The 115,343-nt window shown below is 54.8% G+C and carries 108 protein-coding genes (1 of these 108 running past the window's edge); 32 read left to right on the top strand and 76 right to left on the bottom strand.

Annotated elements, in window-relative coordinates; all coding sequences use genetic code 11:
* Nucleotides 1–940: the 3' portion of a RagB/SusD family nutrient uptake outer membrane protein gene (locus KK078_RS06155; protein WP_254089370.1), read on the top strand. The gene continues 665 nt to the left of window position 1, outside the view; the window shows 940 of its 1,605 coding nt (coding positions 666–1,605); its start codon lies beyond the left edge, outside the window; the stop codon is at nt 938–940.
* Between the two features lie 17 nt (nt 941–957).
* Complete coding sequence (locus KK078_RS06150; RefSeq protein ID WP_254089369.1) at nt 958–2,394, top strand: sulfatase family protein; 1,437 nt, start codon at nt 958–960, stop codon at nt 2,392–2,394.
* A 194-nt stretch (nt 2,395–2,588) separates the two neighbouring features.
* Here KK078_RS06150 and KK078_RS06145 read toward each other — a convergent pair whose 3' ends face one another.
* The 10 genes from KK078_RS06145 to nirB all read right to left on the bottom strand — a co-directional run bounded on the left by KK078_RS06145 (nt 2,589) and on the right by nirB (nt 17,755).
* Nucleotides 2,589–3,506 (bottom strand): alpha/beta hydrolase, encoded by a 918-nt coding sequence (locus KK078_RS06145; protein ID WP_254089368.1) that lies wholly within the window; start codon nt 3,504–3,506, stop codon nt 2,589–2,591.
* A gap of 349 nt (nt 3,507–3,855) precedes the next feature.
* Complete coding sequence (locus KK078_RS06140; RefSeq protein WP_254089367.1) at nt 3,856–4,281, bottom strand: GNAT family N-acetyltransferase; 426 nt, start codon at nt 4,279–4,281, stop codon at nt 3,856–3,858.
* 55 nt (nt 4,282–4,336) lie between these two features.
* Nucleotides 4,337–5,788, bottom strand: coding sequence for a rubredoxin (locus tag KK078_RS06135; RefSeq protein WP_254089366.1), 1,452 nt, complete (start codon nt 5,786–5,788; stop codon nt 4,337–4,339).
* A 26-nt stretch (nt 5,789–5,814) separates the two neighbouring features.
* Entirely contained in the window at nt 5,815–9,324 is a 3,510-nt protein-coding gene (locus KK078_RS06130; protein ID WP_254089365.1) for a nitrate reductase, read from the bottom strand.
* A gap of 39 nt (nt 9,325–9,363) precedes the next feature.
* On the bottom strand, nt 9,364–10,737 hold the full coding sequence (locus KK078_RS06125) for an alginate export family protein (RefSeq protein ID WP_254089364.1): 1,374 nt from the start codon (nt 10,735–10,737) through the stop codon (nt 9,364–9,366).
* A gap of 65 nt (nt 10,738–10,802) precedes the next feature.
* Complete coding sequence (locus tag KK078_RS06120; RefSeq protein ID WP_254089363.1) at nt 10,803–12,122, bottom strand: NarK family nitrate/nitrite MFS transporter; 1,320 nt, start codon at nt 12,120–12,122, stop codon at nt 10,803–10,805.
* A 109-nt stretch (nt 12,123–12,231) separates the two neighbouring features.
* Nucleotides 12,232–12,894, bottom strand: a complete 663-nt coding sequence (locus KK078_RS06115) for a response regulator transcription factor (protein WP_254089362.1) — start codon at nt 12,892–12,894, stop codon at nt 12,232–12,234.
* 19 nt (nt 12,895–12,913) lie between these two features.
* On the bottom strand, nt 12,914–14,764 hold the full coding sequence (locus KK078_RS06110; RefSeq protein ID WP_254089361.1) for a sensor histidine kinase: 1,851 nt from the start codon (nt 14,762–14,764) through the stop codon (nt 12,914–12,916).
* A 91-nt stretch (nt 14,765–14,855) separates the two neighbouring features.
* Nucleotides 14,856–15,230 carry a nitrite reductase small subunit NirD gene (gene nirD / locus KK078_RS06105; protein WP_394370547.1) on the bottom strand — a complete coding sequence of 125 codons (375 nt, stop codon included), beginning with the start codon at nt 15,228–15,230 and terminating at the stop codon, nt 14,856–14,858.
* Nucleotides 15,231–15,262: 32 nt separating this feature from the next.
* Nucleotides 15,263–17,755 (bottom strand): nitrite reductase large subunit NirB, encoded by a 2,493-nt coding sequence (nirB, locus tag KK078_RS06100; RefSeq protein WP_254089359.1) that lies wholly within the window; start codon nt 17,753–17,755, stop codon nt 15,263–15,265.
* Nucleotides 17,756–17,859: 104 nt separating this feature from the next.
* Here nirB and cobA point away from each other — a divergent pair, with 104 nt between their 5' ends.
* Complete coding sequence (gene cobA, locus KK078_RS06095; RefSeq protein ID WP_254089358.1) at nt 17,860–18,636, top strand: uroporphyrinogen-III C-methyltransferase; 777 nt, start codon at nt 17,860–17,862, stop codon at nt 18,634–18,636.
* Between the two features lie 2 nt (nt 18,637–18,638).
* On the top strand, nt 18,639–19,106 hold the full coding sequence (locus KK078_RS06090) for a nitrate reductase associated protein (RefSeq protein WP_254089357.1): 468 nt from the start codon (nt 18,639–18,641) through the stop codon (nt 19,104–19,106).
* Here the strand turns inward: KK078_RS06090 and KK078_RS06085 are convergent.
* The 5 genes from KK078_RS06085 to KK078_RS06065 all read right to left on the bottom strand — a co-directional run bounded on the left by KK078_RS06085 (nt 19,101) and on the right by KK078_RS06065 (nt 29,127).
* The gene (locus KK078_RS06085) at nt 19,101–19,661 is read right to left on the bottom strand and encodes an NTP transferase domain-containing protein (RefSeq protein ID WP_254089356.1); all 561 of its coding nucleotides are present in this window, start codon (nt 19,659–19,661) and stop codon (nt 19,101–19,103) included. The genes KK078_RS06090 and KK078_RS06085 overlap by 6 nt on opposite strands.
* Nucleotides 19,662–19,667: 6 nt before the next feature.
* Nucleotides 19,668–20,195, bottom strand: a complete 528-nt coding sequence (locus KK078_RS06080; RefSeq protein ID WP_254089355.1) for a DUF6265 family protein — start codon at nt 20,193–20,195, stop codon at nt 19,668–19,670.
* Nucleotides 20,196–20,612: 417 nt separating this feature from the next.
* Nucleotides 20,613–22,067 (bottom strand): carbohydrate-binding protein, encoded by a 1,455-nt coding sequence (locus KK078_RS06075; RefSeq protein ID WP_254089354.1) that lies wholly within the window; start codon nt 22,065–22,067, stop codon nt 20,613–20,615.
* 242 nt (nt 22,068–22,309) lie between these two features.
* Complete coding sequence (locus tag KK078_RS06070; RefSeq protein WP_317195871.1) at nt 22,310–26,950, bottom strand: Ig-like domain-containing protein; 4,641 nt, start codon at nt 26,948–26,950, stop codon at nt 22,310–22,312.
* Between the two features lie 20 nt (nt 26,951–26,970).
* Nucleotides 26,971–29,127, bottom strand: a complete 2,157-nt coding sequence (locus KK078_RS06065) for an Ig-like domain-containing protein (RefSeq protein WP_254089353.1) — start codon at nt 29,125–29,127, stop codon at nt 26,971–26,973.
* Nucleotides 29,128–29,367: 240 nt separating this feature from the next.
* Between KK078_RS06065 and KK078_RS06060 the strand changes: the two genes are divergently transcribed.
* Nucleotides 29,368–29,697 carry a DMT family transporter gene (locus tag KK078_RS06060; protein ID WP_254089352.1) on the top strand — a complete coding sequence of 110 codons (330 nt, stop codon included), beginning with the start codon at nt 29,368–29,370 and terminating at the stop codon, nt 29,695–29,697.
* Here KK078_RS06060 and KK078_RS06055 read toward each other — a convergent pair.
* Together KK078_RS06055 and KK078_RS06050 are read right to left on the bottom strand one after the other, a co-directional pair.
* A complete protein-coding gene (locus KK078_RS06055) occupies nt 29,694–30,281 on the bottom strand; it encodes a DinB family protein (RefSeq protein WP_254089351.1) in 588 nt (195 codons plus the stop codon). The two genes, KK078_RS06060 and KK078_RS06055, sit on opposite strands and share 4 nt — an antisense overlap.
* A gap of 71 nt (nt 30,282–30,352) precedes the next feature.
* Nucleotides 30,353–30,940, bottom strand: coding sequence for a Crp/Fnr family transcriptional regulator (locus KK078_RS06050; protein ID WP_254089350.1), 588 nt, complete (start codon nt 30,938–30,940; stop codon nt 30,353–30,355).
* Between the two features lie 85 nt (nt 30,941–31,025).
* Between KK078_RS06050 and trxA the strand changes: the two genes are divergently transcribed.
* Nucleotides 31,026–31,328 (top strand): thioredoxin, encoded by a 303-nt coding sequence (gene trxA / locus KK078_RS06045; protein ID WP_254089349.1) that lies wholly within the window; start codon nt 31,026–31,028, stop codon nt 31,326–31,328.
* Nucleotides 31,329–31,337: 9 nt separating this feature from the next.
* Here trxA and KK078_RS06040 read toward each other — a convergent pair whose 3' ends face one another.
* Both KK078_RS06040 and KK078_RS06035 read right to left on the bottom strand, forming a co-directional pair.
* A complete protein-coding gene (locus KK078_RS06040) occupies nt 31,338–32,015 on the bottom strand; it encodes an NAD-dependent epimerase/dehydratase family protein (RefSeq protein WP_254089348.1) in 678 nt (225 codons plus the stop codon).
* Between the two features lie 34 nt (nt 32,016–32,049).
* Nucleotides 32,050–32,856: a helix-turn-helix domain-containing protein gene (locus KK078_RS06035; protein ID WP_254089347.1), complete on the bottom strand. Its 807-nt coding sequence runs from the start codon at nt 32,854–32,856 to the stop codon at nt 32,050–32,052.
* An 818-nt stretch (nt 32,857–33,674) separates the two neighbouring features.
* On the opposite strand from KK078_RS06035, the gene KK078_RS06030 reads away from it, so the two are divergent.
* The 4 genes from KK078_RS06030 (at nt 33,675) to KK078_RS06015 (ending at nt 39,711) form a co-directional block, all read left to right on the top strand.
* Nucleotides 33,675–34,154, top strand: a complete 480-nt coding sequence (locus tag KK078_RS06030) for a T9SS type A sorting domain-containing protein (protein ID WP_254089346.1) — start codon at nt 33,675–33,677, stop codon at nt 34,152–34,154.
* Between the two features lie 47 nt (nt 34,155–34,201).
* Nucleotides 34,202–36,841, top strand: coding sequence for a tail fiber domain-containing protein (locus KK078_RS06025; protein WP_254089345.1), 2,640 nt, complete (start codon nt 34,202–34,204; stop codon nt 36,839–36,841).
* Between the two features lie 292 nt (nt 36,842–37,133).
* Nucleotides 37,134–37,610: a T9SS type A sorting domain-containing protein gene (locus KK078_RS06020; RefSeq protein WP_254089344.1), complete on the top strand. Its 477-nt coding sequence runs from the start codon at nt 37,134–37,136 to the stop codon at nt 37,608–37,610.
* A 34-nt stretch (nt 37,611–37,644) separates the two neighbouring features.
* On the top strand, nt 37,645–39,711 hold the full coding sequence (locus KK078_RS06015) for a tail fiber domain-containing protein (protein ID WP_254089343.1): 2,067 nt from the start codon (nt 37,645–37,647) through the stop codon (nt 39,709–39,711).
* A gap of 24 nt (nt 39,712–39,735) precedes the next feature.
* Here the strand turns inward: KK078_RS06015 and KK078_RS06010 are convergent, their stop codons facing one another.
* Nucleotides 39,736–40,554 carry a DUF1206 domain-containing protein gene (locus KK078_RS06010; protein ID WP_254089342.1) on the bottom strand — a complete coding sequence of 273 codons (819 nt, stop codon included), beginning with the start codon at nt 40,552–40,554 and terminating at the stop codon, nt 39,736–39,738.
* 34 nt (nt 40,555–40,588) lie between these two features.
* Nucleotides 40,589–41,794: a PQQ-dependent sugar dehydrogenase gene (locus tag KK078_RS06005; protein ID WP_449508537.1), complete on the bottom strand. Its 1,206-nt coding sequence runs from the start codon at nt 41,792–41,794 to the stop codon at nt 40,589–40,591.
* Nucleotides 41,795–42,205: 411 nt separating this feature from the next.
* Here KK078_RS06005 and KK078_RS06000 point away from each other — a divergent pair, with 411 nt between their 5' ends.
* The 7 genes from KK078_RS06000 to KK078_RS05970 are packed head-to-tail and all read left to right on the top strand — an operon-like array spanning nt 42,206 to nt 49,582.
* Nucleotides 42,206–42,532 (top strand): hypothetical protein, encoded by a 327-nt coding sequence (locus KK078_RS06000; RefSeq protein WP_254089341.1) that lies wholly within the window; start codon nt 42,206–42,208, stop codon nt 42,530–42,532.
* Between the two features lie 3 nt (nt 42,533–42,535).
* Nucleotides 42,536–44,566, top strand: a complete 2,031-nt coding sequence (locus tag KK078_RS05995) for a chemotaxis protein CheA (protein ID WP_254089340.1) — start codon at nt 42,536–42,538, stop codon at nt 44,564–44,566.
* Nucleotides 44,567–44,586: 20 nt separating this feature from the next.
* Nucleotides 44,587–45,090: a chemotaxis protein CheW gene (locus KK078_RS05990; protein WP_254089339.1), complete on the top strand. Its 504-nt coding sequence runs from the start codon at nt 44,587–44,589 to the stop codon at nt 45,088–45,090.
* Between the two features lie 12 nt (nt 45,091–45,102).
* Nucleotides 45,103–46,785, top strand: a complete 1,683-nt coding sequence (locus tag KK078_RS05985; protein ID WP_254089338.1) for a methyl-accepting chemotaxis protein — start codon at nt 45,103–45,105, stop codon at nt 46,783–46,785.
* Nucleotides 46,786–46,788: 3 nt separating this feature from the next.
* The gene (locus KK078_RS05980; protein WP_262898603.1) at nt 46,789–47,634 is read left to right on the top strand and encodes a CheR family methyltransferase; all 846 of its coding nucleotides are present in this window, start codon (nt 46,789–46,791) and stop codon (nt 47,632–47,634) included.
* A gap of 56 nt (nt 47,635–47,690) precedes the next feature.
* Entirely contained in the window at nt 47,691–48,749 is a 1,059-nt protein-coding gene (locus tag KK078_RS05975; RefSeq protein WP_254089336.1) for a protein-glutamate methylesterase/protein-glutamine glutaminase, read from the top strand.
* Nucleotides 48,750–48,772: 23 nt separating this feature from the next.
* The gene (locus KK078_RS05970) at nt 48,773–49,582 is read left to right on the top strand and encodes an alpha/beta hydrolase (protein ID WP_254089335.1); all 810 of its coding nucleotides are present in this window, start codon (nt 48,773–48,775) and stop codon (nt 49,580–49,582) included.
* Here the strand turns inward: KK078_RS05970 and KK078_RS05965 are convergent.
* On the bottom strand, nt 49,576–50,130 hold the full coding sequence (locus KK078_RS05965; protein ID WP_254089334.1) for an HD domain-containing protein: 555 nt from the start codon (nt 50,128–50,130) through the stop codon (nt 49,576–49,578). The two genes, KK078_RS05970 and KK078_RS05965, sit on opposite strands and share 7 nt — an antisense overlap.
* A 27-nt stretch (nt 50,131–50,157) precedes the next feature.
* Nucleotides 50,158–52,686, bottom strand: coding sequence for a TonB-dependent receptor (locus tag KK078_RS05960; RefSeq protein ID WP_254089333.1), 2,529 nt, complete (start codon nt 52,684–52,686; stop codon nt 50,158–50,160).
* A 222-nt stretch (nt 52,687–52,908) separates the two neighbouring features.
* Between KK078_RS05960 and KK078_RS05955 the strand changes: the two genes are divergently transcribed.
* Nucleotides 52,909–53,418: a class I SAM-dependent methyltransferase gene (locus KK078_RS05955; RefSeq protein ID WP_254089332.1), complete on the top strand. Its 510-nt coding sequence runs from the start codon at nt 52,909–52,911 to the stop codon at nt 53,416–53,418.
* Nucleotides 53,419–53,435: 17 nt separating this feature from the next.
* On the opposite strand, the gene KK078_RS05950 is transcribed toward KK078_RS05955, so the two are convergent.
* Nucleotides 53,436–54,422 carry a GlxA family transcriptional regulator gene (locus KK078_RS05950; protein ID WP_254089331.1) on the bottom strand — a complete coding sequence of 329 codons (987 nt, stop codon included), beginning with the start codon at nt 54,420–54,422 and terminating at the stop codon, nt 53,436–53,438.
* 532 nt (nt 54,423–54,954) lie between these two features.
* On the opposite strand from KK078_RS05950, the gene KK078_RS05945 reads away from it, so the two are divergent.
* Together KK078_RS05945 and KK078_RS05940 are read left to right on the top strand one after the other, a co-directional pair.
* The gene (locus KK078_RS05945; protein ID WP_254089330.1) at nt 54,955–55,995 is read left to right on the top strand and encodes a formylglycine-generating enzyme family protein; all 1,041 of its coding nucleotides are present in this window, start codon (nt 54,955–54,957) and stop codon (nt 55,993–55,995) included.
* Between the two features lie 598 nt (nt 55,996–56,593).
* The gene (locus tag KK078_RS05940; RefSeq protein WP_254089329.1) at nt 56,594–56,917 is read left to right on the top strand and encodes a DUF6686 family protein; all 324 of its coding nucleotides are present in this window, start codon (nt 56,594–56,596) and stop codon (nt 56,915–56,917) included.
* Nucleotides 56,918–57,032: 115 nt separating this feature from the next.
* On the opposite strand, the gene KK078_RS05935 is transcribed toward KK078_RS05940, so the two are convergent.
* From KK078_RS05935 to KK078_RS05895, 9 genes are all read right to left on the bottom strand, one after another.
* Nucleotides 57,033–57,650: a DUF1684 domain-containing protein gene (locus KK078_RS05935; protein ID WP_254089328.1), complete on the bottom strand. Its 618-nt coding sequence runs from the start codon at nt 57,648–57,650 to the stop codon at nt 57,033–57,035.
* Between the two features lie 82 nt (nt 57,651–57,732).
* A complete protein-coding gene (locus KK078_RS05930) occupies nt 57,733–58,197 on the bottom strand; it encodes a hypothetical protein (protein ID WP_254089327.1) in 465 nt (154 codons plus the stop codon).
* A gap of 76 nt (nt 58,198–58,273) precedes the next feature.
* On the bottom strand, nt 58,274–59,656 hold the full coding sequence (locus tag KK078_RS05925) for a DUF4302 domain-containing protein (RefSeq protein WP_254089326.1): 1,383 nt from the start codon (nt 59,654–59,656) through the stop codon (nt 58,274–58,276).
* 8 nt (nt 59,657–59,664) lie between these two features.
* On the bottom strand, nt 59,665–61,035 hold the full coding sequence (locus tag KK078_RS05920; protein WP_254089325.1) for a zinc-binding metallopeptidase: 1,371 nt from the start codon (nt 61,033–61,035) through the stop codon (nt 59,665–59,667).
* Between the two features lie 23 nt (nt 61,036–61,058).
* Complete coding sequence (locus KK078_RS05915) at nt 61,059–62,528, bottom strand: RagB/SusD family nutrient uptake outer membrane protein (RefSeq protein ID WP_254089324.1); 1,470 nt, start codon at nt 62,526–62,528, stop codon at nt 61,059–61,061.
* A gap of 18 nt (nt 62,529–62,546) precedes the next feature.
* Nucleotides 62,547–66,110, bottom strand: coding sequence for a SusC/RagA family TonB-linked outer membrane protein (locus KK078_RS05910; protein WP_254089323.1), 3,564 nt, complete (start codon nt 66,108–66,110; stop codon nt 62,547–62,549).
* Between the two features lie 264 nt (nt 66,111–66,374).
* Nucleotides 66,375–67,466, bottom strand: coding sequence for a FecR family protein (locus KK078_RS05905; RefSeq protein WP_254089322.1), 1,092 nt, complete (start codon nt 67,464–67,466; stop codon nt 66,375–66,377).
* A 37-nt stretch (nt 67,467–67,503) separates the two neighbouring features.
* On the bottom strand, nt 67,504–69,345 hold the full coding sequence (locus KK078_RS05900; protein WP_254089321.1) for a T9SS-dependent choice-of-anchor J family protein: 1,842 nt from the start codon (nt 69,343–69,345) through the stop codon (nt 67,504–67,506).
* A gap of 97 nt (nt 69,346–69,442) precedes the next feature.
* The gene (locus KK078_RS05895; protein WP_254089320.1) at nt 69,443–70,009 is read right to left on the bottom strand and encodes an RNA polymerase sigma-70 factor; all 567 of its coding nucleotides are present in this window, start codon (nt 70,007–70,009) and stop codon (nt 69,443–69,445) included.
* 363 nt (nt 70,010–70,372) lie between these two features.
* Here KK078_RS05895 and KK078_RS05890 point away from each other — a divergent pair, with 363 nt between their 5' ends.
* Nucleotides 70,373–72,331: a M1 family metallopeptidase gene (locus KK078_RS05890; protein ID WP_254089319.1), complete on the top strand. Its 1,959-nt coding sequence runs from the start codon at nt 70,373–70,375 to the stop codon at nt 72,329–72,331.
* Between the two features lie 40 nt (nt 72,332–72,371).
* The gene (locus KK078_RS05885; RefSeq protein WP_254089318.1) at nt 72,372–72,905 is read left to right on the top strand and encodes a DinB family protein; all 534 of its coding nucleotides are present in this window, start codon (nt 72,372–72,374) and stop codon (nt 72,903–72,905) included.
* Nucleotides 72,906–72,986: 81 nt separating this feature from the next.
* Here KK078_RS05885 and KK078_RS05880 read toward each other — a convergent pair whose 3' ends face one another.
* On the bottom strand, nt 72,987–73,484 hold the full coding sequence (locus KK078_RS05880; RefSeq protein ID WP_254089317.1) for a hypothetical protein: 498 nt from the start codon (nt 73,482–73,484) through the stop codon (nt 72,987–72,989).
* A gap of 333 nt (nt 73,485–73,817) precedes the next feature.
* On the opposite strand from KK078_RS05880, the gene KK078_RS05875 reads away from it, so the two are divergent.
* Nucleotides 73,818–76,325 carry a zinc-dependent metalloprotease gene (locus KK078_RS05875; protein ID WP_254089316.1) on the top strand — a complete coding sequence of 836 codons (2,508 nt, stop codon included), beginning with the start codon at nt 73,818–73,820 and terminating at the stop codon, nt 76,323–76,325.
* Here KK078_RS05875 and KK078_RS05870 read toward each other — a convergent pair.
* Both KK078_RS05870 and KK078_RS05865 read right to left on the bottom strand, forming a co-directional pair.
* Nucleotides 76,311–76,826, bottom strand: a complete 516-nt coding sequence (locus KK078_RS05870) for a PAS domain-containing protein (RefSeq protein ID WP_254089315.1) — start codon at nt 76,824–76,826, stop codon at nt 76,311–76,313. The genes KK078_RS05875 and KK078_RS05870 overlap by 15 nt on opposite strands.
* A 48-nt stretch (nt 76,827–76,874) precedes the next feature.
* Nucleotides 76,875–77,132 carry a cysteine-rich CWC family protein gene (locus KK078_RS05865; protein ID WP_254089314.1) on the bottom strand — a complete coding sequence of 86 codons (258 nt, stop codon included), beginning with the start codon at nt 77,130–77,132 and terminating at the stop codon, nt 76,875–76,877.
* Nucleotides 77,133–77,301: 169 nt separating this feature from the next.
* On the opposite strand from KK078_RS05865, the gene KK078_RS05860 reads away from it, so the two are divergent.
* Genes KK078_RS05860 through KK078_RS05850 form a run of 3 tightly spaced genes read left to right on the top strand, consistent with a single transcriptional unit; the run spans nt 77,302 to nt 81,019 of the window.
* Entirely contained in the window at nt 77,302–77,736 is a 435-nt protein-coding gene (locus KK078_RS05860) for a hypothetical protein (protein WP_254089313.1), read from the top strand.
* 55 nt (nt 77,737–77,791) lie between these two features.
* Entirely contained in the window at nt 77,792–80,149 is a 2,358-nt protein-coding gene (locus KK078_RS05855; RefSeq protein WP_254089312.1) for a TonB-dependent receptor, read from the top strand.
* A 3-nt stretch (nt 80,150–80,152) separates the two neighbouring features.
* Complete coding sequence (locus tag KK078_RS05850) at nt 80,153–81,019, top strand: DUF4249 family protein (RefSeq protein WP_254089311.1); 867 nt, start codon at nt 80,153–80,155, stop codon at nt 81,017–81,019.
* A 70-nt stretch (nt 81,020–81,089) separates the two neighbouring features.
* On the opposite strand, the gene KK078_RS05845 is transcribed toward KK078_RS05850, so the two are convergent.
* From KK078_RS05845 to KK078_RS05825, 5 genes are all read right to left on the bottom strand, one after another.
* Complete coding sequence (locus KK078_RS05845) at nt 81,090–82,406, bottom strand: hypothetical protein (protein WP_254089310.1); 1,317 nt, start codon at nt 82,404–82,406, stop codon at nt 81,090–81,092.
* A 429-nt stretch (nt 82,407–82,835) separates the two neighbouring features.
* On the bottom strand, nt 82,836–83,444 hold the full coding sequence (locus KK078_RS05840; protein WP_254089309.1) for a superoxide dismutase: 609 nt from the start codon (nt 83,442–83,444) through the stop codon (nt 82,836–82,838).
* A 147-nt stretch (nt 83,445–83,591) separates the two neighbouring features.
* Complete coding sequence (locus tag KK078_RS05835) at nt 83,592–83,957, bottom strand: DUF3127 domain-containing protein (RefSeq protein ID WP_254089308.1); 366 nt, start codon at nt 83,955–83,957, stop codon at nt 83,592–83,594.
* A gap of 58 nt (nt 83,958–84,015) precedes the next feature.
* The gene (locus KK078_RS05830; protein WP_254089307.1) at nt 84,016–84,459 is read right to left on the bottom strand and encodes a nucleoside deaminase; all 444 of its coding nucleotides are present in this window, start codon (nt 84,457–84,459) and stop codon (nt 84,016–84,018) included.
* Nucleotides 84,460–84,468: 9 nt separating this feature from the next.
* Entirely contained in the window at nt 84,469–85,035 is a 567-nt protein-coding gene (locus tag KK078_RS05825; RefSeq protein WP_254089306.1) for a hypothetical protein, read from the bottom strand.
* Between the two features lie 56 nt (nt 85,036–85,091).
* On the opposite strand from KK078_RS05825, the gene aspS reads away from it, so the two are divergent.
* From aspS to KK078_RS05800, 5 genes are all read left to right on the top strand, one after another.
* Complete coding sequence (aspS, locus tag KK078_RS05820) at nt 85,092–86,840, top strand: aspartate--tRNA ligase (protein ID WP_254089305.1); 1,749 nt, start codon at nt 85,092–85,094, stop codon at nt 86,838–86,840.
* Between the two features lie 77 nt (nt 86,841–86,917).
* Nucleotides 86,918–87,661 carry a class I SAM-dependent methyltransferase gene (locus tag KK078_RS05815; protein WP_254089304.1) on the top strand — a complete coding sequence of 248 codons (744 nt, stop codon included), beginning with the start codon at nt 86,918–86,920 and terminating at the stop codon, nt 87,659–87,661.
* A gap of 82 nt (nt 87,662–87,743) precedes the next feature.
* Nucleotides 87,744–89,393 (top strand): N-acyl-D-amino-acid deacylase family protein, encoded by a 1,650-nt coding sequence (locus tag KK078_RS05810; protein WP_254089303.1) that lies wholly within the window; start codon nt 87,744–87,746, stop codon nt 89,391–89,393.
* A gap of 135 nt (nt 89,394–89,528) precedes the next feature.
* On the top strand, nt 89,529–91,724 hold the full coding sequence (locus tag KK078_RS05805; protein WP_254089302.1) for an OmpA family protein: 2,196 nt from the start codon (nt 89,529–89,531) through the stop codon (nt 91,722–91,724).
* A 98-nt stretch (nt 91,725–91,822) separates the two neighbouring features.
* Nucleotides 91,823–92,614, top strand: a complete 792-nt coding sequence (locus tag KK078_RS05800; RefSeq protein ID WP_254089301.1) for a glutaminyl-peptide cyclotransferase — start codon at nt 91,823–91,825, stop codon at nt 92,612–92,614.
* Between the two features lie 36 nt (nt 92,615–92,650).
* On the opposite strand, the gene KK078_RS05795 is transcribed toward KK078_RS05800, so the two are convergent.
* Together KK078_RS05795 and KK078_RS05790 are read right to left on the bottom strand one after the other, a co-directional pair.
* The gene (locus KK078_RS05795) at nt 92,651–93,160 is read right to left on the bottom strand and encodes a YfiR family protein (protein ID WP_254089300.1); all 510 of its coding nucleotides are present in this window, start codon (nt 93,158–93,160) and stop codon (nt 92,651–92,653) included.
* 5 nt (nt 93,161–93,165) lie between these two features.
* Nucleotides 93,166–95,139 carry a TonB-dependent receptor plug domain-containing protein gene (locus tag KK078_RS05790; RefSeq protein WP_254089299.1) on the bottom strand — a complete coding sequence of 658 codons (1,974 nt, stop codon included), beginning with the start codon at nt 95,137–95,139 and terminating at the stop codon, nt 93,166–93,168.
* 181 nt (nt 95,140–95,320) lie between these two features.
* On the opposite strand from KK078_RS05790, the gene KK078_RS05785 reads away from it, so the two are divergent.
* Nucleotides 95,321–96,403, top strand: coding sequence for an Ldh family oxidoreductase (locus KK078_RS05785; protein WP_254089298.1), 1,083 nt, complete (start codon nt 95,321–95,323; stop codon nt 96,401–96,403).
* On the opposite strand, the gene KK078_RS05780 is transcribed toward KK078_RS05785, so the two are convergent.
* The 33 genes from KK078_RS05780 to rplC all read right to left on the bottom strand — a co-directional run bounded on the left by KK078_RS05780 (nt 96,404) and on the right by rplC (nt 114,792).
* Nucleotides 96,404–96,964: a hypothetical protein gene (locus KK078_RS05780; protein WP_254089297.1), complete on the bottom strand. Its 561-nt coding sequence runs from the start codon at nt 96,962–96,964 to the stop codon at nt 96,404–96,406.
* An 8-nt stretch (nt 96,965–96,972) separates the two neighbouring features.
* The gene (locus tag KK078_RS05775; protein WP_254089296.1) at nt 96,973–97,266 is read right to left on the bottom strand and encodes a septum formation initiator family protein; all 294 of its coding nucleotides are present in this window, start codon (nt 97,264–97,266) and stop codon (nt 96,973–96,975) included.
* A 125-nt stretch (nt 97,267–97,391) separates the two neighbouring features.
* Complete coding sequence (gene eno, locus KK078_RS05770) at nt 97,392–98,669, bottom strand: phosphopyruvate hydratase (RefSeq protein ID WP_254089295.1); 1,278 nt, start codon at nt 98,667–98,669, stop codon at nt 97,392–97,394.
* 35 nt (nt 98,670–98,704) lie between these two features.
* Nucleotides 98,705–99,814 carry a glutamine-hydrolyzing carbamoyl-phosphate synthase small subunit gene (gene carA / locus KK078_RS05765; protein ID WP_254089294.1) on the bottom strand — a complete coding sequence of 370 codons (1,110 nt, stop codon included), beginning with the start codon at nt 99,812–99,814 and terminating at the stop codon, nt 98,705–98,707.
* A 176-nt stretch (nt 99,815–99,990) separates the two neighbouring features.
* Nucleotides 99,991–100,527 carry a 50S ribosomal protein L17 gene (gene rplQ / locus KK078_RS05760; protein ID WP_254089293.1) on the bottom strand — a complete coding sequence of 179 codons (537 nt, stop codon included), beginning with the start codon at nt 100,525–100,527 and terminating at the stop codon, nt 99,991–99,993.
* 5 nt (nt 100,528–100,532) lie between these two features.
* On the bottom strand, nt 100,533–101,522 hold the full coding sequence (locus KK078_RS05755; protein WP_254084518.1) for a DNA-directed RNA polymerase subunit alpha: 990 nt from the start codon (nt 101,520–101,522) through the stop codon (nt 100,533–100,535).
* A 32-nt stretch (nt 101,523–101,554) separates the two neighbouring features.
* Nucleotides 101,555–102,160, bottom strand: coding sequence for a 30S ribosomal protein S4 (gene rpsD, locus KK078_RS05750; protein WP_254089292.1), 606 nt, complete (start codon nt 102,158–102,160; stop codon nt 101,555–101,557).
* Between the two features lie 79 nt (nt 102,161–102,239).
* On the bottom strand, nt 102,240–102,638 hold the full coding sequence (gene rpsK / locus KK078_RS05745) for a 30S ribosomal protein S11 (protein ID WP_254089291.1): 399 nt from the start codon (nt 102,636–102,638) through the stop codon (nt 102,240–102,242).
* Between the two features lie 19 nt (nt 102,639–102,657).
* Nucleotides 102,658–103,038: a 30S ribosomal protein S13 gene (rpsM, locus tag KK078_RS05740; protein WP_254089290.1), complete on the bottom strand. Its 381-nt coding sequence runs from the start codon at nt 103,036–103,038 to the stop codon at nt 102,658–102,660.
* A 58-nt stretch (nt 103,039–103,096) separates the two neighbouring features.
* Nucleotides 103,097–103,213, bottom strand: coding sequence for a 50S ribosomal protein L36 (gene rpmJ / locus KK078_RS05735; RefSeq protein ID WP_254084522.1), 117 nt, complete (start codon nt 103,211–103,213; stop codon nt 103,097–103,099).
* Nucleotides 103,214–103,227: 14 nt separating this feature from the next.
* Nucleotides 103,228–103,446, bottom strand: a complete 219-nt coding sequence (gene infA, locus KK078_RS05730; protein ID WP_073141607.1) for a translation initiation factor IF-1 — start codon at nt 103,444–103,446, stop codon at nt 103,228–103,230.
* Nucleotides 103,407–104,219, bottom strand: coding sequence for a type I methionyl aminopeptidase (map, locus tag KK078_RS05725; RefSeq protein WP_254089289.1), 813 nt, complete (start codon nt 104,217–104,219; stop codon nt 103,407–103,409). Before map ends, infA begins: the two co-directional genes overlap by 40 nt.
* Nucleotides 104,220–104,227: 8 nt before the next feature.
* Complete coding sequence (gene secY, locus KK078_RS05720; protein WP_254089288.1) at nt 104,228–105,544, bottom strand: preprotein translocase subunit SecY; 1,317 nt, start codon at nt 105,542–105,544, stop codon at nt 104,228–104,230.
* On the bottom strand, nt 105,544–105,990 hold the full coding sequence (gene rplO / locus KK078_RS05715; protein WP_254089287.1) for a 50S ribosomal protein L15: 447 nt from the start codon (nt 105,988–105,990) through the stop codon (nt 105,544–105,546). The genes secY and rplO overlap by 1 nt, the downstream gene beginning before the upstream one ends.
* A 1-nt stretch (nt 105,991) precedes the next feature.
* Complete coding sequence (gene rpmD / locus KK078_RS05710) at nt 105,992–106,171, bottom strand: 50S ribosomal protein L30 (protein WP_254089286.1); 180 nt, start codon at nt 106,169–106,171, stop codon at nt 105,992–105,994.
* 5 nt (nt 106,172–106,176) lie between these two features.
* Complete coding sequence (gene rpsE / locus KK078_RS05705) at nt 106,177–106,695, bottom strand: 30S ribosomal protein S5 (RefSeq protein WP_254084527.1); 519 nt, start codon at nt 106,693–106,695, stop codon at nt 106,177–106,179.
* A 10-nt stretch (nt 106,696–106,705) separates the two neighbouring features.
* The gene (rplR, locus tag KK078_RS05700) at nt 106,706–107,056 is read right to left on the bottom strand and encodes a 50S ribosomal protein L18 (RefSeq protein WP_262898602.1); all 351 of its coding nucleotides are present in this window, start codon (nt 107,054–107,056) and stop codon (nt 106,706–106,708) included.
* 38 nt (nt 107,057–107,094) lie between these two features.
* Nucleotides 107,095–107,646, bottom strand: coding sequence for a 50S ribosomal protein L6 (rplF, locus tag KK078_RS05695; RefSeq protein ID WP_254089285.1), 552 nt, complete (start codon nt 107,644–107,646; stop codon nt 107,095–107,097).
* Nucleotides 107,647–107,661: 15 nt separating this feature from the next.
* Complete coding sequence (gene rpsH, locus KK078_RS05690) at nt 107,662–108,060, bottom strand: 30S ribosomal protein S8 (RefSeq protein WP_254089284.1); 399 nt, start codon at nt 108,058–108,060, stop codon at nt 107,662–107,664.
* 152 nt (nt 108,061–108,212) lie between these two features.
* Nucleotides 108,213–108,482 (bottom strand): 30S ribosomal protein S14, encoded by a 270-nt coding sequence (rpsN, locus tag KK078_RS05685; RefSeq protein WP_254089283.1) that lies wholly within the window; start codon nt 108,480–108,482, stop codon nt 108,213–108,215.
* 8 nt (nt 108,483–108,490) lie between these two features.
* On the bottom strand, nt 108,491–109,042 hold the full coding sequence (gene rplE, locus KK078_RS05680; protein ID WP_254089282.1) for a 50S ribosomal protein L5: 552 nt from the start codon (nt 109,040–109,042) through the stop codon (nt 108,491–108,493).
* On the bottom strand, nt 109,042–109,383 hold the full coding sequence (gene rplX / locus KK078_RS05675; RefSeq protein ID WP_254089281.1) for a 50S ribosomal protein L24: 342 nt from the start codon (nt 109,381–109,383) through the stop codon (nt 109,042–109,044). Before rplX ends, rplE begins: the two co-directional genes overlap by 1 nt.
* 3 nt (nt 109,384–109,386) lie before the next feature.
* A complete protein-coding gene (gene rplN / locus KK078_RS05670; RefSeq protein WP_254084534.1) occupies nt 109,387–109,755 on the bottom strand; it encodes a 50S ribosomal protein L14 in 369 nt (122 codons plus the stop codon).
* 105 nt (nt 109,756–109,860) lie between these two features.
* Nucleotides 109,861–110,127 carry a 30S ribosomal protein S17 gene (rpsQ, locus tag KK078_RS05665; protein ID WP_254089280.1) on the bottom strand — a complete coding sequence of 89 codons (267 nt, stop codon included), beginning with the start codon at nt 110,125–110,127 and terminating at the stop codon, nt 109,861–109,863.
* A 28-nt stretch (nt 110,128–110,155) separates the two neighbouring features.
* Nucleotides 110,156–110,353, bottom strand: a complete 198-nt coding sequence (gene rpmC, locus KK078_RS05660) for a 50S ribosomal protein L29 (protein ID WP_254089279.1) — start codon at nt 110,351–110,353, stop codon at nt 110,156–110,158.
* Between the two features lie 3 nt (nt 110,354–110,356).
* On the bottom strand, nt 110,357–110,776 hold the full coding sequence (gene rplP, locus KK078_RS05655) for a 50S ribosomal protein L16 (RefSeq protein ID WP_254089278.1): 420 nt from the start codon (nt 110,774–110,776) through the stop codon (nt 110,357–110,359).
* 33 nt (nt 110,777–110,809) lie between these two features.
* On the bottom strand, nt 110,810–111,655 hold the full coding sequence (rpsC, locus tag KK078_RS05650) for a 30S ribosomal protein S3 (protein WP_254089277.1): 846 nt from the start codon (nt 111,653–111,655) through the stop codon (nt 110,810–110,812).
* On the bottom strand, nt 111,655–112,125 hold the full coding sequence (gene rplV / locus KK078_RS05645; protein WP_262898601.1) for a 50S ribosomal protein L22: 471 nt from the start codon (nt 112,123–112,125) through the stop codon (nt 111,655–111,657). Before rplV ends, rpsC begins: the two co-directional genes overlap by 1 nt.
* Before the next feature lie 2 nt (nt 112,126–112,127).
* Nucleotides 112,128–112,406, bottom strand: coding sequence for a 30S ribosomal protein S19 (gene rpsS, locus KK078_RS05640; RefSeq protein WP_254089276.1), 279 nt, complete (start codon nt 112,404–112,406; stop codon nt 112,128–112,130).
* A complete protein-coding gene (rplB, locus tag KK078_RS05635; protein WP_254089275.1) occupies nt 112,406–113,230 on the bottom strand; it encodes a 50S ribosomal protein L2 in 825 nt (274 codons plus the stop codon). The genes rpsS and rplB overlap by 1 nt, the downstream gene beginning before the upstream one ends.
* A 10-nt stretch (nt 113,231–113,240) precedes the next feature.
* Nucleotides 113,241–113,528 carry a 50S ribosomal protein L23 gene (rplW, locus tag KK078_RS05630; RefSeq protein ID WP_254086427.1) on the bottom strand — a complete coding sequence of 96 codons (288 nt, stop codon included), beginning with the start codon at nt 113,526–113,528 and terminating at the stop codon, nt 113,241–113,243.
* Nucleotides 113,528–114,160 carry a 50S ribosomal protein L4 gene (rplD, locus tag KK078_RS05625; RefSeq protein WP_254089274.1) on the bottom strand — a complete coding sequence of 211 codons (633 nt, stop codon included), beginning with the start codon at nt 114,158–114,160 and terminating at the stop codon, nt 113,528–113,530. The genes rplW and rplD overlap by 1 nt, the downstream gene beginning before the upstream one ends.
* Complete coding sequence (rplC, locus tag KK078_RS05620; protein WP_254089273.1) at nt 114,160–114,792, bottom strand: 50S ribosomal protein L3; 633 nt, start codon at nt 114,790–114,792, stop codon at nt 114,160–114,162. The genes rplD and rplC overlap by 1 nt, the downstream gene beginning before the upstream one ends.
* Nucleotides 114,793–115,343 lie beyond the last annotated feature (551 nt).

Genomic DNA, 115,343 nt, shown 5'->3' with positions numbered 1-115,343 from the left:
CGGACGCATGGAGAAAGCGATCGCTGCCGCACAGGCCGTGATGGACCTGCACGTATACGACATCTATCCCGAATATGGAAAACTGTTTTCGTATGGCGCTGAAAACAATATCGAGGTGATCATCGACCGCCAGTACCTGAAAGATGTTCTTTCGAACCAGGTGTTTGCCATCATGGCACCATATAGCGTAAACAACACGACATCACCCAGTCCGAACATGTACGTACCCACGAAGGCGCTGGCCGATATGTATACCATGAACGATGGCATACCGATAACCGATGCAGCCAGCGGTTTTGACCCATACAATCCCTACACCAACCGCGACCCGCGTTTGACGTTCTCGTTGTTTGTGCCCGGCAGCAACCTGCCCAACGGAAAAATATTCGATCCACGCCCGAACAGCGGTACACCCGACGCCATTGGCAGCACTTATTTCGCACCATCGACCGGCTACGCTGTAAAGAAGTATGTAAACATCGAAGACCTCAACAGTAAAACCAACAACGGCATCAACATTATTCAACTGCGGTACGCCGAGGTATTGCTGACTTACGCCGAAGCAAAGATCGCGTTGAACCAGATCGATGCCAGCGTGCTCGATGCCATCAACGACGTACGCCGGCGTAACGACGTTAACCTGCCGGCGCTCGAAGCCGGACTGACACAGGACGAACTCACCGATATTGTACGTCGCGAGCGCACAATAGAGCTCGCCTTCGAAGGCCATCGGCTCTTCGACATTCGCCGCTGGCGCATTGCCGGAGATGTGGTGCCGGGCAATGTGTACGGAATTACATACGACGACGGTGGCACACTGAAAACGATCGAGGTACCTTCATTCACCAAACAGTTTGATCCTTCGCGGAACTACCTGTGGCCCATTCCGCAAAACGAGCGTGTACTCAACCCCAACCTATCCAAAAACGACGGCTGGTAAACCTGTATGATCAACCCATGAAATATATCCTTGTATTCCTACTTCTCGGGGCCGGCGTATGGTGCGGCCATGCACAGCCCAGATCACGGCCCAACGTCATCGTTATCTTTATGGACGATATGGGCTACGGCGATACGGAGCCTTACGGCATGACGGGCATCCCAACGCCCAACTTTAACCGGTTGGCCAAAGAGGGCACACGTTTTACGCACTTCAACGCCGGCCAGGCTGTTTGCACCGCGTCGCGCACAGCGTTGCTGACGGGCTGTTACCCCAACCGCCTCGGCATGACGGGCGCGTTGCTTCCCGGGGCCAAACGCGCGCTGAATCCCGACGAAGAAACGATTGCCTCGGTGTTAAAGAGAGCGGGGTATACCACGGCCATGCTAGGCAAATGGCACTTGGGCAACCGGCCGCCGTTCTTTCCCATCCATTACGGTTTCGATAGCTTTTACGGCATACCGTACTCGCACGACATCTGGCCTATGGATTTCACCGGAAAACGCATTACCGACATGTCCGACTGGCGCGCCCGCTGGCCCGTGTTGTCACTCTATCAGAATGACACGCGTGTAGATTCTATCACGAGTCTGAACGACCAGGCAAAGCTGACAACGACGCTGACCGAACGCGCGGTGAACTTCATCCGGACGAATAAGAAGGCGCCGTTCTTTTTATACCTGGCACACCCCATGCCACATGTGCCACTGGCAGCATCGGAAAAGTTCAGAGGCAAAAGTGAGTTGGGAATATTTGGCGATGTGATCATGGAGATCGACTGGTCTATTGGCGAGATCCTGAAAACGCTCGACAAGGAAAAACTGGCTGACAACACGCTGCTGATCGTCACCAGCGACAACGGCCCCTGGTTGAACTTCGGCGACAACGCCGGCTCAGCCGGAGGCTTCCGCGAAGGTAAGTCTACGTCGTGGGAAGGCGGCACGCGCGTGCCTTTACTCGTACGCTGGCCAGGAAAAGTCGAAGCCGGTGGCATCAACAGCCAGCTGATGACCAACATGGATATTCTCCCGACGATCGCTGCAGCCACCGGCGCCACACTGCCACAGAAAAAGATCGACGGCATGAATTTCCTGCCGCTATGGCTCAAGCAATCGGACAAAGGACCTCGCGAAGTGTTTTATTATTACTTCGGCGCCAATAATCTGGAGGGCATACGCTACAAGCACTGGAAGCTTGTGCTGAAGCACACGTCGGGTTCGTACGCGCCGCAACATGGTACCGGCGGTAAAGGCGGCGCCATCGACAAGGTAGAGGTGCCCCAGGCGCTATACGACCTGTCGCATGACCCAGGTGAAGCGTATGACGTGCAAAAAGTATACCCTGACATCGTCACAAAGCTGCTGGGCTTTGCCGAAGAGGCGCGACAAGACCTCGGCGATGATTTGACGAACCGGCAGGGTAACAATATACGGAAGCCCGCCGTGGTAGACTAACTGCCATCTTTCTAAACCAGAAAGGCCGTCTTCCACAAGAGACGGCCTTCTTTATATCGACAATGATCGACGTGCTATTACTTCAGCGCATTTTTCAACTCCGCAGCAGCGGCCCGCAACGCCGGCTGTACTGCCGGCAGATTAGCCAGCGGATTCAGAAGCCCATGGTCGTCGCGCACGTCAAATAAAATTTATCATCGTAACGTCGAATCCAAAAAACCCACCAACGCCAGCCGCGTCGGCTCCGTATCGAACATCGGCCCATAATGCGGCGCATCCTTCACCACCGTCAGCGAATTACGCACCTTCGCCAGGTCGAGCCACGCCTTTAAAAGATAAGACTGTGCAGTCGGCACATCCGGATCCTTCTCCCCATGCACAATAAAGAACGGCGGATCCGCTTTATCGACATACGTTGCAGGACTAGCCTGTTTCGCCAAATCCGGCCGCACCAGTGGCGAAGCACCGAGCAATATAGAGACCGGATCACCCGTCTGCGTCGGAAGCATATTACCATAGAACAACAAAAACTCCGACGGCCCATAAAAATCCACCACACCGCGGATGGCAAAAGTAGGCTTGCGCCCACCTGGGTAAAAAGCCGTCACCTGGTTATTAAGCGAGAGCGCTAACAACGACGCCAGGTGCCCACCCGCCGAAAAGCCCATCAACGCGAAATGACCGCGGTCGATCTTATACTCGCCGGCATGATCATGCAGGAACTGCACAGCCTGGATACAATCCTGGATCTGCGCGGGAAAGATGGCCGTCGTACTGTGCCGGTAATCGATCGATGCCAGACCGTAACCCTTCTCCAGGATCGTCCGGATCGTTCCGGTCATATAGCTCATATCGGCATACTTGTCGTTGTGCATCCAGCCGCCGCCGTGCACCCAAATGACCAGCGGCACATTACCTTTCGCACCCGGCGGCAGGTATATATCCAGCAAGTGTTTCTTTACAGTATCACCCGCATAGGCGATGTTGGAATGGAAGGTAGTTCCGGCGGGGAATGCATCCTTGATCGTTTCCGGGGGTTTAGGAAGTTGCTGGCAAACGGCTACACCCGTCAGCAACAGCAGGTTCAGGATCGTAAAAGATAGTGTCTTCATAAGGGGATTGAATGGATTTTTTTAACGATATCGATAACCACAAGTTACTACAGAGCGTACGAACGGCGTCTTCATCCTCACCAACAACCCCACCATGACCACGCAATACCGCTATTTACGCCAACGGGAGTAGATCACAGCATCTGGCCGCATCTGGCGCAAGTTTGCAACTTGTGCCTGAACGGTAGGCAGTTTGTAACTGCCGTCAGCTCACCTGGAAATACTTTCATCAGGGAATCAATACGCATCTGGCGCAAGTTTGCAACTTGTGCCTGAACGGTAGGCAGTTTGCAACTGCCGTCAGCCTTTGTCTCACCTGGAAATGCGCCTTCAAAGAAATCAACATACATTATTTTACCCTGGAGTAAAACACAAATGTATTACCCTTATTAAACCCCCGCTCCTCCAGGATCTTCCGCATCACCATGTTATCCGCAGCGGTCATCACCTCGATCAACGTAATGCCCAGGGCATCCAGGTCCTTTTCATAGTGCTCCAGGAGCGCCGAGCCGACGCCCTGCTGTTGTGCCCGCGGGTCGACGATCAACGTTTCGAGATGGGAATACGTATCGTGATAGTCCGCCATCAAAGCCCCGGCTAACATTCCGCCGGATTCACACACAAATATCTTCTTCCTGCTATCGTGAATATACTCCGTAATATCCCGTTCACCAAAACCGGTACTGTCCTCCCCAAAGATGCGGGTATCGCTGTTAAATAAAGTGGTAAGCATCGCAATATCTTTTTGCTCAGCCGTACGGATCGTGCGTGTCATAGGAAGGCCCCACAGGGTCAGACCACAAAAATAACGATTAGGCAGACTTCGCCAATCAGCGTAACACCGCCACAAAGTCCTTTTTAGGACTCTCGCACACATGGCAGTGATACGACGCCGGCAGCTTTTCGAACGGTACGCCGGGCAGGATCCCGGCAGTGGCATCACCATATTGCTCGTCGTAAACCGTCAGGCAGGCCGGGCATTGATAGACCGTGCTCGTGCGCGCCGGCTGCGACGCAGGCACAAAAGCCTGCTGTTGCTCTTTTTCCGGATTCAGCTGCCGGAAGTACACCTTGCTAAGCTCGATCAGTAAAGCCGGGATCAGCTCCCGCCGCACATGCTGCGCATACGGATGGTACACGCCGTGATTGGGGTTGAAGTTGTGCGCGTACAAAATGGTATAGAATTCCCCCGGCAATGCACCGGCAGGTTTCTCACGCTCGATCACCACCGACGTAAAATACACCATATCACGGTGCGTCTTGATCGTAAAGGTCAGACCGTGCGTGCTGATATCCTGCTGATCCAGCTCGCGCACCAGGAACCGTTTCAGATCGAGCGCCTCCAGGTCCGTCACCGGCAGGTGCCAGTTCAATTCCAGAGAAGAATGGCGCTCGTTGATGCCATACTTACCCATGAGCTTTTCCCACCGCAGACGGTCGCTGGCCTTGATGCCCTTCAACACAAAGGCTTTCCAGGGAATGATGTTGACCTTGCCGATATTGATCTCCTGGCACAGGCGACACGCCGCGCTCATAAAGTCAATGTCATACTGGTTGTCGCGCCAGTACAACCCCAGCCAGTACTGGTTGTTCAGCATCGCGTTGAGCCCTTCGTAATACGGGAACGGGATCTCCGAAAGCTTCAGCTTTTCCGACAACGGTTTATAGTTGATGCGCACCTTCTCGTTGTTCAGCACCAGGTTCAGCTCCTCCGTGGTGAAAGGATGATACCCCAGGATCAGCTTCTCCAACTCCCGGGCCATGCGCGGTATGTCCTGCCCGAAGATCAGGCGAGGCCAGCACTCCAATGCATTGGCTTTGCGGGGGTCGCGTATATACAGGTACCAGTAGTGCTCCTCGCGCGAAGCGATAAAATTAAGCTCCCCCGTAAACAGCGGCACCAGGCTTTGCAACGGATCGACAATGTTGATCTTCAGCCGGGGCTTGTAATCAAAGCTGTCGATCAGCACGTTATACGTGTCTTCCTTCAGCCACCGCGTGGTGTCCACGACATTGACCGCCACGTAAGAGCTCACAATGTTTTGATACGCCGATTGGTCACTGCCCAGCTCATAGTCGATCTGGATCGCCTGAAAGCTCTCCGCCAGCGTGCTCTCATCCGCGCCGTTGGCCGGAAACATAATATCCTGACGCGAGCCGAACGATACGTACTTGTTCCCGAGCGAGCGCGACAGCTCCATGATCTTGAGCAAGTCCACCGGCGAAAGAAAGCCCCCTTTGACAAAAGCTCGTATAAGATTGCGTTTGGCGTGTGTCTCCATGAAAATTCGCGAGAGGCAATATAAGATTAAACGGTTACAGTTTCCAGGCGCAGGATCTTTTGAATTTCAGGCTTGCAGCTCCCGCACCCCAGCCCCGCACCCGATCGTTGGCAAAGCTCGTTCAGCGTATGGCACCCCGTTTTGATCAACGCCTGCAAGTTGCCCGACCCAACCTGGTTACACGAGCACACCAGCTTGCCCAACACCGGCGCGGCCTTCTTACCCGAACGCAACAGCTGCAACCGTTGTGCCGAAAGCTCGATCCGGTTTTCGATCAATTCCTTGAACTCGGCAAACTCGCTCTTGTCGCCCATCAAAATGGCGCCCACCAGCCGATCGTCTTTAATAATACACTTCTTATAATAGCGCATAGACTTGTCGATGAACAACACCTCGTCATACCCCACCTCGTTCACCGGGATCTCGGCCATACCGAGCGAGCACAGATCAACACCGGCAAGTTTTAGGATATTCATCGGCACCGTACCCTCGTATATACTCTGCACATCGCCGTCCAGGTAACGCGCCAGCACATCCGCCTGCTTCTCGGCAGCAGCCGTAATACCCAGCGTATTGCCCCGGTGCTCGGCTATTTCGCCGATAGCAAAGATGTCCGGGTCGCTGGTCTGCAAGTGGTCGTTCACAAGAATGCCCCGGCTGGTATCGACACCCGCCTCTTGCGCAAACTCGATGTTGGGCCGGGTACCCACGGCATAGACCAGCGCATTGGCATGGATCGTCTTGCCGCTGCGAAGCCCGGCACGCAGCCGTTGCGTGGTATCGTCCCACACCACTTGCTGCACCTGGTCGTTGAGGTATACCGCCACGCCCTTCTCTTCGATAAAATCCAGTAACAACTGCCCGGCCAGGTTATCCATTTGCCGCTCCATTAAGCGGCTGCTCATCTGGATGACCGACACCTGTATCTCGATCTCGCGCAACGCCACCGCCAGCTCCAACCCCAGCAGACCTCCACCGATAACGATGACCTGTCCGCCGGGACTGAGGTGCTCCTTCAGCCGGTCGGCGTCGGGGCGCGTGCGCATGGTGAATATCCCCGGCAGGTGCATCGGCGCGTCCTTGGGAATGAACGCCCGCGTACCGGTAGCCAGCACCAGCTTGTCGTACCGGTGGCGACGCCCGTGTTTGTCGACAACATATTTCTGCTGGCGGTCGATCGATACGATCTCATTCTCCAGCTCCAGCGCCACGTTCAGCGACTCGAACTCACCCTCCTGGAACTTCTGCAGCCGGTCCCAGCCCACCGAGTCGTTTACATATTCCGGCAGCAATACCCGGTTGTAGAACGGATCCTTCTCTTTGGAGATCACCAGAATATCATCCGTACTATTCAACGAGCGGTAAGTACACAGGAACCGGAATGCCGCGGCACCCGCCCCGGCCACCACAATGCGTTCGCGTGGCTTGGTATACGGTGTCACCTCCACCGCCGTGAATTTAAAATCAGGTTCCTTCGAGATCGGGTCGACCAACGTGCTCGTAAGATTATTCGCCCGGGCCAGGTCCGTCAAAGCCTTGCCCCAGTGCATCGGCAGAAAAACAACGCCCGGCTTGATCTCATCGGTGATCTTCGCCCGAACCCGCACGTCGCCACGAGCGCTGCGTATGGTCACCACGGTGCCCTCCTGTATCTCCCGCGCCGCCGCATCGTCCGGGTGTATTTCCAGGAAAGGCTTGTCGATATGCTGGCGCAGGCGGCTCACCTTACCCGTTTTGGTCATCGTATGCCACTGGTCGCGTATCCGCCCCGTGGTAAGGATCAGCGGGAAGTCCGCGGTAAGAGGCTCTGATTGATTGGCCGGCTTGTCGAGCGGAAAGAAACGCGCCCGCTGCGAGGGAGTATAGAACCGGTGGTCGGTGAACAACCGCGCCGTTCCCGGCGACGATACATCTTTCACCGGCCATTGAAACGTACCTTCTGTTTTTAAGCGCGTATACGAAAGACCGCTGATGTCCAGGTTCGTGCCGTGCGTCAGGCGCACATGTTCATCATAGATCGCCGCCGGCGATGCATAGTCAAAACCGTGAAAGCCCATCGCCTTGGCAAAGCGGCAAACGATCTCGGCATCCGCCAACGCCTCGCCCGGAGGCTCCACGACTTTGCTCAGGTGGCTGATGCGCCGCTCGGAGTTCGTCATGGTCCCCTCCTTCTCAAAGTGACCGGCCGCCGGCAGCACCAGGTCCGCAAAAGCCAGCGAATCGGACATACGCGAAATTTCCTGTACCACCACGAACCGCGCATTGCCCAACGCCTTCTCCACACGCCGCAGGTCCGGCAAACTTACCAGCGGATTGGTACACATGATCCAGATCGCCTTCAGCTCACCGCGCTCCAGGGCTTCCACCATTTGCGTAGCCGTTAAGCCCGGCTTCTCCGCGATCGCCGGCACACCCCAGAAATCCGCCACCTCGCGCCGGTGATCCGCATTCTGTAAGCTTCGGTGCGCCGCCAGCATCGTGGCAAGCCCGCCCACCTCGCGCCCACCCATGGCGTTGGGCTGGCCTGTCAGCGAAAACGGTCCGGAGCCCGGCTTGCCGATGTGCCCCGTGATCAGGTTCAGGCTGATCAAAGCAAAGTTCTTATGAACACCGACGACACTTTGATTCAACCCCATGGCCCAAAGCGTCAGAAAACCCTTCGCACCTGCAATATAACCCGCCGCCGTCCGGATCTCCTCCTCCGGCACCGCGCAGATCCGGGCAGCGTCGGCGAGCGCCACGGCAAAGACCGACGCGCGGTAGCGCTCATAGTCTTCGGTGTGCTCATGAATGAATGTATAGTCCACGTCGCCGTTCTCGATCAGCACCCGGGCGATGGCATTATATAAATAGATATCCGTGCCCGGCAGCGGCTGCAGGTGCAGATCTGCCCCCGTACACGTCTGCGTCTTCCGGGGATCGACAACGATCAGCTTCACATCGGGATTGCGCTGCTTGTGCGCTTCGATCCGACGGAAAAGGATCGGATGACACCATGCCGGATTGGCGCCGGCGATGAGAAAACAATCCGCCAGCTCGATGTCTTCATAAGCCACTGGCACCGCATCTTCACCCAGCATCTGCGTATAGCCCGCCACCGCGCTGCTCATACACAACCGGGAATTGGTATCGATGTTGTTGGTGCCGAGAAAGCCCTTCACCAGTTTATTCACGACATAATACTCTTCCGTCAGGCATTGCCCCGACACATAAAAACCCACCGCATCCGGACCATGCTTTTGAATGATCGTACTAAACACCGCCGCCGCGCGCTTCAGGGCGTCGTCCCACGTAACACGCTCCAACGGGTGGTTACGACTGCGCCGCATCTCCGGGTATAACAACCGGTCACTGTGGTCGTTCATGGCATAGTGTAAATTCATGCCCTTCGAACACAGCATCCCCTTGTTTACCGGGTGGTCTTTGTCCCCCTCCACCGTCACATTGTTGCGTCTGTCTTTCTTTACGACAATACCACAGCCCACGCCACAATAAGAGCACGTTGTCTTGTAAGATTCTTCCCGCGCGATCGTCATTTCTTCTGTATTAAATCGTTCCTGAAACTGTTATTACCCCTATAAATTTGTCCACGCAGGCCGAAGCGCGATCATGATATACGCCCAGTTCGCGGAGCGGTCGGCATGCTTGACGTTCTTCACCTTCGGCGACGTGAGCGTCGTCGATGCCAGCATGGCGCTATACCCGCCCTCGAGTTGTATGATATTCGAAAGCGCATATTGCGCCGTAAAGTCTATTTCCGTACCCAGGTACCGGTCCATCCACCGGCCGTCTTCGCCATGTACTTTATCGGGCAACGTGAAGTAATGCACGTCCGCCATACACGTCAAACGCGGATTCGCCACCAGCTTCGATTTGATATAGAGATCCGTCAGGCCATTGGCACCAAAGCCATCCGCCACATAGAAATAATCCATATACCCCCAGAACTTATGCGGCGTGCCGTACAAAGGGTCAAAGCGCTGGTATTTCTTCGAAGGGTCGTCACCATTGTTCCCCGAGGTAAGGTCCACGCCCGGTCCCACGCTGAATTTTTTATTCACCGCATACAAGGCCGACAGCGAGAAAAGATACTCCTGTAAGGACGTCCCGTCCCGATATTTCCCACCCTGAAAAAAGGCCGTAGCCGCCAGCGTCACACGCTTCCGCACCGTGCCAAAAAGATTGCCGCCCACCGTATAGCGGCTCCACGTACCGCGTTCATAAAGCGGCGTCTTCGCCAGGGTGTCGGCAGGAGCAAAATGAAACTTACTGAAGTCGTCTTTAAAGAATAGGAACGATGCATTGCCAAACGGCAGCTTACGCCCGACGTACAGGAACTGCATCGACTTATACAGAGTAGCCATGCCATTGGTACTCGCCGCATAACCGCTGGGCGTGCCGTTGTAGATCGTATTCGATTTACGTTCTGCATTCTGGTTATACCCCGCGCCCAGGTGAGCCGTCCAGCCGTGGTGTTCAAACTTCACCAGGGCGGCGTCATGGCGGCGCCCCTGTTGCAGCCAATCGAGATTTCCCAGCAGGCGTACATCGTCGTACACCAGCTCCTGCCGGCCGATCTTAAGGGTAAAATGCTTAACGACCTTGCCGGTGTCCACCAGGCTGATCTCACCCCACGCCTCGTGCAGCATCAGGCCGTCATAAGCATCGGTGTTGATCCGGTTGATCGACGACGCATCCTGCCCCCAGACACGCACGTCCTGTATAGTAGTATAGAACGTGAACCGGTGACCGGTATACCGCAGGTTCACGCGCGTACGTTGCGACACGAACGCCGCGGGAACCGTGTCGCGCACGGAGGGCGTCCCCTGCCCGTCGCGGTATTCGCCGCGCGTGCGCAGCTGCGCCGACACCGCCACCTGGGCGTGTACCGAAGCCGGCCCAAAGATCAGGAAGACCAGCAGCAAAAGAATAATAGACTTGCCATGCATAGGTATTGCAGTTAAGGTTACAGAAAGAAGAGACCTAAGGTTGGCGTCCGGTTGTTTAGACCGCCTTAGGCTACCGCCTCCTGTACCACCGCATCTGTAGCAGGCGAAGTGGCCGCACGCTGCGCAAAGCTCAGCAGAAAGGCAACGGCTGACACCAGCGCTACAACAATGCCAATCATAAAAAGACTATCACGATAGGAAATGCTCTCCGAGGCAAACAGAAAACCCGCCAGCACCGCGCCCACATTTCCCCCCGCGCCCACAATGCCCGACACGCTGCCCATGGCCTTCGCGTTAATGAACGGCACGACCGAATACGTAGCGCCATTGGACATCTTTAAGAAAAGCGCAAACAGCAGCATCGTCACAATGGCCCAGGTCAGCACATCCATCGACGCAAAGAGCATAATGCCCAAACCCTCCAGCAACAGGAACAACGCCAGAATAAAGATCCGGCCGCTGAGGCCATACCGCTTCCCGACCTTGTCACCAAACACACCGCCCAGCGCACGCGCAAAGATGTTCATCATACCAAAGGCGCCGGCGATGAGTCCCGCCTCTTTTAAGCCCAGGTGAAAGTTGTCGACGAAGTAAAGCGTAGCAATATTGTCGATCGTGATCTCGATACCGAAGCAGGCACCGTACGCCAGGAAAAGAACCCACACACGGTAATCCTGGCAGGTCTTCCAGAAACTTTCTTTCTGCGCCGGCACGGTAGCAGGCAGATCCTTTTTAATCTCCCGCAGGTTGCCCGCCGGCGTATCCTGCGTAAAGAAATAATAAACAAATCCCAGGATCAGCAATACCACCCCAGGCACCACCATACTGTAGCGCCACGCCTCCGGCGCGGCATAGCCCGCACCCACCAGCCCCGCGAAGATCAACGGCATGACCATCAGCGTCACACCGCCCCCCATATTACCCCAACCCGCGGCCGTAGCGTTAGCTGTACCCACAACGTTGGGCGCAAACATCACCGAAGTATGATATTGAGTGATCACAAAAGAAGCCCCGATAACACCGATCGCTAAACGAAAGAGCAGGAACGACTCATAGCTGTTGCTGAAGCCGATCAGCATGACCGGAATAGAACCCAGGATCAACAACGCCGAATACGAAATGCGCGGCCCGATCTTGTCACACAACCACCCGAAGAACAACCGGGCAAAGATCGTGATGGAAACAGACGCGATAATGATGTTACCGATCTGGGCCTTGCTCAGGCCAAGATCCTCCCGTACGACGGGCATCAGGGGAGCAATCCCGAACCAACCGAAAAAACAGAAAAAGAAGGTGATCCAGGTAATGTGGAACGTGCGCATGGGCACGGACGAAAGATCAAACAGGTTGATCCGCGTAGCTTTGGGGAAGTGGGTTTGTGACATGCTTTACGTATTAATATTACGTACTAAACATACTCAAAATACGTATGCTTTACGTAAAAATACGTAACAATATTATCGAAAACGTTCGAACTACGTAGAATGCAACAGCTCAGGCAATGTTTTCACGTACCGCCTTATTCACCATGTCGATCGCGTTATTCACCCCCAGCTTCTTCATAATATTAAAACGGTGCGTTTCGATCGTGCGTTGACTCTTGTCGAGCGCTTCCGCAATCTCTTTATTATGCTTGCCATCGATCACCATGCGCAGGATCTGCTTCTCGCGCTTGGATAAATTATAGGGATCGGACGAATCCTCCTCCCGGCGCACGGGCCGCTGCCCCTGACCTTGCAGAAGCTGGTTCGCCAGTACGTGCGAGACCGCGCCGGTGTAATATTTACTCCCCCCGTGCACGGCACGCAGTGCCTTCAGAAATTCTTCCTTGTCGGTATCTTTCAGCAAGTAGCCGTAGGCGTCGGCATTCAACGCTTCTAACACATACTCCTCCGAGTTGTGCATGGAAAGGATCACGGCTTTGGTGCCTGGCGAATACTCCTTCACACGCGCGGCCGCCGACAGACCATCCATCTGCGGCATGCGAATGTCGAGCACCAGAATATCAGGCTTCAACGCACGCGCAGCCTCCAGCGCTTCCTGGCCATTACCGGCCTCACCCACCACTTCCATCTCCGCGTCAGACTCGAGCATAGCCCGGATGCCCTTGCGCACCAACACGTGGTCATCGGCCAATACGATCTTGATATGTTCCATAACTTCCTGTATACAGGTTCTAAGATAAAGTCTTTACACGCAAAGGCACCGTCAGGAACACCGTGGTACCGTGACCGGGCTCCGAGCGGATCTCTAAGCGGCCGTGAATATACTCGGTCCGCTCGTACATATTGAACAATCCCCGCCCCGAACCGATATCGATATTACGGTCCTTCAGCGACCGGGCATCAAAACCCTTTCCGAAATCCCGCACCGATACCACCAGGTCGCTGTCCGTCTGCGACAGCGTCACATCTACCTGCGGGCTGGCGGAATACTTGATGGCATTGTTGATCGCCTCCTGCGTAATGCGGAAGATGTTGTTCTCGACATTCTCCGGCAGGCGCTCGATCGTACCTTCGCTTTTGTACGTAAGCTTCATGGCCGTCAGCTTGGCGATCTCCTGGATAAAAACGTTCAAAGCCGCCTGCAGACCATAGTCGCCCAGCACCGTAGGCTTCAGGTTGAACGTCACCCGGCGAACCTCCTTGATCACATCTTTCACCAGGTGGTCGATCTCGATGATCTTCTTCTCCGCCTTGACCGTATCGCCCACGTCGATCGAGCTGATCTGAAAATTGAGCGATGTGAGCATCTGCCCGATACCGTCGTGAATATCCATCGCCAGGCGCTTCCGTTCTTCCTCCTGTCCCTCCAGGATCAACACCGACCGGAACTTCTGCTGGTTGATCTTCCGCTCGATCTCCGCCTTGTTCTTCTGCTTCATGCCGTGCTCGGCCTCCTTGCGCAGCGTAATGTCAGTCGCCAGCACCAACAGCTCCGACACCTGGCCCGCCTGTTCGTACACCGGCGTGATCGTAACGTCCATCCACGGCGTTGTCCCATCCGGCCCCGCCAACGTCAGCTCGCCCTGCCAGCTATTACCTTCCGAAACAGTATCGATAACAGCATCCATCCAATCACCCGGCTCGCCGATCCCCGCAAAGAGGTCACTCAGCCGCAGATCGCCGTCGGACGGCACCGCGTCGGCCACTACCTGTCCCACAAAAGCATCGGCGAGGAACAGCACATTGCCCCCGCGATCGGCGCGCGCCAGCAAACGCGGACTCTCCGGCGGCTGGTTTACCACCGACAGCTGTTCATACGATTTTTCCAGCGATGCATAAAGCTCACCGATCTCCTTCGAAAGCTTGCGCGCATTTTTCTCCGACGTCATCAGCTGGTGCAGCGTGTTGCTGACATACACCGTCGTAGGCCTGAAAATAAAAGCAAACTCCAGCAAGATCGTGCCGATCACAATCCCCAGAATGATATACTCGATACGACTCAGCGATTCGATCTTGTCGTTGGCCTCCGCTTCATACTGCGCCACGATCCGCTCCATGCCCTGCAAAAAAGCACCTTCCGCACCGCGCACCGCCACAATAGCGCCACGCAGCGAATCATAGGGCGTCAGGGGGTCCTGTTGCAACAGCTGCAGGATCCGCGACGTATGTTCGCCCATCGTGGCATACGGCACCGCCGCATCGTGAAAGAGGTTCACGATCGCCGCACTGTTTCGCCCCGGCAAGTGTAAACTGTCGTTGCCATACTGCAACCCCTGCTGCGAAGTATGCCACAAGTGGAACGCCGCGCCGAGGTCGGTAACAATGGTTTGACGCTCGCCGGCAGACTGCAGCGGCTCGAGGTATAACAGCGTCTTGGTGATTTTTTGACTCAGCATGCGTTGCTTGCCGGCCACGTTCACCACGCGCGAGTCGCTGCGCTGCGCCTGCAGGTGACTTTGAATAAGCGCCTGGCCGGTAATGGCCACCGTCGCGATAACGCTCAGGGCCAGTACGTAAAGCGTACCGAGCCGGCTAAACCGGCTGCGCTGGATCGTGGCGGATGGATCGGGTTGAGGAAGCATATACGTAGCAAATTACGTAAAATTCTACGGAGACATCGTAACAAAAGTGCCGGGCGGGGCCCGGCACCTGACCTAAACCGGTACAAAAGCTTTATGCCGTAAAGCCGATGTACACGAAGCCGTCAACGACCTTGACCGGATATACCGTGATCGATGCCTCCTCCGCATTCAGGCATTGGCCCGTATGCAGCGAAAATGTTTTCTTATGAAAAGGACAGGCCACCTTGGCCTCGCCCGACGCCGTGCCGATCATACCGCGCGACAAGACCATCTGCATCTTATGTGGACAAAGGTTCTGACAGGCATACCATTCCGCACGACGGGAAAAATTAAAGACCGCAATCTGCTGATCACCATACTTCACACAGGCGCCGCCGTTCTCCGGAAAATCCGTCGTGCGCGCCGCACGATACCAGTGCGCAACATCCGTGCTGTTGGGAGATGTATAGGTCGTAAGCTCGTTCATTGATTCCATGGTTAGTATCCGTTTATAATTCCTTATTTACGATTCCAGTCGGTCGGCATCTTCTGCCCGCGCAGGTCTACAAACGACAGCGTGTCATCGCTCGCTTCGTCGTTAATGAAGTGACGGTACTGTGCGCGCAGCGCCGGCGTTTCCACCACCTTCTTCCACTCACACTCGTAGTTCGCCATGAGCGCTGCCATTTCTTTCTCCAGCGTCTCGCCAATGCCCAAAGAGTCTTCCACGACCACCTGCCGCAAGTGCTCCAGCCCGCCTTCCATTTTGTTGAGCCAGGTCGCCGTACGCGTCAGCGGGTCAGCCGTCTTGATATAGTACATCAGAAAGCGGTCGATCAGCCGCACACAGGTATCCGTATCGACATCCGTCACCAGCAGCTTCGCATGCTGCGGACGCGCTCCACCGTTGCCACACACATACAGGTTCCACCCTTTCTCCGTGGCGATAATACCGAAGTCCTTCGACTGTGCCTCGGCACACTCGCGTATACATCCCGACACTGCGCCTTTGAACTTGTGCGGCGCGCGCAGACCCTTGTAACGGTTCTCGATAAAGACAGCAAACGACACCGAATCTTGTACACCGTAACGGCACCACGTAGAGCCTACACAGCTTTTGATCGTACGCAACGACTTGCCGTACGCATGGCCGCTCTCGAAACCCTCCTGGATCAGTTCCTCCCAGATCAAGGGCAGCTCGTGCACCTGCGCACCGAACATGTCGATGCGCTGACCACCCGTGATCTTCGTATAGAGATTATACTTTTCAGCGATACGGCCGATCGCCATCAGCTTCTTCGGCGTGATCTCGCCCCCGGCAATACGCGGTACGACCGAATAAGTACCCCCGCGCTGAATATTGGCCAGAAAACGGTCGTTGGTGTCCTGGATCGTCGCCTGCTCGGCAATCACCTCGTTCCAGATACTCGCCAGCAACGAGGCCACCGCAGGTTTACAGATCTCGCACCCGTCGCCCACGCCGTGCTTATCCAGCAACGCATCATACGTACGGATACCCTCTATCTTGATAATATCATAAAGATCCTGCCGCGTGAACGCAAAGTGCTCGCACAATGTCTTCTTCACGACCACACCCAGGCCTTCGAGCGTCATCTTCAACACATCGTTCACCAAGGGAGTACACCCGCCACAACCGGTACAAGCCTTCGTCGTCTTCTTCAGCTCGTCGATCGTACGGGCTCCATGGTCCCTGATCTGACTGATCAGGTCACCCTTCGTTATATTCTCGCACGAACAGATCTGCGCGGTATCCGGCAGGCTCTTGACACCCGCTCCCTCATCTTCCTTACCCGGCGTGCCGATGATAAGCGACTCCGGCTGCGCCGGCAGCGGAATTTTATTCGCCACCATCTGGTGGAAGATATTATACTGGCTGGCATCGCCCACCAGTATCCCGCCCAGCAGATGCTTCCGGTCAGCCGAAATATTGATGCGCTTGTACACACCGTTGCAACGATCCTGGAAAGCAATGGGGATGCTGCCCGGTGTCTCGCCAAACGGGTCGCCGAAACTTCCCACATCCACACCCAGCAGCTTGAGCTTCGTCGACATGTCGAAACCCGTAAAGGTCTTCGACAGGTCGCCCGTCAACTGGCGGGCCACCACATCGGCCATGTCATACCCGGGAGCCACCAGGCCGTAAACCATATTGTTATGCACCGCCGCTTCGCCGATGGCGAAGATATGCTCGTCGGAGGTGCGCAGATAATCGTCTACCAGTATCCCACCGCGACCGTGCACCGCCAGGCCACACGCCTTCGCGACTTCGTCCCGCGGACGGATCCCCGCCGAGATCACCAGCATATCCACCGGCAAGGCAGTACCATCCGCAAACTCCAGCGCTGTGATCCGGTCGTCACCCGCAATGCGTTTGGTCGCCTTACCCGTATGCACCGTGATCCCGATCTCCGTAAGCTTATGTGCCAGGATCATAGCGCCGGCATCATCGAGCTGCCGCGGCATCAAACGCGGAGCGAATTCTACCACGTGCGCCTCCAGGTTCAGGTCCACCAACGCCTTGGCCGCTTCCAGGCCGAGCAAACCGCCTCCCAGCACCGCGGCGGTACGACTGTGCCGGCCGTATTCGATGATCTGGTTCAGGTCCTCGATCGTTCGATAGACAAAGACCCCGTCCAGCGCCACACCTTCCAGCGGCGGCACAAACGCGCCCGAGCCGGTCGCTAATACGAGGTAGTCGTAATGGTCCGTAATGCCGTGATGCGTGCGGATCGTTTTGTTCGCCCGATCGATCTCGGTAACAAGCTCGCCCGTATGCAACGTGATGCCCTGCTCATGGTACCACCCGCGCGGCGCCATCAACAGGTCGTCGGCCGTCTTGCCGGCAAAATATTCACTCAGGTGCACCCGGTCATACGCCGGACGGATCTCCTCACCATACACCGTAATGCGTATGTCGCCTGACAGCTTGCGCAGCTTCTCACACAGCTTAAAGCTGGTCATTCCATTTCCCACCAGTATTACGTGCTTCATTTCAAACGATTTAAGTACTAAGAACCTTATTTTTAAGTAATAATACGTAAATAGTCTCGTATTACGCAAAGTATTTACGTATTATTACGTAAAACAATAACAGCATGGTACCAAGCGAAGGAAAAGTTTTGTTGGTGGGCGCTGGCCCCGGCGACCCGGATCTGATCTCCGTCAAAGGACTGAAAGCCGTCGCCCAGGCCGACATTCTATTATATGATGCACTGGTCGCACCGGCATTACTGGAGCACGCCAAACCCGGTTGCCGGCTGGTATATGTAGGGAAGCGCCGCGGCCATAAAGCCTTTGAGCAGGAAGAGATCAACGCACTGCTCCTCTTTTATGCACAACGATCTCACACCGTGGTACGGCTCAAAGGCGGAGATCCGTTTGTATTCGGCCGGGGCCACGAGGAACTCGTCTATTTACAACAGCATGGCGTCACCGCCGAAGTGATCCCCGGCATCTCCAGCGCCCTGGCAGCACCCGCCGCCGCAGGCATTCCCCTCACCAAACGGCATGTCAATGAAAGCTTCTGGGTAGTGACAGGCGTGCTGAGCGACGGCTCCCTGGCCGGCGACCTCTACCACGCCGCACAGTCCACCGCCACCGTCGTTATATTAATGGGCATGGCCCAGCTCCCCGAGATCGTCCGGCTGTTCAGCCAGGCACGCTCACCGCTGGAGCCGGTAGCCATCGTACAAAACGCCACCTGCGCCGATCAGCAGATCGCCATATCGATGCTTTGCAATATTGTAGACACCGTCCGGCAGCAAGGCCTGAGCTCTCCCGCCGTCATCGTCATCGGCAAAGTAGTCGACGAACACACGCTCACCCACGCCCTGACCTTACAGAAAGATCCGTACCTCGTAAAACGTTCCTGACCATGACAACAACAGCCATCGAGTATTTCGCTTTCGAAGAAGACTTTATCGAAGACAACGTACGCTGCATCCCCATGATCGTACGCTACAAGCTGGACGCTTGCTTAATAAAGCTCAAACTGGCAGAATGGAGCCGCATGACGACCGAAGAACGTTCCTTGCTGGCGGTATTGCCCTGCGAAACCGACACCGAAGTAGAAGACTACCGGGACTTCCTGTGCGATACCATACAACTGCGCACCGGCCACGATGCAACCCCATTGCTCCCCGCAGCAGCCTGCACCCCGGCACGCCTGCAGGAAATACCGGCCAGCCTGTGCGAAAAATTAGAACAGCTTTGTTACACCATCTCGTCAGCGCAATGGTATGGCCTCTCGATCCTGCAACGTTTTGCACTGGTAAAATTGAGCGCCTCGGCGCACGAGCAAAAGAATTTTCCCCGCGCCCTGCGCGAGTTCGCCCTGCTATAGAGAAGGCCAGTCCGTGGGATAATTTACATTTAGAAAAATATCGGCATCCAAAGGCTGTATAGCCTGTATAATCTCGTTATTCAGCACGTACTGCGGACCCACCGTACCCTGGGCCACATAGCGTTGTAACACCGGCAACGCAGCAGGCTCCCAGATCGTCAGCAAGGGCTCCGGCATCCGTCGCACCGGATTATAAAAGCACGTAGCGATCTTCTCCGGATCACGCGCACCCAGCAACTGCAAAAGCACAGCCTCGTCGACCCGCGGCATATCCACGGCCACCGCCAGCCACGCACGATCAGGATGCAGCTGCAACGCACTCATAATACCATTCAGCGGCGTGCGGAAATCAAACACATCCACCACAACCTTCCACCCCGCATCAACCACCTGGTCCGGTCGGCACGAAAGGAATACCTCCGCACAGCACGCCGCCAATACACGACGCAAATATTCGCGCTGCGGCATTCCATGATATTCCAGTAAAGCCTTATCCCGCCCCATGCGCGAGCTATATCCGCCACTTAGGATCAACCCATTCAATACCGCCTCCATCTGAATTTATCTTACCCGGCTCATCGGAAACTTCACAGACTTTTCTTTCTCCCCCTGCATCCCCGAGATCACCGCCACCAAAGAATCGTCCCCAACCTGTCTATACGTGATCCGCTGCGGAAAATCGTGCACCGGATTCTCAAAGATCATCTCATTTTCGGTCACCGTCGTCTCCGTAAACGTCACCGGCTGCCCATGATTCTGATCCCGCACCGTCGGGATATACAGCAGCTTACCCCCGCGCATAGCCAGCGCCACCGTCTCCGACGAAACCGTATCCTTCCCCACGACAAAACAACTCCTCCCCGCATACGTCGAATCATCCTTCACCCGCCAGGCCTCGTACAACTCCCCGCGAGACGTACTATTCCGCCACGCCCCCAACAACCACGCCGCAGACTTCAGCCTCCCATAGGGAGTTGCCTCCACAGCCACCGGCTCGTTTCGTTTTGCTTTACTACAAGCACCCGACAAAACGATCAATATCAACACAACGAAACACTTTCGCAGAAGGGTATAATACGGTATCTTCATATCCAAAAATATATAATTCAAAGCACATCTTCCGTACGCATCGCCCGCTCGATCCAACCCCAAAACCAGCCAGGCTTACCGCGACCTTTTAGCGACCTTACAGTGACCTTATAGCGACCTTATAGCGATATTCAGCCATACTAAAGCCATACCAAAGCCAGGGATACGCCATAATAAAGTTATCCCCGACATATCACCCGGCACCACCTCGCACCACCACCAGCATCACGATGCGCCCCAATGGCCCGCATCTGGCGCCGGTCTTTAGTCCCGTTTCGGGGCGAGACCGGTGCCCCGTATGGTGGCGGTCTCCGACCGCCTTCGCCCTTAGGCGCCGTCAGCCCAGTTGCTCCGCATCAAAAAAAAGGGCCTCTCCTTTCAGAGAAGCCCCAGACATATAAACACATTAACCCAATGTCACTTCACAAAATTCCGGCTTACAGTCTTGCCATTGCGAATAAACGTCAACGTATAAAACCCCGGCTGCAGCGACGACACATCGATCTTTTTAGAACCACCCATCGTCATCACCTTCTTACCCGCCTTATCAACGATCTGCACGCTACCGGAAGCAAGATCCTCCGACGACACCACGTTAAGCTCGTTCGCAACCGGGTTCGGATAAATATCAAAAGCCGCAGACTGATCGGGAGCAACCTTCGCACCCTGCAACGACGCAGCAGCACCCTGGCGCGTAATGCGGATCCAATTCAGGTTCCAGCCACCGGCTTGTGCAAACACGCCGAAGTTATAAGTCCCTGCATTGACATAGACCGTATGCGAAACCGTTGTCCAGTTCTGCCATCCACCCGTATTCGGCACATCGAGCGCGCCCAGTACGATTGACCCGGCATTGAGGTCGGCCGACAGACGGCCACCACCGTTCTGGCTGGCAACGCGGTACTCGATAGTATAGTTACCCGAAGTCGGAAAGTTTACATTATAATAAGCCATCCAGTCACCCGCATCGATATAGCCTACATTCAGGCCACCACCTGCATCGGTCGTAGCTTCTGTCTGCACACCCAGCATGGTGCCGTAGTTCTCCGCTTGAATGGTCGTGCTGGAAGTCGGCGGGTTGCCACCACCGTCCTGGTATACCTTCACATAGTCGACGTAATACTTTGCCGGCAGCGCAGCATCGTTCACAGTCCATCCCGGCCAGCGACCACCCACAGCCAGGTTGAGCAGAATAAAGAAGTTGTTATGAAACTCATGTGTGCCGCTCACGCCGTTCGTGATGTCGATCACATGATACTGGTTGCCATCGATGAACCAGCGGATCGTGTTCGCATTCCACTCGATGGTATAGAGGTGATAGCCGGTCACGTTGGTATTGGTAGAGCCACCGTAGCTGGCATACTGATTATTGTTATCAGACCAGTGAACAGTACCGTGAATGTCGCTGCCGGTGTTCACATGCTCCATGATATCGATCTCACCGCAGGCAGGCCAGCCCGCGCCGGTGCTGATGTTGTCACCCAGCATCCAGAAAGCAGGCCAGGAGCCCTGGAAGTTCGGCATGGCGATCCGCGCCTCGATCTTGCCGTAGCGCCACGACTTCTTGCCCTGTGTTTTCATACGGGCCGAAGTATAGGCAGAGCCGTTGAAGTTCTCGCGACGTGCCGTGATCACCAGCTGACCGTTTTCCACCGTGGCATTCTCGCGGCGGTAATATTGCAGCTCCTGGTTCCCCCAGCCATCGCTGCCGGTGCCGGTCTCAAACACCCAGTCGGAGCTGATCCCGTTCGTAAACTCATCCTGCCAGACCAGCTGCCAGTTCTGCGCAAACGCCCCGTTGGCGGCAAATGCCAGCAACGGCAACAGCAGCAGCCGGAGGTTTTGCTCCATCTTCGTAATAATTTTTTTCATAGCATAAAAAGTAAAAGTGAAACAATCCGTTAACACCGGCTGCACCACACAACCGGCATACAATGTTAGGCAGCAGAAAAAGAAAGGAGGAATGCAGTTATTGAACGGCGCCGCGCAATTATTAAATGGCACCCCGTGCACACGCGGAAAAAGTATAGCAACAACCGTCTTACATTAAAAGGGAATATCGCCATTACGGCGATATTCCTTTGTTCATCTGACTATAAAAAGTAGCTTGATCTCTAACGTACCAGGTAACGCACCAGGCCGCTCTGCGATCCGGCACCGATGCGGATCAGGTATAATCCGCCCGGCAACGCCGGCACTTCTACCTGCAATGAGCGCCGGACACCCTGATATTTCCGGTCTACAAGTTGAACGCCATCCGCCTTCATTACCTGTACGGCCACATCGCCGGCGTCTTGTGTGAAGTCGATCGTTACAACCTGGACACGGTTGCTTTCACCGGGATTCGGGTACAGCGTGATCGTCGCACCTTCCGCCGCAAGAGCTTCCACCGCCACACGTTGCTGTGCACCACACGCGCCCTTTAAAACCCAGGCGTCCTGCCAGTACATACCCGTGCCGGGACCATACGCCCACGCAGCGCCGTTACACCAGCCCGAGTACGGCCACTCACGACACTGGTAAATAGAACCACCCTGCTGCACCTGGCTGCCCGCGACATAGCCGCTGTTCTCCACATACAGCGGCACACCCGTGCAACCACCGGTAGGATTCGTTACCGTAACCGTGACCACAGCAGAAGTAGTGCTGACACCTTCATTGTCGGTAGCCTTTGCAGCAAGCGCATAGCTACCCGCGGCAACACCACTCCAGGTATAGGTATACGGAGCAGACGTATCTTCCCCGAGTTTCACACCATCCTGAAAGAATTCAACCTTAGTAACAACACCGTTGTCAGAAGCCGATGCCTGCAATACAACCGTGGCCGGCGCAGTATAAGCCGTTCCGTCCACCGGTGCCGTCAGACTTACTACCGGAGGCGTATTGGTGTTCGGCACCGTTACGGTAATGGCAACAACCGAAGACGTAGCCGTCGTGCCACTGGACGTGGTCACCTTTGCCGTCAGGCTATACGATCCCGCCGCTACATTCGTCCAGGCAAAGGCATACGGAGCGCTGGTATCTTCCCCCAGCTTCACAGTACCCTGAAAGAACTCCACCTTCGTGATCGTGCCACCCGTGCCGGCGCCCGCCGTGGCAGCGAGCTGGATCGAAGCCGGCGCGGTAAACGAGCTCTGCGCCGCAGGCGATGTAATGCTCACCGATGCCGGAGTAACTCCCGTCAGGTAAGGACGCCCGGCATCGAACGCCTTGAGCTGCTCAAAGAACCAACCGTTGTCGCCGGCATTGCCGTTTGCCTCCAGCGAGTTGCCGTTCAGGTTTGTAAAATCTGTACAATCCGCCAGGCCCTTGCCCGCCAGGAAGCCGATAAAGCCGGCGTCAAAGAACTCTTGTTTGTGGGTAAAGAAGTACGGCATAAACGTATCTTCATACCGGTTCACCGTATTCGGCAAGCCCATGTGGCCGATCGAGATCTGCCAGCCGAGCAGCGGCAGGTTAACACCCTGGCCCAGCGTCTTCGACCAGCTTACCCACTTCGCATTTTGTGTATCGTTCCAGTAATAATCCCGACGGTTTTGTTTCACAAACCAGTTCCCCGCGCTCCAACCGTTTTTCTCTACGCCGATAAAGTCACCCCGATCACCCGTAGCAGGCAACAACTGGTTGGCAAACTCAGCGTTGCGTTGGGCTGAATAGGTCACATCACCCTGGTGCCAGTATACCATACCCTTCGCGCCGTCGGCTACGGGAGGCCCGGTAACACCGTTGCCATTCACCGACCAGAAAGACATTAGCAGACCGCTGTAAGAATCGGGAGCGTAGAGGCGCAGCGTGCGGATGATCCCCTGGGCCACACCGCTCAGGGTGTTCGGCAAACCGGCCAGGTGCTCGTAACCGGCACCCAGGTTGCTTACCGTCGCCGGCACCTGACGCGGGTCGGAGACGGTACCTTGCTCGAGTGCATTTTGTAAAAAATAACCCCACGTATCCGGCTCGATCACAAAGATCGCCTTATACCCGTTGCTTTTCTCGGCCACCGTGCGGATGCTCGAGAAGTACTTACGCATAAAGTCTGCATTGCGAATGTTATTTTTCAGCGCAGCCGCGCCACCCTCTTCCTGCAACATATAAATGACGTACGCCGGACGCAGCCCCATCTCCTGCGAATTGCGCGAGTAGTCCGTACCCCACTGGTTAAACAGCCACGACAGCGCGTTGCTGGAAGGATCGACACCGTTGTTTACATACGCATACCGATACCCCAGCTTGACATTTTCTTGCAACGCCTTCTTCATCCGCACATTGATGATGTTGGTATTGTCACTCACCAGGCCCATCTGGAAGTCACCCCACCCCGCCGGAACCGTCGGTGCCGCCTGGGCCGTAACCATCGGCGCCGCCGCGCGGGCCGCCGCCGGCGCACCGAGACCATCCAGGTACGTACGGTTGCTGTTCACAAAACTATTATTGTTCTGGAGAACATCCCAGTTGATAGACCAGGCCATGATCCCGCGCAACGCCGGGTACGTGCCCGTCATGGTATACTGCCCGCCATACGACTGCCCCTTTACGATATAGTTGAATGCTTGCTGCAGCTGTTGGTTCGTTACCTGGCCGCTCCCGGCAGCACCAGCCGAAGCCGGCACCGCGATCACCACCTGGTCGGGGCGTAACGGCGGGAAGAAGTACGAGGGATTGCCACCCACGTTAAAGCCCTTCAACAGCATATCCGTCATAGACACGAGATAGTCCGGATTGCCCGAAGAATACAGCGTACCGTTCAGGCCCATGATCGCCGGCTGGTTATACAACTGCGACTGCACGTACGTGAGCTTATCACGCAACGCATGGATTACCGGGATATACACCCCGGCACGACGGTCTACGCTGGAATGCAACCCCGCATACCACTGGTAGCCCAGTTGCAGGTAGAACGCCTCCGGCGCAAACGTCAGGATAAAGTCGTCACCATAGTGGTTGCAAAGATCGCGGATCGCCCCGATCATCTGGACCACCTTCGGCGACGTAGGATTGCGGAAGTCGGCATCACCCGTCTCCAGCTCCAGCGAGCTTTGCTCCAGGTCGATGTCGATACCATCAAAGCCATATTCGTCAATAATGCTCTTCATGTTGCTGACAAATGTATTGCGCGCAGCAGCAGTCGTCAGCGAGAAGTAACCCTCATACCCGCCGATCGAGATCACGATCTTTTTACCTTGGCTTTGCAACAGCTTGATATCAGATTTGAAGTTGGCGACGGTATAGTCGGCCGTCGCACCGGCCAGCACGAACTTCACCTGGCCGTTGGTGCTGCCCACCGTCACCGGTTCAACAAAGGATATGTTGATCACATCCCACTTGGGTGATACGTCGCGCAGCTTCACAAACGGCACGCCACCACCCCAGCTATGCCAATATCCGCTCATGATGCGCGCCGGCAATCCACCCGTGTTGACGTCTCCTGCCGTGATCGACACCGCAGCCGACTCCTTCGTAAAACCACTGTTGTCCGTAGCACGGGCGACCAGCGTGTGATATCCTGGTGTGGTCGTCCAGGAAATGCTATAGGGAGCGGAAGCATCTTCGCCGATCTTCACGCCATCCACCAGGAACTCGACCTTCGTTACTGTACCGTCCGCATCGCTCGCCGTAACCGCAATAGTGATCGCTTGCCCTACCGGGAAATTGGTACCGGCCGTCGGCGCCGTGATGTTGACAGAAGGACCGTTGTTCCCTCCCGTGCAGTCGCCCAGGAGCTCCCAGGCGTTGTCCCACGCCCAGCCGATACCCGGCTCGTACGCGCCGCCGAGTGAGCACCATCCACCCACCTCGCACTTATATTTCTTATTATTGTATTGAACCTCGTCACCCGTGTTATACGCTGATCCATTTACATAGGCCGGTACGGTACAACCACCCCCGGTGTTACCGTTTACAGTAACCGAGGCCGTGGCCGAAGTACCCGTAGCCCCGGCATTATCCGTAGCCACCGCCCGCAGGGTATAGGAACCCGCCGGCACACTGGCCCAGGCATAGCTATAGGGCGCGGACGTGTCTTCGCCCAGCAATGTCGTGCCGTTGAAGAATCCAACCTTCGTCACCGTGCCATCGGCATCGCTCGCGGTGGCCGTCAGCGTAATGCTGGCGGGAGCCGTAAACGTTGCGCCGTTGGCCGGCGCTGTGAGCGTTGCCACGGGGCTGGCATTGGTAGCACCCGTCACGGTAATGCTCACCGCGGCCGTCGTAGCGGTACCACCGGCGTTGTCCGTAGCACGGGCCGTGAGGCTATACGTACCGCTTCCCACACCCGTCCAGGTATAGCTATAAGGTGTCGAAGTATCTTCGCCCAGTAGCGTAGAGCCCGCGTAGAAGCCCACCTTCGCCACGGTGCCATCGGCATCGCTCGCCGTCGCCGTCAGCGTAATGCTGGCAGGAGCGGCAAAAGACGCGCCGTTGGCCGGGGCCGTCAGCGACACCGTGGGGTTGACGTTCGTACCACCGCCGTCACACGGGCCGATATAACGCCACACATCCCACTCGCCGCTGCGCGTTTCGGGGTTCTCTCCCTGTGTCCACCAGCGGGCTTCGTATATTTTATTATTCAACGAAACACGCGCCCCGCCGGTATAAACATTGGTCGCCGTCCACACAGGATCGGTACAGGCAACGCACGTCTCATCCCGATCAACCCGGGACGAAGCCTGCGCGGCCGTAATGCAAAAGATCAGTAACAATACCGCGAACCATCGCCGGTATGCCATCCGGCCCGCGGCCGGAGTATAGTATCTTATCATGAACGTAATAGAATAGATCGTTACTTAACCAGGTAGCGTTGTGTCGTGCTCTTCGCGCCGTGCTGCAGACGGATCAGGTATAAGCCGGCCGGCAAAGCGGGGATCTCTATGTCCAGCGTCGGGCCGGTCGGAGTATATTGCCGGCTGTAAACACCTGCGCCATCCAGCGTCTTAACCTCCACGGTTGCAACACTGGGCGATGTACCCAGGCCAAACGTAACAGTAGCCGTACGACCGGTAACCCCCGGGTTGGGATATACCGCCACGCTTTCAGCCGCTGCTGCACGGGCCTGTACAGCCGCGGTCGAAGCACCACAGGCGGAAACAAACACCCACGCATCCTGCCAGTACGTACCGGTACCGGGACCATACGCCCACGCAGCACCGTTACACCAGCCGGAGTACGGCCACTCACGGCACTGATACACGCCACCGGCATTTTGCACCTGGCTGCCGGCCACATAACCGCCGTTCTCTACATATTGCGGGGCATTGCAACCGCCCGTGGGATTGGACACCGTAATGCTTACAGCCGACGATGTCGTCGAGGCATTTTGATTATCCGTTGCGCGGGCCGTAATGCTATAAGTACCCGCCGTCACACCGGTCCAGGTATAGCTATAAGGAGACGACGTATCTTCGCCCAGCTTTGTGCTGCCCTGGAAGAACTCTACTTTACTGACCGAGCCATTGGCGTCGCTGGCGTTTGCTGCGATCGTCACAGAAGCGGGTGCCGTAAACGTCGCGCCACTCGTCGGCGAGGTCAGGCTTACTACCGGCGGTGTATTGCCGCCGGCTGTCGCCGTAATAGATACCGATGAAGAGGTTGTCGTCGCGCCCTGGTTGTCCGTAGCGACAGCCGTCAGCGTATAGCTGCCCGCGCCGACGTTGTTCCAGGTAAACGCATACGGTGCGGAAGAGTCTTCGCCCAGCAACGTGCCGTTCTGGAAGAACGCCACCTTCGTTACCGAGCCGTCGCTGTCCGACGCATTGGCCGACAGCGAAACCGTAGCGGGTGCCGTAAACGTTGCACCATTGGCCGGCGACGAGAGGCTCACCGTAGGAGCATTGTTGCCGCCGCCCAGGCTGCTGAAGTACGCATAGTGATTGTTCACAAAAGCATCGCCCTGTGTCTTATCCCAGTTGACCGACCAGGTCATGATCCCCCGCAGGTTCGGATAGGTACGGTTGGTAACATACGCGCTGCCATACGAAATACCTTTGATCAGGTAGTTCAACGCCTGGTGTACTTGTGCAGGAGCAACATAACCACCCGCGGGCGCAGCGCCCGTGCCGGTAGCCGGTAAACCGAATGCTACCTGGTCTTCGCGTAACGCCGGGAAGACATTGGCCGCATTACGCCCTACCGGGAAGCCCTTCAGCAGCATGTCCGTCATGGCCACGATAAAGTCGGCCGTACCCTGGTTATAGATCTTCTCGTCGAGCGCCACCTGCGAACCCGTGTTATAATACTGCACGTGTACAAACGTGAGCAGGTCGCGCAGACCGTGCAGCACCGGCAGGTAGCCGCCAAACGCCGTACCATAGAAGCCGTAGCCGCCTTGCACATACTGCGTTTCCGGAGCCGACGTCAGCCAGAAATTCTTACCCTGGCCGCGGAAGTAGGTGACCAGCTCACGCGAAGCGGCGATCAGGTTGCTGATCTTCGGCGTCGTGGGATTTTTAAAATCGGTATCACCGGGATTCAGGATCACCGACGTGCCTTCGAGGTCGATGTCATAACCGTCAAACCCGTATTCGGTGATGATCGACTTCATCGAGTTTACAAACTTCGTGCGGTCGGCCGCCGTGTGCAGCTCGACAGGTGCATCGGCACCGCCGATCGAGATCTGTACGCGACGTCCCTGCGCCTGCAACGCGCGGATGTCGGCAATAAACTCCGCCTTCGACTGTTGCAGCGGTTCAAAGTGCATGGTCATGTCGCCGGGAGCAACCGGTACGGCAAACGCAATGTTGATGACGTTATACTTGGAGTTCACGTCACGCAAGCGAATGTAGGGAGCAGAAGCATTGTTCCAGTTGTGGAAGTAGCCAACCACGACGCGGTTGCCCAATTGAGCCTGGGCCGGTAACGCCGGCAACAGGATGCCAAGCAGGCATACCACCGCCGCCAGGCGCAACACTACCTTGGGGAGTTTTGTAGAAATTGTGTTCATCTGTTTGTTGTGTATGGTTTGAAAAATAGAGTACATGCGAACAGGCATCGGGTGCCTTGCGGCAGGCAAGTTCGCCATGAACACAGGCGTCCTGAAATGTAGTTATTGAATGGCAACAGGCATTTATTGAATGGTTATTCAGCCGGCAGTGTGCGGAACGCACATAGGAAATGTGAGCTTTGCCTGCACTGGCATACGACGGTTCAAAACCGTAGCTTTGCCATCGACAAACAGATCGCTATGCATTGGATATTGCTTATCGTGGCGGGCTTGCTGGAAGTAGGCTTTGCTACCTCGCTCGGAAAAGCGCGCGAAGCCACCGGCACCACAGCCCAGTGGTGGTACGCCAGCTTCCTGGCGTGCCTCACGCTCAGCATGTATTTGCTCATGCGCGCCACCGAAACATTGCCCCTCGGCACGGCATACGCCGTATGGACGGGCATTGGCGCCGTCGGTACCGTGTTGGTAGGGATCTTTATCTTTCACGAGCCCGCCAGCTTCTGGCGGCTGTTCTTTATCACAACATTGATTCTTTCCATCGTCGGACTCAAAGCCCTGTCGCCGCATTAACGGGGTGCCTGCACGGCAAACCCGGCGTGTGCTACGGGCAGATTGCGCAGCGCCTGCTGCACATGCCGTTCGTCGTGGGCGATCAGGAACGCAAACACATCGCCCAACCGCAGCCGGATAAAAGACGCAATGGAAATCGGTACACGCGTAGCCGTCAGGTCGGCCCGGCGCGCCCGCGCGAGCAGCGTCAGCAGCGTCTCTTGCTGATGAATGAACTCGGCTACGATAGCATGCGCATCCAGGTCGGGCGGTGGAGCATAGGCCTTCATGGCCTTGATCTTACGCGTGCCGGTCTCCGGCTGCATCATACGGGTAAAGTAACGGCCCAGCCACGTGCTGGTAAATGCCGGCGCATCGCGTTGCCCTTCGTGACGCTCCAACGCCCGGTCGATCGCCGGCAAATAGAAATGACCATAGCGATTCAGGTGCTCCAGGCATTGTGCAATGCTCCAGCCACCCGTCACAGACGGCTTCAGCAACACCACGCTGTCCTGATTCTGAAAATGATAAACAGCGTTCTGCAGATGTCGCTCGACGCCGGCCTCCAGGCCGTCCAGCCACACGTGTTTGTCTACGGATTTCATGTACTCGAAAATTTGAACGGCACAAAGATGCGCCGGCAACCGGATGGAATTGTTGGTAAATACCAGGATTTTCAGATCCGCACACGGTTCATAAACTTGCTGAAGTTGGTGGCATCGATGCCCAGGTAGTTGGCCAGGTACTTGTGCGGCACCAACTGTAAGATATGCGGGCTGCGTTGCAACAACCGCTTGAACTTATCCTCCGACGAAAAGCACTGCAGTTCCACCAGCCGCTCCAGCACCCCCGAAAGTGTCACGTTCAGGCTCAACCGTACCATGGCCGAAATAGCAGGACGGGTGTCCATCAGCCGCTGCATCTCGGCAAAAGGCGTCCGGAGGAACACCGACGGCGTCAGCGTCTCATAAAAATACCGCGACGGACGCTGCATCAGCAGCGAATCCAGCACACCGCCAAACGAAGGCGCATAGGTAAAAACGATCGTCGCCTCCCGCGCCTGCTCGTCGGTATAGAACACCCGTTGCACACCCTCCTCTACAAAATACAGATAGCGCTCCACATCGCCCGCGCGGGTGATGATCTCCTTGCGACGGGCCGTGGTACGCGTCCAGATCGCAGCCATCAGTGTCCAGTCTTCCTCCGGCAGGGCAACATGCGTCTGGAGGGCTTGCTTCAGGGGATGGTCGTCAGGCAGTGTCATGCGTTCAACGCGGGATCGATTCTCGCGCTGTCCAATTTAATGACTAAATTCTGAACCGGCAGACCCCACCCGGCGTTTTACGCATATGGCACATGGAAACTTTTCTACCCTGGTCAACAGCGAGAAGCTCACGTTCGTAGATTTCTCCGCAGAATGGTGCGGCCCCTGTAAAACAATGGCCCCGATCCTCGAAGACCTCAAATCGCGCATAGGCGACAAAGCCCGCATCATCAAGATCGACATCGACCGGAACCCGCAGGCCGCCGCCGCCTACCAGGTGCAAAGCGTGCCAACCCTCATGCTCTTCAAGAACGGCAACGTGGTGTGGCGGCAATCCGGCGTCGTACCGGCACATTTCCTGCAACAGGTCATCAACGAGCACGCCTGACACCCGCATCTATCGCCGGCCCGCGGTAGCCACGATGTCTGACACCTCGAGTATTTTTTTATTGTACCCATACCGGGTAACGTCGATCATCGAAAGACCAAGCTCGCGCAGGGTAATAAAAGCCTTGGGAAACAACGCACGACCGATGGGATACATCCAGCCGATAAATTTGTAAAGCGTCAGAACATTCTTCGCTCCCCTATCCGGTTTCATAAAGCCAGGCCGGTACGCAAACACCTGCCGGAACGGAAGCTTCATCAGATCGTTCTCAGTCTTGCCTTTGATCCGCGCCCACATCACGCGCCCCTGCTCCGTGCTGTCCGTACTCGCACCCGACACATAACAGAACGTCATCTGCGGGTTACCCGCGCTGAGAACACCGGCAACGTGTAGCGTCAGCGTATGGGTGATCTTGAAATACTCCGCCTCGGAAAGCCCAACCACCGAAACACCCAAACAGAAATAGCACGCATCATACCCCACGAGCTGATCCTGTATCGGCGACAGGTCATAAAAGTCACGGTGAACGATCTCGCGCAGCTTGGAATGCGTAACACCACAAGGCTTCCGGTTGATCACGAGCACCGCTTCGACATGCGGGTTACGCAGACATTCATGCAATACCCCTTCCCCCACCATGCCGGTAGCACCGGTTATTATTACACGCAAGTTGGATACAGTTGTCATAGGATCGATACGGGATTTAATAATGAGATAGCCGCTACACCAGCGAAGGCGCCACGCCATAGGTTTTCTTAAAAGCAAAGGAAAAGTGCGACAGATCTTCAAAGCCCACTTCCAGGTAAACATCCGACGGCCGGCGACCCTTCTCCTTGATCTGGTAGTGTGCCTCCTGCAGCCGCTTCTGCAACAGCCAGCGGCTCGGCGACATGTGGAACACCTTTTCAAAATCACGCTTGAAGGTTGCAACACTCCGCCCGGTGAGATAAGCAAAACGCTTAAGCTCCACGTTGAAAGTAAAGTGCTGTTTCATATACGCCTCCAGGTCGATCTTGCCCGGCTCGCTGAAGTCAAACAACATCTGCTTCACCGCCGGATCCAGCTGCACCAGCAAAAGCACCGCCTCATGGGTCTTTAAGACCGTGATCGCCTCCAACGATTGGCTGGCATTACTTTCATAAGGAACCAGCGAAGCAGCATACGCCGCATACAACGGATCACGACGCAGCTGAACGATGGACTTGCCGGTATAAGGATTGACGGCCTTGGGCACATCCGTCAAAGCAAAGTCACGCAGCCGCTCCTGGCTGAAGAACACCGTAATGCTCCGCATCTGCCCGCTCGCACCGGGATACTTCACCGACCGCACCAGCTGGTTTCGCTTCACCAGCAGCGTATCACCCGCCTGATACGTTTGCCTGTCAGCCCCCGTATCGATCGCAAGACTGCCCTCGAATATATGGGTAAAAGCATGCTGCGAAAGGAACTTCTCACTCTCACGCTTGATATCGGTATTACAGGAATAAAGCACCTGGGGAAGACGCTCCTCATCACCATCCTTGCTCATGACATATCGTATTTTTGTGTGTTAAGACGACACCGCCCGCGAACTATTGTACTCCCAGGCCTCCAACCACAAAGTTCCATCCCCCCGCAAGATAACACTTTGTTAAAAAGCTCAATATCCTTTGCCCCAAAGCTCAACACCACGGCACATCCGGCGCGAGGCATTGTCACAAATCAAGCACCGTACTAATAATTTCTATCCCAGACTTTTGCGCCAGCAAAAAAGCTTAAGAGGTAGTAGGGGCGCAGTCCCTACACACACACACAAGCATCTGGCGCAAGTCTTCCGACCGAAGGGAGGGCGACTTGTGCCCAGCACTCTTCGTGCACCTAATGGAGGGGGTCTCCCGACCCCCGGCCGCCCCGTAAATTGTTTTCGAGGCCCACAGGCAACAGCCATCACTTGTATTTACAACACGATACATCGCACACACCTGGCAAGTCTGAGCGAAGCAGAGATCCCGATAGTCGGGAGTGCCTGATACTGTATCCAGTCTTCGACTGCCGTCGGCACCCCGTCTGCAAAATGACAACCCCACCCCCCTTCTGTTTCATACAACTCCCATATAATTTTCCCAATTTCCCCAATAATTAATTATGTACTTAAGTTAATAATATATTTCAACCCGTATATTCACAATCAGATAACCACGTTGTTGGTTGGCTTTAGCATGTAGCGAAAGGGTTATCTCAAAAGCGCCGTCGCGCCTCCTTTATTCTCTCACTAAACCTATCCTCCGGCATTCGCCTCAAGCAAATGCACACGCTCCTATTGTCTTTGATTTATAACGATATGTTCCACGTAAAACAAAATGTTCCATGAAAGCACCCCCCAGGAAAAACCTCACAGGAATCCTCGCGCTGCTATCACTGCCCCTCTGGGCACAGCAGCATGACGTCGTATCGGTCGCCGGCGACTCGTTCGTACAGGCCACCGGTTCACTGACCTTCACCCTCGGTGAAGTCGCCATCGAAACCGTGCCCGCCCCACACAAAAGCCTGACACAAGGCTTTCATCAGCCGCGGCTATCGGTAAAGAACTTTCGCCCCGGTCAGGAAAATGATCAGCCGTTCTTCGCCTATCCCAATCCCGTAGGGACGCGACTCTACCTCCAAAGCCGCCGGCAGCTGCCGGGCGCCCGGTATACGGTATTGGATCTGCGCGGCCTCCCGGTACGCGAAGGTCCGGTCACCGAGCTGACCGAGATCTCGTTCGATGCATTACCACCCGCCACCTATGTGCTGCAGATAAAAAAGCAGTCGGCGCTCATTCAAACCTTCAAGATCACCAGGCAATGATGTAATCTCTAAATCACTTTTGTCTATACGTTTAAAAAAATCCCATTATGAAAAAACTGTCTATAATCGTATCCCTCCTGTTCATCGGCGTAGCGGCATTGGCCCAGGTGCCGGCAGGCTTTAAATATCAAGCCATCATCCGCGATGCCGGCGGCGAGCTCAAAACCAACGCTTCCGCGACCATCGGCATCAGCATTGTACAGGGCAGTGCCGAAGGCCAGCCCGTCTATACCGAATCCCACCACGTAACGTCTACTGAAACGGGGCTCATCAACCTCACCATCGGTGAAGGCGCCGACCGACCGCGCGAGCTGTCCACCATAGACTGGGCCAACGGGCCATACTTCCTGCGCGTGAGCGTCGACGGGCAGTTCTTCGGCTCCAGCCAGCTCATGAGCGTGCCCTATGCACTGTATGCGCTCACGTCGGGCAGCGGCGGCGCCTCCGCGCTCAATGCCGACAGCGTCTGGAGCCTGTACGGAAATGCCGGCACCACCGCCAATAACTTTCTGGGTACCACAGACGACACCCCGCTGGTGATCCGCACCAACAACAAACCCCGCGTGCGCATCAATACCGGCGGACAGATCGAGCCCCTCGGTACGGGTGGCTCGGTATTCCTAGGCGAGTACGCCGGCGAGAACGACGACCAAACCGACAACTTCAATACATTTGTCGGAAGTCAGGCCGGTCAATCCAATAATACCGGCAGCCAGAACACGGCAATAGGATATCGTTCGTTGCGTACGAACACCCAGGGCAGCTTCAACACAGCGGTGGGAATGCACGCCGCTACCACCAACGCCTACGGCAATTATAACTCCGCATTCGGCACCTATGCTTTATATTTTAACACCTGGGGCACCAACAACGTTGCCGTGGGACATGCTGCATTGTACAGCAATGATGGGTCCGGCAACGTCGCTGTGGGTGTACAGGCACTCACGTCCAATCAAAACGGCACGGCGAATACCGCTACCGGTAACAATGCGCTCCGCGCCAACACCACGGGAAGCTATAACACAGCAGCCGGTCAGAGCGCGCTGCTCGGCAACACCTCCGGCCGTAACAACGTTGCGCTCGGTATGGAAGCCATGGTATATAACTCCACCGGCAGTTTTAATACCGCCGCAGGCTCCCGCTCCCTGTATGCCACCACCACCGGCGCCTCCAACAGCGCCCTGGGCCACGAAGCCCTCTTTGCCAATACCACCGCCAGCTTCAACACCGCCCTCGGCTGGCGGGCCCTGCATCTAAACCAGACCGGCGCGCAAAACACCGCCACCGGTGCCTTGGCCCTCTATCGCAATACCGGTTCTAACAATACCGCAACGGGCTATCGCGCGTTATACGCCAACACAACGGGAACGTCAAACACGGCCGTCGGCCACGAAGCCCTGACCAGCATAACGACCGCCAACAACAATACCGCCTTGGGGTATCAGGCGCTCCAGGCCGAGCAACAGGGTGATCAAAATACCGCCGTCGGCGCGCTGGCGCTTGCCAACAACCATTCTACCAGCAACGTAGCCGTGGGCTATAAAGCCATGTTCTCAAATAACGAGGGTAGTGCAAACACCGCGATCGGCACCGAAGCGCTTGCCGCCAACGTCAACGGCGTAGTCAACACTGCCGTAGGTCACACCGCGCTCAGCAAGAATGTAACGGGTCTTGGCAATACCGCCATCGGCGCTTATGCCCTGATCGACAACGTCTCGGGTAAATACAACAGCGCACTCGGCAATCTTGCAGCAGCACAAAACATCACGGGCAGTGACAACGTCGCCATCGGCCCCTTCGCATCCTATGGGAATTTGGACGGCAACCAGAACACCGCCATCGGCCGTAGTGCTTTGGCCAACAACCATGCTTCCAATAACACAGCCGTTGGTGCACTGGCGCTCCAGGTTTCACGGGAGGGTGATGGCAACGTAGCCGTGGGCGTAAAAGCCCTGAACCAAAGCGACAACGGGCGCGTGAACACGGCCGTGGGCCTTGGCGCCATGGAAAACAACCTCTATGGTTCCTTTAATACAGCGATAGGCGTTGCGACACTGGCTGCGAACATCGGCGGCAGCCATAACACGGCCGTCGGCGCCAACGCGTTTCTCAACGGTACGGCCTACACCAACTCCACGGCTATTGGCTTCGAAGCCGACGTAACGGCCTCCAACGAAGTACGCATCGGCAACCGGTCCGTTACTAAGATCGGTGGCCAGGTGAACTGGAGCGCCGCTTCCGACGGCCGCTTTAAAACCGGCATCCGCGAAAATGTACCCGGCCTGGAGTTTATCACCCGCTTGCGCCCGGTGACATATCGCATCAACCACGCCGTCATTGCCGCGCGTGAAAGCACCCAAGGCATTCCCGCCGACCTGACAGTACACACGGGTTTCATCGCCCAGGAAGTAGAAGCCGCCGCCAGGGCCATACAATTCGACTTCAGCGGTGTGAACGCACCGGTCAACGCGCAAGACTGGTATAGTCTGAGCTATGCCGAGTTTGTCGTACCCCTGGTCAAAGCCGTCCAGGAACAACAGATCCTGCTGAAGGACCTGCAGGCGCAGCTGGAAGCGCAAGCAGCCCTGTTGAAGGAACAACAACAGGTCATCGGGGAGCTTATCAGAAACGACAAAGCCAACGCGTCACAACATAACACAACACCGGTCGCACGAGCCGGTAACTGACACACCCCTGTAACGGAAAAGGCCCGGCACCCCACCGGGCCCTTTCTATACACTTCTCCTATTTGCTATTTTAATAGGCGATCTCTCTTTTTATATGTATATTCATTCGTGGAAAGGCTGTCCCAGCGTGCCGATCAGCAGTCAGTGAAAACGATTTCCCCCAGTCCTTTCCAGGCCATTTCCTATAGTCGCTTCCCGTTCTTGTCGTCACAGGATCCTGCCGCCCACGGATCTTTATCCGACATGCCGCGCCATCGCGTCCCGACATTTCGAAACACGTAAATTATATACTATGAAAGCTCCCCCAAAAAGCGCCCTCACAGGGCTGCTGGTGTTGCTCACGCTGACACTGGCCGCCCAACACCAGGAAGTCGTCTCCGCCGCCGGCGACGCGTTCAAACAAAACGCCGGTTCCCTGACCTTCACCGTCGGCGAAGTAGCCATCGAAACCACCGCCACCCTTCCGCATCATCTCACGCAAGGGTTCCACCAGCCGGCACTGCTGGTGCGCCCGCAAGAAGACCGCGATGCCGGAATTCCGCTCACGGTATATCCCAATCCCGTCAATGCCCTGCTATACCTCCGCAACGACTCCCGGACAGCACACCTTCGGTATACCGTGCTCGATGCACGCGGCCTGCCCGTGCGGGAGGGCCTGGTCACAGACCTGACCGAAATCTCCTTTGAATCCCTGCCCGGCGCCACCTACCTGCTTCAGGTGAAAAGAGGCCGCGCGCTCGTACGTCATTTTAAGATCATCAAACAATAACCACGCTACCCCAAACACGAAAAATCCACCCGCTATGAAAACACTGTCTATATTTCTACTCGCCATCATCAGTATAAGCGCCTGGGCACAGGCCCCGGCAGGCTTTAAATATCAAGCCGTTTTACGCGACGCCGCCGGCCAGGTAAAAGCCAACAGCACCGCGCTCGTCGGTATACGCATCGTGCAAGGCAACGCCGCCGGACAAGCCGTCTATAGCGAGAACCACCGCACCACCGCGACCGAAACAGGACTTGTCAATCTTACCATCGGCGAAGGCGACGACCGCAGCGGCGACCTGTCAACCGTCGACTGGTCGGCCGGCCCCTATTTCTTGCAGGTAAGTATCGACGGCCAACTCTACGGCGCCAGCCAGCTCATGAGCGTGCCGTATGCCCTCTACGCGCTCAAGGCCGGAACCACAGAGATCTCTTCTGCCAGCGCAGACAGCGCCTGGAATATTTCCGGCAACGTCGGCACAAACGCAAACAACTTCCTGGGCACAAAAGACAACATGCCGCTGGTCATGCGTACCAGCGATATACCGCACCTTCGTCTCTCTACCGCCGGCCAGCTGGAACAGCTCAATACCGGCCGCTCGGTATACCTGGGCGAAGGAGCGGGACTGAACGACGACCAGTCCGTAAACGATAATGCGTACATTGGTTATCAAAGTGGATTCAGCAGCGTTACGGCCAGCCAAAACACTGCCGTCGGCTGGCGTGCGCTCTACCGAAGCGAGTCCAGCTCAGCCAACACCGCCATCGGCGCCGGCGCGTTATATGACAATATATTCGGACGGTATAATGTCAGCGTGGGCGTTTATTCGCTATACCACAATACAGCCTCCGACAACGTTGCCGTAGGACATCACGCCCTCTATGCCAACACCACCGGCACGGTAAATACCGCGGTCGGTACGTTTTCCCTGGCCGATAACCTGACCGGCGCCGCCAACACCACACTCGGCTTCAACACGCTGCGGCTGAACACTACCGGGAAAAACAACACCGCCGTGGGCCAGGATGCATTATATTCAAACACTTCCGCAAACAACAACACCGCCATGGGTGCGGAAGCATTATATCGCTCGTATGGCTCTGACAACACCGCCGTCGGCTTTAAAGCCCAGTTCAACTCCGACGGGTGGGACAACGTAGCAGTAGGCTCCTTTTGTCTGTCAGAAAACGAAGGCTTCGAAAATTGCGCCGTAGGAACATATACCATGTACGGAAACGCGGGAGGCAAATGGAATAGTTGCCTGGGCAACCGGGCACTCTTTAAAAACGGCACGGGCAGTTTCAATGCAGCGGTGGGATTCAAAGCATTGTATAACAACATCGACGGCGTGGACAACACCGCCCTCGGCGTGGAGACACTATTTGAGAACAGACAGGGCAGTCGCAACACCGCCGTAGGAATGAAGGCCATGCAAGGTACCGACGGCAATCGCAACACCGCTGTGGGATATGCCGCATTGGCATCCTATGCAGGCGGCGAGTACAATACCGCCATTGGTTATGCCGCCTTTCAGGGATACTATAGTTTGACGAACGCTACCGCGATCGGCTCCGGCGCACAGGTCTTTAATTCCAACGAAGTCCGCATTGGCAATACCGCCGTCACGAAGATCGGCGGCCAGGTGAACTGGACAGCCGCCTCCGACGGCCGCTTTAAAACCGACATCCGCGAAAATGTACCCGGCCTGGAATTTATCCAACACCTGCGCCCCGTAACCTACCGCATCAACCACGACGTCATTACCGCCAGGAACACAGCCGCGGGAATCGACGCTTCGGCCATCCCACGCGACCTGGCCGTGCACACCGGCTTTATCGCGCAGGAGGTAGAAGCAGCCGCACAACAGGTCAACTTCGACTTCAGCGGCGTCTGCCGCCCCGAAAAACCGGAGAATTGGTATAGCCTCAGCTATGCCGAGTTTGTCGTGCCCCTCGTCAAAGCCGTGCAGGAACAACAGGCACTGATCGACAGCCAACGCCGGTTGATCGAAGCGCTCACCCAACGGGTACAGGCACTGGAAAATGGGACAACCGGCAATACCGCCAATGCACCGGCAGCGTCACGCTCGGCCAGCATAAAATAGACAACGTGAATAAGGGCCGGTATCTTACCGGTCCTTTTCCCATTTCAGGTATATACCCTGCAGGATCATAAAGACGCCATAAGCGATCGTTCCGATCGCCACGATCACAAACAACGGATGCCCCAACATGCTTTCGCCGATAAAGTTGAAAGCCTTATCGGTATTCACTACCGCTTCAGGATCGGCATGGATCGCACCCTGCAAAAGAAAGTAGGCCATGATCAACAGGATCGTCGCACGGGAGAAGTGACCATACCACGCGAGCCCATGAAGCAAGCGTCGCCCCATGTGCGAAAGCCGCTGCATCTCCAAACGGGAAACATACTGCCAGCGCACGACGTGATAGATTTCCAACAACCCGGTGATACCCACCAGCACGCCGGTAATTCCGATCAGCCACACCCCGCCCCGCCAGTCCAGCACCGCTTCGATCAGCAGCCGCTGCTCCTCCACACCGTCGCCCTCCAGGGCAATCCCCAGCAGCGCCTGCACCGCCGACAGGGCAATGATCGCATACGCCACACCGCTCAGCGCCGTGCCGACACGCGTCAGGATTCCCCGGGTCGTGCGCGGCACGTGAAAAGGATTGGCGATCGCTTCGTACAATCGCCACGCGATATAACACAACATACCGATCAGGATGCTGGACACGAGAATCCATCCCGCCGGAAGCTCCGTCAGGAACTCCAGCATACTGTCTTCGTCCGCACCCCCGTCCTTCAGCCGTAGCAGCGACAACATAGCGATCGTGCCGATGCCGATGTAGACCAGTCCAATGGCGATCGACCCGCCCAAAGCGAGGTAACGGGCCAGACGCGTATACGAGGAAAGACGCCGGGACATAGACGTTTCGTTGCGGAAGGGAAGAACAGAATGATTACTGCGGTTGGGTCACGCTCACGCGCCAGATGATATTCGATGCATCGTCCGCCACCAGCAGGGATCCGTCAGGCGTCACCGCCACACACACCGGCCGGCCATATACTTCGCCGGTGGCCTCGTCCTTGATGAAGCCGGTCAAAAAATCTTCGGGCGTGCCGGGTACGCCGTTTGCAAAGGGAACAAAGATCACTTTATAGCCGCTCAGCCTGGAACGGTTCCAGGAGCCGTGCTGCCCCACGAACGCGCCTCCGTGATAGTGCCCAGGAAATACCTTGCCATCATAGAACGCGAGTCCCAGCGAAGCCGTATGAGCACCCACCGGCACATCCGGTACGATCACCTGCTGAAGGGAATCGGGCAGCGGCTCTTTTACAGCCGGATCGTCATGTGTTCCAAAATAAGTATAGGGCCACCCGTAAAACCCGCCATCTTTCACACTGGTAATGTAATCCGGCACGAGCTCATCTCCCAGGTCGTCACGTTCATTGACAGCCGTCCACAGCGTGTGGGTACCGGGTTGCAGGTCCATGCCCACCGGGTTGCGAAGGCCTGCGGCCACAACGCGTTCACCGGTACCATCGGGGTTGATCTCGAGTATATTGGCGCGGCGGATCTCATGCTCAAAACCATGCTCGGCGCTGTTGCTCCCCGAGCCGACCGATACATAGATCTTCGTGCCGTCGGCATTGGCAATGATGTTGCGCGTCCAGTGATTATTATAGCCGCCGGCCGGCAACGACAAGATCTTTTTACCCGTACCCCGCATCGTTGTCTGCCCCTCCTGGTAAGGATATTGCCAGATCCCGTCGGTGTTGGCCACGTAAAAGGATCCGTTCAGGATCAGCATACCAAACGGTTGGTTTAGCTCCGACAAATAAACATGACGTTGGTCGATGGTACCGTTGTTGTCGGTGTCCTTAAACAACGTGATGCGGTTGGCACTCCTGCCCAGGTTCTGTGACTTGCTTTTTCCCGACACGGCATTGCCTACTTTTTCAGGCACCTTGGTCTCGGTGTTGGCTTCTGAGACAAATATGTCGCCGTTCGGCGCCACGTAGATCCACCGCGGATTCTTAAGCCCGTCGGCAAAGCGCGTCACGGTAAAACCCCGCGGCGCAACCGGTGTAATATTTTCATCCCATCCTACCACATTACTGAACTTCTTCACCGATTCGGTGGCATACGGTTCGGGCAGCGTCAAAGTCTGCTTCCGTGCTGTTTGTATAGTATCGGCTGTCGTTGGAGGCGGTGTTTCGGCCTTTCGGGGTTCACAACATACGCATACAAATACCAGCGTTATATACAGAAGGGCATGTAAGGAAAGTTTCATATATGTATAAGGTCACCCCGCAGCGGGGTAAAATATCATGCCACCGCCCCCTCGGTTCTAAGTATTTATACGGAAGCCGCGTGCGTATCTCCGGGTAATGAAAAATACGATGTTTTCACGATGCCGCTATGAGAGACCACCGTCTACCTTTGCCAGACGGCCAGGTATATGTTGGTCAAAACTCATCGCTATGCAAGCTTTTTACACGGCGGAAAAAATCCCTTCTAAAACCACTTTTTCAATCCCGGCTTACCGGTCTGTTTTTTCTGTGTTATGAAGCCCATGGTAAACATTATCAAGACGCCGTCGGGCACCAAAGGTAAAATTACCGGCGAGCTGACCCGGCAGCATGACGCTGCGCTCGTGGCCTTGTTCGGCAAGCTGCGCACCAAGACAGATGTAACGACCCTTACCATCGATCAGCCGATCGCCATCGACCTGTGCTTTCTACAGATGCTTTGGGCCTTCTTGCAGGAAGTCCGCGCCGAAGGGCGTGCCCTCACGGTCTCCTCGGGGCTGAACGAAAACGACTTTAAGCTCATGAAGCTTACCGGGTTCGATGCCTTGTTGCAACCGCAAAACAGTCCCCTACCCCACGTGACGCACTAACCTATGGACCATCTCCAGGGCATATTTATTGCCGAGGCCGAAGAGCTCATCGCCAGCCTCGAAGAGACATTATTGCAGTTCGACAAGGACCGCACCAACAAAACATTCATTGAAACCATCTTCCGGTCCATGCATACCCTCAAAGGGTCGGCCAGCATGTTTGGGTTTGAAAGCCTGAGCGCGCTCACCCATGAGCTGGAAACGGTATACGACCTGATCCGCACGGGCCGCTTCACCGCCACCAACGAGGTGCTGGAAGTAACGCTGGAAGCGATCGACCACGTAAAGAAGATCATTCGCGACCAGGCCATGCAAGACCCCGCCAACCGCGCGCGCCACGAAACGCTGCGCACCGCGATCGCAGGACTGACCAGCGTGGCCCGCGGCCAGCAAAGCAACACGCCCGCCGGCGTGGCCACGTTCTACGTGCACTGCAGGCCGCACGCCAATGTACAGCTGAAAGGTACGAACCCACTATACCTCATCGAAGACCTCGTGTCACTCGGCTCCGCACGCGTGTTGCCCCACCTGCACGAAGTCCCACCGCTCGACGCGCTCGACCCGACAGGGTGTTACACTGGCTTTGAAGTTTTCCTCGCGAGTAAGAACACCCTGGACGAAGTCCAGGGTGTATTCATCTTTGCCGAAGACTGCTGCGACGTGACCGTCGAAAAGATCGCCGACTCCGATCTGCTCCTCGTCCCGGAATTCATCCAGGCGCTCGACATCAAACCGTTTGGCGCTGCACCGTTCGGGCTACCGGCCATCCGGCACCTCGTCACCCAGGCACTGCGCGCAGGGGTTACAGCAACAGCCGGCGCACCCGCTGCAACGGCGCCGGCACCCGCCGCGACGTCGAAGAATCATGTTACCAGCATCCGGGTGTCGTCCGACAAGCTCGACGAGCTGTTAAACCTCGTCAGCGAATTGGTCACTTCGCAGGCAGGCCTTACGTTGCTGGCCGCCCGCCACGATGTACCCGGCCTGGCCAACCTGGCCGAGAACATGGAGAAGATCTCGCGCCGCCTGCGCGAGAACGCCTTCAGCATCTGTTTGATCCCCATCGACACCCTGGTGACCCGCTTCCAGCGATTGGTGCGCGACCTGTCAAAGGAGTTGGGCAAAGAGATCAGCTTCAGCGCCGAGGGCGTCGAGACCGAGCTGGATAAATCCATTATCGAGAGCATCACCGACCCGATCCTTCACATGCTGCGCAACTGCATCGACCACGGCATCGAGTCTCCCGCCGAGCGCGAAGCAAAAGGCAAACCCCGCCAGGGCAACATCCGCATGAAAGCATTCCATTCGGGCACATCCGTCTATATCCAGATCGCCGACGACGGCAAAGGCATCGACGCGGAAAAGATCCGGCAGAAGGCTATAGCCAAAGGGTTACTCCTGGCCGACACCGTCCTGTCGGAAAAAGAGACCTACGACCTCATCTTCAAACCCGGCTTCTCTACGGCCGAGCAGGTGACAGACGTCTCGGGCCGCGGGGTGGGCATGGACATTGTAAAACGCAACATCGAGGCGATCCACGGCGAAGTATCCATCGCCTCCCGTGTGCACGAAGGCACTACCATTACCATCCGCCTGCCGCTGACGCTCTCCATTGTCGACGGCATGCGCGTCAGGATCGCCTCCTCCGAATATATACTGCCGCTGACGGCCGTCGACAAATGCTACGAGATCGAAACGCACAAGCTGCGGCAGGAGCACGCACAGAAAATAGAATTCGACGGCGACCTCTTGCCGGTCTTCAACCTGCGGCAGGTCTTCCACGAAGACGAGCCCCGGCCCGACATCACCCAGGTGATCAAAGTTCAATACGACGAGTTCCCGGTCGGGCTCGCCGTAGACGCCGTGGTCGGCGAATACCAGGCCGTCATGAAACCCCTCGGATCGTTCTATGAAAACCGCGAGGAGTTCAGCGGCGCCACCATTCTCGGCGACGGCACCGTGGCCCTGGTCATGGACATTCACAAACTGGTACGCCAGCTCATCGACGAGAACCGCCTGTTACACCAGCACTAAATCTAACTGCACATATCCTCATGGAAACCGTCACTGTCACCAGTCAGTCGTATCTAACGTTCTGGTTAGACGACGAGCTCTTTGCCACCAGCGTGGCCGACGTTTCGGAGATCCTGGAGCTCTCCAAGATCACCAAAGTACCCCGCGCTCCGCACTTCATGCGGGGGGTTATCAACCTGCGCGGCATTGTACTGCCCGTCGTCGACACACGCTTGAAATTCGGGCTTGAAAAAATCCCCGACACCGTCGACACCTGCATCCTGGTCTTGAACCTCACGATCGATGACCAGCAGATCGTACTCGGCGCCATCGTCGACTCCGTACAGGAAGTACTCGAGATCGACGCAGCCCGCATTCAGCCCGCTCCGTCGATCGGCTCGCGCTACAAATCCGGGTTTATCAACGGCATGGTCAAACACCACGACCAGTTTATCATGCTGCTCAACATCGGGCTGGTCTTCAGCACCGAAGAGCTTTCTATTTTACAAAACACCTCCGACCAGGAGTCGACCACTCACTCGTAACCCCCATCTCACATGAAACTAACCGTAAAAGCCCGCCTGATCACCGCCTTCGTCGTACTGATCGGCTTGTCGGGCGCTATCTATTATATGGGCCTGTCCAACATCGGCATGCTGAACGACCGCATCAATACGCTCGTGGACCTCAATGTGAAACGGATCATGCTGGCCTCCAAGGCGGCAGAAGATATCCAGCTCATCACCAAACGCGAGAAAGAGCTCATCATCACCAAGAACCCCGAAGAGATCCAGGAATATATCGGCGTGATCGAAGATCGCACAAATGAAATGCTCGCCCGTATGGACGAGCTCAAAGGCATTTCAGACGAGTCCGGCGTCGAGATCATGGAAGAGTTCAATACCCGGTGGGCCGAATACGCCAAGATCTATACCCGCATCAAATCCCTCGCCCTTCGCAACACCGACTCCACCACGGTCGAAGCGTATAAACTTTCCTCCGGCGACGGCCGCGCAGCAGCCCTCGGCGCGATCAATGCCCTCACCAAGATCTTGCGTAAGAACGAGAAGGCCCTGGTGCAGGCCAAGACAGAGACCGACGGACTGTACAATGAAGCCAAAACACAAATGGCCTTCCTGCTCATTACGGCCGTGCTGATCTCCATCGGTATTTCGATCTGGATCATCACCTCCATCACCCGTTCGATCGGGTATGCCAAGGCGGCCATCAAGAGCGTGGCCGACGGCGACCTGACCGTGAATATCGAGAACAAATCCCACGACGAGCTCGGCGAGCTGATCGACTATATCAAAGCCATGGTGGACAAGTTGCGCGAAGTGCTCACCTTCGTATCGACCGCATCCGATCACATCGCTACCGCCAGTGCGCAGATGAGCGCCACGTCACAACAGATGTCGCAAGGCTCGCAGGAGCAGGCGGCATCGGCCGAGCAGATCTCGTCGTCGATGGAAGAGATGGTGGCCAACATCCAGCAAAACACCGACAATGCGCAGCAGACGGAAAAGATCGCCCTGAAAGCCGCCGACGATATCCAGGACGGCAGCCGTTCGGTTAACCATACCGTTGACTCGATGAAGAAAATTGCGGAGAAGATCTCCATCATCGGCGAGATCGCCCGCCAGACTAATCTGCTCGCGCTGAACGCCGCCGTGGAAGCCGCACGTGCCGGCGACCATGGTAAAGGCTTTGCCGTCGTTGCCGCCGAGGTGCGCAAGCTGGCCGAACGCAGCCAGGTAGCCGCGGCCGAGATCAATGAGCTCTCTTCGGCAAGTGTTTCCATCGCCGATCGCTCCGGCAAGCTACTCGATCAGATCGTGCCGAACATCCAAAGCACAGCCAGACTGGTACAAGAGATCTCTGCCGCCAGCCTCGAGCAGAATACGGGTGCCGAGCAGGTGAACAATGCCATCCAGCAATTCAACCAGGTGATCCAGCAAAACGCTTCGGCATCAGAAGAAATGGCAAGCGGTGCGGAAGAGCTGTCGAGCCAGGCCGACCACCTGCGGGAAACCGTATCGTTCTTCCGCCTCGACAAGAACCAGGCACAGCGCGCCGCCACGACGGCGCCCTATAAATCGCGCCCGGCACAAGCCAGCGCCGGCGCGCCGAACCTGTACAAGAGCGCAATCAAAAGTACACCTTCTAAGATGGCAGGTATAAATCTCGACATGGGCAACCATGATCACGATCAGCTTGACAAGCGCTACGAGAACTTCTGATCCATGGCCGCATTAGCGCAGCCACAAAAACTTTCCGACGCTGACTTCAGCCGGCTCAGCAGGTTCATTTACAAGGAGTGCGGGATAAACCTCCCGCCCTTGAAAAAGATCCTGCTGGAAAGCCGGCTGCAGAAGCGGCTCGATCACCTGCACATCGGCACGTTCTCGGCATATTGCGACTATGTCATGAGTCCAGCCGGCTTGCAGGAAGAGCTCGTCTTTATGATCGACGCAGTCGCTACCAACAAAACCGACTTCTTCCGCGAGCCTGTACACTTCGACTTCATGCGCGACCAACTGTTGCCCGCCTGGTATACCACCCGGGCACCGGGTACATTCAAAGTGTGGAGCTCCGCCTGCTCGTCCGGCGAAGAACCGTATACCATCGCCATGGTGCTCGAAGAATTTGCCCTCGGCCGTCCCTTCAACTACCGCATCGTGGCATCCGACATTTCCACGAAAGTGCTGAAGAAAGCCATCCAGGCCATCTACCCCATGCAAAGTATCGCCCAGGTACCGATGACCCTGTGCAAGCGTTACCTGTTGCGCAGCAAAGACAAGGACGGCGAACGCCCGACCATTCGCATCGGCCCCCGGCTGCGCGCGAAAGTAGAGTTTAAACGAATAAACCTGATCGACGATATTGCAGGCATCGATGCCGATTTCGACCTGATCTTTTGCCGCAACGTCTTGATCTACTTCGACAAGGGTACGCAGGAAATGGTGCTTCGCAAACTGCTGTCGAAACTGCGCCGGGGCGGGTATTTGTTCATCGGACACTCGGAGTCGGTCCATCATCTCAACCTGCCCGTACAACAGGTCAAGCCAACTATTTTTCGAAAACTATAACATGTCTATACTCAAAAGACTATCTTCAAGCAGGAATTGAACCCTCTCCTACTTTCATGCTGAAGAAAAAGATCAGCGTACTGATCGTGGACGACTCCGCGCTCATGCGCCAGGTGTTGTCCGAGATACTACAGACCGATCCCGAGATCGAAGTCATGGCTACGGCCGCCGACCCATACATCGCCGCCAAGAAGATCAGCGAGCAGGTGCCCGATGTCATTACCCTCGACGTAGAAATGCCACGCATGGACGGACTGACCTTTCTGCAAAAGATCATGTCGCAGCACCCCATTCCCGTGGTGATCATTTCCAGCCTTACCGCCAAAGGCGCCGACTCGGCCGTACTGGCCATGGTATACGGCGCGGTAGAGGTCGTACAAAAACCCGTGATGGTAGGCGGCATGGCCGCCGAAAGCAAACAGCATATCATCGACGTCGTCAAGAATGCCAGCAAGGCACGCCTGCGCCGTCGCTCCGCCGCGGCACAACAACAAGTGCTGGCGTCGGCCTCCGCCATTCACGGCGGCAATACCAAAAGCCTCGTACAAACCACCGACAAGGTCGTCGCCCTCGGCGCCTCGACAGGCGGTACCGAAGCCATCCTTGCCTTCCTGCGGGAAATGCCGCTCGACTGCTATGGCATCATTATCGTGCAGCACATGCCCGAGCTCTTTACCCGCTCGTTCGCGCAACGCATGGACTCGATCTGCCGCATCAGCGTCAAAGAAGCAGAAGACGGCGACAGCGTGTTGCGCGGCCGTTGCCTGATCGCACCCGGCAACCGCCACATGGAATTACGCCGCAGCGGCGCCCGCTATTATGTACACCTCGACGACGGCCCCCCCGTAAACCGTCACCGTCCCTCCGTCAACGTGTTATTCCGATCCGTGGCCCGGTTCGCCGGCAAGAATGCCATCGGCATCATCATGACCGGTATGGGCGCCGACGGCGCCGCGGGCATGCTCGACATGAAAAACGCCGGCGCGCATACCATTGCGCAGGACGAAGAGTCCTGCGTGGTCTTCGGCATGCCCAAAGAGGCCATCAAGCTCGGCGGCGTCTCCAAAGTCCTTCCCCTCTTCCGCATCGCCTCCTACATCAGCAGCCTGCCGTAACGCCACAAAGACAAACCACCTGCATGCAAGCCCTGAAGATCCTCGCATATTCCGTCATCGCCCTCTATATCCTGGTCGCCCTCTTGTTATACATCTTCCAGCGGAAGCTGATCTTCTACCCCGGCAAGATGGCGCGGAACACCAACCTGAACTTGTCCAGCCACCAGCACGAAGTATTCCTCGAAGCCCGCGACTACGAAACCATCCACGCGCTCTACTGCGAAGGCACACGCCCGGAAGTGATACTATACTTTCACGGCAACGCCGGCGACCTGAGCGGATGGAAGTTCGTCACCGAAGATTTCTCCGCGCTGGGCTACGCGGTATTGATCATCGACTACCGCGGCTACGGCAAAAGCACCGGGCAGATCTCCGAGCAAGGCATGTATGCCGACGGCGAAGCCGCCTACGAATACCTCACAAAGGAGCTTCATATCTTACCGCAGAATATCCTGGTATACGGCCGGTCTATAGGCAGTGGCGTGGCGGTAGAAGTGGCCACACGGTATCTTGTCCGGGGCCTCGTGCTCGAATCACCCTATACATCGCTCAGCGCGTTGGCCAACGAAAAGGTCCCCTTCTTTTTCCCTTCGTTATATCTTCGCTTTCGGTTCAACAATCTGCACAAGATCACTTCCCTTACATGCCCCGTTGTGCTGCTGCACGGCACGCAGGACGAGCTCATTCCGCCCACACACAGTCAACGACTGCTGAACGCTATACAAACTAAAAAGAAACTGATCCTGGTAAAGGGTGGTGGCCACAACGATCTGGGAAGCTTCCCGGAATACGCCCAATTCTTACAGGAAGACCTGCCGGGCTTCTTTCATTGAACAACCTCTGCCAGCGCAGCCACCGCCCGTCTGCGCAGGTCGGCATCACCTCTATCCATCGCGTTTACGATAGCCTGACATTCGCGGGCATACACCGGGGCAAAGTTCGGATCGTTCTGCGCAATATCTGCGGTGTTATCCAGAATGTCTGCATACTTGACCGTCTGTGCCTCCGCGCTCACCGTACCAAGCCGCTCCGCCTCGCGCGCCCGCCGCTCCTTTCGCTTCATGCGCGGATGCCGTTCATGCGTATACACATCGGTCAGCTCCACCACCATCTGCAGCGTACGGGCAACGTCGGCCTCGGCCATCAACGTTTCAAGAAACGTGCGGATCGCGGCCTCTCGCACCGGCGTATCTTCCAGCACATCGTGCAGCAGTGCCGCGCACAGCGTAGCAATATCCTGCGTATAGGCGCGGCATATCTCCATCACCCGCACCGGGTGCACAATATAAGGATCGTCGACATAACGCCGGCGCTGGTCGCCGTGGGCACGATTTGCGAAATCGCGAACGGCAGATAGGATCGTGTCTTGCGTGTGATGCATTGTTGTACGGCAAGTTACAACATGCGCTCAAAACCCATACCCCAACGTCACATAATAAAACCCACCCACACGCGGGCCGCCCAGGAACGAATGATAATAGTGGTTGAACACGTTGCTCCCGCCCACTTTGACCGACAGCTGCTTGAGTTTCTTGCTCACCTGCGCATCCACCGTCTGGTAGGCCGGCACATTACCATTGACGAGGAACGATTGCCAGTAATAATGATCCTGCCAGCGGTACGTCACCATAAAACCAAAGCCCCGGTAAACATCGCTATTACCAACCGAGAGGTTCACAATCCAGGCCGGGGTGTTGAAGCCGTCTTCCAGACCATCGTTGCCCGAACGACGTTGCAGGCGTGCATACGTCAGGTTGCCATTCAGGCTGAAGCGCTTGCCGAACAGGTACTTCAGCCCCAACCCCGCGCCATAGTTGTAAGCGGTAGTCTTCGAGTTGGTCCACATGCGGTAACGCTCCTGGAGCGTCCGGTCGGCCAGGTAGTAGGAAGTCGAGTCAGCATTGGACGTACGGGGAATATTCATTTCCACCTGGGCAATGAAGTTGTTGTAGCGGTTGTAATAGAAGTCCACGTCCACGTACAGGTTCTCATCAAAGAACGCACCGCGATAACCGGCTTCGAACGAGCGGATCTCTTCCGGCTCGACATATGTATAGTCGTTCTTCTTCAGCAGCGCTTGATTATTAACGATCGCATCTGCCCGGGAAATACCGTTCTGGTTAATATCACGTAAGACTGCCGCCTGGAACGCGTCGATCGACGTCCGGTTATAAGCACGCTCGAATATACCGGATGACATGACCGGCAACCCGCCCACACGCTTCACACCGCCGCTATTGACATTGGAGAACGCTTCGAACACACTCGGAAACCGGAAGCCATTCTGAAACGAAAATCGTACATGGTGTAACGGCGATACCGAATAGACCGCCGTAAACCGCGGGTTCCATTTCAACGCATAATATTCGTTCTTGTCGGCCCGCAGCGTGGCCCCCAGCTTTAGCTTATCGCGGAAGGACTTCGATACCTGCAGAAAACCGCCTGTCTTGCGATACAATACATTGCGACCGTCCTCTTCCGGGTTGATAAAGTAGTTGCCATCCGGAAGGATGATATACGTACGATGGTCGAAACCCACCAGCACTTCCACACCGGTAGCAGCCTTCAGATCGTCGAGCAGTTCCTCCGTTACGTTCAGTTGGCCTTCTACGTGCAGCATCCTTGACTTCACCCGCAGCGCGGCGCCATAATCCCAGTTGTTGATGTCGCCCAGTGTACCGATCAGGTTGTCAAAGACCGCCGTGCCCGGCTGTGGCCGTCCGGCATCGCTCACACCCCGCGCCGCCCGGTGCGCATCGGCCACGCTTATGCCAGAAGCAACAGCGTCCTGAAAGGCTGCGGTATAGTCGGCATACCAGGCGTTATCGGACTTAAACGTGCGGTCTATGTTCTCCCCCATCGACCGGGCATTGTAAGACTCGCCGGTGTTCTCGACGTTGAGATACGCCAATGCCTGCACCGACCGCGACGTAAAAGCTAATCCATGTTGTTGTAACCGATAGTCCTCGAGCCGGAAGCGGTTGGCCCGCTGGTAAATATTGTCGAGGTTGGCGAAACGATACGTATAGATCAGCCGGGTGTTGGGCGTAAAGGCATAGTGCAGCGCCGCGTCGGCCTTAACGTTGTGAATGCTATAGTCTACGAGCTCCTGTTCGTCATAGCCTGTACGGGCGACGACATAGTTCTTACCCCCCAGCGACAGCGTGCGGCGATTGGACGACTCGTTGCCATAGCCGTTTACAGGATCGAACGCCGGATTGTCCGCGCCCAGCAACCCCGTGCTGGCATTGGCATGGCCGGCCAGATCGGTATGATCATCGGCAATCCAGTCCGTAGCCGTTACGTACGAGCCATTGATCTTAAACGCGAGGTGTTCGTTGATCTTCCGGGCCCATCGCAGACTCGTCTCCGAAAATATCTTCCCGCCCCCTTCCGTGTGAATGCGGTTGACACCGGTCTTTTGTTGCAAACTTATCCCCTCTGTGGTAAAAGGATCTCTCGTCAGGAAATTAGCCATGCCGTTGATCGCATTCATACCATATAGTGCCGAGGCCGTACCGGGAATGATCTCGACACGTTGTATATCCAGGTCGCTCGGGCCGAGCATGTTCGCGATCGGCGTACCCAGGTGTGGTGCCTGATTGTCCATGCCATCGACCATCTGGACAAACCGTACATTGGTTGTATTCCCAAAGCCGCGCGTGTTGATCACTTTAAACCCAACACTCGGCACCAGCATCTGTACCCCCTTGACATTTTCCAATGCATCAAAGAACGATGGCGCCGCGGAATGATAGAGAACGCGGGACGATAGTTTTTCGACACTGACAGGCGAGCGCCCCAGGTCCTCTTCCAGCCGCGATGCCGTCAGCACAACGTCGTGCAGGAGTACCACCTTGGTGGTATCGGGTTGGTTTTGCGCCCAGCACACAAAGGGGCCCATGATAAGATATACGATCCGTAGAATTTTAACCATAGAAGACGATCGCCGGTTATAAGGGTGGTAACAAATGAACAAAAAAACATCCGAAATCATAGCGGGCAGGAAAAGAAACCGGCCCGGAGGTCGAAATATACCCATGAAAAGCACGTATTGAATGATCTATGGACCGATATTTCCAATCGTACCTATCGCATGCTAAACAAAGGATAGTTGCCATTCGCGAAATAAATACCGAAATTCATATAAACAACACCAATGGCCATACCCGCCCGCTTCGCCTGGGCTGCTACCGTAATCGACGCAGCCGCTACTGATCACATTCTGGAAATTGGATGCGGCGCCGGCCTGCTGGTAGCCTCGCTCGCGGAAGGCCTGACAACAGGAATTATTGTTGCCCTTGACAGATCCCAGCCCATGATCACCCGGGCGGCAAAACGCAATGAAGAATGGATTACAACCAAAAAGGTGAACCTGCTCGCCGCGACCCTTTACGATGCGCCATTGCCCGACAAAGGGTTCCACAAGATCGTGGCGTTTAACGTAAACTACTTCTGGAAGACCGGCTCACCCGAACTGGCGTTGGTCAAAAAATTTCTCAAGCCCGGCGGCAAACTATATGTCTTTCACCAGGCGCCGGCAACAGGAGATCGCAAAACGGTACCCGCTATCAAGGCCGCGTTGAAAGCAGACGATTGGAAAGTGGTCGACACGCAAAGCAAGATATTTGAGCCGGCTCCCGCCTATGCTGTGATCGCAGCGCGGTGAACCGGCTTGGCCGACCACTATCGGTAGGTGACAAATTCTTTATTGTAGCGGCTCCGGTAATCCAGCGGCAGCAGTCCCGTGATCTTACGAAACGTCTCGCGAAAAGCCTTGGCATCGGCATAGCCAGACTCGTACATGACTTCCTTTACCGTGCGGCGGCTGGTTTCGAGCATCTTTTTGGCCAGCTCGATCTTTAGTCGCTGTTGATATTCTAACGGGGTGTTGCCCGTGGCTTTTATAAAACGCCGGTCAAAGTTGCGGCGGCTGAGCGTATACCGTTCCGCCACATCTTCCATGGAGATCCGTTCGCGCAGGTTCTCCTCAATAAACAACTGCGCTTTCTTGATAAGCTCGTCCTCGTGATCCTTTTGAGCCTCAAAGATCACAAACGGCGACTGACTCGTGCGATTGATATCGACCTGAAAGATCTTGGCACAAAAAACAGCCGTCGCCCGGTCGTAATATTTCTCGACCAGGTACAGCATCAGGTTCAAGTAGGAAAAGGCCCCGCCGTTGGTATACAGACCATGCTCGTCCGTCACCAGCTTATCGGGTAACAGCGTAACGCTGGGGAACATCTGGCGGAATGACCGCGCGGCATTCCAATGCGTGGAGCATCCCCTGCCGTCCAGTAAACCCGTTGCCGCCAGGATAAAAACACCGGTACAGATGCTGGCAACCTCCGCACCAAGCTTGTACTGGTGCTGTACCCAGGCAACGATCTCCTGGTTATCGCCCACCAGCCGTTCAAAGTCGTAGTGCCCCGCGGGAATGATGATCAGGTCAGTCTTTTTCACAGCGTCGATATGCGCGTGCGGCGTAATGGAGAAGAGACCGTCGTACAAATCCACCCGCGATTGCACGCCGACCACCTGGACGTTAAAGATCTTTTCCTCGCCGCGCTGCTCGCAATACTGATTGGCCTTGATCAGGAACTTATAAGCCCCCACTACACTGCTGAGGTTGCTCTGGCCATTGGGCACAAGGATCGTGGCGTGCTTCATACCGGTCTTTTTTATAAAAATACGCACGACCGCTGTCCAAATCAACCCGCCAGAAAGTCCAGATCACGCCCCGTCCTCTTCTTCGATTTTCCATCGTAGAATTTCATGAATTGCATATAATGGAAGGTTAGTCATCCAGGATTCTTCCCTGAAATCAGACATAGATGTACGAACAGCCGGAGAAGGGATCCCGACCTGCCGCGCTCCTCGAATAATCAACGGTTTACGAATCGATGATTCCTTCCAATGACGTAATGCTTCCGACGCTTACCGTATCATAGCTTGTTTTTTAGCGTATTTTATACGTTCTACATTTTTTCGTACGACTTTTTGTTAAACCGAACACTTTTTCGTACGACTTTTCATTAAAACCAACACTTTTTCGTACGACTTTCGACCTTCCATATGCGTGATCAAGCTCTTTCGACATTACGTGGGTGGTCTGGATCGATATTCCGACGCCAACCGTGCTGAGTTCGACCACTTGTATAAATGCGCGCGGTAAGCGGCCATAAGTTCTAATTTTACACACATGCATCACCCATGTCATCCGTCGACCCTGCTGACAGCGCTGGCCCTGACCTTATCGCTGAGCGCCTGTCAGACAAAAACTACCCCTGAAACACCCTCTTCCGAACCCACGGCGTCGGCCCCCGTGCAAACGGATACCGTGCCACCAAAGATGATCTGGATCGAAGGCGGCACGTTTACCATGGGTTCTCCAGAGCCGGACTTTTGGGATGCACATCCATTGCACCCCGTGACGGTAGATGGCTTTTGGATGGACGAGCATGAAGTGACAAATGCCGAGTTTGCTGCCTTCGTGGCGGCTACCGGGTATCGCACGGTGGCGGAGATCGCACCCGATCCAAAGGATTTTCCAAATATACCGGTAGAAAGTTTAGTCGCCGGCTCGGCGGTGTTTACACCGCCTGCTCGGAGCGTGTCGTTAGAAAACCCGCTGCAGTGGTGGACCTATATGGCCGGTGCCGACTGGCGCCATCCGCAGGGACCGAAGACGACGATCAACGGACGACCGAACGACCCCGTCGTGCAGGTCTGTTACGAGGACGCTGCCGCCTATGCCCGGTGGGCGGGCAAACGCCTGCCGACAGAAGCAGAATGGGAGTACGCCGCACGTGCCGGCAAGGACGCACAACCCTACTATTGGGGTACGGAGCTGAAGCCCGGCGGCCAGTGGGTCGCCAATATTTTTCAAGGCGTGTTTCCGGAAGGGAACACGTCGGAAGATGGGTATACTACCTTGGCGCCTGTAAGATCTTTTCCGCCGAATGCGCGGGGACTCTATGACATGGAGGGAAATGTGTGGGAATGGTGCGAGGATTTTTACCGCCCTGATTATTATGCACAGAGCCCGGCGAAGAATCCTCAGGGGCCGGAAAACAGCCTGGACCCCGATGAGCCCGGAGCGGTAAAGCGCGTGCAGCGTGGGGGGTCTTTCCTATGCAGTGATGAGTATTGTATCCGGTATAAGGCCGGGAGCCGCGGCAAGGGTGAAGTGAAGAGTGCTTCAAATAACCTTGGTTTTAGATGCGTCAAGGATAAATCCTAGATCAAGCATAGTAATCCAAATGTGCAGCCATAGTTAAAGCATAGTTAAAGCACTGATAAAGCAACACCACCTATAGTGGCTTATCAGTGCTTTAACTATGCTTTAACTATGCTTTATCCATGCTGGATACGTGGCTTTGACCCGGAGTATCCCGGCCCTTCTACCGAAACATCATCGCCATTTTCTTCTGTCTCTCTACCTCCTGGAAGTTAGCATCAATAGATATCCCTCACCTCCAAAAGGTATTATTTAGAAATATTCTAAATAATCATTGAAGCGAATAAGATTGACTCCCATCTTTGAGCCATCATTTAGCAATAAGTGACCCGTTGGTACTCTCTCATAGGTTAGGTAATGAAAGGGAATGCATGTGGGAATGCATTCCCGATTTTTGAACTGGGGAGCTCCCTGCCTTGAACCATCGAATACCATTCAAGCAGGGAGGCTCACCCGCCAAAACATAAAAAGAGAAATGGATCGGGACAGGCAAAACAAGCAAGAACCTGTACGGTAAGCCCCTGCTCGCCAGTAGTGTCTGTATGGCGGCAGGGAGCCTTACCCCCGGCATCCTGATGTTTTATTTTTAATATATACCCGCATGCTGTGCTCGGATATCACGTACCACCAGAATTCTTTTGGATTCACCAAGAAATGTACCTGCCACAATGCCGTGCACCTCACCTTTGGCAACATTTCCCTGCTGTTAAGCCGCTCACAAACCACCGATTTCACCACATACATCCGTGAAACACTTGCAGCAGAATGTTGCCTGGCCGACTATGACGAGCGCGCCATCTATATTCCTACACGCGATTTTTCCATGATGTTTGCCATGACGTACAACGAGCTGCGGCTGTTGTACGAGATCCTCGACCATACCCTGCTGATGATCGAAGTTGAAGAAGCGCTGAAGTGTGAATAAGCTTACTTGACGCGCCCGGGAAGAGAGGTGCCGACTTTCCCGACGGTCTTAATGTGATGTTTGCGACCAGTGTTACAGATCGACAGGCGGCTCATGGATAGTCATTCCTCCGATCTCATATCTTCTGCGGAACCTTCACGCCGGCCGGTACCTCGATATCCATTTGATTTGCTTCCGGCACCAGCGGACACGAATATTTGTGGTTGTAGGCACAATAGGGATTATAAGCCTGGTTGAAATCGATGATGATCCACTCCTGCCCTTGCGGAGGTATTCTCAGGTCTATGTAGCGGCCGCCACCATAGCTCCCCTTCCCATTGGTCAGATCGCTGAAAGGAAAAAACAAGTAATCTGCATATTCTGCGCTGGCCATCAGGTCTTTCGATTGGTAGATGGGTAGTCTGAATTGCTTATCCTTTAATGTAAACTCGGCAAAGGCATAGATTCGTTCCGTGGAGAGACGCGTGGTAGTCGTTTTGAGCTGAAAGAAGGATGCATTTTCTACCCGGACGAATTTCGCCGTAACCCGGTAGCTCAAATCCACGGCGAAAAACTCATGTCCGTTAAACTTTGGCAGGTCTTTCGGCTCCAGCGGCGATTGTTTGGGATCCTTGTATTCCTCGTCGAGCTTTTTTTGAAACGCCGCGATCTCCGAAGCAGCCCGGGTGGTATCGTTCTGGGCGGATAGGTCGAGGCTCAGCAGGCTAAGGAACAACAAAAAGACCTTTTTCATATCATGGACGTTATAGAGTACCAAAAGTAAATGTTTTGGACTACTTGAAAAAACGGCCGAATGACAGCGCTTTTATTGGCCATTACTCTTTCGTCAAAACAAATTTCCAATCGCCGACAACGCCGTCTGTGCGCCCCGTGGAAGAAGGCTCGGCGTACGTAAATTCAAAGATCAGCGTGGTCTCTGTCACGTCGTAGGAAATGCGTACGTCGTCTTCGCGGGTCAGGTATTCCGTGGGGTCCTGGGTGTCGAAGAAAAGGCGGCCGCCGGAAGCTGCGCGCCAGGGGCTGTCCGAAGGGTTCTCTTCGATGGTGTAGCTCATGTTCGTGCCGGCGGTAAGCGGCGATACGGTAAAGACAGTCTCGGCGTAAGCCTCCTGAACGGCGCCGTCCAGGGTCACCGTGGTGGCTTTCCAGCGGCCGGTCAGCTTTTCGATTTGCTCGTCGGCGGCAGTTTTGGAATGGCTGTCGTCGTCCTGGCAAGCCGTTGAGAGCAGGCCTCCGGCGGCGACCAGGAGCAGTATACAGATTCGGATAGAATGGATCATGGTGATGTTGTTTAAGTAAGCCCTGCCGGACAAAACTGCCCGACAGGACTACACTAACCTAACTAACAGTATTTTTTTAATTGCCCAGGATGCCGGCAACAGTGAAGTCGACGCTCTCCTTACTATAGAGGCCGCCGATAAGGTCGAAGCCTCCGGCGATGTAATGCAGGGTGAAGGTGTCGTCTTCCAGGTGTTGCAGTATGGTACGCATTTCGAAGGATGTAATGTTGGCGCTTTCGTTGGACCGCTTCGAGGTCAGCTCCAGGGTGCCGTCGGCGGCGATGGTATAGTCATAAACCCATTGCGCCACGATCGGGTATCGTTCGATGCCGCCTTGTACTTGCGACAAGTTCACATTAAACGCCATTTCCTGGTTGATGGGGTCGAACACAAAGAACATTTCGTGCAGGCCGATGGGCGTCGCCCGTTGTGACAGCTCACTGGCAGCCATGTCGTAGATGTCGACAAAGTCGCGTGACTGCCCGGGGATCCTGTTCTCGTATGGATTGGCCGGAATGGCGATCACTTTATAGTCGCGCCCCATGACGGATGCCAGCGTGGTGGTAGGCTCCAGGATGAGTGGGTCCGTGTCGTTATACAAGGCTACCGGATTGGCCAGCTGTGCGGTATACACTCCGTTGTCGGCATCCCAATGCAATGCCCGGATGCTATAACCGTCGATCTGCAACGCGTCGCGCAGTTGAATGCCGTCCAGGGACAGGGTGAAAGGCGTACGGAAGGTAACGATCTGGCTGTTGTCTGCGGAGAGATACTGTGCGCCGAAGATCTTGCGGGTCACTTCAAAACGCACCGGCAATATCTTGCCGTTGGGAAGCTCCAGGCGCAGGCCGTTGTTCGCGGCCGTATAGGCCTTGGTGGCTTCCAGCAAGGTACGTACCCGTTCGTCCGCGATCTGCGCCCGCTCCTCCGCGGTGGCCTTGATTAATACCAGCTCGTTGGCGTAACGCAGGCCTTTCATGATAACGCTGTCGCCCGCGGTGCGAACGAATGTAAACTCGAAGTCCGACAAGAGGCCGGAGCCGTTGGTCCCGCCACTCGTCTCTCCGTCGGGGTCTGCCGGCAGGTGTATATACGAGTAGGTCTCGAACGTGAGCGTGATCTTTTGCAATGCCTTCAGCACCCACTCACTGGACTTGGGGGTGGCGGCCGTCGTTTCATTGAAGTCCGAAAACATGGTCACGTTGCCGTCTTCGTTAAACTGAAGGTGATAGAAGTAGCCTCCACCCGAGCCCGTGTAGAGCATGGCGCGCCAGCCGTTCGGTGCGCTGGTGAGCAGCGTCTGGTATTCACCCATGGCTTCACGGATGCGTTGGTCTGTCGACTCGCCAAAGATCGATTCATAGTCCCGGTCGCAAGCCGCCATAGACAGGGCGGCGGCCGCGATCAGCAGGACATGACGTATAGTACGATTGAAAGATATCATTTTATGCAGGAACATAATCATTGTCAGTTAGCCAGGATACCAAATGTATAACCGTTGTTGGGTTCGTTAACCGGGTATAAGCCCACCCAGCCGCTGCCGGGGCAGGATGTGCGCTCCCACTCGATCCTGAACTGGTTGAGCGCGAAGTAGTCGATGATGTGATACGCCTCGTGGTCCATCAGCCATTGCCCGGCTTCGTTCGGCGAGTAATCATAGTACAGTGCGTATGCTCCGTTGTCCTGTTGAATCACCTCGAAGCCGAATGTCGCCAGTAGATACTCGCGCTCGCCGGCGGCGTTGGTGCGACGGTAGTATCGCTGCAGCTGAACGTGCGTTTCGTCGGTAAAGACCAGGCGGAAGTATAGCTCCAGCTGATGGCCTTTCTCTTTGGCCACGGCGTTGTAGTCCAAGACAAAGGCCTCGCCGAAACCTTGCGGATAGGTATAGCGCGACAGATCAAATTCCAGGGCGACAGAGTCTTTGCCATACCCCCACACATCGAACACCGGCGGCAGCTCGGGCTCGGGCGTGGCGGGCGCCAGCTCCTCGAGAGCCTCCTGTACCCGGGTTTGCAGCGTCGTGAAATTGATACCGAATTTTTCCTGGAAGTAGTCTACCACCAGCTGCTCTTTGCGGCGAATGAGCGCGCGGGAGGCAGCGCTCGTTTCGCACGACAGGATGCGCTCATAGCCCTGCTTGCCTTCGATGAGCATGGTGGCTACCATCTCCACAAAGTCTTCGTTGGGCGACAGCATGGCGTAGGGAGTGATATAGCCACGCAGGCGCGCTTCGGCTACCGGTATGGTGGCCCAGTTGGCAGTGTAGCTGCCGGCGGTCACTTCTTTGAATTCCGACTGGTAGTTGATGGTCTGATTCAGGATGTGGCCAAACTCGTGCTCGACGGTATGCATCAGGTTTTTCACCTCTTCGCGGTCGTCGGCTTCAAATTCGTTGACCACAAACAGTACAACCTTACGCCCCCCCTCGGCCGTACCGATGGTGCGGGAGCCGTCCTGGTTATAGTTGGCGCTGCCGACAAGCAGGAATTGTTTGGGGCAATATTCCTTCATGAACGCCGGATCAGCCACCTCGTTGTAGGTGTCGATCCACACGCGCTTGACCACATCCATGACGTCTTGCACTTTGGCGACGTCGGGGGGCGTAAGCGTTTTATAGGGATCGAGCTCGGAGTTGTCCCAGCGGTATTTTACCTGTATGTTGTAGGGCTCGGTGAAGGTGGAACGGATCCAGGTGTCGAGCCCGGTTTCGGGACGGTTATTGTCGCCGGTAACATAGTCGATGTCGCTTTCCTTTACATCGTTGTACGGGTCGCTGCACGACACGCCCAGTAAGGCGAGCGTGAGAAGGCAGGTGAAGATATGTTTATGTGCCATACGCTTATGCAGTTTCAGGTTGATTATCGGGGGTTGGGCTCGAGGCCGGCCAGGGTGATCGCTTCCGCCGGCAGCTGCAGCACCCGGCGGGGGTCGCCGGGCTTCAGCTCGTAACGCTCGCCGGTGCGCGTCGTGTGCACCACCGTCAGGTTGTGCCGCCGAATGTCGAACCAGCGCATGCCTTCATGGATGAATTCGGCGCGACGTAGGTCGAGCACGGCGCGCAGCGTGGCCTTTTGGTTGTTCGTCTCCCCGTAGAAATTATACAGTCTGTTAGCCGACAGGTTGTGATACTGCGGCACGTAGCCGCTCACCCGCTTGCTGACCCAGACGTTCAGATCGGCCAGGGCCTCTTCCGTGCGCTCCAGTTGGACATACGCCTCCGCACGGCTCAGCAAGGCCTCTTCCGCGGTGAACAGCGGAATGAAGGTATACGAGAAGCCCGTGTTCGCATTCGTGCTCGTGCGCACAAAGTGCTCGCGGTATTTGGGCACCGCATAGATCTGGTTCGAATTCGAGATGAGGGAATAGGCATAATTGCCGCCGGTAGGATTGGGCGCCATGACCTCGCGCATGCGGTTGATCCCCGTGCTGTACCGCAGGATACGGAAGTTGACATACCAATTGGATATACAACCCACCAGCAACAGGTTGGCTTTTTCTGTCGAGCGTGTATAGGCCGCCATCATCTGCTCGGCCGAGTAGGTGCCATAGGTCGTATTCCACGGCCGCAGGTTGGCGGCGAAGTCGCCGTTGTTGAAGACTTTGCCGGCGTGCTCGATCACCTTGTTCCAATCGCGTTTGAACAGGTAGAAACGCGCCGCGAACGTCTGCGCGGCGGCGCGCGTAAAGTGGTAACGCGGTACACCCGAAGCATCGGAGTCGTCCGTCACATACTCTTCATCGCTGATCAGCGGCAACGCCTCCACGAGGTCTTTCTCGATCATTTCATATACCGATTGCACCGTGCCCCGCGTATAGCCCTTCAGCGACTCCGTCTCGGGCTCCGTGACATACGGTACACCCGGAACGTATGCTGCCGTGGCAGGCTCATAGGATTGCGCGAACAGGTTGACGAGCATGAAGTGCGCATAGGCACGGGCGATGAGGCCCTCTCCCTTTTCGGCATTGTACTCCGCAGGGCTGCCGGCCTGCTCGATGGCCCGCAGCGCATGGTTGGCCGCGGCGATGGCCGCATAACACGAGTTCCAATAGCTCTCCGGCGAGTCCTGCGTCGTGGCCGTAATGTCCCGCCAGAAGTAGGCATCGGTATTGATCACATCCTGCGACTGGCTGAGATTGTCCTCCACGTTGTCGGACATCGCCTCGCAGAACGGCATGTAGTTACCCTCGGGGTAGGCCGTAACCAGTACTTCGGAAATCTTTTCCTTGGAGTCGAGCTTGGTGCGGTTGTCGGGGATCTTTGAGAGAAAATCCTCGCAGCCCGCCAGGGCTATGCCTGTTACCAGTAATATAGAGCGATATAATTTCATCGTACGTGTGGTAAGAGGTTAGAGGTTCAGTTTTAACGTAGCCGTGATCTGTTTCGGCACAGGCATGGCCACACCACCGGAGCTATAGAACTCGGGGTCCTGGCCGTAAAGCCGTTTGTCTGCGTACAACAGCAACAGGTTCGTGCCGGTGACCGTGAGCGAAGCAGCCTTCAGGCCGGTCGTCGACAACAGCTTCGTCGGCAGGTTGTAGGCCAGCGATACCGTACGCATGCGGATGAAGCCCCCGTCGGCCACCCGGGCGGTGGAGTAGTTGTAGCTGTTGTAAGGATAGCCGGCCGTAAGGTTGGCCAGCGACGTGCGGTCGAGGATGGACGGTATATTCGTATACTGCTCATCGCCCGGCAGTACCCAGCGGTCGAGAAACTCGCGCGGCATGGCATCGAGGTCGGAATACGCCGTTTTGAAGACTGGATTCAGGCGTATCTTATTACCCGCCTGATACGTCAGGAATACGTTTAGCGTGAAAGCCTTATACCGGAAAGTATTGGATACGCCCCCCGTTACGGTAGGATCGATCGCACCTTCGTACTTCAGGTATTGTACGTTGGGACTCTGTAAGAACACATCGGAGCTGAGGTTACCCTCGTGGTTGATGAAACGCGGCATACCCGACTCCGGATCAAGGCCCTGGAAGTCGATCGAGAATAACCCGCGTACCGGGTATCCGTTCATCGCCCCCCCGTCGGGGAAGACCAGGTTGAAGATCCGGGGCTCGTTCTTCAGCGACGTGATCTCCGTCTTATTGTAGCTGAACACATAGTTGGCATTCCAACCCCAGTTGTCGCGATTGACCACCGTCGCGCCCAACGTCAGATCGACACCGTGCGATTTCATGTCGGCGTAGTTGATCGCCTTGTAGGGCTCGCCACCGATGCCGGAAGTTTTGATGATGCTGATCAGGTCGAACTGGTTGCGTTTGTATACATCGGCTGTCAGGACAAAGGTGTTCAGAAAGCCGACGTTGACACCAACGTTCAGCTCATACTGTTTCTCCCACGTCAGGTCGGAGTTCTCGAGGCTTTCAATGCCGATGAGCGACTCCGTGTCGGTGAGGTACGGGCGGCGGGTCGTGCCGCTCCGGAACACAACGGACGCGTTATTGGCATTCCCCGTATTGGCCGTCAGACCGTAACCGGCTTTGACGGTAAAGAAGTCGATGGCACGAAGATCCTGCATGAACTTCTCGGTGTCGACGTTCCACGCGGCGCTCACGTTCCAGGTCGGCAGCCAGCGGGCGGTGGACGATTCGCCGAGGCGATTGGAGCCGTCCATCCGTACCGTGGCGTTTAATACATATTTGCTGTTGTACGAATAGGTCGCCCCGCCGTAGAAGCTGGCGTAACGTTCGTAACCATAGCCCATACCGAAGTAGTTGAAGTTGGCCTCCAGCATTTGCTTCAGGAGAAGATAATCCGTATACGGCACGCCACCGCGGCTATACTGGTAACCGTAACCGTTGCTGAACGATGCTCGGCGGTCCACCTGCCGCAGCTCCTGCCCCACGACAAGGTTGGCGTTGTGAATGCCAAACGTATGGTTCCACGTGAACTGGTTCTTGAGGTAATAGCTGATCATCTTGTCGTCGGTCCGGTTGTAGAAACCACCTTGCGGAAGTACCACCACGGGGTCGACATTCGGATAGTCGGGGTTCCAGTATAAGAATTTGTTCCCCTGGCGGATGAGCTGCGAGCCATCCGCGCGGTAGGCCTCCGCCATATTGGAACCTTCTTCTACTTTGTGCTCGGTCACGGTGTTTACCGAACGGGCCGAGCCGACGAAGTCATACTTCAGGCCTTTCAGGATCTGGTAATTGAGCTCGCCCTGCAGCTTGAAATCGAGCTGGTCCAGATCGATATAGTTCTTGTCCACTTCATTGAGGATGTTGAACGGTGCATAGTTCCGGGTAAAATACTCGCGGCTCCCATCCGCATTGTACGCGGTAAGCACGCGGCTGGTGTTGATCGCATAGCTGAAAGGGTTGATATCGAAGTCGCGGTCATACCCTCCCTCGACGACATTGGGTTGTCGTGTGACGCTGCCCGGAGCGCGTTGATCGCGCACGGAGCCCGTGGCAATGATGCCGAAGCTCACCTTGTCCGACACGCGGAAGTTACCCCGCGCGTTGGCCGTATAGCGTTTTACGTTGTCGGCAATGGACCAGCCGTTGTCGTTGTAGTAGCTGGTGGAGAAGTATAACTGCGACGACTCCGTGCCCGACGATACGCCGAGCGAGTGTTCTTGTACGAACGAGTTATCGAAAAGCACGTCGAACCAGTCGGTGTTGGCCAGGGCATAGCGGTTCAGGAACGCCCGGCGGGCGGCGTCGGTATTATCCAGCTGGAAACCGTCTTCGCCGTCATAGCTCCCGTTGATGAGGTCGTACATCTTGGTGTAGATCCCCCCGTCGCGCAGGTTGGAAACATCGGCGTGGTTGAGCAGACCCTTGCGCTCCATTTCGGTATAGACCGACATCTGGTCTACCGAATTCAGAATGTTATAGCTGTTGTAGCTTGGCTTGAGATACGACGAGAAGTTACCGGTATAGGTAATGAGCGGTTTCCCCACCCGGCCCTTCTTGGTGGAGATCACGATCACACCGTCTTTCGCACGGGCACCGTATAACGCCGTCGCCGACGCGTCTTTCAGGATGGTGATCTTCTCGATATCGTCGGCGTTCAGACCGGCCACGGAAGAGCCGATCAGGGTGCTGGGGTCGCCGGTGGTGAGCTGCTCGGCCGATACGTTCACGACGTCTTCCAACACCACGCCGTCGATCACCCACAAGGGCTTGTTGTCACCCGTGATCGAAGTGGCGCCGCGAATGCGGATCTTGGGCGCGGCACCAAAGGTACCCGATACGTTTTGTACCGATACACCCGCCGCACGGCCCTGCAGCATACGGCTGACGTCGACGGTGCCTTCGGTTTTGATCTCCTTGGCGTCCAGGCTCACGACCGAACCGGTAAAGAGACGCTTGTCGACCTCCTGGTAGCCGGTAGACACCACGGTCACTTCGCTCAGCGTCGCGATATCTTCTTTCATCGGTACGTCGACAGTCGTTTGCGACTGGATCAATACCTCCACCGGCGAATAACCGATAAAAGTAAAAACGAGCATGGAACCACTTTCCACCTCAAGCGTATACTCGCCGTTCGCGTTGGTAATGGTGCCTTTACCCGATCCTTTGACGGTTACGTTCACACCGGGCAACGGCTGGCCGTCGCTGGCCCCGGTAACACGGCCGCGTACGACAACGGGTGGGGCATTGCGCGGGGCGATGACGATGAGCTTTTCGTCCAGCAATTTATAGGTCAGCCCGGTGGGTGCGAGCAGGCGCGACAGCACGCTTGCCACCGGCTCGTCCTTGGCCGATACCGACACGCGTTTGTTCAGATCCGCGAAAGCGTCGTTGAAGAAGAACGAATACTCACTTTTCTTCTCGATAGCCCGGAAAGCTTCGCGCAGGGTTACGTTGTTCAACTCCAGGCTGAGGTTTTGCGAGTGGGCGTTGCCTGCCAGGGCAACCCCTATCGGAATCATCAGTAAAAGCCAGATTTTCATAACCACCGTTATTTTATTCAATACCGACCAGACACAGGCTTGGCCGTATCTTATTTTTTTCATAGAATTAAGATGGGTTTTGGTTAACAAAAAGAAGGTAGGCCTTCGCCCGAAAGGACGAGGCAGACTGTTTTCCAGCCCTTCAGGATCAGAAGATGTGACGGCATCTTTTGGTCCCTTTTTTTTGGCGCAAGGGGCTTATGTGTGGTGGCTGTACAGAATGTTCATAGTTGATGCTTTAGGTTCGTTATGATAAAAATGGTTTTACGGGTTTTGCAGCGACCGGTACTTCGACGTCGACGACTTGTCTTCGCGCAGTGTAACCTTCTTCTCGTCTATGGTGAAGGCCACCGGCGATGTGAGCGACAGCGCTTTCAACACTTGCTCGAGGCTTAGCTGACGCAGACGGCCGGTGTACCGGTAATTCTCCAGCGTCTTTCCTTCAAAGTCTATTTTGATGTCGTACACCCGCTCGAGCTTCCGGGCCAGTTCCAGCAGCGACTCCCCCTGTACGGACAGCCAGCCGTCCTTCCAGGCGGTTTCCATTTCGGCATCGATGCCCCGATCTACTGTATAGCGGTACCTGCCGGAGAAAGCCGGCCCGCCAGGCGTCGTACGATAGGCTGTTACTTTCTCATTCGGTTTGAGCATGATCACCTCCGTTGCACCGGCATCGTTCTTGCGCTCGATGCGCACAGAGCCGTGTACCAGGGTTGTGATGACACGATCATCGTCTGCGTAAGCTTTGACGTTGAACGCCGTGCCGAGTACCGCTACGTCGTACAGCGGCGTGCGCACGCGAAAGGGCATGTCGCTTTTTATGACGTCGAAGAAGGCCTCTCCCTCCAGCGCCAGGTTGCGATTGTCCACCCCAAAGCGTTCATCGAACGACAGACGGCTTTTGGCATTGAGCCATACCGTGGAGCTGTCGGGCAACGTGACGCGCGTCTTCGAGCCGGGGGGGGCTTCAATCACGGTCAGCGCGTGCGCGGCGCCCGGGCCGGCCGCCGGGCCGCTGAGCTTCCAGCCGGCAAAGAACGCGACGCTTACACACAGCGCAATGATCGCGGCATAGCGCAACCACGGTGCCACCAGGCGCCGTGACGGTGTGGTAGCAGGCACCTGGTGCTGAATGCGGCTCCAGACGGTCTGCCAGTCCCGACCGGCGTCGATCCGGCCATAGGGCAGTCCTTCGAGCTGCTGCCAGTATTTTTTTACCTGCGCATATTCCAGCTGAAATTGGCTGTCGGCCTGCAATGCCTCCCAGGCTAGCTGTTCTTCTGCATCCAGGCTGCTGCCGCTCAGGACTTTGGCCGCCAGGTGCCACTTGCGTTCGTGTTCATCGTGCTCTTGCATAACTTAAAAAAAGGGTTGCTCTGTTTTATATAGGGGATCAATGTGCAATGATCAGCTTACGCGTGGCATGGGTGCCATAACCATCGGCCTGCAGTATATACATACCGCTTCGCGCATGCGAAACATCCAGCGATACGCGGCGCTTACCGGCCCCTACGGTATATTCCTGCGTCTGCACCGCGCGGCCCAGGAGGTCGCGCAGGTATACTTGTACGGTGCCGGGGCGGCCGGTGGCCAGGTCGAACGATACCGTGTGGGACGTAGGGTTGGGGAAAGGCTCCGACAGTTGCAACAGCGGTTTCTCGTCTTCGGTACCCACGGGCCGGCCATAGGCAAAGTCCATGATCACCACGCCGGTGCCGTCGTATTGGTTGTCGTTGTCCCACGGGCTGCCCAGGTCGCTTACGCGGATATAGATCTTGCGGCCCGCCGTGACCGGGAAGTCGGAGATAATAGACCGCGTCTGACCGTCTGCGATGTCGTCGCTGCACGCCAGCTGTTTCATGTTTTCATCGACAATGGCGGCAATGGTGTTAAACCGCGAGTTGGTAAGGTCGACGGTGATGATCCCGTCCTGGGGCGGCACAAAATAATACCATACCGAGTGAACCCGCCTGTCGCCGAAATTATGGCAATACACCACGGAGTCATATTCGGGCTCATACGAGGCCATCATCGTAGAGGTGCCATAACGGGCGGATACAGGCGAAAGCTCGGCGGCATTCGCAAAGTTGTCGTTGAAGACGGAGGACGGCACGATATCGATGGTTCCGAAATAAGACGACACAGAAGGCGTGTATTCCACACCATTCACCACATAGCTCACCAGGTTGATGTCAAACTCGGGGTACGGGAACGCCAGCACGCGCGCCTCGTCTACCTTGAAGCGGATATACATATACGGGTCGCCCGTCAGGGCGATGTTCATGTCGCCGGTAATGGTAAATGTTTGCCCGGGATTTTCGATCGAGCCGAAACGAGGCACCAGTTCATTTATGAAATCGTCGTTGGTGACAAGCTCATAGGGCGTCTGGTAGAAAATGATCTCTTTGATGAACGAAAGATCGGTGGTGCCGTCGAGCGAAAAGGTCATTGCCGTCAGGTTCGCTTCGTCATAGTCACCGGCCATGACAAGCTCTGCCGCGCCGCCGATGATCACTTCGCGGCCCTGTACCACGGGGGGTTGCGGGGGCGTGGTGGCCTGACGCAGAATGGCGTCTTTAATGTATACACGTTGCATGGGACGCACCTCGACGTCGTCCAGCAGCCAGATGCCGGATTCGCCTTCGGGCCCAACGTTCGCGGTATGCACAAAGGCAATGTGTATGGGCACACCCACATACGCGGACAGGTCGATGCGTAGCTTATACTCGTCGCCAACGGACCTCGGCATTTCCGCTTCTGTATAGGCTTTCAATAGTTCGGTAAAAGATTCCGGCGCGCGGGCATCGGTACGCGAGATCCGTACATAGAACATATCGCCCGTCTCGAAGAAAGACCGGCGTGCGTTGAACATGAGGTAATCACCGGCAACGGGTGTGATCTGGGGCGTCATGAGCCAATCCTCATCCACCATGCCTTCTTTGGTGGCTTCTTGCGGCGAGAGTACATATTGATTGATACCCAGGCCCGGACGGTCTACAAACCAGGAGGGCGATGGATCGCCAATACCGCCTCCATTTTGCCAGACGGTCCAACCCGGCGGCAAGGAGAAAGCGTAATCGCGGTTATTAAAGTCTTCAAAGAAAGTTTGCTGCGCGTACGTCGTGTGGCTCGCCACGGCGAGCGCGCCCACGAGTATAAACAGGAGCCATGCGCGGCGGGAAAGTCTTTTATACCACGGACGACAGGTATGCGGGCCAGAGTAGAGTTGCTGCATAGAAGTTCTTAGGCTTAGGAATACGATAAACTGTACCCAAGACAGGAAATTTTGCAGCACCCCTTAAAGACCTTCAGAAAATTTTTCAATTTCTTTTTCAGCCCCAAGAAACGATCATCAGGAAAAGCGAAATCAATATTTCCCGTAAACGTTTTAGTGCAATGGAGATCTGGGCTTCGACGGTTTTGACGGATAGTTGCAAGCGGTCGGCAATGGCCTGGTTGGAAAGTTTTTCCATGCGGCTGAGGGAAAAGATCTGCCGGCATTTTTCGGGCAGGCGGTCGATGGCCTGCATCAGCAGGTCTTCCTGTTCGGCCACGAGCATCAGCTCGAGGGCGTTGTCGCTGGATACCTCGGGCACGGTATAATCACGCAGCTTGCGTTGCGCTACCTTGGAAGATGCGAGCACATTGAGACAGGCATTGCGCACGCCGGCGTACAAATAGGTCTTGAGGGAAAAGCGTATGGTAACATCCTGGCGTTTGGACCAGAACCGCACAAAAAACTCTTGTACGATCTCCTTCGCCTCCTCCACATCGCCCCCGGTATACTTGAGGGCAAACAGGGTCAGGGGCCTGTAATAGGTATCGAATATGACCTTAAAAGCCTGCTCGTGCCCTTCTCGTAAATGCCTGATCAGATCCTCTTCAGAATACTCTTTCACCTGTTCGCGTTTGTCGTGGGGAGGGTGGGGAGGTTAATCCAAGCGATAAAATTATCAATCTTACCATTTAAACCGTAGGAAAATTTTGTAAAACGCTCAACAGCGAAATTTAAACGGGCTTTTAAGACCATTTTCCGCTAACGGTGTTATCACATCTGTTCCGCGGACTGCACAGATTACGGATTTCTGAAATTGGAACCCGGCAGGCGCTCGCGGCACGCCCCGGAGCGACGAATCTGCTTGCCGGTAGGACAGGCCGCCTGTCGGTCAGGACTTCCACCGGGGATAAAAAATGCTGGTGTAAACGGGCTATTTGCAGTATTATGCAACAACATTAACCAAACTCTTTTTTTGAGCAACGACATGAATTTCATTAAAATCCCCTTGTTCTTCTGCTGCCTGCTGGCAGCGACGTTGGCGGCATTTGCCCAGCAATCTTCGCCATACGATCAGCATCAGGCCTTTGCGCCTTTCTTCTACCCCAGCTATGGCGATAAAGTGCGTGCAGCCGATGGCACGCCGGGCCCCGAATACTGGCAGAACCGTGCCGATTATAAAATAGACGCTTCGCTGAACGATGCCATTCACAGCATCACCGGCAGCGTAACGATCACCTATACCAACAACAGCCCGCAGGCGCTGTCGTTCGTATGGCTGCAACTCGACCAGAACATCTACAACCCCACGTCGCGGGGCGTCGCCGCCACAGCCGTGAGCGGTGGCCGCTGGGCGAACCGCAACGCTTTCGACGGTGGCTACACACTGCAGGCAGTGAAAGTAGAACAGGATGGCAAAGAGGCCGATGCCAATTACACCGTAGAGGATACACGCATGCAGATCAGGCTGGCCAGGCCCATCAAAGCCAATGGCGGCAAGCAAGTGTTTAAGATCAACTTTTCGTTCGCTATTCCCGAATACGGTACCGATCGCATGGGCCGTCTGCAAACAAAGAACGGCTGGATCTACGAGGTTGCGCAATGGTATCCGCGCATGTGTGTATACGACAACGTCTATGGCTGGAACACGCTGCCCTACCTGGGCCAGGGCGAGTTCTACCTGGAGTATGGCGACATTACCTATAACATCGATGCCCCCGCGGGCCACATCGTGGTGGGCTCGGGCGAATTGCTGAACCCAAAGGACGTTTTGACGGCCGACCAGCTGAAGCGCTGGGCGCAAGCACAAGGCAGCGATCAGACCGTAGCGCTGCGCACGGCCGCCGAAGTAACGGATCCCGCTACACGCCCCAGCGGCAAGACCCGCCTCACGTGGAAGTTCAAGTGCACGAACACCCGCGACATAGCGTGGGCGGCTTCCAGGTCCTTTGTGTGGGATGCTGCCCGCATCAACCTGCCGCAAGGAAAGAAGTCGCTGGCGATGTCGGTATATCCGGTCGAGAGCGCGCAAGACACAGCCTGGAACCGTTCGACGGAATATGTAAAACACTCCATCGAGTTTTACTCCAAATACCTCTACCCGTACACCTATCCCGTCGCGGTGAACGTAGCGGGTGTCGTCGGCGGCATGGAATATCCGGGCATTGTATTCTGTTCGGCACGTGCCGTACGCGGACAGCTGTGGGGGGTGACCTCGCACGAGTTTGGTCACAACTGGTTCCCCATGATCGTCGGCAGCAACGAGCGCAAGTTTGCGTGGATGGACGAAGGGTTTAATACCTATATCAATACCCTGGCGGACGAGCAGTTCAACAAGGGCGAGTATATCCGAAACATCTTCCCCATGCAGTTCCAGACCAACTATGTGTTTCACGACAGTGTGGAGACCATCCTGAACATCCCCGATGTGATCGCGGGCCGTAACTTGGGCGGCATGGCGTATCTCAAGCCCGGCCTCGGCCTGACGCTGCTGCGTACACAAGTGCTGGGCTCCGAGCGCTTTGATAGCGCCATGCGGTACTACGTGCACCGGTGGGCATTTAAACACCCCACGCCGTGGGACTTCTTTCACTGCATCGAGAACTATACCGGCGAGACGCTGGATTGGTTCTGGCGTGGATGGTTTATGTACGACTGGAAGATCGACCAGGCGGTAACACGTGTGGACTATGTGGATAACGATCCGGCAAAAGGAGCGATCATCACCATCGCCAACCAGCAGAAGATGCCGATGCCTGTAACGGCAGACATTGTGGAAAGCAATGGCAAGACCGGGCAGGTGAAACTGCCGGTAGAGATCTGGCAGCACGGCAGCACGTGGAAGTTTGTTTACAAATCCACCAGCAAATTAACCAGCGTCACACTGGACCAGGCAATCAAGCTGCCGGATGTGAACCGGAAAAATAATCAGTGGAAGGCACAATAACGGACGAAAGCGGACGCCCAAATCTTAACCCCAAAACAATATGAACCCCGCAGCAGAAAAACCCACCGTCTTTACACTTTCCACACTTGTTAAGGACTACGCCCGCTACAACCAATGGGCGCATGAAACGTTGATCTCGTTCCTTCGTACCAAGCCCGCTGATCTGCTGGAGCAGACGGTGCCATCGAGCTATCCGAGCATTAAGCTGACGCTGCTGCACATTTGGGACACCGAGCGGTTTTGGCTTTCCGTGTTGCAACAAAAGCCGGCGCCGAAGTCCTATATATGGGAAGGATTTGACGGGACACTGGAGGATATACTGCAGGGGATCGTCGCGTCTTCGACCGAAGTGCGCGAATATATAGAGGGGTTGTCGGACGAGGAGATCACGGACGTGGTCGAATTTAACTCGCCGTGGGCAAACGGCATCCGGAGCCGCGCGGAGTTCTTACACCATACGATGACGCATAGCGTATATCACCGCGGGCAGGTTATTACGATCGGGCGGAACCTCGGGTTTACAGACGCCCCGATGACGGACTATAACTTTTATCTTACCGTGAGGGGCTATTGATACAGCCCCGCAAAATGAAAGCACCCACGTTGCCATGCGGGCTTCGTGGGTGCTTTGCGGTGTGCTCGTTATGTGTGTTCTTTATTTTTTAGGCTGCGGCGGTGTGCCAGGCTGAGGATTGCCGGGCTGTGCGCCGGGTTGGGCACCTGGCTGCGCAGGTTGTGTCTGCGGCTGTGTGCGTTGTGATTCGGGCGTGGGGGTCTCCATCTGCCGGTTTGTGCCGGGTGCGCCTGCGGGAGGATCGATCTTTCTGCCGCTCTTATCAAAATAGAAGCTCCGGGTGTCGGCACCCTCCCCCATGCGGAGCATGTAACCGTTGTTCGTACGGTTGCGATACAGCATGCCGTTTTCCCAGCCCGTATAGTCGTTGCCTTTCAGCGTTGAGCGAAGTGAAGTGGGTGCTTCGTTCGAGCGGATCTGCAGGTAATCACGTTGGATATACTGATCGCCGGGAACCTGCGTGGGCGGGTTGTAGGTCGGATCTGTTTGCTTGACGCGCGTGGAATCTAACACCTGCGCTTGTACCGAGGCCAGGCCCAGGGCCGCCACGGCTACCAGTGTAATCATGAAGGTTTTCATAGCATCTTTTTTATTCTGTGGAGATTTGCATTTTACTAATGCTTGTAAGTAACAAAAGTATGCCATACCCGCCAGCCACATCGTTTTCCCCATTCTCCTCTCACGCCGGTATTTTTCCCCCAAGTGACCGCTATCTTCCACACCTCCTGTGGTCCACAGATATAATGTATCGATCGGTAGTATCGCAGACTCGACGAGTGTGATGTGTTTTCGGTCAGACGTATGAAAACCAGCCTGATTGTCGGAACTCCTCCGCGTGAAAACGGTTAACTTATTTAAAAATAACTGGAACCATTTTTCAGTTATCTATTTATCACCATAGAAAAACAGCGCATGAGAAGTATCGTATTGTTCGCGGCGGCTGCCTGCTGTCTTGTTCTGTGTTTACAGGGCTATGCGCAGGACACCACGCAAGCTCCTCCCCCCATACAGGCCCCCACATCGTTATCCATCCCGAAGGTACCGCAGGATACCTCCCGGCGGGATTCGCTCGAGCAGCTTACCTCCGCCTCCGTACCTGCCGGCAACTCGCAGTCGATGGCACCCAGGAGCTCAAGCTACTACTCGATTGTAAAGCCCGGCACCATCACGCGCAAGGGCCTCTTTACCGTGCACAAGCTTGAGGACAAATACTATTTTGAAATACCCGACAGCTTATTGGGGCGCGACCTCCTCATCGTAAGCCGGATCGCACAAGGCGCTGCAGGCGTTCGTCCGGAATATACCGGCTATGCCGGCGACCAGATCAACTCGCTGATCATACGCTTCGAGAAAGGCCCTAATCATAAATTATTCCTCCGGCGCATTACCTACGAAGACAATGCCGGTGACAGCAGCACCGCCATGTTCAATGCCGTGGTCCGCTCGAACCTGCAACCGCTGACGGCCGCCTTTGGTGTCGGCGCCTATACGCCGAATGGCAAGGGCAGCCTGATCGACATCACCGATTACCTGAACGGCAACAACGATATTTTCTTTTTTAATGCCGCCTCCCGGCGGACGATGAAGATCGGCGACGTACTGTCGAACATGTCGTATATCAAGTCTGTCAATGCCTTCCCGATGAACGTCGAGATCCGGACGATCAAGACTTACAGTCAGTCCTCCAGCGAAGCCACCTTTACACTGGAGCTGAATACTTCCATTATCATGCTTCCCAGGAAGCCCATGCGCAAGCGCTTTGCAGACAAACGCGTGGGGTATTTCACGGAGCGTTATACCGACTACAACACCAACCCGCAAGGCGTCAAAGTCGTGAATTACATCAAGCGCTGGCGCCTGGAGCCTAAGCCTGAAGATGTCGAGAAATACAAGCGCGGCGAGCTGGTAGAACCGCAAAAGCCTATTGTATACTATATCGACCCCGCCACACCGAAGAAGTGGGTACCCTACCTCATCAAAGGTGTGGAAGACTGGCAACCGGCCTTTGAGCGTGCCGGGTTTAAGAATGCCATTCAGGCAAAGGAAGCGCCAAGCAGCGAGGCGATGCCGAACTGGAGCCTGGAGGATGCGCGCCACTCGGCCATTGTGTACAAACCTTCTACATTTGCCAACGCGGCCGGACCGATCATTACCGATCCACGCAGTGGTGAGATCCTCGAAAGCCACATCAACTGGTATCACAATTTGATGTCGATCCTGCACGACTGGTATATGATCCAGTGCGGCATGACCGACAAGCGTGCGCAGAAGATGAATTTTGACGATGAGCTGATGGGACAGCTGATCCGCTCCGTTGCCTCGCACGAGGTAGGCCACTCGTTGGGGCTTACACACAACTTTGGCGCCAGCTCTACGGTGCCCGTAGCCAGGCTACGCGACCGGGAATGGCTGGAAGCCAATGGTCATACCCCTTCTATCATGGATTACTCACGTTTCAACTATGTAGCGCAACCGGAAGACAGCGTGACGGAGGCAGGACTCATTGCCCGCATCGGCGAGTATGACCGCTGGGCCATCGAGTATGGCTACCGGCTCTTTCCCGACATCTCGACGTCCGAACGGGAGATCCCTTTCCTGAACGGCAGGATCATTGAACAGATGAAGCAGCCGGCCATGTGGTTTGCCTCCGAGTTTTCGACCGACGACCCACGGGTGCAAACCGAGGACCTGGGTGATAACGCCATGCAGGCCGGCGAGCTTGGCATTAAGAATCTGAAGCGCATCGTGCCCCGGCTGGTAGCCTGGACCTACCAGCCCAACGAAGGGTATAGGAACTTGTCGCAGCTATACGGAGGTCTCACGGGGCAATTCACCTATTACGTCAACCACGTGTTGCGCTATATCGGGGGTACATACGAAACGGTCAAGTCAGCCGAGCAGATCGGACCGGTGTACCGCATCGTACCCGCCGCCCTGCAACGCGATGCCATGGCCTTTCTTGGGCGAAACGTATTTACACCGCCCACCTGGCTGCTCGACACGGCCATCCTGGCGCGTACAGGGCAAAGCCCGACGCAGATCATTACTACCAACCAGGAAATGGTGTTGAACACGCTGCTGAGCCAGAATACACTCACCAAACTTGCGGAAGCGGAAGCCCTCTACCCTACGCGGGCCTACACGCTGAACGAATTCATGGACGACCTGGACCGTCACATGTGGACGGAACTTGCAACCTTTGCCACGATCAGTCCCTACCGCCGCGCATTGCAGCGTTATTATGTGGACAAGCTGGTGGAGCTCAGCAAGAACTCGCGCGATATATACGATGCCGACGTGGTGATCCGCAACAAAAAGAACGAGGTGTTGCTTCACGTCAGGAAAGCCCTGACCCGCACCAAGGACGCGATGACGGTATACCACCTACGCTATCTGCAAGACCGGTTAGAGGGAAAATGACGCGTCAGTGGCTTCCGGAGGAACGGGCACTTCGCGTTCAAACGCGACAAAATGTGTGACGGTGTTTTTGGAGTTGCTGATGGGCACGATATCTACTTCGCAAAGGTACTCAGTACCGTCCTTACGGTAATTCATCAGGGCGGCGCGTATGGGCTGCCGCCCGGCGATAGCCTGCCGGATGGCGGCGCGGGTGGCGGTGCTGGTGTTGCGACCTTGTAAAAACACCGGGCGTTTGTTCTTGGCAAAGGTGGGCGTGTAGCCGGTCATGGATAAAAAACCCGGGCTGGCCCAGTAGATGCGCTGTTGCAGATCGGTCACGACAATGGCCTCGTGCGGTTTTTGCATGAGTTGGGGTATGTCGATCTTCCAGTCAAACCTGGCAGCCAGGGTAGTCAGCATACGAACCTCCTGGTTGGTGTAAAGCTTTTGCATGCCCTGCGCTGCAATATCCCAGCAGAGCAGGGGAAACATCTTGGGCGGCTGTTTCTTTTTTCGCTTCATAACTACTGTGCACGCACCGGAAAATCTTCAACACCGACGGTTGTTTACCTATTCGCCGGCCTTGTAAAACATGCCGACTATTTTCTTAAGCTTTTTTCTAAACTGCAAGGCATGATACTCTTTTTTCAGCTCTTCCATGCAGGCGGCACACAAACAATCGGTATATCCCTGGCGAAAATAGGCCCGCTCTTCGTCATTCACCTTCACGGCACTGCACTGACAAAGCAGGATCGATCCCACTTTGCATTCAAACGCCGTCCGGCATCGCGGACAGGATTTCAGCTCATGTTTTACGGCATGCTGCATGTGTCATGATAACGTACGGTGAAGTCGATCGGGATATACACCGGGCAAACATACAGATTCCCCCGCCATTACAAAAGACTCGCCAGTCCCCCCTTCCGGGCGCTGCACCGCTACCGGGCTATAGGCTATAGACCGGAGACTTTGCGTATCTTTGGACACTTTTTGTATCATGAGCCTTCGATTTGCAGCTGTAGCCTTTACCCTCTCGTTCATTGCATTTTCTTCTTCCGCCCAGATAGCCCGCGACTTCATGGCCGGCGGCGCCCTGGACCTGATCAAAACGGACAACAACAAGTTATTGGAAAAGGCACAGGTGGGTGTGGAGTGCAACTATTTCGTAACCCGGCAGTTTACAGGCTCGGCCGGCTTTGAGGTCTGGGCGAACCAGGGCGTGAGCTTTGCCGTGGGGGGCCGTTGGTTTCCCGTAGAAGAAGCATTTGTGCGGCTGCGCGGCCTCATTGGCGAGAATGACCTGTCGCTCGGCGCCGGGTGGGCAAAACCCATCAACGACCGGGTAAAGTTCGAGGCCATGGGCGACTTCTACTTCCAGGGCGACTTTACGATCCGCGCCGGCATTCAGTACATCATACGCCGGCGTGGTTAGCACCCGTTGCCCATAAACCGCTAACTTTACTGTCACCACAGTACCCTATACGATCTTGAACCGCACATTTGTTTTGCTGCTCTTCTTCGGCCTGGTGGTCACGCCGGCCCTGTACGCGCAGACGCCCGCCCGCCTGAGCGGGTTTGTCTATGACGAAACAGGCAGTCCGCTACCCGGCGCCACGGTGCGGATACACCGCCTGGGCCAGGCTACCACCGCGGGTGAACGCGGGCAATACGAGCTCGAGGTTCCCGCGGGCACGTACTACGTCGCATTTTCTTTTATCGGCTACGACCGGGACTCGGTGCAACTGGACATCACCAACGCCCATACCTACACCATTCGGCTGAAGACCGCGGCCACCACCATGCAAGAAGTAACGGTATCGGCACGCCCCACCGATGAGCAGGTAACGCAAACCGAAACAGGCCTGGTAACCCTGCAGAAGAAAGACCTTGAAAACCTGCCCTACCTGCTCGGCGAGCTGGACCCCATCCGCATCATTCAGCTCATGCCGGGTATACAAACAGCCGGCGAGGGCAGCACGGGCTTTTATGTGCGCGGGGGTGCTGTGGACCAGAACCTGATGCAGCTCGACCACACAACGGTATACAATCCCAGCCACCTGTTCGGTTTCTTCTCGGTCTTTAACGGCGGCACAATCGAAAGCATCGATCTCTACAAGGGAGGCATTCCCGCCTACTACGGCGGACGTCTGTCGTCCATTACCAACATCAGCACACGCCAGGGCAGCCCAGAGAAGCTCAAGGGTGAAGGCAGCGCAGGCCTCATCGCCACCGGTCTGCTGGTGGAAGGGCCCCTGGGCAAAAGGAAAAAGGCATCGTTTATGGTGGCCGCCCGGCGTACATACGTAGACCTTTTTGCCAGCGGCCTGCGCCGGTTGGGCGCGTTAAAGCAAGACATCAATTATTACTTCTACGACCTCAATGTAAACGTTGACTATTCACTGGGAGCCCGGGACCACCTCCGCCTTCGGGCCTATACCGGGCAGGACGACTTTCGCTATAACACCAGCAGCACCTTTAAGAATACCATCGACTGGCGCAACACAACGGGCTCGCTGTCGTGGCTGCACACCTACAACGACAAGCTCTACTCGGAGCTGATGGTCAATACCTCCCTGTACGACATGGCCTTCGGCGCCTCTATTACCACCTATGCCTTTGACATCAAGTCAGACATCCGCGACTGGGGCCTGACCTATCAGTTTAACCGGCAGAGCGACAAGCATACACTGGCCTGGGGCCTGACCTATACGCACCACATGCTACGCCCCAACAACATCTACGCGTTCAGTGAAGACGTAGAGCTGAGCATCAGCCCGCGCATCAAGCTGCAAGGAGAAGAGGTGGCCGTGTTCATCAATGACAAGATCAGGTTTTCGGACAAGCTGGAAGTGAACGCCGGCCTGCGCCTGTCGGGGTACCGGCAACTGGGGCCGTTTGACCGTTATGTGGAAGACGAGAATATGCAGATACTCGACACCCTGCACTACGGCCGGGGCAAAACGATCGAGCAATATGGCAACCTGGAGCCTCGCCTGGCCCTGCGGTATAGCCTTTCGGCCTCGTCGTCTGTCAAGCTGTCGTACGACAAAACGTATCAGTATATACACCAGGCACCCCTGTCGTCGGTATCACTGCCGCTGGACATCTGGGTACCCAGCTCCTCCACCATCAAGCCGCAATCGGCAGATCAATTGTCGGCCGGGTATTTCCGAAACTTCCGCGACAACCAGTTCGAGACTTCGGTCGTGCTGTACTATAAAACCATGCAGCAGCAGCTGGAGTACCGCGAGGGGGTGATCATTGGGTATAGCAAAGGGTATAACTTTGACGACAACTTCGTATTTGGCAAAGGGCTATCGTACGGCAGCGAGTTTTCGATCAAGAAAAATGGCGGCAGGGTGCACGGCCAGATCTCGTACACGCTGTCGCACACAACACGCCGGTTCGATGCGCTCAACGAGGGCAAGTCTTTCACAGCCAAATACGATCGTCTGCACGATCTGTCGGTACTTGGCAACGTGGTGATAAACCCACGCTGGACGGTGTCGTGCGTATTTGTTTATGGCACCGGCAATGCGCTTAACCTGCCGGTAGCACGGTATATCATTCAAGAGAACGTGGTGAACGAGTATGGCGAGCGCAATGCGTTCCGCATGCCCCCCTACCACCGCATGGACCTGGCGGCCACCTACACCGTGCACAAGTCCGACAAGTTTGAATCAAGCTGGATCTTCTCGGTGTATAACGTCTACAACCGGAGGAACCCCTACTATATTTATTTTGAGACAACCGGCAACCTGGACGACTACGAGCTCAGCACCAGCATCAAGCAGGTGTCGCTGTTTCCGGTCATCCCGGCTGTTACATACCGTCTAAAGTTTTAGTATATGAAGCGTTGCTATGTTTTTCTGCTCTTCGCGTTGCCCGCCCTCGGCCTGTTGCACGGGTGTACGCCGGAGACCGATCTCGACGAGCTGGACTATACACCTAAACTGGTCGTGGATGGCGCTATTGAAAACAGACAACCACCCCGGGTGGTACTGAGCCACAGTGCGTCATACTTTGACAATATCGACTCCGCCTCTATCCGAAAGCTGATGGAAACAACGGCGAAGGTGACAGTAAGCGACGGCGAACACCAGGAAGTTTTAACACTACAGCCCAACCGGGGGTTCTTCCCGCCGTATGTGTATGAGGCAAATACGATGCGCGGCGAGGTAGGCAAGACCTATACATTGACCATCGACCTGAAGGGCAAACGCTACACCGCGACAACGACGATACCCACGCCACCGAGTCTTGACTCACTCTGGTTTGAGCTGACGCCGGGCAAGGATTCGCTGGGGTATCTCTACGGACGATTATCGGATCCGCCCGACGTGGCCAACTATTACCGCGTGTTTACACAACGACAAACGACCGACGACCGGTATATCCCGATGTATCAATCTGCGGTGGGCGACCAGTATTTTAACGGCAAGCAGTTTACGTTCACCATTTTGCGCGGGCCGGACGATTTTACCAACATTGTGGACGATCTTTACTTTTCGCGCGGTGACACTGTGTTTATTAAAGCCTGTTCGATAGACCGTAGTCACTTTGATTTCTGGCGAACGTTGGAACGAGAGCTTTACGTGGTGGGTAATCCGTTTGCTTCCTCCGGAAATGACATCCTCTCGAATATCAAGGGCGACAATGTATTGGGTGTTTGGGGCGGTTACGGCTCGACGTATTACAGAACGATTATCCGGTAGGGCATAACCAGAAAAGGCTGCCTTTCGGGCAGCCTTCCTGTACAAAAATCAACTCAGGTGTTAGAAAAATTTATTCTTCTCCGAGGAGTTCTTCGAGCTTGTTGGTCAGCTCTCCGAAACCGCTTTCGATGTACGTCTCGATTGACATTCTGGATTCGTCAGCAAATACAAGCTGGAGATCTTTTGTATTGTACACGTCTGTGTATTCTTTTTCCTCACAAATCCAATCCTGGATTTCATCAACCCATTCGCAGTCTTGGTATGTGTATGTATCTGTTTTTGTAACCGCTACGACTTCACCTTCTGCAATTTTCTTCTTTGAGTCGGCGTAGAAGATGACCATTTGGGTGTTGGCATTGTAAGCAGCAGCTTCAGCTTTCTCTTCCTCCAGATCATCCTCCATTTGAGGAATCGCTTCGAGCGCAGTCATCAGGGCCTTTACATCGATCTCGCCTGAGAACTTGATGTTTAACAGCTGGAAGTAGATCGTTCCTTTGTTCACTACGTCATCACCGCCGTTTGAGTCCTCGATGTTATCGGTATCAAAGTTGCCTTCGGCATCAGCCCCCAGTACATAGAGGTTCTTATCGTTTTCTTTCAGCGAGTAGCGTACCGATGCTTTCGAAACATCGTTGCTTACTTCATACGCCAGTACGAAAGCGTCTACTTTCACAGCGATTGTCAGCGAAGTAGGCTCGCCTTTGCTGTTGTAGGCAGCAGCAAACGAGTACTCCAGTTTTTTCTGACCGTCGATGGCCAGGTCGATCTTCAGACCCGTGGGGTATTCGCCTGTATAGCCTTCGCCGTCAATAGCGCTGTTGGTTACGTTAACACCGGTATATCCGTAGATGGTGTATTCGGCGTTGTTGGTTGTTCCGTTGTCTTTCGAAGGGAATTTGAACACGATCTTGCCCGAAGCGGCGGCTACGTAGTCCCAGCCCTGGCCGTTGTAAGTATAGGTACCGGCAGCATTGTCGAGTTCAGCCTGGATCGACTCAACCTCTGCACTGGTGCGAAGGCCTCCCAGGGTCTTGTCTACAGGCCTGTCGTTTTGAGCAAAGTTGCGCAGGTTATTTACCAGGTCAAAGATCGGAAGAGCAGACTTACGGCCGCCTACTTCCAGGTCGCCGTCAGCCGCGAAACCCGCGAAAGCAATGCTTGTTTCGATACCCGAAGAGTTCTTCAGGGTCTCTACGCTATTGGTAAACTCGATACCGTTGTCCTGGAGCTTTGATTTGTTTTCTTCAACAGTGAGGTCGGAAAACTCCGTGGGGAATTCCGCGCCGGTTTCGTCGTTGCTCTTAGTGACGTCGTCGTCGCTACCGCAAGCTACTAACATGGCACCGGCCAGGAAGAACGCAGTAAACTTTAGAAAAGGTTTATTCATATGTCGGTTTAATTTTACGACAAGTATACGGGCAGGAACTAAATTGCGCGAATAGTTGTATGAATCGGCCGCCGACCCTATAGTATCATTTTAGGTCAGACTGCCGCAGGGGCGGTATAAAAGCGAACCGTACCCCGCAAAACGGACGTGTTCGCTGGTGGTACAGCGCTGATGGGCCACTGGCGACCGGGCGCCAAAAGCCCCAAAGGAGTACAAATTGGCCTGTTCGCCTTGCTGACGTTTAAAAAATCCGATTATCCTGCCTACAATATTACATGCGTTATTCTAACCGTTGGGATACTGTCTTTATCGACGAATGGCGGCGGCCATCCTTTATATATAAGTTGTAACATCCTTTACACAGGGAATAAAAAAGCCTCCGCCGGATTGGCAGAGGCTTCTTTTTATACCGGTGAATTACCGTCGGTATTACTTGGCTGCGTCAAAACGCTTGGTCACTTCCGCCCAGTTCACCACGTTCCAGAACGCCGCGATATAGTCCGGGCGACGGTTCTGGTAGTGCAGGTAGTAGGCGTGTTCCCAAACGTCGAGGCCCAGGATCGGCGTGCCTTTTACTTCGGCAACATCCATCAGGGGATTGTCCTGGTTCGGGGTTGACGTGATCTGCAGCTTCTTGCTACCGTCTACGATCAACCAGGCCCAGCCTGAACCAAAGCGGCCGGTAGCCGCTGCGGTAAACTTCGTTTTGAATTCATCAAAGCTACCGAAGGCAGCATTGATCGCTTCGGCCAACGCACCGGTCGGAGCACCGCCGGCGTTGGGGCCGAGGATCGTCCAGAACAGGCTGTGGTTGAAGTGGCCACCGCCGTTGTTACGCACAGCAGCAGGATACTTGGAAATATTTTTATTGATCTCCTCCAGGCTCAGCTTCTCGGCATCGGTGCCGGCAATAGCCGTGTTCAGGTTTGTAACATACGCGTTATGATGCTTACCATGGTGGATCTCCATTGTTTTGGCATCGATGTGTGGTTCAAGTGCATTAGCTGCATACGGCAGCGCAGGCAATGTAAAAGCCATAGTTGTTTGTTATTTTATGAGGTTGAACATAGTGTACTCCCGGTTGCATCCAAAAAGTGGACCCGTAGGGGATGTCAAATATACAACCCTGCACGACCGAAGAAAATTTCAGGACCGTGATGATTCTGTAAATTTAATTTGCCCCGGTTAGAACGGCAGGTCGTCTGATGCCTGGCCACCACCGCTCGAGAACGGTTCGTCGCCCGGAGGGGGAAAGTCGTTACCACGGCTGCCTTGGTTGCCGCCACCGCCGACTTTGTCCAGTTTCCAGGCACGTGCCTCCGTGTACCAACGACCGTTATACTCACGGCTCTCGAGGTCTACGGCTACATTCACTACGTCGCCCACAGAGAGGTTGTATTGATCTACTTTATCTCCCCATGCCGAGAGGCACACTTTCTTGGGGTATTGTGCCTGGGTCTCGATCACAAATTCCTGTTTCTTCCAGGGGCCTTTTTTCCCCATGCCGGTTTGCAATTGCAGTAGTTGGATAACTGTTCCTTTTATTTCCATTGTATATTGATTTTTGCGGTTGTTTTTTGTTCGGGACCCCAAAAGTATAGATAACCGGCTAATTTCGTATGCGTCGGAAGAAATCCTCGAGCAGTTTTTTGCTTTCCTCCGCCTGTACCCCCCGCACGACCTCCGTTTTGGGATGCAGCAAAGGACTGGACACCAGGCTGTAACCCCGCTGCAGGTCAGACGCGCCAAATACCAGCTTTTGTAATTGAACCCAGTGCAGCGCCCCCGAGCACATAACACAGGGCTCGAGCGTGACATATAACGTACACTCCGACAGGTATTTCGAGCCCAGGTAATTGGCGGCCGCCGTAACAGCCAGCATCTCGGCATGGGCCGTGGCGTCGGTCAGTTTCTCGGTCTGGTTGTGGGCGCGGGCAATGATGCGGTTCTTACACACGACCACGGCCCCCACGGGCACCTCTTCTATGGCCAGCGCCTTGGCCGCTTCTTTGAGCGCCTCGCGCATGAAGTATTCGTCTGAGTACAGATCCATGGCGTGTGGTTAGTTGACCTTGATGCGCTGCATCATGGCGGCGGCGGTTTCCTTCCAGTCTTCTTTCATACGGCGTGGGCAGTTGAAAGAGAACACCAGCGTGCGCCCCGGCTCGAGGTAATATTGTATGTAGGTATACTTGCCGATGGCATCGCGTTGCCCTTCCTGCCGCTGGTTGCCGTTCATGCGCGACTCGAACTCGAAATAGATGAACTTCTTTTTGTTCACCTCGCGCACGCCCTCCTGCAGGAATGTGATCTGGTCGAACATGTTCCGGAGGCTTGCTTTAAAAAATTGCCGGGCGATCTCGTGATTGGTATCGGGCCATTGCGTGGCGGAAATGTTTACACTGAAATCGACTTGCCGGTCGGCATCGGTATAGGCCGCCAGTGGCGCACGCACGGATGGATAGCGCTGCGTAAAGTCCATGGCATCCATGGCGTGCCAGTCGCGCGGTATGGAGACGGTGATCCGGTCGTTCACCTTCATTTTCATGAGCTTCGGCTTGTCGGCGGCCAGACAAGTCAACACCAACAGCATCAACCCCTTAAAGAGCGTACTTTTAATTTTTAGCATAGCGCGGTGAGAGACAAAGTATTGTTAAATTCGCGGCTAAATTAATTAAAACTCACATGTTACGAACCCACACTTGCGGTGAATTGAGAATTACTGACGTCAATAAGCAAGTAACCCTCGCAGGCTGGGTACAACGCCTGCGCGACAAAGGCAGCGTGCTTTGGATCGACCTCCGCGACCGTTATGGCATTACCCAACTGATCTTTGAAGAGGGCAAGACAGACCCTGCCCTGCTGGAAAGCAGCCGTAACCTGGGCCGTGAATATGTGATACTGGTAGAAGGCACCGTAGTCGAGCGCCCGGCAAAGAACGACAAGATCCCCACCGGCGATATCGAGATCAAGGCGACCAGGATCACCGTGCTGAATGCCGCCAAACTGCCGCCCTTTACCATTGAAGATGAAACCGACGGCGGCGATGAGCTGCGCATGAAATACCGTTACCTGGACCTGCGCCGGAACATCGTGCGGGAAAAGCTCCAGCTGCGCCACAAGATGGCCCAGCAGACACGCACCTACCTGGACGCGCAAAATTTTATTGAGGTAGAGACGCCTGTGCTGATCAAGTCTACGCCGGAAGGCGCGCGCGACTTTGTTGTGCCTTCGCGTGTGCACGGTGGCGAGTTCTATGCGCTGCCGCAGTCGCCCCAAACATTCAAGCAGCTGCTCATGGTGTCGGGCTTCGACCGGTATTATCAAATTGTTAAGTGCTTCCGCGATGAAGACCTGCGGGCAGACCGCCAGCCGGAGTTTACGCAGATCGACTGCGAGATGTCGTTTATCACGCAGGAAGATATTCTCAACACATTCGAAGGCCTGGTGCGCCACCTCTTCAAAAACGTGAAGGGCATTGACCTGCCGTCGGTACCGCGCATGTTCTACGACGACGCCATGAAGCTGTACGGCTCTGACAAACCCGACACACGCTTTGACATGAAGTTCGTAGAGATCACCGCGCTGACCAAAGGCAAGAGCTTTCCCGTCTTTGAAAGCGCTGACCTGGTAGTGGGTATTTGTGCAAAAGGTTGCGCAGAGTATACGCGCAAGCAGATAGACGAGCTGACGGAATATGTAAAGCGTCCGCAGATCGGCGCGAAGGGCCTGGTATATCTACAATACAAAAGCGACGGCAGCCTGAAGTCGTCTGTCGATAAGTTCTATAGCGCCGACGACCTGAAAGCGTGGGCCGATATGTTCGGCGCACAGCCGGGCGACCTGATCCTGCTGATGGCCGGTGAAACAGACACCACACGCAAGCAGCTGAACGAGCTTCGCCTGTTGGTGGGCGAGCGCCTGGGCCTGCGCGACAAAAACAAGTTCTCCGCCCTGTGGGTGATCGACTTCCCGCTGCTGGAGTGGAACGAAGAAACAAAACGTTATCACGCCATGCACCACCCGTTCACGTCGCCAAAACCGGAAGACATCGGCTTGCTGGACACCAACCCCGGCAAGGTACGGGCCAATGCGTACGACATGGTGATCAACGGTACGGAAGTGGGCGGTGGCTCGATCCGTATACACGACGCCGCCACGCAACAACTGATGTTCAGCCATTTGGGCTTCAGCGAAGAAGAGGCACGCAAGCAGTTCGGCTTCCTGATGGAGGCGTTTGAGTACGGTGCGCCGCCACACGGGGGCATCGCCTTCGGCTTCGACCGCTTGTGCTCCATCTTCGGAGGCGCCGATTCGATCCGCGACTTTATCGCGTTCCCCAAGAACAACGCCGGCAAGGATGTGATGATCGACTCCCCTTCCACCATTTCACAGGAACAATTGAACGAGTTGTCGCTTAGCATTAAACTTTAAGCCATACTTCCCCGTTATCCGCTACAAAGGCCCACCCCGTTTTGCGAAGGCCTTTGTAACGGATAACACGTCTGGCGATGGAACACAAAGACTACTTCTCAGGACACGCCAAAGTATATGCCGCTTTCCGACCGGCATACCCGGCAGCCTTGTACGATTTTATCTTCCGGCACCTGGGCAAGCGCCGCCGCGCCTGGGATTGCGCCACCGGCAACGGACAGGTTGCACGACACCTGGCGCAACACTTCCAGCACGTAGACGCCACCGACATCAGTCAGCAGCAGCTCGACAACGCCTACCGCGCGGACAACATTACCTACTCGGTAGCGTCCGCCGAAAAGACCGCTTTTGCCGACGGACGGTTCGACCTCATTACCGTAGCACAAGCCCTGCATTGGTTTGATACACACGCGTTCTACCAGGAGGTACGCCGCACCGGCGCACCCGGTGGGCTACTGGCCGTGTGGGGGTATGCTTTTCTACACATCGAACCGGTCATAGACGAGATCATCCACGACTTTTATAGCCGCATTGTAGGCCCGTATTGGGATGATGCACGCAAGCTGGTGGAAGAACGTTACCTGACAATCCCGTTCCCGTTTCCCGAAATACCTTCGCCCGGGTTCCACATCGACGTAGCCTGGACGCTCGACCACTTGGCGGGCTATCTGGAAAGTTGGTCCGCCACGCAAAAATACACCCGCATCACGGGCGTGAATCCGGTACCGGAATTGTGCGGGCGGTTGCAACCGTATTGGTCTGAAAACGAAACCAAAACGGTGCGCTTCCCCATATTCCTGCGCCTGGGCGAGATCAGCTGACGAAGTTCACGCGTGTTTCTTACATCGCGTTTCTTTTCTCGGCAATCCTTGCTATCATCGTACACTTTTTACATTTACCCTCATGCGTTATTTTATTTGGGGCGCTGCCGCTGTATTTGTGGCATTAGCCTGTATACCCCGGCCCAAAAAACAATACGACCTCATTCTGCGGCAAGGCACCATCTATGATGGCACCGGCGGCACACCGTTTGTCGGCGATGTAGCCATACAAGGCGATACCATCGCGGCCGTCGGCAATCTGCCCGACGCCACCGGCAAAAAAGAGATCAACATTGCCGGCCTGGCCATTACGCCGGGCTTTATCAACATGCTCAGCTGGGCCGATCAAAGCCTGCTGAAGGACGGCCGCTCGATGAGCGACATCAAGCAAGGCGTTACGCTCGAGGTCTTTGGTGAAGGCTGGTCGCCGGGCCCCATAAAACGCAAAAGCAAAACACCCCCCGACAGCCTCTGGACTACCCTGGATGGCTATTTCAAATGGGCCATGAAGAAGGGTGTTACACCCAACATCGCATCCTTCGTGGGCCAGACCTCCGTGCGCAACTACGTCATGGGCTATGCCAACCGTAAGCCTACCGATGCCGAGCTGCAGGAAATGAAGCAGCTGGTGCAGCAAGCCATGGAGGAGGGTGCCATGGGGCTGGGCACATCGCTGATCTACCCGCCCGCCACCTATGCTTCCACCGAAGAGCTGATCGCGCTGGCCGGTGTGGCCGGGCGCTACAAAGGCATGTATATAACCCACATGCGCAGTGAAGGCGACTTTATCGTCGACGCGCTGAACGAAACGCTGCGCATTGCCCGCGAAGCCGCCGTACATGCGGAAGTATATCACATGAAGATCAACATTGCGCGCAACTGGAATAAGATCGACACGCTGTTGGACAAGATCGACAGCGCGCGGGGCGCGGGAGTAAAGGTCACGGCGAATATGTATCCCTACAGCGCGAGCGGCACCGGCCTTACCTCGCGCCTGCCCAGCTGGGTGCAGGAAGGTGGCGCGAAAGAAATGCGCGCCCGCCTGCGCAAGCCCGAGATCCGCAAGAAGGTGCTCTACGAAATGGAGATGGGCATTCCCTATAAAAACTCTGATCCGGTCAACGTCGTGCTGATGGGCTTCCGGTTAGACTCGCTCAACCGGTTGTATAAAGGCAAACGCCTGGACGAAGTGGCCCGTCTGCACGGCAAGAACGCCGACGAGACCGTGATCGATCTCATCGTGCGCGACAAGTCGCGCATTGAGGCGATATACTATCTGCAATCGGAAGACAACATTCGCCGGATCATACGGTTGCCCTATGTGAGCTTTGGTTCCGACGCCGGTTCGGAGGCCATCAGCCCGCAGAATTTAGAGGAAGGTACACACCCCCGTACCTACGGCACCTTTGCCCGGGTGCTGGGACGGTATGTGCGTGACGAAAAGCTCGCGCCGCTGGAAGACGTCATACGACGGCTGACCTACCTGCCCGCCACCAACCTCAAGATCAAAAAGCGTGGACTGCTGAAGCCCGGCTATTTTGCCGACATAGCCGTTTTTGACGCCGCCAAAATTCAGGACCATGCCACCTTTGAAAAGCCCAAGCAATATGCCACGGGCATGGTGCACGTGTTCGTAAACGGCGTGCAGGTTTTGAGCCAGGGTGAGCACACAGGCGCCAAACCGGGACGCGTGGTCCGGGGGCCCGGTTACAAAGAGAGGAAAAAGGCTTAATCTCTTACCGGGGTAATGAAATCGATCGGCAAAATGGGGTCAACAGTCGCCAGACGCCTCGGCAGACACCGATTAAGCGCCTATTTTTCAGTACATTTACAAGAATTTTTCGCCCTTAAAACACTATCCATTCCCATGGATAAGCTACTCATAACGCTAACGCTCCTGTCCTGCCTGACCGTGTCTGGCGTGTGCCAGTCTGCTATGGAGAAGGGCGATCGTTATTACAATAAGAAGGATTACACCAACGCCCTGGCGGCCTATCTGTCGCTGGGCAATTCTGACGACCCCGACCTCAACTTTAAGATCGGGTTCAGCTACCTCTATACCGAAAAGAAATCACGCGCTGCCGCCTTCCTGGAAAAGGCCTACCGGGCCAAACCTACCGTCGATCCCGACATCGACTACTACCTCGGCATGGCGTATCAAAACGACCACCAGTATGCCAAGGCGCGCGAGCACTACGAAGAGTTTCGCCGCAAGAACAAGAAGCTGGCGGAAGTCGCCACGGAAAAGATCTTTGAATGCGAGATCGGCGACTCGCTCACGCGCAAGCCGGTGAACGTACTCATTGAAAATGCGGGGGGTGAAGTGAACTCTTCGTTTCACGAATACTCACCCCTGGTAACGGCCGATGGCAAGACGATGATCTTTACCTCCAACCGTTCGGAAGACGACTATAAGATCAAAAGCGGCACCAACTTCGAAGACATTTATATTTCCCAGAAGGTGGGAGAGAACTGGGGGCCGCCGCAGAAGATCAGCCCGAACATCAACATCAAGTTTAACGATGCCGCCGCGTCGCTCTCTGCCGACGGCAACACGCTGTTGTTGTACTACGAAGAAGGCGCGGGTGACATCCTGATGTCGACACGCGAGAATGGCGACTGGTCAAAGCCGGTGCCGCTGAATAAGAATATCAACACCCCGATGTTCTGGGAAACGTCGGCGTGTATCTCGGCCGATGGTAAAAGGCTCTTTTTCTCCAGCAACCGCCCGGGAGGGCGCGGCGAGCTTGACATCTGGGTGAGCGAGCTCGACGCGAAGGGTCAGTGGGGCAAGGCCGTTAACCTGGGGCCTGCGATCAATACCCCGGGCAACGAAGACTCGCCCTATATTCACCCCGACGGCGTAACACTGTATTTTTCGTCCGACGGGCACCCCAGCATGGGCAGCAACGACATCTTCATGACCGAATTTAAGAACGGCAAGTGGACGCGTCCCGTCAACCTGGGCTACCCGGTCAACTCCATGGAGTATGACGGTTTCTTCTCGATCTCCGAAGATAAAAAGACAGGCCACTACTCAACCCTGCGCGCCGATGGCCTGGGCAGCGCCGACATTTACAAAGTAACGTTCCTGCCGCCGAAAGAAGACAAACCCCTGCTGCTGGCGAGCAACGAGCCGCCGGTACAACCCGTGGTAACGCCCGTGGCAGAACCTGTCGTGGAGCAGCCAAAGGTTGAAGAGCCGGTGGTGACCACACCGCCGCCGGCAGAGGTCGTCCCGGCGGTCGTGGAAACACCGAAGGTAGAGGCACCGCCGCCGCCCGTGGTGGAAGAACCCAAGCCCGTGGTAGAAGAGCCTAAGAAAGAAGAACCCAAGCCGGTAGAACCTGCCCCGGTGGTAGTTGCCGAGGCGCCGAAGGTGGAAGAATATATAGACCCCAGCATTCAGCAAAGCAAGGATGCCAAGGTCGTAACGATCCTGAAAGGTAAAGTGATCGACGAGACAACGGCAAAGCCTCTGGGCGCGGTGATCTCCCTCGTGAACAACGAAACCGGCAAAGTAGTGACCCGCATCAACTCGAACGCCGAGACGGGTGACTTCGAGCTGACGATCCCGCACGGCGGTAACTACGGTGTGTCTACCGAGCGCAGTGGCTACCTCTTTAACTCCATCAACTTTAACCTGCCGGCGTTTGCCGAGTTCCAGGAGATCGATACACACATCATCATGGTAAAGGCCGAGGTCGGCTCTATTGCCGTCTTGAAGAACGTGTTCTTTGACGTGGGCCAGTCAGAGCTGAAGACCGAGTCGGTGGCCGAAGTGGAAAAGATCCGCGAGCTGCTGGTCACGCAACCGCACCTGGTCGTACAGATCAACGGTCACACAGACAACACCGGTAACGCCGCCAACAACAAGGTACTGTCGTTGAAACGGGCCAGCGCCGTGGTAGACTACCTGGTTCAGCATGGTATTGCCGCCACGCGCGTGTCGGCAAAAGGCTTTGGGGCAGAGAAACCAATCGTAAGTAACGACGACGAAGAAGAAGGCCGCGCCATCAACCGCCGCACGGAGATCGAGATCATCGAATCCAACGGCGGGTAACCAATAATGTGCTACCGCAGCAGGCGCCCTACGAGCCAGTTGCCGATTAGTAATAATTTTACTTCTTTTCGGAACCAAACAACTACTACAGGCACCCCATGAGCAAGCGCTTCCCCTTCATACTCCCTGTTCTCCTCCCCGTGATCCTTTTATCGTGTACGAAGAAGCAGGCCTCGGAAGAAGAAGCCGCTTCCAATCCCATGGCGATCCACTACACGCTGATCAGTACACTTCCACACAACACCGAGGCGTGGACACAGGGCCTGGTGATCTACCAGAACAAGATCCTGGAAAGCACCGGCCAGCCCAACCGCTCATGGATCGCCGAAGTGAACGCAAGCTCCGGTGAACACGACAAGAAGGTAACGTTGCCCGGCCAGTACTTTGGCGAAGGCATCACCGTATTGAACAACAAGATCTATCAGCTTACATGGGAAGAAAAGACAGGATTTGTCTACGACGCCCGCACCTACAAGAAGCTCAGAGAATTCACCTACGACACCCAGGGCTGGGGCCTGACCCACGACGGCAAGAACCTCATCATGAGCGACGGCTCCTTTAAACTGCACTTCCTGGACACCGCTACGCTAAAACCCGTACGCTCCATCACCGTCATGGACGGCGGTACCCGGGTAAAAGAGCTCAATGAGCTGGAATACATCGACGGCTATGTTTTCGCCAACGTGTGGAACACCAACTGGATCCTGAAGATCGACCCGGCCACGGGCAAAGTGGTAGGCCGCATCGATCTCTCGGCCATTGGCGAGCAGATCCGGGTCATGTATCCGGAAGCCAACGTACTGAACGGCATTGCCTACGACGCTAACTCCAAGGCGCTGCTCATCACCGGTAAGCTTTGGCCGAAGAGCTACCTTATTCGCCTGCAATAGGCCTGTCCTGCCGCCAGGCAGGCTCTACCCTTCTTCTTAGATCATCGTATTGGCCAGGGCCGAAAGGCTCTTCGACACTTTTATCGATCGTTTCTCCAGGTCGGTGTTGTTGATATCAAAGCGCAGCGTGCTGTTGTCCATGACGACAAAGCTGAAACCAGCCCCCTTTTTATACAGGCCCTCGCGCTCGGTGATGATCATGACCGGTTTGCCATGCGTGGCTTTGATGATCTCGTCCAGGCTGCCGCTCTTGCCGTCGGCCAGGTAAAGCACGTGCGGCTGGCCGATGTCCGCTGCGTTCTCCACCTGGGTGACTTTTACCAGGTGTCCGTTAACGTTCTTGCCGTTATGCTTGAGCAATTCGTCATAGGCTTTTGATTTGCCGAATACCGTAATGCGCAGCTCGCCGTCGGGGCTCGGCCAGGATGAGTATTTGGCGATGTTCATGACGAAGAGTGCGTATACCTGGTAGTTCGTGGTCTGCGCCCTGGCGGAAACAGCTGTCAGGCAAAAGGCCAATACAATATATAGTTTGAGGGTCCGCATACGGCTTACTTCTTGAAGTTGATCTGGTAGGCAAGTTTCACAATATACTCCCGGCTCCGACCGGGTATGGGCGCATACTCGCCGTTGTAGGCCTGCGCGATGGCAGGGCGCTCGTTGAACACATCGTACGCACCGATGCCGGCCGTGAGCCCCGGCAGCAGGTCGCGGTAGTTCAGGAAGATGTTGGCCAGCAGGTACGGGTCGAGCTCCGTGCTGACGGGCGTATCTTCATCGTCCAGTTGCGTATACGCATACCGTTTGCCGGCATAGATCAAGGTGGGGTTGACTGTGAAGTGCGGCGTAGCATTGATGCTGGTGCTCACCGTCACCTTGTGCGCCGGGAAACCGGCGTATTGTCTGTCGGTCTGCGGCACTTCGTATACTTCCACCGTGTTGCCGCTGATCGCGCGGCTGTACGAGTACGTCAGGCTGCCATACCACACCTTGCGGCGAATGCTATACACCAGCTCCAATCCCTGGCTGCCGCTCTTGGTATCATTTTCATACCACTCCTGAAACGAATCGTCCGTACCTTCCGAACCGTAGATCATGATGCGGCGCGTGCTGATGCTGAAGGCATTCAGGGACAATAACATTTCCGGTGTGAATTGATAGCCCAGCTCCAGTTCAAATACATCGGACTTCTCCGGCTTGATGTCACCGGTCCTGGCAATGTTTATATTCTGCAACGACGGCGCACGGAAGGCCTGGCTGTACAATACTTTAAAATGAAGGTTCTCGATCTTCTTGGTCAACGCCAGGCGCGGCACGAAGGCAGCGCCATAGCGGTTGTTCTTTTCGTAGCGGAAGCCTATGGTGGCGTTGGCCAGACGGTGCTTGAAGAGGCCCTGCGCGTAGAACGCCATATTATCCAGGTTGAGATCACGCGTACCCGTGAAATTATCCGGGACTATTTGATAGTCGCCGTTGTCGTGGAAGTATAGCGCGCCGAAATTGACACTGGCTTTGCGGGAGAATTCATAGGCGGCGTCCACCTCGGTGAGCAGGCGTGTGGCGCGGGCCTCAAAGTCAGGGGTCTCTCCTTTCGAGCCATAGGTCCACGGCACCTGGTTGTAATATTTCACCTGCGGCACCAGCTTCAGCTTATGGGTGATGGCCCATTCATAACGGAGGTCTGCAAAAAAGTTTTTAAACGATATATCCAGCAGCGGATCGGACGTCTCAAACTGGTCGTACATCGTGCGGAATGCGAGGTTCTTGTAGCGCAAGCCCAGGTTCAGATTGAGCGGGTCTGCCTGGGTGGTTTGAGCGAGATCCGACGCGTCGTATTGCTGAATGGCGTCGGCATAGGGTGAGGCGTCGCTGACGATGCCCTGGCCGGCAAAGGCCGACAGGTCCCACGCAAAATCATCGCTTTTATGCGCGGCCATAACGCCCCCGTTGGTGCGGCCGACAGCGTCTGCATGAAAGCCGCCGGTGCCATATACCGCTACACCGTTTAGGCTGTTCGCCGCTTTTGTGAGAATGTTGATCACCCCGTATTCCGCCGAGCCGCCATAGATGGCAGAGCCCGGGCCGCGGATGATTTCGATCCGCTCGATGGCATCCACCGGAAACCGGTTGCCTACGGCAACGCCCTGGTATAGCAGGTCGTTGAACGGCTGTCCATCGACCATGACCAATACTTTGCCTTCGTTGGCCCAGCTGCCGCGCAGACCGATGCCCATGACAAACTGCAGATCTTGCAATACATCAAAGCCGGGGATCATGCGCAGCACGTCGGTGAGGTCGCGGGCGCCGCTGTTCTGAATTTCTTCGGCCGTGACCAGGCTGATGATGCCGGGTGTCTCACGGGCGGAAAGCTTTTGCGCGGATACCGCTACGTTTTTATTGAGGATCTTTTGCAGCGCGCTCTCTTCGGTAAAGGCATTGAGATTCAGGAGAGAGTCCAGGTCCTGGGCGCCGGCCCAACAGGCGGAAAGTAAGAGCAGAAGTGCACAGGTATACTTCTTCATCATATCATCAGGGTACAGTTAGATAGTCTAAGGGGTTGGGGTCATGCAGACCGCGGACAGGAATTAAGAATTATGCCAGATGTAAAAAGGCGTGTAGTATGTAATAGAACCGGCTTGTCAAGCCGCACATATCCCAAAATTAGAACTATTTTTTCGATTAAAGAAAGCCCTATCTTTGAGGCCCATGACAGATCCCGTATATACCTACCGTCAGCTACAGGACTTTACGCTGCGGATTTTTGAGAAGATCGGATGCCCGCCGGCCGAGGCTACGCTGGCCACGGAAGTATTGTTGAATGCCGACCTGCGCGGCATCGATTCACACGGCATTGCACGGCTTTCCGGGTATGTACGGCTGTGGGAGGCCCGCCGCGTCAACGCTACGCCTGCTGTACGCATCGTGCACGAGTCACCCAGCACGGCCGTGGTAGACGGCGACAGCGGCCTGGGCCTGGTCGTGGCGCCCAGGGCCATGGAGATTGCCATTGCCAAAGCCAAAGTTGCCGGCACCGGCTGGGTGGCGGTAAAGAACTCCAACCACTTTGGCATTGCCGGCCACCACGCTATGATGGCCCTGGAGCACGACATGATCGGCATTGCCATGACCAATGCCAGCCCCCTCGTGGCGCCCACATTTTCCATCGAGCGGCTGCTGGGCACCAACCCCATTGCCGTGGCCATACCCGCCGGCAGCCAGCCGCCCTTCGTGGCGGACTTCGCCACCACAACAGCCGCCAACGGCAAACTGGAAATATTACAGCGCAAGGCCCAGCAGGCGCCCATCGGCTGGATCCAGACAAAAGACGGCAAACCTTCCACCGATCCGAACGAAGCCAAAAACGGTGGTGCCCTCATCCCCCTGGGCAGCGACCGCGAGCACGGCAGCCACAAAGGCTACTGTCTGGGTGCATGGGTGGATATATTCTCGGCGGTATTGTCGGGCGCGAACTATGGCCCCTGGGTGCCGCCCTTTGTGGCCTTCCTGAGCCCGCCGGCAGACCCCGTAGGCGACGGCATAGGCCACTTCTTCGGCGCCATGCGGGTAGACGCTTTCCGGCCCGCCGCGGAGTTTAAAAGCCATATGGATAATTGGATCACACGCTTTCGCGCCGCCAAGCCCGTAGAAGGTCAGGAACGTGTGCTGATCCCCGGTGACCCCGAGCGCGAGATGAGCGCGCAGCGCATGCAAACAGGAATCCCCGTCAACCCCAAGGTGGTAGAGGACTTGAAGATCCTGGGCGAACGCTTCGGCCTGGTATTGGCCTGATCAGAAGCCGGCGGTTACACCCGCCCGAAGCACCAGGGGACTGTCATACGGGCTGAATTCACCCGGATCAGGATCGGTATAGCTGAAGTTATACAGCGCCAGGAGGTAGAAGCCCGCAAAGCGGCCCAGCGGCTGAAAGAACCCACCGCCCGCCAGGAAGCTGTTGTACGAACGGCGGACACTCTCGTTGACCGAGAGGGGAAACTCATAATTCAGGTATTCATACTCGGCGTGGAGAAAGAAAGGCCCTGCCACGTTATACCGCACGAAGGGGCTTACGCCATAATCGTTGGTAGAGAATTTAAACTGGTATTGTTTGTATTTGGTATAGCGATACTGCACCTGTATACCCGCGGCCAGCTTGGGCGTGAGGCGATAGCCGATCAACGGCGACACCGATACATAGTCGTAATAGTTGGAGAAGCTCAGGCCGAAGCCGCCGCCCGTAAAGATACGGTCGCGCCAGCCGGCATCCTGGTCCATTTCTTCATCGCCCCACTGGGCCAGGGCTAACGTGCTACACAACGTCAGACCAACCAGCGTAAGTAAAACCTTTTTCATACAGGCATTCAATCTTGTTCTTCTACAATAAAAATATCTTCCGTCTTCTTTTTCATCAGATACTTTTCGCGGGCAAACTTCTCGATCGACTCGCGGTCGCCAAAAAGCTCGTCATGGTCCTTCCGTACCTCCTCGATCTTCTCCTCGTAGTATTCTTTTTCGTTTTCCAGCGACCGCAGCTTAGACGACATCTGGAAACGGGTGATGAGGTTGTTCGAGTCCAGCGCCAGCATCCACAGCAGGAAGATGAACGCCGTCAAAAAGTAAAAGTTCCGGAACGACTTGGGTAGTTTCTTGAACATAGCAGTTTAAAAAGTAGTACTAAGATAGAGAAAAAAGTGATTTGTCAATTTCCCGGTAATTACCGGTATAACGAAAAAAAGCCAGAACATGTTGTCCTGGCTTTTATGTATACGGCGTTTAAGCCTTAGAACTTCTTGCCGGGGAAGTAAGCGGTCTCGCCCAGTTCCTCTTCGATGCGGATCAGCTGGTTATATTTCGCCATCCGGTCAGAACGCGAAGCAGAACCGGTCTTGATCTGACCGCAGTTCAGCGCCACGGCCAGGTCGGCAATGGTGTTGTCTTCGGTCTCGCCCGAGCGGTGAGACATCACGCTCTTGTACGAGTTGTTCTTGGCCAGGTTTACAGCGTTGATGGTTTCGGTCAGGGAGCCGATCTGGTTCACTTTCACCAGGATCGAGTTGGCAACACCCTTATCGATACCATCTTGCAAACGGGTTACGTTCGTTACGAACAGGTCGTCACCCACGAGCTGTACTTTCTTACCGATCTTGTCGGTCAGGCCTTTCCAACCTTTCCAGTCGTCTTCGGCCATGCCGTCTTCGATGGAAATGATCGGGTATTTTGCCGCCCATTGTGCCCAGTAGTCAACCATCTCGGCTGACGACAGCGACTTACCGTCTGACTTCTTGAAAGTATATTTATCGGTCTTCGCGTCGTAAAACTCCGAGCTGGCAGCATCCATGGCGATGAAGATATCTTCGCCCGGCTTGAAGCCTGCCTTTTCGATCGCCGCCAGTACCACTTCGATCGCTTCTTCGTTCGACTTGATGTTGGGAGCGAAACCACCTTCGTCCCCTACGTTGGTCGACAGACCTTTGTCGTGCAGTACTTTCTTCAGCGTGTGGAATACTTCCGTACCCATGCGCAGCGCTTCCGAGAACGTAGCCGCCTTCACCGGCATCACCATGAATTCCTGGAAGTCGATGGAGTTGTCAGCGTGGCTGCCACCGTTGAGGATGTTCATCATCGGTACCGGCAGCGTGTTAGCGTTTACACCGCCGATGTAGCGGTACAGCGGCAGGCCGGCTTCTACAGCACCGGCTTTCGCGATCGCCAGGGAAACACCCAGGATGGCGTTGGCGCCGAGCTTGCCCTTGTTGGGCGTGCCGTCGAGCTCGATCATGATCTTGTCCAGCAGGTTCTGTTCGAAAATGCTGAAGCCTACCAGTTCGGCAGCGATCGTAGTGTTGACGTTCTCTACAGCTTTCAGCACTCCTTTCCCTAAGAATCTGCTTTTGTCTCCGTCGCGAAGTTCAACCGCTTCGTGAGTACCAGTAGAAGCGCCAGAGGGAACCGCCGCGCGGCCATGGGCGCCCGACTCGGTCACAACATCAACTTCGATCGTAGGGTTACCGCGGCTATCCAGTATCTGCCGGGCATGAATGCTTTCAATTAAGCTCATAGTAGTTTAAAAATTTATAGTTAAGGATTGTTCCATTATACCGCCGCCGGCTCTTGCACATCGCTGCGGATCAGCTCCAGGAACTGATCGAACAGGTAGCGCGAGTCGTGGGGGCCCGGCGACGCTTCCGGGTGATATTGCACCGAAAAGGCCTTTTTATCTTTCAGACGGATACCCATGATGGTATTGTCGTTCAGGTGGAGGTGCGTCACCTCTACGTTGGGATTCTTTTCGATGTCCTTTTCGCTTACCGCAAAGCCGTGGTTCTGCGACGTCATCTCGCCTTTGCCTGTCAGTAAGTTCTTCACCGGGTGGTTCAGCCCGCGGTGGCCGTGGTGCATTTTATAGGTAGAAATCCCGCAAGCCAGGGCCAGCAGCTGGTGTCCCAGGCAGATGCCGAACAGCGGCTTGTCGGTAGCCAGCGCCTTCTTTACGGTTTCCACCGCGTAAGGCATGGCCGACGGGTCGCCGGGGCCGTTGGAGATAAAATATCCGTGAGGCTTAAAGGCCGCCAGCTCTTCGAACGCAGTCTTGGCCGGAAATACTTTGCAATAGCAGCCGCGCGACGCCATGTTCTCTACGATGCTGCGCTTGATCCCCAGATCCAGCACCGCTACGCGGATGGGCGCGTCCGGCGAGCCGGCAAAGTAGGGCTCTTTTGTCGTTACCCGCGACGAAAGCTCGAGGCCGTCCATCGACGGCACCTTGCGGATCTCGGCGCGCATCTGGTCAGGCGTAAGCTCCGACGAGATGAGGGCATTCATAGCGCCTTTGCTGCGGATATACCGCACCAGCATGCGGGTGTCGACATCGGCGATGCCCACCACGTTGGTACGCTCCAGGTAGGCCTGAAGGCTCTCCTGCGCCGACTTGCGGCTGAATTCTTTCGCGTAGTCGTTTACGACCAGGCCGGCGATCTGCGGGTTGCCGGATTCCTGTTCGGCGTCCACCGCACCGTAGTTACCGATGTGCGCCGTCGTGTTTACAATGATCTGGCCGTAGTAGGACGGATCGGGGTAGATCTCCTGGTAGCCGGTCATTCCCGTATTAAAACAGATTTCCCCGCCGGTCGTGCCGGTCTTTCCAATGGCGGTCCCTTCGATCAAGAGGCCGTCTTCGAGAAGTAAATAAGCTTTTTTCTGCATTGCGGTCACAAAAATACGTTAGAAATCCTGATTAAAACCCTGATTAAAACACAAAATTGCGGTATAAGTTCCAGGGCCGGAAAACGGCTCCCGCGCACTCCTCCGGGGGATTGCACAGGCAAAAAAAAGGGATTGAACTTTCGTCCAATCCCTTTTTGATATGAGATTCTCAAACACTATTCCTTGTCCTTTTTGGCGGCAGGTTTTCTTGTTTTCTTCGGCTTCTCAGCTGTTTCAGCAGCTTCTACAGCGCCTTCGGCAGCAGCCTCGGCACCTTCAGCCTTCTTGCCACCCGCACGACGGCTGCGACGGGTCTTCGCCTTCTTCGCGCCACCTTCCTTGGTGTACAGCGTATTGAAGTCTACCAGTTCGATGAGGCACATTTCCGCGTTGTCACCAACCCGTACGTCACCCAGTTTGATGATGCGGGTGTAACCACCCGGACGGTCGGAGATCTTGCCGGCAACCTCGCCGAACAGAGCCTTTACAGACTCTTTGTTTTGCAGGTAAGAGAATACCGTTCTGCGAGAGTGTGTTGTATCGTCTTTGCCCTTGGTCAGCAGGGGCTCTACATATTTTCTAAGCGCTTTGGCTTTCGCAACTGTCGTTGTGATCCGCTTATTCAGGATCAGCGACGATGCCATGTTAGAAAGCAAAGCATCGCGGTGCGACTTTGTCCGTCCTAAATGGTTGACTTTTCTACCGTGTCTCATTGTTCTTAGTCTTCTTCAAGTTTATACTTAGCCAGATCCATACCGAAGGTAAGGTTCTTTTCCGCTACGAGTTGTTCCAATTCAGCGAGCGACTTCTTACCGAAGTTCCGGAACTTCATCATGTCCGAGATCTCCAGTTGTACCAGGTCGCCCAGCGTCTTCACGTCAGCTGCCTTTAAGCAGTTGTACGCGCGTACCGACAGATCCAGGTCGTGCAGCGGCGTCTTGAGGAGCTTGCGCATATGCAGCATCTCTTCGTCTACCTGCTCCACTTCCGCATCCTTACCCGTTTCAAGCTCCATCGACTTGTCAGAGAACAGGGCGAAGTGTTTGATCAGGATGTACGCAGCACCTTCCAGCGCCTTCTCAGGGTGGATAGAGCCGTCTGTCTCGATATCAACAACCAGTTTTTCGTAGTCGGTCTTTTGCTCTACGCGGGTGTTTTCTACGCTATACTTCACGTTCTTGATCGGTGTGAAGATGGCGTCAATCGGAATGAAACCGAATACTTGCTCCGACGGCTTGTTTTCTTCCGCAGGAAGGTATCCACGGCCTTTCTCGATCGTCAGTTCGATCTCGAAATGCGCAGTCTCATCCAGGTTGCAGATAACATGATCCGGATTCAGGATCTCAAAAGCAGAAGTGAACTTGGCAACGTCGCCAGCCTTGAACTGCTTTTGCTTCTTGATATTTACAGTGATCTTATTGTCAAAATTATCAGCAACCTTCTTGAAACGAACCATTTTCAGGTTCAGGATGATTTCGGCCACATCCTCTACTACACCTTCAATGGTAGAAAATTCATGCAATACGCCGGGGACCTTGATCCCGGTGATGGCATAACCTTCCAGAGAGGACAACAGAATTCTTCTCAGCGCATTGCCAATCGTAACTCCATATCCTTTTTCCAGAGGCTTGAATGTGAAGAGTCCATGAAAATCATCAGACTTTTCCATTACAACCTTCTCTGGCATTTGAAATGCTAATATTGACATAGTGTAAGTGAGTTGATTAACTACTGTTCTTATTACTTCGAGTACAATTCAACGATCAATTGCTCGTTGACGTTTTCGGGGATGTCCTCGCGCGGCGGCAGATTGATGATCTTACCAACCATTTCGCTGTTATCCCACTCCAACCAGTTGTACTTTTTGGCGCTGCCCAGGGAAAGGCTATCCACGATCACTTCCAAGGACTTGGAACGCTCGCGAACACCCACCAGGTCGCCAGGTTTCAGGGCGTATGATGCAATGTTCACCACTTCGCCATTCACCAGGATATGCTTGTGCAATACCAGCTGACGTGCCGCGCGGCGCGTCGGGGCAATGCCTAAACGGTATACGGTGTTGTCCAACCGCGACTCCAGGAGCTGCAGCAACACTTCACCTGTAACACCTTTTTTACGGGTTGCCGCGTCAAACAGTTTCGAGAACTGTCTCTCGAGCAGACCGTAGATGTATTTTGCTTTTTGCTTCTCGGCCAGCTGTGTAGCATATTCTGATTGCTTGCGCTTCTTGCCACGGCCGTGCTGACCGGGAGCATAGTTTTTCTTTTGAAGCGCTTTGTTGTCGCCAAGGATAGGCTCGTTGAAACGACGGGAGATTCTTACTTTGGGGCCTGTATATCGTGCCATTCTGTATAGATTGATTTAAACTTGGGCCGACAGTGTCCGGTCTTCCGGGGTCCCGTCGGCCTAAATCATCAGTTAAAAATTAAACTCTTCTTTTCTTGGGAGGGCGGCAACCGTTGTGCGGCAGCGGCGTTACGTCGCGGATGGCCGTTACTTCGATACCGGCGTTCTGGATGGTCCGGATAGCCGACTCGCGACCTGCACCCGGACCTTTTACGAACACTTCTACCTTGCGAAGACCCAGTTCGAATGCCTTGCCGGCGCAGTCCTGTGCGGCTGTCTGAGCAGCATACGGCGTGTTCTTCTTCGAGCCTTTGAAGCCCATCTTACCGGCAGATGCCCAGGAGATTACCTGGCCGGTTGTATTCGTTACCGAGATGATCACGTTGTTGAACGTAGCACGGATGTGCACCTGTCCTACGGCCTCAACGTTTACGACTCTCTTTTTTGCTTTATCTTTTCTTTTGTCAGCAGTTGCCATGTATCGAAAAGTTTACCTATTACCCTTTAGTTGCCTTCTTCTTGTTCGCTACCGTCTTACGCTTACCTTTCCGGGTACGGGCGTTGTTCTTGGTAGTTTGTCCACGCACGGGCAGGCCCTTGCGGTGACGGAGTCCACGATAACATCCGATGTCCATCAGACGCTTGATGTTCAGCTGGATCTCAGACTTGAGAACACCTTCGATCCGGAACTTCTCCGCGATGATCGAACGGACTGCGTTTGACTCCTCATCGTTCCATTCCTTTACCTTCTTGTCCGGATTGATCCCGGCTTCGGCAAGGATATTTTGAGCCGACTGGCGACCAATACCAAAAATATAGGTAAGGCTAATTTCGCCGCGCTTGTTATCAGGAATATCTACACCTGCTATACGTGCCATTTGTATGATTTATCGTTATCTGTTATGCGTTTCTTTTGTCTATGCGACCATCGCCCGATTAGCCTTGTCTCTGCTTATACCGGGGATTTTTCTTGTTGATCACATACAGTTTACCGTTACGTCTGATGATCTTGCAGTCAGCGCTACGCTTCTTGATGGATGCTTTAACTTTCATGTCGTTCTATAGTTCTACTTGTATCTGAATACAATTCTTCCTTTTGTCAAATCGTACGGTGACATTTCCAATCGTACTCTGTCGCCTGGTAAGATCCGGATATAGTGCATCCGCATTTTCCCAGATATATGGGCTAACACTTCATGCCCATTTTCTAACTGTACCCGAAACATTGCGTTCGACAATGCTTCGCTTATAGTACCATCTTGCTCAATTGACTTTTGTTTCGCCACTTATAGGTATAATTTGCTTCTATATATTCGTGCGTCGTCAATATCTCCGTTCTGTCCTCATGCACGGCTATCGTATGCTCGAAATGCGCCGAAGGCTTTCTGTCAGCTGTCCGGATCGTCCATCCATCGCGCTCCTGTACCACGTTCTTGGTACCGAGGTTGATCATGGGCTCTATCGCAAACACCATCCCGGGCACGATCTTCACACCTTTACCCCGCTTGCCATAGTTTGGCACCTCCGGGTCTTCGTGAAGGCTCTTCCCTACTCCGTGTCCCACCAGCTCGCGAACAACGCCGTAGCCGAAGCTCTCTACGTAGGTCTGAATGGCCGAGGCCACATCTCCGATCCGGTTACCGGCCTTTGCTTCGTCGATGCCCTTGTACAGGGAATCCAACGTGCGCTCCAGCAGCAGCAATGTTTCCGGCTTCGCCCCTTCAAGGGGATACGTGTAGGCCGAGTCGCTGTGAAAGCCTTTGTAATATACACCGCAATCGACAGAGATCACGTCCGTTTCGCGTAATTCATAGTTCCCCGGGAACCCATGCACCACCACCTCGTTTACCGAGATGCAGAGTGAGGCAGGAAAACCATGGTAGTTCTTGAATGACGGAACACCACCCTGGTCGCGTATATACTCTTCGGCTACTTTATCCAACATCGAGGTCTTCACTCCAGGCTTTATCAGCTTGGCCACTTCTCCGTGCGCTTTTCCCAGGATCTGGGCGCTTTCACGAATCTTGATGAGGTCCTCTTCAGTCTTTAAATTAACCATCCAGCTTGTTAAGCCGCAGCAAATTGAGAACGTCCTTTCACGCGGCCCGACTTCATCATACCTTCGTAGTGTCTCATCAGCAGGTAGCTTTCGATCTGTTGGAGTGTATCGAGTACAACCCCCACCAGGATCAACAGCGACGTGCCGCCAAAGAACTGTGCGAAGTTCTGTCCCACGCCAGCGCGCACGGCAAACGCCGGCAGTACTGCAATCGCGGCCAGGAATAACGCGCCAGGCAACGTGATCCGTGATAACACGGTGTCTATAAAATCAGCCGTTTGTTTACCGGGTTTTACACCGGGAATAAAACCGCCGTTTCGTTTCAGGTTATCGGCAATGTCGTTCGAGTTGATCGTGATTGCCGTATAGAAGAATGTAAAGATCAGGATCATGAGCGCAAACACGAGGCTGTATTGCCATGAATACGGATCCGAGAATGTCGAACCGATGTAAGCACCCAGGTCGCTGTCGCTCCAGATGCCGGCTACCAGTGCCGGAATGAACATCAGCGCTTGCGCAAAGATGATCGGCATAACACCGGCTGAGTTCAGCTTCAGCGGAATAAAGTCGCGCTTACCACCGTACAGTTTGTTGCCGATCACCTGCTTGGCATACTGGATCGGAATACGACGGGTAGCCTGTGTCAGGGCGATGACCGCTACTACGATACCGAACAGGGCGAACAGCTCGATAATAAAGAAGATCGCTTTGCCCGGAAACTTGTCGCTCACCTCGGCAGCCAGGGCCAGCGGGAGACGCGATACGATGCCGATCATGATTAGCATGGAGATACCGTTACCGATACCTTTGTCCGTGATCCGCTCGCCAAGCCACATACAGAACATGGTACCGGCGATGATCAGAACAAGCGAAGTGACATAGAACATAACACCGGGCGTCATGATAACGGCCGGGTCGATGGTACCTTTCAGGTAGCTATAGCCTTGGAAGATCGTAATGAAGATCGTCAACACGCGGGTCAACTGATTGAGACGTTTCCGACCAGACTCACCTTCTTTTTGCAGCTTCTGGAAATAGGGTACAGCGAACGTAAGAAGCTGTACGATAATGGATGCCGAAATGTACGGCATGATGCCCAGTGCAAAGATCGATGCGTTGCTGAAAGCACCTCCCAAAAAGTTATTCAGGTATCCCAGAATGCCGCCACTGTTGGCCTCGCGGTCCAACAGGTTCGGATTGATACCCGGAAGAACAATATACGACCCGAGTCTGAAGATAACGAGGAACCCGATGGTGTTCAGGATCCTGACCCTCAGGTCTTCGATGGAGAAGATGTTCCGTATGGTCTGAATGAAACGTTTCATTATTTCACCGTTGTGGCTGTACCGCCTGCCTTTTCAATAGCTTGTGTTGCCCCAGTAGAGAAAGCGTGAGCTTCCACTGTAACCTTGGCCTTCAATTCACCCCTGCCCAATACTTTTACCTTGTCGTTTTTGCCTACGATACCGTTCTCGATCAGCACTTGCAGCGTCAGTGAGCCAGCGTTGGCTTTTGCTGCCAGACCTTCGAGCACGTCGAGGTTAACGGCTTTGAAATATACTTTGCTGTTGTTCTTAAAACCGAATTTAGGAACACGGCGCTGGAGGGGCATCTGACCACCTTCAAAACCCGACTTCTTGGCGTAGCCGGAACGCGACTGGGCACCTTTGTGACCACGACCGGCGGTGCTACCGCCAGAGCCTTGACCACGACCGAGTCGTTTATTTGTCTTTGTTGAACCTTCTGCAGGTTTCAGTGTATGCAACTTCATCTTACAGCTCTTTTACGGTGATCAAATGATTCACTTTGCGAACCATGCCAGCGATCTGCGGAGTGAACTCCACCTCTACCGACTTATTGATTCTGCCCAGGCCCAACGCCACCATCGTGCGTTGCTGCGTCTCGGGTCTTTTAATCATGCTACGGGTCTGAATGATCTGTACTTTTGCCATGACGCTTAGCCGTTAAATACTTTTGACAATGAAACACCTCTGTTCTTAGCCACTGTGTACGCGTCGCGCATGGTGGTAAGGGCTTTGAAAGTTGCCTTCACCACGTTGTGCGGGTTAGACGAGCCTTTCGACTTAGCCAATACGTTGTGAACACCGGCGCTTTCCAGCACAGCACGCATCGCACCACCGGCGATAACACCCGTACCGGGCGAAGCAGGCTTCAGCAGTACGAAACCACCACCGAACTTGCCGATTGATTCGTGCGGCACAGTGCCTTTGATGATCGGAACTTTCACCAGGTGCTTTTTCGCGTCGTCGATGCCTTTGGTGATCGCATCGGTTACTTCGTTGGCTTTACCAAGGCCGTAACCTACTACACCGTTACCATCTCCTACTACTACGATCGCTGCGAAGCTGAACCGGCGACCGCCTTTCACCACTTTCGCAACACGCTCAATGGCTACTACGCGCTCCTTCAGATCGATCTCGCTGGCTTTTACTGTGCTAATATTGCTTACTGACATATTTCAGTTCTTAGAATTTTAAACCACCTTCTCTGGCACCTTCTGCCAAAGCTTTAATATTTCCGTGATACAAATATCCATTGCGGTCAAACACGATCGTCTCGATGCCGTTGGAGAGTGCCTTCTCGGCGATCTTCTTTCCTACGCTCTTAGAGCTCTCGATGTTCAACGACGTCTTCTCACCCAGCTCGCTGGTAGAAGCTGCCACCACTGTTACCCCTTTCAGGTCGTCGATGATCTGTACATACAGACCGCGGTTGCTTCTGAATACGGATAATCTCGGTCTCTCGGTCGTGCCGCTCAATTTCTTGCGAACACCAGCCTTGATTCTCGCACGTCTTTCTCTGTTCTTGCCTGCCATAGCGTATATGCTCTATGATGCTTTAGTTCTACTTAATTTTATTTAGAAGCAGCTTTACCAGCTTTTCTGCGTACAAACTCACCTGTGAAGCGAACACCTTTACCTTTGTAAGGCTCAACTTTACGGAGCGATTTGATCTTTGCTGCTACCTGGCCCATCAGTTGCTTGTCGATACCTTCCAGGATGATCGTCGGGTTTTGACCTTTCTCCTGCTGGGTCGTTACCTTAACTTCTGACGGAACGGCCAGGAACACGTTGTGTGAGTAACCCAAGCTAAGCTCCAGTACGTTTGACTGGGCGGCAGCTTTGTAACCTACACCCACCAGCTCGAGCTGATGACGGTAACCTTTTGATACGCCTTCAACCATGTTGGCGATCAATGCGCGGTACAGACCGTGCATGGCTTTGTGACGTTTCTGTTCAGTAGGGCGGGTAACAGTCACCTCGCCGTTCTCCTGCTTGATTGTAAAGTCAGGATCGACAGTCTGGTGAAGTTCACCCTTCGGGCCTTTCACGGTTACTTTGTGGTTAGCAAAGTTGAACGTTACACCGGAGGGAATTGAAACGGGTTTATTTCCTATACGTGACATTGCTCTTTTCCTTTTTTAGTAGACGAAACACAGTACTTCTCCACCCACGTTCAGGTTACGAGCCTCCTTGTCTGTAATCACTCCTTTCGAAGTAGACAGGATGGCCACACCCAGACCGTTCAGTACGCGGGGCAGCTCGGTTGCGCCACGGTAGGTACGCAGACCAGGGGAGCTGATACGCTCCAGCTTGGTGATGGCGGATTGCCGGGTCTCAGGATTGTACTTGAGGGCAATCTTGATGTTGCCTTGGCGGTTGGCCACATCTTCGAACTTGTAGTTCAGGATATAACCCTTGTCAAAAAGAACCTTGGTGATTTCTTTTTTGAGGTTGGATGCAGGGATCTCCACTACGCGGTGGTTAGCCTTGATGGCATTCCGTAACCGGGTTAAGTAATCTGCTATCGGATCAGTCATTTTATTTTCGTCCTTTTAATTAAAAAGCAAGCCCGCGTTTTTTCAAACCGGGCTGCAAAGATATATAACAATTTATATTATCCAAACTGTTATCAGGTTTCTCCTTGCGGAGACCAGGATACTCAGCAACCAATATGTTGAGACGCAGGCGCTTACCAGCTAGCCTTTGTCACACCGGGAATCTTACCGGCGGATGCCATTTCACGGAATACGTTACGGCAAACTCCGAATTTCCCGATATAACCTTTCGGACGACCGGTCAGTTTGCAACGATTCTTCAGACGAACCGGCGACGCGTTGCGGGGCAGTTTGTCCAGGGCGGCGTAATCGCCGGCCTCTTTCAGGGCCTTACGCTTTGCGGCATAAGTAGCAACCAGCTTCTCGCGCTTGGTTTGTCTTGCTATTACTGATAATTTAGCCATGCTCGTTATTAGTTTTTAGTAGCAAAGGGCATCCCGAATGCTTTCAGGAGCTCAAAGCTCTCTTCGTCAGTTTGGGCAGTGGTAACGAACGTAATGTCCATACCGCTGATCTTGTTAACCTTGTCGATGGAGATCTCCGGGAAGATGATCTGCTCTTTCACACCCAGGGTGTAGTTGCCGCGACCGTCGAAACCCTTGTTGTTCACACCTTTGAAATCGCGTACACGCGGCAGCGCGATGCTCATCAGGCGGTCCATGAACTCGTACATCTTGTCGCCACGCAGCGTTACACGCACACCGATCGGCATGTTCTCACGCAGCTTGAAGTTCGAGATCGCTTTCTTCGACTTGGTCGAAACGGCCTTCTGGCCGGTGATGCTGCTGATTTCTTCCAGCGCCACGTCGATCAGCTTCTTATCGGTAACGGCTACGCCCATACCTTTGTTGATGCAGATCTTTTCGATCTTCGGAACCTGCATGATCGACGAATATTCGAATTTCTGCTTAAGAGCAGGGACAATCTCTTTCGTGTACTTGTCCTTTAGTCTAGGAGTTGCCATTATTTAATAAAATCTCCGGTTTTCTTAGAATATCTCTGCAGCTTGCCTTTTTCGTTCAACTTCCGGCCTGTACGAACAATTTTGCCCGATGCAGGATCGATCAGTTGCAGGTTGCTGATGTGGACAGATGCCTCTGTCTTCGTGATTCCGCCTTCAGGCTTGCCTGCGGACGGCTTGGTGTGCTTGGTGACAATATTCACCCCTTCAACGGTAGCGCGGTTCTTCGATGTCAGGATCTCCAGTACCGTACCCTCTTTGCCTTTGTCGTCGCCGGCGATAACACGCACGCGGTCACCCTTGCGGATGTGCAGCTTTACTTTCTGTGTGTTTGTCTTTTCCATGGCTTATATAACTTCAGGTGCCAGTGAAACAATCTTCATGAACTGCTTCTCGCGAAGCTCACGTGCCACCGGACCGAAAATACGGGTTCCACGGGGCTCGTCCTGGTTGTTCAGCAACACGGCAGCATTATCTTCAAAACGGATGTATGAACCATCTTTTCTTCTAACTTCTTTCGTGGTCCGTACCACAACCGCCTTGGTGACAGTACCTTTCTTCACCTGGCTGCTCGGCATGGCAGACTTTACAGTCACGACGATCTTGTCGCCAACGGAAGCGTAACGTCTTCCTGTGCCGCCCAGTACGTGCATACAAAGCACTTCTTTGGCTCCGCTATTGTCAGCTACAGTAAGTCTGGATTCGGTGCGTATCATAATTTTTTATCTTCTAATCAGTTTCTTTATAAGCCTCTGAGCGCTCGGATCATCTCTCGCGGGGCCATCAGCCTGCGACAGCAGGCCAGCACCCCGTAAGCAATATTACTTTGCCTTCTCGATGATCTCTACCAGTCTCCAGCGCTTATCCTTGCTCAGGGGACGGGTCTCCATGATGCGAACGGTATCGCCGATACCTGCGGTGTTCTCTTCGTCGTGTGCCTTGAACTTGGTTGTCCGGTTCACGAATTTACCGTAGATCGGGTGCTTCACTTTACGGTCAACTGCAACGGTGATGGTCTTTTGCATCTTGTTGCTAGTCACTTTACCGATCCTTTCTTTGCGTTCGTTACGCTCTGCGTTAAGTTCCATAACGTTATGTCGTTATTGGTTGATGTTATTATTTCGTTGCGTTCTGCTTAGCCGTCAGCTCGGTGTTGAGGCGGGCTATCAGTTTACGGGTCTCTTTCAGTTTCATCGGATTCTCCACCGACGAGATCTGATGCGCAAATTGCATCTTACGCAGCGCTTCCTTCTCCGAGCCGATCTTCTCTTTCAGTTCGGCTACGCTCAGTCCTTTGATTTCAGTTGCTTTCATGGCTTATTCTACGTAGTCAGGTCGAACTGTAAACTTAGTCTTGAACGGCAGCTTGCCTTCGGCCAGTTTCAGGGCTTCTTTGGCAGTGGCAAGGCTTACACCACCCGCTTCGAACAGGATTGTGCCAGGCTTCACGACCGCTACCCAATATTCCGGGGCACCTTTACCTTTACCCATCCGCACTTCAGCAGGCTTGCGGGTGATCGGTTTATCGGGGAAGATGCGGATCCAAACCTGACCTTCACGCTTCATGGCGCGGGTCACGGCGATACGCGCCGCTTCAAGCTGACGCGCTGTGATCCAGCCGCCTTCCAGCGATTTCAGTGCAAAAGATCCGAAGGCGATCGAATGACCGCGTGTCGCGATACCTTTCACGCGACCCTTCTGCATCTTTCTAAATTTCGTTCGTTTAGGCTGTAACATGATTGCCTGACTTTATACGTTCGTAATTGATAATTAACCGTTTCTTCTGGGGCCACCACCGCGGTTATCACCGCCGCGTCTTCCACCACCATCGCGACCACCGTCACGACGGTCGCCTCCGCCTCCTCTGCGACGATCACCGCCACGACCGCCACCGCGCTCGTTGCGATCGCCACGGCCACCGCCACGGTTCTCTCCGCGCTGGTCGCCACCGGCGTTGCTCGCCAGACCTACGTTCGGCGACAGGTCACGCTTACCGTAAACCTCACCTTTGAAGATCCATACCTTGATACCGATCTTACCGTATACGGTCTGTGCCTCAGAGTGCGCATAGTCGATGTCCGCACGCAGGGTGTGCAGGGGAATCCGACCTTCTTTATATTGTTCTGTCCGTGCCATGTCGGCGCCGGCCAGACGGCCTGATGTCTTGATCTTGATGCCTTCCGCACCGACACGCATGGCCGAAGCGATTGCTTGCTTCATGGCGCGCTTGTACGAAATCCGGGCTTCGATCTGCTGGGCGATAGACTCACCTACCAGTTTCGAATCCAGCTCGGGGCGTTTGATCTCGAAGATGTTGATCTGAACATCCTTGTTCGTGATCTTCTTCAGCTCTTCTTTGATCTTGTCTACCTCGCCACCGCCTTTACCGATCACCACGCCGGGACGGGCTGTGTGGATCGTCAGCGTGATGCGCTTCAAGGTACGCTCGATAACAACCTTGGCGATACCGCCTTTCGGAATACGGGCCTGCACATATTCTCTGATCTTCTGGTCTTCCACCAGTTTGTCAGCGAAGGTTTTACCACCGTACCAGTTGCTATCCCAACCACGTACTATGCCTAAGCGCAGGGCAATCGGATTAATTTTCTGTCCCATTATTCCTTAGTTTCTTTATCAGTTGTTGCCACTTCTGAGCCTTCTTTCTTGAAGCTGTCTACCACCAGTGTTACGTGGTTAGAACGTTTTCTGACACGGTGCGCACGACCTTGCGGTGCAGGGCGCAGTCTCTTCAGGATCCGGCCGCCGTCTACGAAAATATCTTTTACGTACAGGTCGGCTTCTTCCAGCTTCACATCCGTGTGTTTTGCTTCCCAGCTGGAGATAGCAGACAGGAGAAGTTTCTCCAGTTTACCGGCACCGATCTTGGGCTCATATTTCAGAATGTTCAGCGCCTTGTTCACGCGCTCGCCGCGGATCAGGTCGGCCACCAGACGCATCTTACGAGGCGAGGTCGGCACATTTTTCAATTTCGCTACAGAAGGTCCGTTCTTAGCGGCTTCTTTACGAGCGTCGCGTTGCTCACGCTTTAATACTGAACGTTTTGTCTTTTTCGCTACAGTTTCCATGATTACCTAGCGTTATCTTTCTTGTTTCCTGAGTGACCACGGAATGTGCGGGTCGGCGCAAATTCGCCAAGCTTATGACCCACCATGTTCTCCGTTACATAAACAGGAATGAATTTATTTCCATTATGCACCGCGAAGGTATTGCCGATCAGATCAGGCGTGATCGTCGAGCGACGTGACCAGGTCTTGATCACAGACTTCTTGCCTGACTTCTCTGCCGTCTCGACTTTCTTCAGCAGACGGTTGTCGCAGTACGGACCTTTCTTAATTGAGCGTCCCATTATTTTTTCCTTCTAGATATGATTAGACGATCGGAATACTTCTTCGGAGAACGGGTCTTCTTACCTTTCGTATAGAGACCGTTGCGTGAGCGCGGGTGACCACCGGAGGCACGACCTTCACCACCACCCATCGGGTGATCGACAGGGTTCATCGCTACCGCACGGGTGCGCGGGCGGATACCTCTCCAGCGGCTACGACCTGCTTTACCAACACTTTCGTTCATGTGGTCAGCGTTTGATGTAGCGCCTACTGTTGCCATGCATACGTCCATTACGTTACGCATCTCGCCTGAAGGCATCTTCAGCGTAGCCATACCGTTTTCGCGGGCCAGCAGCTGTACGAAGGTACCGGCAGAGCGGGCGATTGCACCACCTTTGCCAGGCTTCAGCTCAACGTTGTGTACGATAGTACCCACGGGGATCTTTGCCAGCGGCAGCGCGTTGCCTACTTCCGGCGCTACATCAGCACCTGAAACAACTTGCTGGCCTACTTTCAGACCATCGGGAGCAATGATATAAGTCTTGAAACCATCGGCATAATACAGCAGGGCAATACGAGCCGTCCGTGTAGGATCGTACTCGATAGACTTCACCGTAGCAGGAATACCTGCTTTGTTACGTTTGAAGTCGATCTCTCTGCGTTTTTGCTTGTGACCACCACCGATGTAACGCATGGACATTTTACCATTGCTGTTACGGCCACCTGTCTTCTTTATCGTTTGTACCAGTGACTTCTCCGGCTTCGATGCCGTAATGTCATCGAACGAAGGTGCGAGTCTGTGACGCGTACCGGCCGTTACTGGTTTAAGTTTTTTCAACGCCATGGCTCAAATATTATACGTTGCTATAAAAATCTATTACTTCGCCTTGTGCAAGTGTCACAACAGCTTTCTTGTAGCTGGGACGGCGACCGGAAAGGATACCTGTTTTGGTGTAGCGGGTCTTTTTCTTACCCATTACGTTCATGGTATTCACTTTCTCTACGTTTACGCCATATTGCTTTTCAACGGCCTTCTTGATCTCTACCTTATTAGCATCAGCATCCACGACAAAACCGTATTTGCCTTTCTCGTTCAGGGCAGAGACTTTCTCCGTTACCAATGGTCTCTTCAGGATACTCATTATGCTTTATTTAATAAGTTCTCAACTTTCGTAATCGAGCTCTCGACAAAGATCACATTGTCAGCGTTCATCACATCATAGGTGTTGATCTGATCGGCTGTGGTAATTTTTGTGTTCTGGATGTTTCTGCCGGAAAGAACGACGTTCTTATTCACTTCCGGAAGCACGAGAAGCGTCTTCTTATCGCCCAGCGACAAGGCTGCCAGCATGGACAGATATTGTTTGGTCTTCGGAGCTTCGAAAGAGAAGTCCTCGAGGATAGCGATCGAGTTATCTTTCGCTTTGTATGTCAACGCTGACTTACGAGCCAGGTCTTTTACTTTCTTGTTCAGCTTGAACGAGTAGTCGCGGGGCTGAGGACCGAATACACGGCCACCACCTTTGAACTGAGGGTTCTTGATGTTACCCGCACGGGCTCCACCAGTACCTTTTTGTTTCTTCAGCTTTTTAGAAGAACCCGAGATCTCGTTACGTTGCTTTGATTTATGCGTACCCTGACGCTGGTTGGCCAGGTAGCTTTTTACGTCTAAGTAGATGGCGTGATCGTTCGGCTCGATACCGAAGATAGTTTCAGGAAGACTTACGTTTTTGCTGGTCTTCTCGCCGCTGGATTTAATGACTGCTACTTCCATTATTTCTGAAGAATTACAGTTGAATTTTTAGGGCCCGGAACGGAACCGCTGATAACGATCAGATTTTGCTCGGGAAGGATCTTTATTACCTCCAGGTTGGTCAGTTTCACCTGAGCACCGCCCATGCGGCCTGCGAGACGCTTACCTTTCGGTACACGTGATGCAAACGAAGCGTTACCCATGGAACCAGGAGCGCGGAGACGATCGTGCTGACCGTGCGTTGCGCCACCAACACCACCGAAACCGTGGCGTTTTACAACACCTTGAAAACCGCGACCTTTTGATGTGCCGATCGCGTCAATAAAATCACCGACAACGAAAATGTCTTGAATACGCAATTCTTTACCGAGCTCGGCCACGCCTTCAAACTCAGCTTTGAAATCGCGAAACTCAGCTACCTCTTTCTTCGGGGTGGTGTTCGCCTTTTTGAAGTGGCCAATTTCTGCTTTGGTAGAGTTTTTCTCTTTCTTCTCACCGAAAGCAAGTTGAACGGCACGATATCCGTCTGTCTCTTCATTTTTCACTTGTGTCACGACACAAGGGCCAGCCTCAATTACTGTGCATGCGATATTCTCACCCTCCGGGCCGAATATGCTAGTCATTCCTATTTTCTTTCCTATAATTCCAGGCATGGTTGAAACCGTTTTATGCTGTTTTTCAGGACTTTCTGGACTCTTGTCGCAAAAAGGACTGCAAAGATAGGAACTAAAGGGGAGTTACCAAATGTACCCTCTGAAATTTTTGGGGAATTACGCCCCAAAGACTAGCTCCCATTACTGCATTCCTGCTTTGCGGGGCGGCAAAAGTACAAAATATTCCGAAAAAACGAATATCCCCCCGATTTTTCCACCTTCTCCCTCCGTAACCCGCCATTGTATTTCTCCGTATCCAACACACTATTTTTTCCGATCCACCACAAAAGCCTGCCCCAATCGCCCCTCCCTTACAGCGACCATACAGCGACCTTATACTGACCTTATAGCGACCTTATAGCGATCTTCAACCATACCAAAGCCATAGCAAAGCCGGAGATACGCCATAGTATAGTTATCCCGAAGCTATCCCTGAATGCCCCCAACACCACGCCGCCTCTGGCGCCGGTCTCTGACCATAGCCGTCTACTTAATGTAAGTGACTGATATATAATAAAATAGCCATGCAGCTCTGCATGGCAAAGTTTTAT

This window comes from Dawidia soli, assembly GCF_018598185.1.
Lineage (GTDB): Bacteria > Bacteroidota > Bacteroidia > Cytophagales > Cyclobacteriaceae > Ohtaekwangia > Ohtaekwangia soli.
The sequence above is the reverse complement of the archived record's forward strand: the minus strand, read 5'-3'. Positions and strand labels throughout refer to the sequence as shown.

Bases quoted from the DNA above. Each gene is read 5' to 3' on its own strand.
- KK078_RS05965 (WP_254089334.1), bottom strand. From the start codon at position 50,130: ATGCATCACACGCAAGACACGATCCTATCTGCCGTTCGCGATTTCGCA.
- KK078_RS05980 (WP_262898603.1), top strand. From the start codon at position 46,789: ATGGCCGCATTAGCGCAGCCACAAAAACTTTCCGACGCTGACTTCAGC.
- KK078_RS05905 (WP_254089322.1), bottom strand. From the start codon at position 67,466: ATGCAAGAGCACGATGAACACGAACGCAAGTGGCACCTGGCGGCCAAA.
- KK078_RS05755 (WP_254084518.1), bottom strand. From the start codon at position 101,522: ATGTCAATATTAGCATTTCAAATGCCAGAGAAGGTTGTAATGGAAAAG.
- KK078_RS05955 (WP_254089332.1), top strand. From the start codon at position 52,909: ATGGCCATACCCGCCCGCTTCGCCTGGGCTGCTACCGTAATCGACGCA.
- KK078_RS06030 (WP_254089346.1), top strand. From the start codon at position 33,675: ATGAAAGCACCCCCCAGGAAAAACCTCACAGGAATCCTCGCGCTGCTA.
- KK078_RS05880 (WP_254089317.1), bottom strand. From the start codon at position 73,484: ATGAAAACCTTCATGATTACACTGGTAGCCGTGGCGGCCCTGGGCCTG.
- KK078_RS06140 (WP_254089367.1), bottom strand. From the start codon at position 4,281: ATGACACGCACGATCCGTACGGCTGAGCAAAAAGATATTGCGATGCTT.
- rpmC (WP_254089279.1), bottom strand. From the start codon at position 110,353: ATGAAAGCAACTGAAATCAAAGGACTGAGCGTAGCCGAACTGAAAGAG.
- rpsD (WP_254089292.1), bottom strand. From the start codon at position 102,160: ATGGCACGATATACAGGCCCCAAAGTAAGAATCTCCCGTCGTTTCAAC.
- rplF (WP_254089285.1), bottom strand. From the start codon at position 107,646: ATGTCACGTATAGGAAATAAACCCGTTTCAATTCCCTCCGGTGTAACG.
- KK078_RS05850 (WP_254089311.1), top strand. From the start codon at position 80,153: ATGAAGCGTTGCTATGTTTTTCTGCTCTTCGCGTTGCCCGCCCTCGGC.
- KK078_RS06115 (WP_254089362.1), bottom strand. From the start codon at position 12,894: ATGGAACATATCAAGATCGTATTGGCCGATGACCACGTGTTGGTGCGC.
- KK078_RS05805 (WP_254089302.1), top strand. From the start codon at position 89,529: ATGGATAAGCTACTCATAACGCTAACGCTCCTGTCCTGCCTGACCGTG.
- rplE (WP_254089282.1), bottom strand. From the start codon at position 109,042: ATGGCAACTCCTAGACTAAAGGACAAGTACACGAAAGAGATTGTCCCT.
- KK078_RS06135 (WP_254089366.1), bottom strand. From the start codon at position 5,788: ATGGAGACACACGCCAAACGCAATCTTATACGAGCTTTTGTCAAAGGG.
- KK078_RS06125 (WP_254089364.1), bottom strand. From the start codon at position 10,737: ATGCATGGCAAGTCTATTATTCTTTTGCTGCTGGTCTTCCTGATCTTT.
- KK078_RS05910 (WP_254089323.1), bottom strand. From the start codon at position 66,110: ATGAAAATCTGGCTTTTACTGATGATTCCGATAGGGGTTGCCCTGGCA.
- KK078_RS06010 (WP_254089342.1), bottom strand. From the start codon at position 40,554: ATGTCCCGGCGTCTTTCCTCGTATACGCGTCTGGCCCGTTACCTCGCT.
- KK078_RS06145 (WP_254089368.1), bottom strand. From the start codon at position 3,506: ATGAAGACACTATCTTTTACGATCCTGAACCTGCTGTTGCTGACGGGT.
- KK078_RS06080 (WP_254089355.1), bottom strand. From the start codon at position 20,195: ATGAAGATACCGTATTATACCCTTCTGCGAAAGTGTTTCGTTGTGTTG.
- KK078_RS05840 (WP_254089309.1), bottom strand. From the start codon at position 83,444: ATGGCTTTTACATTGCCTGCGCTGCCGTATGCAGCTAATGCACTTGAA.
- secY (WP_254089288.1), bottom strand. From the start codon at position 105,544: ATGAAACGTTTCATTCAGACCATACGGAACATCTTCTCCATCGAAGAC.
- carA (WP_254089294.1), bottom strand. From the start codon at position 99,814: ATGCAGAAAAAAGCTTATTTACTTCTCGAAGACGGCCTCTTGATCGAA.
- KK078_RS05935 (WP_254089328.1), bottom strand. From the start codon at position 57,650: ATGAAAAAGGTCTTTTTGTTGTTCCTTAGCCTGCTGAGCCTCGACCTA.
- KK078_RS05785 (WP_254089298.1), top strand. From the start codon at position 95,321: ATGACAGATCCCGTATATACCTACCGTCAGCTACAGGACTTTACGCTG.
- KK078_RS05975 (WP_254089336.1), top strand. From the start codon at position 47,691: ATGCTGAAGAAAAAGATCAGCGTACTGATCGTGGACGACTCCGCGCTC.
- KK078_RS05960 (WP_254089333.1), bottom strand. From the start codon at position 52,686: ATGGTTAAAATTCTACGGATCGTATATCTTATCATGGGCCCCTTTGTG.
- rpmD (WP_254089286.1), bottom strand. From the start codon at position 106,171: ATGGCAAAAGTACAGATCATTCAGACCCGTAGCATGATTAAAAGACCC.
- nirD (WP_394370547.1), bottom strand. From the start codon at position 15,230: ATGAACGAGCTTACGACCTATACATCTCCCAACAGCACGGATGTTGCG.
- rpsS (WP_254089276.1), bottom strand. From the start codon at position 112,406: ATGGGACGCTCAATTAAGAAAGGTCCGTACTGCGACAACCGTCTGCTG.
- KK078_RS05970 (WP_254089335.1), top strand. From the start codon at position 48,773: ATGCAAGCCCTGAAGATCCTCGCATATTCCGTCATCGCCCTCTATATC.
- KK078_RS05985 (WP_254089338.1), top strand. From the start codon at position 45,103: ATGAAACTAACCGTAAAAGCCCGCCTGATCACCGCCTTCGTCGTACTG.
- KK078_RS05950 (WP_254089331.1), bottom strand. From the start codon at position 54,422: ATGAAGCACGCCACGATCCTTGTGCCCAATGGCCAGAGCAACCTCAGC.
- KK078_RS05920 (WP_254089325.1), bottom strand. From the start codon at position 61,035: ATGGCACATAAACATATCTTCACCTGCCTTCTCACGCTCGCCTTACTG.
- eno (WP_254089295.1), bottom strand. From the start codon at position 98,669: ATGAGCTTAATTGAAAGCATTCATGCCCGGCAGATACTGGATAGCCGC.
- rplW (WP_254086427.1), bottom strand. From the start codon at position 113,528: ATGAGTATCCTGAAGAGACCATTGGTAACGGAGAAAGTCTCTGCCCTG.
- KK078_RS06075 (WP_254089354.1), bottom strand. From the start codon at position 22,067: ATGAAAAAAATTATTACGAAGATGGAGCAAAACCTCCGGCTGCTGCTG.
- KK078_RS05995 (WP_254089340.1), top strand. From the start codon at position 42,536: ATGGACCATCTCCAGGGCATATTTATTGCCGAGGCCGAAGAGCTCATC.
- KK078_RS06060 (WP_254089352.1), top strand. From the start codon at position 29,368: ATGCATTGGATATTGCTTATCGTGGCGGGCTTGCTGGAAGTAGGCTTT.
- KK078_RS06025 (WP_254089345.1), top strand. From the start codon at position 34,202: ATGAAAAAACTGTCTATAATCGTATCCCTCCTGTTCATCGGCGTAGCG.
- rplN (WP_254084534.1), bottom strand. From the start codon at position 109,755: ATGATACGCACCGAATCCAGACTTACTGTAGCTGACAATAGCGGAGCC.
- KK078_RS06015 (WP_254089343.1), top strand. From the start codon at position 37,645: ATGAAAACACTGTCTATATTTCTACTCGCCATCATCAGTATAAGCGCC.
- rplX (WP_254089281.1), bottom strand. From the start codon at position 109,383: ATGGAAAAGACAAACACACAGAAAGTAAAGCTGCACATCCGCAAGGGT.
- KK078_RS05790 (WP_254089299.1), bottom strand. From the start codon at position 95,139: ATGATGAAGAAGTATACCTGTGCACTTCTGCTCTTACTTTCCGCCTGT.
- rplV (WP_262898601.1), bottom strand. From the start codon at position 112,125: ATGGAAACTGTAGCGAAAAAGACAAAACGTTCAGTATTAAAGCGTGAG.
- KK078_RS06050 (WP_254089350.1), bottom strand. From the start codon at position 30,940: ATGACACTGCCTGACGACCATCCCCTGAAGCAAGCCCTCCAGACGCAT.
- nirB (WP_254089359.1), bottom strand. From the start codon at position 17,755: ATGAAGCACGTAATACTGGTGGGAAATGGAATGACCAGCTTTAAGCTG.
- rpsQ (WP_254089280.1), bottom strand. From the start codon at position 110,127: ATGGAACTTAACGCAGAGCGTAACGAACGCAAAGAAAGGATCGGTAAA.
- KK078_RS06130 (WP_254089365.1), bottom strand. From the start codon at position 9,324: ATGACGATCGCGCGGGAAGAATCTTACAAGACAACGTGCTCTTATTGT.
- KK078_RS05890 (WP_254089319.1), top strand. From the start codon at position 70,373: ATGAATTTCATTAAAATCCCCTTGTTCTTCTGCTGCCTGCTGGCAGCG.
- KK078_RS05900 (WP_254089321.1), bottom strand. From the start codon at position 69,345: ATGCAGCAACTCTACTCTGGCCCGCATACCTGTCGTCCGTGGTATAAA.
- rpsE (WP_254084527.1), bottom strand. From the start codon at position 106,695: ATGTCAGTAAGCAATATTAGCACAGTAAAAGCCAGCGAGATCGATCTG.
- KK078_RS06085 (WP_254089356.1), bottom strand. From the start codon at position 19,661: ATGGAGGCGGTATTGAATGGGTTGATCCTAAGTGGCGGATATAGCTCG.
- KK078_RS05875 (WP_254089316.1), top strand. From the start codon at position 73,818: ATGAGAAGTATCGTATTGTTCGCGGCGGCTGCCTGCTGTCTTGTTCTG.
- rplQ (WP_254089293.1), bottom strand. From the start codon at position 100,527: ATGAGACACGGTAGAAAAGTCAACCATTTAGGACGGACAAAGTCGCAC.
- KK078_RS05945 (WP_254089330.1), top strand. From the start codon at position 54,955: ATGCATCACCCATGTCATCCGTCGACCCTGCTGACAGCGCTGGCCCTG.
- KK078_RS06035 (WP_254089347.1), bottom strand. From the start codon at position 32,856: ATGAGCAAGGATGGTGATGAGGAGCGTCTTCCCCAGGTGCTTTATTCC.
- KK078_RS05775 (WP_254089296.1), bottom strand. From the start codon at position 97,266: ATGTTCAAGAAACTACCCAAGTCGTTCCGGAACTTTTACTTTTTGACG.
- KK078_RS06120 (WP_254089363.1), bottom strand. From the start codon at position 12,122: ATGTCACAAACCCACTTCCCCAAAGCTACGCGGATCAACCTGTTTGAT.
- KK078_RS05780 (WP_254089297.1), bottom strand. From the start codon at position 96,964: ATGAAAAAGGTTTTACTTACGCTGGTTGGTCTGACGTTGTGTAGCACG.
- KK078_RS06070 (WP_317195871.1), bottom strand. From the start codon at position 26,950: ATGATAAGATACTATACTCCGGCCGCGGGCCGGATGGCATACCGGCGA.
- KK078_RS05825 (WP_254089306.1), bottom strand. From the start codon at position 85,035: ATGCTAAAAATTAAAAGTACGCTCTTTAAGGGGTTGATGCTGTTGGTG.
- rpsK (WP_254089291.1), bottom strand. From the start codon at position 102,638: ATGGCAACTGCTGACAAAAGAAAAGATAAAGCAAAAAAGAGAGTCGTA.
- KK078_RS05830 (WP_254089307.1), bottom strand. From the start codon at position 84,459: ATGGATCTGTACTCAGACGAATACTTCATGCGCGAGGCGCTCAAAGAA.
- KK078_RS05865 (WP_254089314.1), bottom strand. From the start codon at position 77,132: ATGCAGCATGCCGTAAAACATGAGCTGAAATCCTGTCCGCGATGCCGG.
- map (WP_254089289.1), bottom strand. From the start codon at position 104,219: ATGGTTAATTTAAAGACTGAAGAGGACCTCATCAAGATTCGTGAAAGC.
- KK078_RS06090 (WP_254089357.1), top strand. From the start codon at position 18,639: ATGACAACAACAGCCATCGAGTATTTCGCTTTCGAAGAAGACTTTATC.
- KK078_RS05940 (WP_254089329.1), top strand. From the start codon at position 56,594: ATGCTGTGCTCGGATATCACGTACCACCAGAATTCTTTTGGATTCACC.
- KK078_RS06065 (WP_254089353.1), bottom strand. From the start codon at position 29,127: ATGAACACAATTTCTACAAAACTCCCCAAGGTAGTGTTGCGCCTGGCG.
- rpsM (WP_254089290.1), bottom strand. From the start codon at position 103,038: ATGGCACGTATAGCAGGTGTAGATATTCCTGATAACAAGCGCGGCGAA.
- aspS (WP_254089305.1), top strand. From the start codon at position 85,092: ATGTTACGAACCCACACTTGCGGTGAATTGAGAATTACTGACGTCAAT.
- KK078_RS05925 (WP_254089326.1), bottom strand. From the start codon at position 59,656: ATGTTCCTGCATAAAATGATATCTTTCAATCGTACTATACGTCATGTC.
- rplR (WP_262898602.1), bottom strand. From the start codon at position 107,056: ATGGCAGGCAAGAACAGAGAAAGACGTGCGAGAATCAAGGCTGGTGTT.
- rplC (WP_254089273.1), bottom strand. From the start codon at position 114,792: ATGCCTGGAATTATAGGAAAGAAAATAGGAATGACTAGCATATTCGGC.
- KK078_RS05885 (WP_254089318.1), top strand. From the start codon at position 72,372: ATGAACCCCGCAGCAGAAAAACCCACCGTCTTTACACTTTCCACACTT.
- rpmJ (WP_254084522.1), bottom strand. From the start codon at position 103,213: ATGAAAGTTAAAGCATCCATCAAGAAGCGTAGCGCTGACTGCAAGATC.
- rplD (WP_254089274.1), bottom strand. From the start codon at position 114,160: ATGGAAGTAGCAGTCATTAAATCCAGCGGCGAGAAGACCAGCAAAAAC.
- KK078_RS06150 (WP_254089369.1), top strand. From the start codon at position 958: ATGAAATATATCCTTGTATTCCTACTTCTCGGGGCCGGCGTATGGTGC.
- KK078_RS05860 (WP_254089313.1), top strand. From the start codon at position 77,302: ATGAGCCTTCGATTTGCAGCTGTAGCCTTTACCCTCTCGTTCATTGCA.
- KK078_RS05815 (WP_254089304.1), top strand. From the start codon at position 86,918: ATGGAACACAAAGACTACTTCTCAGGACACGCCAAAGTATATGCCGCT.
- KK078_RS06055 (WP_254089351.1), bottom strand. From the start codon at position 30,281: ATGAAATCCGTAGACAAACACGTGTGGCTGGACGGCCTGGAGGCCGGC.
- KK078_RS05835 (WP_254089308.1), bottom strand. From the start codon at position 83,957: ATGGAAATAAAAGGAACAGTTATCCAACTACTGCAATTGCAAACCGGC.
- rplO (WP_254089287.1), bottom strand. From the start codon at position 105,990: ATGAAGTTGCATACACTGAAACCTGCAGAAGGTTCAACAAAGACAAAT.
- rpsN (WP_254089283.1), bottom strand. From the start codon at position 108,482: ATGGCTAAATTATCAGTAATAGCAAGACAAACCAAGCGCGAGAAGCTG.
- rplB (WP_254089275.1), bottom strand. From the start codon at position 113,230: ATGGCGTTGAAAAAACTTAAACCAGTAACGGCCGGTACGCGTCACAGA.
- KK078_RS05870 (WP_254089315.1), bottom strand. From the start codon at position 76,826: ATGAAGCGAAAAAAGAAACAGCCGCCCAAGATGTTTCCCCTGCTCTGC.
- trxA (WP_254089349.1), top strand. From the start codon at position 31,026: ATGGCACATGGAAACTTTTCTACCCTGGTCAACAGCGAGAAGCTCACG.
- rpsC (WP_254089277.1), bottom strand. From the start codon at position 111,655: ATGGGACAGAAAATTAATCCGATTGCCCTGCGCTTAGGCATAGTACGT.
- KK078_RS05930 (WP_254089327.1), bottom strand. From the start codon at position 58,197: ATGATCCATTCTATCCGAATCTGTATACTGCTCCTGGTCGCCGCCGGA.
- KK078_RS05795 (WP_254089300.1), bottom strand. From the start codon at position 93,160: ATGCGGACCCTCAAACTATATATTGTATTGGCCTTTTGCCTGACAGCT.
- KK078_RS05800 (WP_254089301.1), top strand. From the start codon at position 91,823: ATGAGCAAGCGCTTCCCCTTCATACTCCCTGTTCTCCTCCCCGTGATC.
- KK078_RS05845 (WP_254089310.1), bottom strand. From the start codon at position 82,406: ATGAATAAACCTTTTCTAAAGTTTACTGCGTTCTTCCTGGCCGGTGCC.
- rplP (WP_254089278.1), bottom strand. From the start codon at position 110,776: ATGTTACAGCCTAAACGAACGAAATTTAGAAAGATGCAGAAGGGTCGC.
- KK078_RS05915 (WP_254089324.1), bottom strand. From the start codon at position 62,528: ATGAAATTATATCGCTCTATATTACTGGTAACAGGCATAGCCCTGGCG.
- KK078_RS05810 (WP_254089303.1), top strand. From the start codon at position 87,744: ATGCGTTATTTTATTTGGGGCGCTGCCGCTGTATTTGTGGCATTAGCC.
- KK078_RS05990 (WP_254089339.1), top strand. From the start codon at position 44,587: ATGGAAACCGTCACTGTCACCAGTCAGTCGTATCTAACGTTCTGGTTA.
- KK078_RS06000 (WP_254089341.1), top strand. From the start codon at position 42,206: ATGGTAAACATTATCAAGACGCCGTCGGGCACCAAAGGTAAAATTACC.
- rpsH (WP_254089284.1), bottom strand. From the start codon at position 108,060: ATGACTGATCCGATAGCAGATTACTTAACCCGGTTACGGAATGCCATC.
- KK078_RS06040 (WP_254089348.1), bottom strand. From the start codon at position 32,015: ATGACAACTGTATCCAACTTGCGTGTAATAATAACCGGTGCTACCGGC.
- KK078_RS06020 (WP_254089344.1), top strand. From the start codon at position 37,134: ATGAAAGCTCCCCCAAAAAGCGCCCTCACAGGGCTGCTGGTGTTGCTC.
- KK078_RS06110 (WP_254089361.1), bottom strand. From the start codon at position 14,764: ATGCTTCCTCAACCCGATCCATCCGCCACGATCCAGCGCAGCCGGTTT.
- cobA (WP_254089358.1), top strand. From the start codon at position 17,860: ATGGTACCAAGCGAAGGAAAAGTTTTGTTGGTGGGCGCTGGCCCCGGC.